This is a genomic window from Bradyrhizobium sp. CCBAU 25360, assembly GCF_028128695.1.
GTDB lineage: Bacteria > Pseudomonadota > Alphaproteobacteria > Rhizobiales > Xanthobacteraceae > Bradyrhizobium > Bradyrhizobium ottawaense.
In genome coordinates, this window is record NZ_LBJA01000041.1 from 1 (window position 1) to 113031 (window position 113031).

Genomic DNA, 113031 nt, shown 5'->3' on the forward strand with positions numbered 1-113031 from the left:
ACGACCTCGGTCGGTTCGGTGACCACGGGAGCCGACGGCAAGTGGAGCTTCCAGACCTCCGACCTGTCGGGCAAGAGCCACGCCTTTACCGCCGAGCAGGTCGACACCACGGGCCACGTGGTCGGCACCAGCTCGGGCGCGGCGATGGTCGGCTCGGGCCGCAGCGATACGCTGACCGGCACCACCGGCGGGGGGGGGGGGGGGGGGGGGGGGGGGGGGGGGGGGGGGGGGGGGGGGGGGGGGGGGGGGGGGGGGGGGGGGGGGGGGGGGGGGGGGGGGGGGGGGGGGGGGGGGGGGGGGGGGGGGGGGGGGGGGGGGGGGGGGGGGGGGGGGGGGGGGGGGGGGGGGGGGGGGGGGGGGGGGGGGGGGGGGGGGGGGGGGGGGGGGGGGGGGGGGGGGGGGGGGGGGGGGGGGGGGGGGGGGGGGGGGGGGGGGGGGGGGTGCCCGTGGACCCACGCACGACACGATCGAGTTCAGCAAGAGCGTGTTCGACAGCTTTGCGAGCGTTCTCTCCCACGCGGCCCAGTCAGGCCACGACGTCGTGATCGCGACGGGGAGTGACACCCTCACGCTGAAGAACACGCAGCTCGACAAGCTGAACAGCCACGACTTCCACTTCGCGTAGGAGACGGGTCAGCCAGCACAAGCTGGTACTCGACAAACTGCCTCGGAGGATCCTTTGGGGGATCCTCCGACAAGGCCACGACTGAAGCTCGACGGCGGGGTGATCCCCCGCCTACGGCTTCCTAAACCGTAGGTCGGAAGTTCGAATCTTCCCGGGATCCCCATTTTTCATGGGCCACCGTTACGGTTTGCCGCGCCATTCGGCGTGAATATTGCTAGAACCGAACGGCTTCCTTCCTCGCTGGCCCGGCTGCCATGCCGCCGCACCTCACTGCCTCATCCGGAGACGACGATGCCTTTCGACTTGATCCTGCGCGGGGGGCGGGTGATCGACCCCTCCCAGAAGCTCGATGCCGTGACCGATGTCGCCTTTGCCGGCGGCAAGGTGGCGGCGGTCGGCGGCGCCCTCAAGGCCGACCCGGGCACCGAGGTGCGCGACGTCTCGCAGCTCATCGTGACGCCGGGGCTGATCGATCTCCACACCCATGTCTATTGGGGCGGCACCTCGCTCGGCATCGATGCCGAGGAGTTCTGCCGCCTCTCCGGCGTCACCACGGCGGTCGACACTGGCAGCGCCGGACCCGGCAATTTCGCCGGCTTCCGCAAGCATGTGATCGAGCCGAGCGAGGTCCGCATCCTTGCTTATCTGCACGTGTCGCATGCCGGCATCTTCGGCTTCTCGCACCGGATCATGGTCGGCGAGAGCGAGGAATTGCGGCTGATGAATCCGATCGAGGCGGCCAAGGTGGCCGATGCCAACCGCGATGTCATCGTCGGCATCAAGGTGCGCGTCGGCCTGCATTCCTCGGGCACGTCGGGGGTGGTGCCGCTCGACATTGCGCTCGAGGTTGCCAACGAGGTCGGCATGCCCCTGATGGCGCATATCGACCATCCGCCGCCGAGCTATGAGGAGGTGCTGGCACGTCTGCGTCCCGGCGACGTGCTGACCCATGCGTTCCGCCCCTTTCCCAACACGCCGGCGACCGCGCAAGGCACGGTGAAGAAGGCGGTGCTGGACGCGCGCGAGCGCGGCGTGCTGTTCGATATCGGCCACGGCAAGGGCTCATTCGCGTTCAAGACCGCGCGCGCGATGCTCGCCAACGGCTTTTATCCGGACACCATCTCCTCCGACATCCACCAGCTCTGCATCGACGGCCCCGCCTTCGACCAGGTCACGACCATGTCGAAGTTCCTGTGCATGGGCATGGAGCTGTCCGACGTGATCGCGGCCTCGACGGTGAATGCGGCAATGGCGCTGCGTCGCCCCGAGCTCGGCAGCCTCAAGCCGGGCTGCGTCGGCGACGCCACGCTGATCTCGGTCAAACAGGGCCAGTTCGACTACGAGGACGTCGTCGGCGAGCACCTGATCGGCAACCGCAAGATCGTGTCCGAAGGCGTCGTCATCGGCGGCCGCTGGTGGCATCCGAATTGAGTCGGCGCTAGCTCTGCTCGCGATAGTATTGCAGCAGGCGCGTGCCCGCCGGCGACAGCCAGTCCGGCGCACCGGTGATGTAGCCTTCGACGCGCCCGCCCGTTCCGACGAGATAGGTGATGGGCATGCCGACGATCGAGAACATCTCGGTCGAGGCCTGGGCCGCCGCGCCATGAGCATCGACATAGCAGGCGAGGTTCTGCAACGAGAGGCCGCCGAGAAATGTGCGGGCCTTGCGCAGGTCTTTGGTGTCAGTGCAGATCGCGACCACGTCAAGCCGCTCGGGTCGCGAGGCCGCAAGGCTTGCCAGCATGGGCAGGTCGAGCTTGCAGGCCGCGCACCAGGTGGCCCAGAAGTTCACCAGGGTGATACTGCCCGGCTTGGCAGCCACGACAACGTCCTTGCCGTGCGGGTCCTGAAGCCGCAGTTGTGGCATCAACGCGTGCGGCCGCACCACTGTGAACTGGCTGCGGCCGGCTTCGAACACCGGCGGCCAGCTGTCCTGCGCGCCGGCGGTGCGCAGGACAGTGAGATAGGCCGGCGCGGCGATCAGGAGCGATCGCCGCGACAACGCGCGAGGCTTCTCACGCATGAATATAGGCCCAGCCTTTGAGTTGCAGGTCGACCACGCGTCCGATGCCGAACGGGACGAGGTTCGCGCCCGCAATCAGCGGGATCGAGACTTGCTCCTTGGCTTCCGCGATCACCTTGGATGAGGCGCACATGCTGTAACTGAGGCTCGGCAGCGATTGCCGCAGCGTCACCAGCGGCTCGATCAGTGGCGTCTTGTCGGCGCGGAAGATGTCGATGCCCTTGCCGTTGGCCACGACCTCGATCAGCATTTTCGCGCCCTTGTCGGCAAAGTGCTTGGCGAGATTGGCCGAGTAACTGATCGCGTGGCCCATGACATAGGGCTCGTTGCTGTCGATCAGGATCACGACGCCCTCGGTGAGGCGATCCTCCTTGGCCGCGGCGGTGCCGGCGGCCGTGAGGATCGATGCGCCCGCCAGCAGCCCCCTGCGAGACCATCCATTGGCAGAGATCATGGTGCGGCGTTCCCGTCGATCAGAACTGACGCGGCGCGATCGGCGCCTTGCCGTTGCGTCCCCACAGCACGAACAGGCTGAGCGCAAGCAACACGACGTTGAGCGGTGCAACGTCAGCTTCGCCGCGCGAGAGGTGGAAGACCAGCGCAATGACCTGCAACACCGCGCAGCCGAGCGCGGCCAGCACCGTCAGCCGCGGCAGGATCCGCGTCAGGGCCGGCAGCAGGATGCCGATGCCGCCGGCGAGGTCGACCAAGGCAATGGAGCGGACGAAGGTCTCCGAATACTGGCCGGCCCAGGGCATCATCGCGGCCAGCTGGGGAATCGGCGTGGTCAGCTTTACCAGCCCCGCCGAGATGAAGACGAAGGCGAGGAGGACCTGCGCGGCCCAGAGGCCGATGCGGAGGGCGCGGCCGGGGGCGGGGGTCTCGAAGGTGGCGGTGGACATGGTGGTTCTCCGGAATGTGAGGGTTGCCACCATTTGATAGTTTCACCGTTTTTGATCATTATCGGCTCTGGGATTAGTTCATTTCCTGGATGTTGATGATCTCATGGATTCTCTGGTCAGCATGAGGGTGTTTTGCCTGGTCGCCGAGCTGAAGAGCTTCGCGACCGCGGCACAGCGCCTGCGCATCTCCCCGGCCATGGCGAGCAAGCATGTGATGCAGCTCGAGAAGCGCCTGGGCACGCGGCTGCTGAACCGGACCAGCCGGCGCGTCAGCCTGAGCGAAAGCGGCGCGCTCTATTTCGAGCAGGCGCGGCAGATGCTGGATTCGCTCGACGAGGTCGAGGCCGCCGTCAGCAATGCCACCGTCGTTCCGCACGGCACGCTGCGCCTGACCGCACCGGTGTGGATGGCGAACGCGATTTTTGCGGGCGTGCTGGCGGACTACCAGGCGCGCTATCCCGAGGTCCGTCTCGACGTCGATCTCAGTGGCCGCCTGGTCAACCTCGTCGAGGAGGGTTTTGATCTTGCACTTCGCGCGACCGGCACGCCGGACGAGGCGCTGATCGCGCGTCCGATCACCAGCGTCCCGTTCTACATGGTGGCGGCTCCCGCCTTCCTCAAACGCGCGGGCCGTCCATCGGCCTTCGCCGATCTCGCCGGCCAGCCGCTGCTGCACTACGCGCTTTACCCGGGCGAGAGCTTCTCCTTCACGGGCGAGCACGGCCCCGAGACCGTCAAGCTCAACCCGGTGCTGCGCAGCGGCAACGAAACGCTGCTGCACATGGCAGCAATCGAAGGCATGGGCCTCGCCTTTCTGCCGAAATGGCTAGTCGCCGAGGACATCGCCAGCGGTCGTCTGGAGCACGTCATGCCTGGCCACATCATCTTCGCCGGAAAGCTGTTTGCGGTCTATCCGAGCCGCAAATATCTCTCCGCGAAGGTCAGGACCTTCATCGACTTCATCGCCGCCGACAGGCGGATGAAGTAGCTGCTCACAGCAACCGGATCACAGCGACCTCGCGATCAGCAGCTTCATGATCTCGTTGGTGCCGCCGTAGATTTTCTGGATGCGGGAATCGATGAAGATGCGCGAGATCGGGTATTCCTGCATGTAGCCGTAGCCGCCGAACAGCTGGAGGCATTCGTCGGCAGTCTCGACCTGCTTCTCCGAACACCAGTATTTCGCCATCGACGCGGTGACGGTGTCGAGATCCCCGGCGACCAGGCGCTCGATGCACCAGTCGACGAAGACGCGCGCGATCATCGCTTCGGTCTTGCGCTCGGCCAGCTTGAAGGCGGTGTTCTGGAAATCCATCAGCGGCTTGCCGAAGGCTTTGCGCTCCTTGGTGTAGTCGGTGGTGAGCTTGACCGCGCGCTCCATCGCGGCGACGGCGCCGACCGCGAGCGCAAGCCGCTCCTGCGGCAATTGCTGCATCAGTTGCACAAAACCCTGGCCTTCCTCCTTGCCGAGCAGGTTTTCCGGCGGCACGGTCACGTTGTCGAAGAACAGTTCCGAGGTGTCGGAGGCATGCAGGCCGATCTTGTCGAGGTTGCGCCCGCGCTTGTAGCCGTCCGCGCCCGTGGTTTCGACCACGAGCAGCGAGATGCCCTTGGCACCAGCATCGCCGGTGCGCGCGACCACGATGACGAGATCGGCGGCCTGGCCGTTGGTGATGAACGTCTTCTGGCCGTTGATGACGTAGGAATTGCCCTGTTTCTTGGCCGTGGTCTTGACGGCCTGCAGATCCGAGCCGGTGCCGGGCTCGGTCATGGCGATGGCGCCGACCATCTCGCCCGAGGCCATCTTCGGCAGCCAGCGCTTCTTCTGCTCCTCCGAGCCGTAGTTGAGGATGTAATGCGCGACGATGGCGCTGTGCACGGAGACGCCGGTCGTCAGCTCCGGCACCGTGCTTTCGAGGTCGTCCAGCACCGCCGCGTCATAGGCGAAGGTCGCGCCCAGCCCGCCATATTCCTCCGGCACGCTCGCCAGCAGCGCGCCCATCTCGCCGAGCCCGCGCCAGGCGAAGCGGTCGACCATCTTCTGCTCGCGCCATTTTTCGGCATGCGGCGCCAGATCCTTGGTGAGATATTTCCGGAACTGGTCGCGGAAGACGTCGAGCTCTTCGGTCATCCAGGAGGAGCGATAGGACATGGTTACCTCGGTTGATGCGGCTTTCCGGCTAGGTAGGCCAGTCAGCCGCGGCAATTATTGTGTTTTCAGGCTGCTCCGGTGACGCTACCAAGGCGGCCGGGGCGGCGTCTGTCGGGATGTCTGATTTTGGCGACCAAAACACAAGAGCTCAAGCTCGACATCGAGCGCATCGGCACGGTCTCGGCGATTCTGACGCAGCCTGACAATGCGCGTGCCTGTTACGTGCTGGCGCATGGCGCGGGCGCCGATATGCGGCATGCTTTCATGGACAAGGTCGCGGCCGGCCTTACCGATCGCGGCATCGCGACCTTTCGCTTCAATTTCCCCTACATGGAAGAGAAGAAGGGACGTCCCGACCAGCCGGCGGTCGCGCACGCTGCGATCCGCGCGGCAGTCGCGGAGGCGGCGCGGCTGTGCCCCGGGGTGACGCTCGTCGCAGGCGGCAAATCATTCGGCGGACGCATGACCTCGCAGGCGCAGTCCAAGGGGCCGTTGCCTGATGTCAAAGGGCTCGCCTTCCTCGGCTTTCCCCTGCACGCCGACAAGAAGCCGTCGTCCGAGCGCGCCGAGCACCTCGCCGGCGTCACCATCCCCATGCTGTTCCTGCAAGGCACGCGCGATGGGCTTGCCGATCTGAGCTACCTCAAGCCTGTCGTCGAGAAACTCGGTCCGAAGAAGGCGACGCTGCATGAGATCGAAGGCGGCGATCACTCGTTCGCGGTGCTGAAGAAATCCGGCCGTAGCAATGACGAGGCGCTTACAGAGGTACTGAACGCGCTCGTAGCCTGGATCGACACGCTCGCCTGAGGCTCACGCCGAATAAAGCCCCTTGTCGCGGGCCTTCTGGATCGCGAGCGCGGCAATGAGATCGAGCGTCGGTGTCGACAGGCCTGCCGTGCGCGCGAAGGCGGCGGGCGCCTTCACCAGAACGTCGATCTCCATGGCGCGGCCAAGCTCGTAGTCCTGCAGCAGCGATGGCTTGTGATTGGGGGCGGGTCCGCTCCGCGTCACGCGCTTGACCTCGGGGATGAAATGCTGCGCGATGTCGTTGGCCTCGTTCAGCATGCGCGGGATGACGTCCGCAAAGGCGGCGTCGTCGCGCACGCCGCGTGCGGTCTGGCCGGTCAGCAGGCACAGCACCGACAGCGACATGTTGGTCAGCAGTTTCGACCAGATCGCCTCGCGGATTTCCGCGACCGGCGGGGACTCCAGCCGCGCGTCGTTGAAGACGCCGCGCAGCTTGGTGATGCGCTCGCAATTGCGGTCGTCGCATTCGCCGATCAGCAGGCGGTTGCGGTCCGGGGTGAGGTTGTGCACCACGCCGGGCGCGGTCACCTCGTTGGAGGAGAAGACGACGCCGCCGATGATCCGCTCCTTCGGGATGCAGGCGCGCAAGCGTCCGCCGGGGTCGAGGAAGGAAATGTCCGGCGGTGTCGGGTGCCGCGGCGGCAGGCCGATCCCGTACCACCAGGGAATACCGTTCTGGGCAAAGACGATGGCGGTGTCGTCCCGAAGCAGCGGCTTGATGCTGGCGACCAGCCCCGGGAGCGCAGTGGCCTTCAACGTCGAGATCACGACGTCCTGCGGACCGAGCTGGGCTGGGTCGCCCGAGGCGTTCACCTTGGCGGAGACCTCGGAATCGCCGACGCGCAGTTTGAGGCCGCCCGCCCGGACCGCCTCCAGATGCGCCCCCCGCATCACGCACGAAACGTCATGACCAGCGCGCGCCAGCCGGACCGCGATATGGCTGCCGACGGCGCCCGCGCCGAAAATGCAGATGCGCATGATGATTCCGTCCCTGGTCCCAAACTGTCGCCCGGCGCCACCATGACACATGCCGCCATGCGATGGGCGCGACCGCCCCACGCTGGAAAGATATGGATCGCGATGCGTTGCCTCGGCCATAGTGCAGGGCCAACAATGACCCGGAGGACCGCCGATGACCGCCAGCCCCGTGCTGTGGACCCTCGATGAGCGTGGGGTTGCGACCGTCACGTTGAACCGGCCCGAGGTCAACAACGCCTACGACGGCGCGCTGATCGCGGGCGTGCTCGCGGCAATGGACGATCTCGGCAAAAAGTCGAATCTTCGCGTCGTCGTGCTGAGGGGCAATGGCAAGCATTTCCAGGCCGGCGCCGACCTGAAATGGATCAACGGCGTGCGGCCGCAATCGACTGATGCGAACGAGGCGGCCTCGCGCGCGACCTTCGAGGCCGTGCAGCGGCTCAACACGCTGCCGATCCCGACGGTCGCACTGGTGCAGGGCGGCTGCTTCGGTGGGGGCACCGGCGTGATCGCAGGCTGCGACGTCGTGATCGCCGCGGACAACGCCCTGTTCTCGATCACCGAAGTGCGTTGGGGCCTGACCGCGGCGATCATCATCCCGCAGCTTTGCGACGCCATCGGCGTCCGGCAAGTGCGGCGTTACGCGCTGACCGGCGAGCGTTTCGGCGCTGAGGACGCCCGCCGCATCGGCCTCGTCCACGAGGTGGTGCCGCTCGCCGATCTCGAAGCCGCAGGCGCGAAGGTCGTCGAGCAGTTGCTCGCCAACGGGCCGGAGGCGATGGCCGAGACCAAGAAGCTCGCGCTGGAAAGCTCGTTCGGCGGCATGGCGGTGGACGATGCCGCGTATGCGCGGCTCGTCCACCTGCATTCGCTCAAGCGCCAGAGCGCGGAAGCGGCGGAAGGGCTGGCGTCGTTCGCCGAGAAGCGGGCGGGGAATTGGGGCGGTGGGAAAGGTTGAGTGTCAGCAGCCGCGGCAGATGTTGTTGATGCTGCGATAGACGGCGTCGTCGTCCTGCCGCATCTGGCGCAGCGTTTCGAGTGTCTGACCGTCGTTGGCGGGTGCAACGGGCCTGCGCTTCGCGGCGAGTTCGTCCTCCTGCCGCTTGTAGCAGGCCTCGCGCTCGGGCTTGGCCTGAATGAAGCGGCAGTTTTGCTCCACGGCTGCGGCGGGAGCGGCGGAGATCGCGAGAGCGATCACGGCGGGCAGGGCGAATTTCAAGAGCGTCGAATCCATGCGGCCACTTCTGTCAGGTCCGCCATTCCCGGGCAACCGTCTTTTGGCGGGCTACGGCACCGCACTTCACAGCGACGGCGCCAGTGACGTTTTCAGCAGCGTCAGCAGCGCCTGCACCGCGGCGGCATTGCGCCGCCGCTCGGGGATCGTGGCTTTCACCCACAGCTCCGGAATTGGAAAGTCGCGCAGCACCGGCTTGAGCGTGCCGTCGCGCAAGGCGTCCGCGACGAGATAATGCGAGATCAGCGCGATGCCGTTGCCGGCGATCGCGCTGCGCGCCAGCACGTGTCCCTCATTGGTGGAGAGCAGCGGGCTGACCTGGATGCTGATGCGGCCGCGTGGTCCGTCGAAGATCCATTCCGGGCCGGTCGGCATGAAGCTGAGGCAGCGATGCTCGACGAGGTCGCGCGGATGTTTTGGCGTGCCATGTTTCTTCAAATAAGCGGGCGAGGCGCAGAGCAGCCGCCTCAGCGCGCACAGCGGCTCGTCGACCACGCCGCCGAAGGAATGCGGGAAAGCGCCGATGGCGATGTCGAAACCTTCGGTGACGGGATCGACCGGGCGGTCGATCAGTACGATATCGAGCTTCAGCTTCGGGTTCTGGGTCTGGAATGCGCTGAAGGCATCCGCGAGCCGCGCCACCGTCAGCGACGTCGGAGCCTTGATGCGCAGATGATCGACGAGGTCGTGGCCCTTCTCGCCCATGCGCGAGAGCAGATCGGTCGCATCGGTCACCACGCCGCGTGCGCGATGCACATAGCGCTGTCCGGCTTCGGTCAGCCGCAATTGCCGGGTCGAGCGGTGAAACAGCGCCGTGCCGATCCGCGCCTCCAGCTGCGTGACGCGCTTGGCCACCACCGAGGTCGAGACGCCGAGCTTTCGCGCTGCGGCCGAGAAGCCGGTGGCGTCGGCGGTCGCCAGGAACGCTTGCAGGTTCACCAGGATGTCCATGTCGACCTTTCTCGATTCGCGAAAGCTGATCGCGTATTTTGGTAGATTGTAGCCCGCCTCGCGTTAATTCATAGTCGAACCCAAGCAAGAGATTTGGGAAGGGACGCGCCATGCGGGCCATGACGATCGAAGAACCGGCACGACAGGTGCCGCTCTATGGCGAATATGAAGTCGTCGTGCTTGGCGGCGGCCCGGCCGGCATCGTTGCCGCGGCCTCAGCCGCGCGCGCGGGGCGAAAGACGCTTCTGATCGAGCGCTACGGCTTTCTCGGCGGCATGGGCACCGCTGCCGGTGTCACAAATTTTTGCGGTCTGCATGGCAATGTCTACGGCCAGGCCCATCGCCTCGTGCAGGGCATGGCGTCCGAACTGCTGGCGCGGATCGATCGGCTCAACGGCCTGAACACGCCGCATCTGATCCTCGACAAGGTCTTTGCGCAGGCCTACGACACCGCGGCCTACAAGATCGCGGCCGATCAGTTGCTCGCGAGCCACAAGGTGCACATCCTCTTCCACGCGCTCGGCGCCGGCGTCGTGATGGGTGACGACAGCCGCATCGACGCGCTGATGGTCGAGACCAAGGCCGGGCGGCAGGCGGTGCGATCAGAGATCTTCATCGATTGCTCCGGCGACGGTGATCTCGCCGTCTGGGCCGGCGCGCCGTTCGAGATCGGTGACGAGCATGGCCATCCGATGTACCCCTCGATGATGCTCCGCCTCAACGGCATCGATCCCGCAAAGGCGGGCGAAGCCTGGCGCACCATTCCGCAATTGATGGAGAAGGCGCTCGCCGCCGGTACCCACACATTTCCGCGCAAGAGCGCCATCGTGCGGCCGCAGAAATCCGGCATCGAATGGCGGGTGAACTTCACGCAAGTGGCGCGCGAGGACGGCCATGCCATCAACGGCGTCGAGCCTGACGATCTAACCCGCGGCGAGATCGAGGGCCGCAAGCAGGCGCTCGCCGCCTACGAGTTCCTGCGCAGCACCGTGCCGGGCTTTGAAAAATCCTACATCGTCGATTTGCCGCCGCAGCTCGGCATCCGCGAGACCCGCCGCATCAAGGGCGGCTACCAGCTCAGCGGCGAGGACGTGCTCGGCTGCGCCTCCTTCGAGGATTCGATCGGCGTCAATGGCTGGCCGATCGAGGCCCACGTGCCCGGCGACGTGATCTTCACTTTTCCGCCGATCCCGGAATCGCGCGGCTATAACGAGTTGCCCTACCGCATGCTGGTGCCTGAAGGCGTCGACAACCTCCTGGTCGCCGGCCGCTGTGCCTCCATGACCCATGAGGGCCAGTCCGCGGCGCGGGTGTCGGGGGCCTGTTTCGTGATGGGCGAGGCGGCCGGTTCCGCCGCCGCGCTGGCGCTGTCCGGAAACCGCATCCCCCGTGATATCCCCATTGAAAAATTGCAGGAAACGTTGAAACAACAGGGCGCCTTCATCGGCCGGGACCAGATGGTGCCCGAAGGCCTGTAACGCACTGCAAGACAACGACGGCGGAGGAAACGGGATGATCGGGATAATGCGGCTCGCGCTTGCGGGGCTGGTGGCGATCACGGCGATGGGCACGGCGCGGGCCGAGGACGCGCTGAAGGCCAGGATCGGCGTGCTCCGTCTGTCCTCCTCCGCGCCGGTCTTCATCGCGCAGGACAAGGGCTATTTCCGCGAGGCCGGCCTCGAGGTCGAGCTGAAATTCTTCGACGCGGCCCAGCCGATCGCGGTCGCGACGACCTCGGGCGACGTCGATTTCGGCATCACCGCCTTCACCGCCGGTCTCTACAATCTCGCCGGCAAGGGCGTGCTGAAGGTGATTGGCGGGATGAGCCGCGAAAAGGCCGGCTATCCCCTGATCGGCTATTTCGCCAGCAACAACGCCTACGCGGCCGGATTGAAGACGCCGAAGGACCTCGCCGGCAAACGCGTGGCGATGACGCAGGTCGGATCGAGCTTTCATTATTCGCTCGGCCTGCTCGCCGACAAATACGGCTTCAAGCTCTCTGAGGTGAAGATCGTGCCGCTGCAATCGCTGTCGAACGCCGCTGCCGCGCTGAAGGGCGAGACCGTCGATGCGGCGCTGCTGCCGATCTCGACCGCGCGAAAGCTCACGGACGAAGGCGGCGCGAAATTCTTAGGGTGGGTCGGCGACGAGACGCCGTGGCAGCTGGGCGCCGTGTTCGCCTCGCCGAAGACGCTGACCAACAAGGCGCTGGTGACGAAGCTGCTCGGCGCACTCGCCAAGGCCGACCGCGAATATCACGACGTCATCCTCGCCTCGATGAAGGACGGCGTCGCCCCGATCAACGACAAGACCAAGCCATTGCTGGAGATCATCGCCAAATACACCAACCTGCCGGTCGAGCAGGTGGTCGGCAATTGCGCCTATATCGATCCCGACGGCAAGCTCGACGTGAAGAACGTCGACAACCAGATCAAATGGCTGCAGGAGCAGGGCTTTGCCGACAAGGGCTTCGACGCCAACGCGATCATCGCCAAGGAATTTGTGAAGGCGGATTGATTGATGCGAGTCCTACTCTCTCCCCGTCATCCTGAGGTGCTCGCGAAGCGAGCCTCGAAGGATGCGCGGCCCGGATGCAGCGGGGCCGTCGCCCTTCGAGGCCTCCGCTTCGCTCCAGCACCTCAGGGTGACGGATTGAAGAGCGGAGTTTGAGATGGACCTGATCGCCAACCACATCAGCCACCGCTTCGGAGACCTCGCCGTGCTCGACGACGTCTCCTTCACGGTCAGCGCCGGGGAGGTGGTGGCGATCGTCGGGCCCTCCGGCTGCGGCAAGAGCACGCTGCTGTCCATCCTCGGCGGGCTGTTGCAGCCGACCTCAGGCGAGCCCGAGCTGCGCGGCGCGCCGCCGGCGGACAGCCTCAATCCGCTGACCTTCGTATTCCAGGATTTTGCGCTGCTGCCCTGGGCGAGCGTGGAGGAGAACGTCGAATTCCCGTTGCTGCACACTCAGCTCTCGGCCACTCAGTGCCGTGAGCTGGTCGAGGATGCCTTGCGCCGCACGGGGCTGACTGATTTTCGCAAAACCTATCCCAAGCAGCTCTCCGGCGGCATGCGCCAGCGTGTCGGCATCTCGCGCGCGCTCGCGGTGAAGCCCGCGATCCTCTTGATGGACGAGCCGCTCTCCGCGCTGGATTCGCAGACCCGCGAACTCCTGATGGAGGATTTCGTCCGCCTGCTCGCCGATGGCGGCATGGGCGCGGTCTATGTCACCCATAATCTCGAAGAGGCTGCGCGGCTGGCCGATCGCATAGTGGTGTTGTCGCGGCGGCCCGGCCGCATCCGCGAGGTCGTGACCGTGCCGATGACGCGCACTGAACGCGGCGAAGCGGCGGCGGGCGAAAAACTGCTGGCGCTGCAGAACCAGATCTGGTCGCTGATCCGCAACGAAGCCATCGATGCCGAGCGCGAGGTCCAGCATGCTTGATCGCGCGGCGACTGACACTGCGAAGGACAGCGCGACGCGGCGCGTCCGCTTTCGTGGCGCCGGCTTCGTGCCCGCGTCGAGCCGTTTCGGCGGCTGGATCGCTCTCGCACTGGTCATCGCGATCTGGCAGGCGGCGGGCAGCACCGGCCTCGTCAATCCCCTGTTTCTGCCTGCGCCGTCGGCGATCGCGCGCGCGATCTATCAGCTCGCGATCTCAGGCGCGCTCTGGCAGCATTTGTCGGCATCGCTGCTGCGCATCGGCGTCGGCTGGCTGTTGGGGACGGCGGCTGGCGTCGCCGTCGGCTTTGCCATCGGCCTGTCGCGGCTCGCGCGCAGCGTCGGCATCACCTTCATCTCGGCGCTGTTCCCGATCCCGAAGATCGCGCTGCTGCCGCTGTTGATCCTCTGGCTCGGCATCGGCGAAGAGCCGAAGATCGCGACCATTGCACTGGGGGTGTTCTTCTCCACCGCGATCTCGGTCTATAGCGGCGTCGATGCGGTACCGCGCAACCTCATCCGCATGGCGCAGAGCTTCAACGTTCCCTTCGCCACCATCGTGCGCAAGGTGGTCTGGCCGGGCGCGCTGCCCGCGATCCTCGCCGGCTTCCGGATCACGGCGTCAGTGGCGCTGTTGCTCGTCGTCAGTGCCGAGATGATCGGCGCCCAATACGGCATCGGCGCCTTCGTGCTCCAGGCCGGCAATCTGATGCAGACCGATCAGCTGCTCGCGGGCGTGGTGATCCTGTCGGTGTTCGGGCTGGCGGTGGGGAAGGTGATCGGCTGGCTGGAGATAAGGCTGCTGCACTGGCGGTAGCTGCAATCCGCAATGTGGCTGGAAGCGCGCGCTACAACCTCCGTCGTCGTCCCGGCGAAGGCCGGGACCCATAACCCCAGGGAGGAGTTTGGCGAAGATCAGGCGTTCGGTACGTCTACCTTCCGCAATTGATAGATCACGCGGTATGGGTCCCGGCCTTCGCCGGGACGACACCGAATGTATGGCCAGCAGAGCCCCTCACGCATTCCCGCGATCTTCCCGGAACAGATCCAGCTTCTGCTGCACGGGACGATCCGAGAAGCTGAACAGCACGGCATCGTCCTCCGCCTCGTGGGTGACCCATTGCCAGCTCGGCACCACGAACAGATCGCGCGGGCCCCATTCGAAGACGGCATCGCCGATCCGGCTGCGGCCGCGGCCTTCGATCGGGCAGAACACGGTCGCATCGGTCGACCGGTAGCGCGCGGTCTTGAAACCCTTTGGCAGCAGCTGGATGAAGGTGCCGATGGTCGGCATCGCGAAATCGCCGGTCTCGGGGTTGCTGAACTTCAGCTTGAGGCCGTGGCAGGCGTCCCACTCCTGGCTCGTTCTGGCTTTCTCCAGCGCCTCGCGCGTGTAGGCGTAGGGATAGCTGAAGATCGGCGAGGTCTTCGAGCTCCGCTTGACGTCGACCGGCAGCAGGTTGTGGCCGTAGCGGGCAAAGCTGTCGCCGGCCGGCTTTGTGATCCTCTGCTGATCTTCCTTGGAGCCTTCCGCAAAGGAGCAGTCGAAGAACTGCACCAGCGGAATGTCGAGGCCATCGAGCCAGAACATCGGCTGATCGGTCTCGTTGGAATGATCGTGCCAGGTCATCGACGGCGTGATGATGAAATCGCCGGGCTCCATCGCGGTGCGCTCGCCGTCAACGGCGGTATGGGCGCCCTTGCCTTCGAGCACGAAGCGCAGCGCCGACTGGCTGTGCCGGTGCGCTGGCGCGACATCGCCGGGCACCACCATCTGCACGCCGGCATACAGCGAGGTCGTGATCTTGGATTGCCCGCGCAGGCCGGGGTTCTCCAGCACCAGCACGCGCCGCTCGGCTTCCTTGGCGGTGATCAGCTTGCCGGCTTCCGTCATGTAGTCGCGGATGACGTCAAATTTCCAGAGGTGCGGCCGACAGGCGCTCTTCGGCTCCGGCGTGATCAGATCGCTCATCACCGTCCACAGCGCGGTGAGGTTTTCGCCGTCGATCTTCTTGTAGAACGCCTCGCGTTCCGGCGTCTTGGTCACGGCTTCCATGGCGGCGCTCCCGTTCGTTTTGTTGATTGACAGTATACTGACGATCTAGGTAGCGTCAATGCGAGGGGTGACGTGTAAGGTCGTCGTCATTCCGGGGCGACGCGCCAGCGTCGAGCCCGGAATCCATAACCCCGATCGGGAGTATGGATTCCGGGCGCTCGCTTCGCGAGCCCCGGAATGACGGAGAAAAACTAACAGGGAGGGTCCCAATGAAGCTGCACGGCTATTTCCGCTCCAGCGCCGCCTATCGGGTACGGATCGCGCTGAACCTGAAGGGCCTCAAGGCTGCGCATCTCCCGCATCACTTACGCAAAGGCGAGCAATGCGCGCCCGCTTATCTTGCCATCAACCCGCAGGGGCTCGTGCCGGCGCTGGAGGATGATGCGGGGGCAGTGCTGACCCAATCGGTCGCCATCATCGAATGGCTCGATGAGACGCACCCCAATCCGCCGCTGCTGCCGAAGGATCCGTTGCGGCGCGCCAAGGTGAGGGCGTTCGCGCTGGCGATCGCCTGTGATACCCATCCGGTGCAGAATTTGAAGGTGCTGGCGCGGCTGCGCGAGCTCGGCCTGCCCGAGGAGAAGGTCCAGGACTGGGCGGCGTGGGTCAACCGCGAGGGGCTGTCGGCTTGCGAGGCTCTGATCAGGGACGAGCCCGGCCCGTTCTGCTTCGGCGATGCACCGACGCTCGCCGATCTCTGCCTGGTGCCGCAGCTCGCCAACGCCCGCCGTTTCGGCGTCGACGTGTCGGCCTATCCGCGTCTGCTCGCGGCAGAGGCGGCCGCAAAGGCGCTCGCCGCGTTTGCCAACGCTGCGCCGGAGAAGCAGCCCGATGCCGAGTAAGCCTCCTCCTCCGATCACGATCGACGCGGTTTATGCCGCGCCGGGCTATCTGTTCCGGCGCATGCAGCAGATCGCGGTCTCGATCTTCATGGAGGAGTGCAAGACGTTCGACCTGACCCCGGTGCAATATGCGGCGCTGATCGCGATCCACACCCATCCCGGCATCGACGCGACGCGGCTGTCGGCGGTGATCGCCTTCGACCGCTCCACGCTCGGCAGCGTGATCGAGCGGCTGCAGGCCAAGGACTATGTCGAGCGCAAGCCGGCCCCTGAGGACAAGCGGATCAAGCTGCTCTATCTGACCAAATCTGGCGCCGCGATCCTGCGCGAGATCATTCCCGCCGTCGAGCGCGCCCAGGCGAGGATGCTGGAGCCGCTGAAGCCCGCCGATCGCAAGACGCTGATGGGGCTCCTGGTGCAGCTCGTCGATCTCAACAACGAGGCCTCACGCGTGCCGCTGCGTGCCGAGGATGCGCTGGAGCATCTGGGGAAGGCGGGGTGAGGGTGGTGTGAGGCGATACTCACGCCTCATCCCCGCTGTCGTCCCGGGGCGCGCGTAGCGCGAGCCCGGGACCCATAACCCCAGGGAGAAATTTGGCGAAGACTCGCGGTTACCAGTCGCGCACCAAACCACTCCCTGTGGTTATGGGTCCCCGCCTGCGCGGGGACGACACCTGTGGTGTGGCGACGTCTCGTCTTCACATCCGCAGCAACGCCTGCCGATCGATCTTCCCCGTGCCGGTCTTCGGCAGCTCGTCGGTGAAGATCACCTCGCGCGGATATTTGTAAGGAAGCAGCTTGCCCTTGACGTAATCCTGCAGCCGCCGCGTCGCGTCACCCCGGTCGACCGTGCGGCTGTTCATCACCACCACCGCCTTCAGCGTCATGCGCTGGTCCGGCAGTTCGGCGGCGAACACCGCGCATTCGCGGATATCGGGATGGTCGGCGAGGCACAGCTCGACCTCGAGCGGGTAGACCCACTGTCCCGAGATCTTGATGAGATCGTCGGCGCGGCCGCGGAAGAAGTGGAAGCCGTCGGCATCGCGCACGAAGCGGTCGCCGGTGTAGATCCAGCCACCCTGCCGAATCGTCTCCGCGGATTTGTCCGGCCGGTTCCAGTACAGCGGCGTGTTGGAATCGCCGCGCACCCACAAGATACCTTCCTCGTTGTCGGCGACATCGCGTCCGTCCTTGTCGCGCAGCGCGACCTCGTAGCCGGGCACGCGCAGGCCTGCGGCCCCTAACTTCTTCTGCTCGGGCCTGTTGGAGAGATAGATGTGCAGCACCTCGGTCGAGCCGAGCCCTTCGACGATCTCCAGGCCCGTGAGCGTCTTCCAGCCGTTGAAGACCTCGGCCGACAGCACCTCGGCCGCGGAGAGCGACATGCGCAGCGACGAGAAGTTGGTCTGTTGCGCGCCCTCGGCCTTGGTCAGGGACGTGTAGAGCGTCGGCAGGCCGAAGAAGACCGTCGGCTTGTGCTGCTCGATCGCCGCGAAGATCGTGGCCGGCTTCGGCTGGCCCGGCAGCAGCAGCGTTGCCGCGCCCGCCGAGAACGGGAAGGTGACGGAATTGCCGAAGCCATAGGCGAAGAAGATCTTTGGCACCGAGAAGCAGATGTCGTCGGGCGTCAGCTTCAGCACGTTCTGCGCAAAGGCGAGCTCGCTATAGGCCATGTCGTGCTGGAGATGCACGATGCCCTTGGGCCGGCCGGTCGAGCCGGACGAATACATCCAGAACGCCATCTCGTTGCGATGCGTCTCCGCTTCCGCCAGCTCGGCCGGGAATTGCCTGAGCCAGTCCGTCGCCGCGAGCGCGCTCGGCGCGGCGTGATCGCCCCCCTCGCCATTGGCGACAATCAGCGTGCGCAGGCGCGTGTCCTTGCAGGCCTCGGCATTGAAGCGTGGCGCGAATTCGGCATCCGCCACCGCAACCCTGGCGCCGGAATCGGCGAGGTAGAATTGCAGCAAATCCGGCGGCGTCAGCGTGTTGATCAGGAGCGGCACGAAGCCGGCCCGCACCGCGCCGAAGAACGCGGCCGGGTAGGCCGGGGTGTCGTCGAGAAACAGCAGCACGCGGTCGCCGCGCTTCAGGCCGAGCGATGCAAAGCCGTTGCCCCAGCGGCAAGTCTCGTCGCATAGCTCGGCGTAAGTCCGCGTGCCTGCCGGACCCATGAGCGCGACCCTGTCGCCACGGCCCTTGGCGAGATTGTCGAACAGCACGCGGCTGGCGTTGTAGATTTCAGGAACGGCAAAGCCGATCTCGCGCGCCCCCTCGCTATCGGCGGGAACCTGGTCGAAGATCTCGTTGCTCATGCCTCGTCCCCGCCGTTCTTGGCAGCCTCGTAACGCGCCATGAAGCCCGGCGACATGTGGCGCAGGCGTGCATCGTCGATGCGGCCGGAGCGGGTGATGTAGCTGTAGGCGAAGTCCATCAGACCCTGCTGCATGTGCTGGGCAAAATGCTCGTACCAGAAGGCGCTGGTGCGCGCCGCGTTGACGAGCTTTTGTACCACCGGTTTTCGCGCGGCCTGGTACCGGTGCAGCGCGGTTGCAAGATGCGCATCCGATTCCAGCGCCTTGACCAGCGCGATGGCGTCCTCGATCGCGAGCCGCGTGCCCGAGCCGATCGAGAAGTGCGCCGAATGCAGGGCGTCGCCGATCAGCACCATGTTCTTGAACGACCAGTGCTCGTTCCAGACCCAGGGAAAGTTGCGCCAGACCGATTTGTTGGAGACGAGGCAATGGCCGCCAAGCGTGTCCGCGAACACCTCTTCGCAGACGCCCTTGGACTGCTCGACGTCCTTGTAGGCGAAGCCATAGGCCTGCCATGTCGCGTGGTCACATTCGACCAGGAAGGTGCTCATGGCGGGCGAGTAGCGGTAGTGATGGGCGTTGAAGGCACCGCGATCGGTCTTCACGAAGGTCTGCGACAGCGTGTCGAAGCGCTTCGAGGTGCCGTACCAGACGAACTTGTTGGAGGAGTAGGACAGCGAGGTGCCGAAATCTCCCTCGAAGGCGCGGCGCACCTGCGAGTTCAAACCGTCGGCGGCGACGATCAGATCGTGGCCGTTGAGCTGGTCGATCGCATTTATCTGCGTGTCGAAGCGCGGGGTGACGCCAGCGTCGAGCGCGCGCTGCTGCAGGAACCGCAGCAGCTCGAGCCGCCCGATCGAGGAGAAGCCGACCCCGTCGATGGCGACGCTGTCGCTGCCGAGGTTCAGCGTGATGTTCTGCCAGCTCTCCATGTGCGGCGCGATCGCATCGACCGTCTCGGGGTCGTCGGCACGCAGAAATTCCAGCGCCTGGTCGGAGAACACGACGCCAAAGCCCCAGGTCGCGTCGGCCGGGTTCTGTTCGAACAGGTCGACTTGATCCTCGGGGTGACGCTTCTTCCAGAGATAGGCGAAGTAGAGCCCACCGGGCCCTCCGCCAATCACGGCGATCCGCAACGTCTGCCTCCCTAATTGACAGTATACTTACTATCTAGGGGTAGACTAATGTGCTCCGGCGTCCCGCGCCAGCGGAATTATCGGCCAGCGCAGGCGCGCCAAAGCGCACCTCGGCCACACGTTTTACGCGTGTCCGAAACCTCAGGTCCGAATCATAGCCAAACCGCGCCGGCTTGGCCATCCGCACCGTCAGACGCAGCGCTTCACGTAAACCCCGTTCACCAGCACCCGGGTACAGCGCACGGCTGGAACCGGCTTGCGGACCACGACGGCCGCGTTCGGCCCGGCGCAGCCGGCGCGATAGACCCCGCGTGCGCAGACCACCGCATTGGCGTCGGTGGCCTCGAACGTCATCGTCGCTCCGAAGGCGAGGAGCGCAGAAGCAACGAGCAGCAATGAACGCATGTTGTCCTCCCGGTCTTGCCGTGATCGAAATCGGATATCTGCAAAAGATCTGTCGTTGCAGGCGTGCGGAAATTCATGCGCACGCCGTTCGTCGTTGCGGCTTTGGCGCCTGCGCCGTGTTACCTCGCCGCGAATGGGGCGAGCACGTCCTTGCACGCCGGCGACAGCGAGGCAGCCCTGTTGGAAATGCATTGAATGATGCGGCCGCCTCCGGGCGCGACGCCGGCGCAGAGCGTGCGGATGTCGGCGCCGCAGGCCGAGCGCGCGATGAACAGCTCTTCGCGCGGCAGCAAGGGACGCAACACGATCACGGCTGGCGGTGCCGCCGGCGCGGCTCCCGCCGCGGGGGCTGCTGCTGCGGGAGCCGCACCCGCGGGCGCCGCCGTTGCGGCCGCGCCACCGCCGGCTGCGGCGCTCACGGCCTTCTCGCAGGCCGGTGAAACTCTGGCCTTGTTCTTTTCAAGGCATTCGAGCGCTGCCGCGCCGCCCGGCGGCACGCTGGCGCACACCTTGGGATAGTCGGCGCGGCACGCGCTCTTGACCGCCGCAACCTGCGCGCTGCTCGGCTGCTTGGCGGCCGCGGCCTTCTGCGCGGGTGCGGCAGCCGGCTTTGCCGCGGGGGCGGCATCTGCTTTCGGTGCGCCTGGCGCCGTTTCCGCCTTGGGCGCGGCCTCGCTCTTCGGCGCGGCGGGGGCAGCTTCGGTTTTCGCCGGTTCGACAGCGCGAACCGCGGTCTGGCATCCCGCCGACAGGCTGGACATGTTCTTCGCCAGGCATTGATACGCTTCCACGCCGCCGGGCGTCACGCTCGAGCAATGCGCCATGAAATCCGAACGGCATGCGGAGCGGATGGCGCTCTTCTGAGCTTCGGTCGGTGCTTGCGCGAACGCGCCTGTTGCAGTTGCGAAGAGCGCGGCCGCCAGCAACGCCTTGCGCGTCGATGCCTGTTTCAACGTGTTGAACATCTGGTGATTTCCTGCCCCGTCGGTCACGCCGACGACTTTCAAAATGTGATGTAATCGCAATCTTCGCGAGTGACGCCTCGCAAGCAGCATCATTCGCCGCTTTGACGTCACCCGCAAGTCAATTATGCCGGTGCAATTGCGCCGTCAGAGCCTGACCATGCGCTTGCCGCGGTTCTCGCCCGCAAGCAATCCGATCAGCGCCTTCGGCGTGTTCTTGAGGCCATCGATGATGTCCTCCTGCACCTTCAGCTTGCCGGATTTGACCCAGCCCTGGAGCTCGGCGAGCGCGCGCTGGCTCTCCTTCATGTAATCCATCACGATGAAGCCCTGCATGACCAGCCGCTTCACCACGATCAGCCCGGGCACGCCGCGCGGGCCGTGCGCGGAGGGCGCACCGTCATATTGCGAGATCGCGCCGCAGCAGGCGATGCGGCCGTAATTGTTCATCTGCGGCAGGCAGGCTTCCAGAATGTCGCCGCCGACATTGTCGAAATAGACGTCGATGCCCTTGGGTGCAGCTGCGCGCAACGCCTTGAAGACCGCGCCGTCCTTGTAGTCCACGGCGGCATCGAAGCCGAGCTCGGAGGTCAGCCAGCTGCACTTGTCCGCGCCGCCGGCGATGCCGATCACGCGGCATCCTTTGATCTTGGCGATCTGTCCGACGATCGAGCCGACCGAGCCCGCGGCCGCGGAGACCACGACGGTCTCGCCCTCTTTGGGCTTACCGATCTCCAGCAGGCCGAAATAGGCGGTGAGACCGGCGATGCCGAACACGCTGAGCAGATGCGTCATCGGCTCGAGCTTCGGCATCTTGGTGAGATGCCTTGCGGGCACCGCGGCAAACTCCTGCCAGCCGGTGTCACCGAACACGATGTCGCCCGCCGCAAGCCCATCGGCCTTCGAGCTGACGACCTCGGCAATGGCACCGCCAGCCATCACGCTGTTCGCTTCGACGGCGGAGCGATAGGTCGCGCCGTGCATCCAGGCGCGGTTGGCGGCGTCGAGCGAAATGTATCGCACGCGCAGCAGGACCTCGCCGTCCTTCGGCTCCGGCACCGTGCTCTCCACCATCTTGAAATGTTCGGGGCCGAGCTTGCCGCTGGGTTTTTCGACCAGCAGAATCTGGTGATTGATGTTGCCGCTCATGGCGTTTCCCTCTTTGATTGTCTTGACGATTATTGATGCAACCGCCGCAAACAAAACGTGCAGGCCGCATACGTTGTGCGCTGCATGAAGGCTAGATCGCGGCGTTCCATTTCACAACGGGAACATCCTGAAAACGCGATCACACGCAAAGCGTGTTGCGTCGTTGTGATAACTGCGACATCATGAAGCGCCGGTGTACGTGGGGGTAAGCGATGTCGAACAGGTTTACGCAATACATTCTGGCCGCGATGGTGCTCGGCATCATCATGGGGTCGGCAATCTACAACTTCCTGCCCGACACGCGCGCCGACTGGGCGTCCTCCATCAACCTGATCGCCATGATGTTCCTGCGCCTGATCAAGATGATCATCGCGCCGCTGGTGTTCGCGACCCTGGTCGGCGGCATCGCCCATATGGGCTCGGGCTCCAAGCTCGGCCGCATCTTCGCCAAGACCATGGGCTGGTTCATCAGCGCCTCCTTCGTCTCGCTGCTGCTCGGCCTCGTGATGGTGAACCTGCTGCAGCCCGGTGCGAACTTCCCGGGGACGCTGCCCCAGGCGGGGCAATCGACCGGCCTGCCGGTGTCGGCATTCTCGATCGAGAAATTCCTGACCCATCTGATCCCGACCTCGATCGCGGACGCTATGGCGCAGAACGAGATCCTGCAGATCGTGATCTTCGCGGTGTTCTTTTCGGTGGCGATGGGCTCCATGCCCGAACGTTCGAAGCCGATCCTCGCGATGATCGACGACGTCGGCCACATCATGCTCAAGGTCACGAGCTACGTGATGCTGTTCGCGCCGCTCGCGGTGTGGGCCGCGATCACCGCAACCGTCGCCAAGAACGGCCTCGCGGTGCTCTGGAAGCTCGTCGTGTTCATGGGCGGCTTCTATCTCTCGCTGGCGATCCTGTGGACCATCCTGGTCATCGTCGGCTTCATCGTGATCGGCCCGCGCTACAGCCATCTGTTGAAGCTGGTCCGTGAGCCGCTGATGATCGCTTTCTCGACCGCGAGCTCGGAGGCGGCCTATCCAAAGACGCTCGAGGCGCTCAACCGCTTCGGCGCGTCGTCGCGGATCTCGAGCTTCGTGCTGCCGCTCGGCTATTCCTTCAATCTCGACGGCACGATGATGTACTGCACCTTCGCGGCCGTCTTTATCGCGCAGAGCTATCACATCGACATGCCGCTCGGCACCCAGCTTGCGATGCTGGCGACGCTGATGATCACCTCGAAAGGCGTCGCCGGCGTGCCGCGCGCCTCGCTCGTGGTGATCGCCTCGACGCTGGCGCAGTTCAACATCCCCGAAGCGGGCCTGTTGATGATCATGGGCATCGACACCTTCCTCGACATGGGTCGCAGCGCCACCAACGTGATCGGCAACACGCTCGCGACCTCGGTCGTGGCCAAATGGGAAGGCGAGCTCGGGCCCGAGCACGAGCTCGGACCCGGCGACGTCGTGCCTGAGGACATGGTGCCGGGCGAAGTGCCCGCGATGGCCGGCCATGGATAGGAGCGAACCATGGGCCAGACACTGGCGAGGTCACTGACCTCAAGCGGCTTGTTGCTCGCGGCATCGTTGCTCGCGACCTCCTTGTTCGCGACCTCGGCATCCGCGCAGACCGGCGGCGAAGGGCTCAGCCCGACGCTGTCAGCCATCAAGACGGCGCACACCGTGCGGCTCGGCTATCGCGAGAGCTCGCCGCCGTTCTCGTTCCTCGACCAGTCGGGCCGTCCAATCGGCTACAGCCTCGAGCTCTGCGAGGCCATCGTCGAGGAGATCGGCGTCGAGGTCGACGATCCCAATCTCAGAATCGACTACGTCAAGGTCACCTCGGACGACCGCATCGACGCCGTGCTGCAGAACAAGATCGACCTGGAATGCGGCTCGACCACGGCCAATGCCGAGCGCGGCAAGCGCGTCGCCTTCTCGCCGCTGATGTTCGTCGCCGGGACCAAGCTGATGGTGCCGAAGACATCCAGCGCCCAGTCGCTCACCGATCTGAAGGGCAAGACCATCGTGGTGACGAAGGGCACCACCAACGAGCAGGCGATCCAGGCCGCGGACAAGAAATTTTCGTTGGGATTGAACATCGCCGTCGGCGCCGATCACGAGCAATCCTACCAGATGCTCGCCGATGGCAAGGCCGATGCCTTCGCAACCGACGACATCCTGCTCTTCGGCCTGATCGCGCGCCACAAGGCGCAGGACAAGTTCCGCGTCACCGGCGATTATCTGTCCTACGACCCCTACGGCATCATGTTCAGGAAGGGCGAGCCGCAGCTATCGGCCGTGGTCGAGCGCGCCTTCCGCAAGCTCGGCTCCAACCGCGACCTCGTCCCGCTCTACAACAAATGGTTCACCGCAAGGCTTCCCACCGGCGAACGTCTGAACGTGCCGATCTCGCTGCAGCTGGAAGAGGCGTTCAAGGCGATGGACGATTCAGCGAGCGCGAACAATTAGACGGCGGTTCGCTCTCTCTCCGTCATCCTGAGGCGCGCGCTCGGCGGTGCAAGCGCACCGCCGAGCAGGCCTCGAGGGATGAACGGCCGAGCTGGCAGCCGGGCCGTCACCCTTCGAGGGCCGCTGAAGAAGCTGCCACCTCCAGCGCAACGGCCTTGCCGTTGCGCTGGGGGTGACGGTGATGGGTCATCGCTCGCTGTGCACTCGACCGAACACCCGATCCAGCGTCGCATCATACGCCGCTTGCACCAGTTGCGGATGCAGCTTGCCGAGCGCTTCCATCATCACGCCGGAATTGATCTCGAGCACTTTCCATTCGCCGTCGACGCGGACCACGTCGATCGACGCAAAAGCGATGCCGATCGCGCGCGCGGCATCGATTGCCAGCTCCACGCAGGCCGTTCGAACCTCGCTGTCCCCCAGCAACACCGGCTTTGCGCCGGCATCGAGATTATGTCGCCAATCCGTGCCGCGCTGCTTGCTGTAGACGACGAGGGGCGCCTCATCGAGCAGCACCACGCGGACCTCGTCCTCGATCGCGACATAGGGTGAGATCACGAGCCCGGCGCTCATCGAAAACACCTCGCTGGCCGCGTGGTCGAGTTCCGCCTCCGTCGTCACCTTGAACACCGAGCGCCCCGATGTCCCCTCGTTCGGCTTCACCACTACGCCTTGCGGATTCTGAGCGAGCAGCGCGAGCATCCGCTGGCGCCAATCGGCACCGGCGACGTGCACGCCCAGCTTCGGGTTGAGGAAGAGGTGATGGGAAATGCAGGGCACGCCCTCCAGCGCCAGCGCCTCTGATGTCGCCGATTTGTCGTTGGCGAGGCGATGGGCGATGGCGCTGTTGAGGCCGATGTCGTAGCCGAAGGCGAAGCGCCGCTCATCGCCCCGGCGCATCGCGATCAGCCAGCCACCGGCGCGGACATCGACCGCAATGCCATGCTCCGCGCAATAGCGCCTGATGGCCTGGACGAAGATTCGCTCGTCGCTTGCCGCCATGTGTTTCCGTCGCGCTTCAGACGTTCCTGGCGCCAAAAGCCGCAAAAATGCGGGAAACGGCGCCGAACCAGGGTGAAAGTCAGAGCTATTCTTAATGAAATTCTCGCGAGCGCGATGGAAATTAAGTGCTGCATTCGAACGCTGCAGGGAAAAGAAATTGCCCGCCGCGCGCGCCCGGCAGCAGATTCATTAACAATATGGCCAATTCCGCCGCAAATGCCGGTTTGACCGGCATCAATTGCATCCGGAACGAGGTTGATTATTGGTCTCAATGGCGTAGATCACACACGCGAAATCCTCCGCCATGGCAATGGTGACCGCCCCGCTTTCAGGGCCGGGCAACGCTTTTGCCCTAAAACCGCAATTATTCGGAATATCGAAAATCATGAGCGCGTTTTACCGAGAGAAGGTTCTTTCCGTCCAGCACTGGACCGACACGCTGTTCAGCTTCCGCGCCACGCGCGATACCGGCTTCCGTTTCCAGAACGGCCAGTTCGCGATGATCGGCCTCGAGATCGACGGCCGTCCGCTGCTGCGCGCCTACAGCATGGCGAGCGCCAATCACGAGGAAGAGCTCGAGTTCTTCTCGATCAAGGTTCAGGACGGCCCGCTGACCTCGCGCCTGCAGAAGATCAAAGAGGGCGACACCATCCTGGTCGGCCGCAAGGCGACCGGCACGCTGATCACCGATAACCTCCTTCCCGGCAAGCGGCTGATGCTGCTCTCGACCGGAACGGGCCTCGCGCCGTTCGCGAGCCTGATCAAGGACCCCGAGGTCTATGACCAGTTCGAGTCGATCGTGCTGGTGCATGGCTGCCGCCAGGTCTCCGAGCTCGCCTATGGCGAGAAGCTGGTCGCTTCCTTGCGCGAGGACGAGCTGTTCGGCGAGCTGCTCGCGGACAAGCTGATCTACTACCCGACCGTGACCCGCGAGCCGTTCAAGAACCGCGGCCGCATCACCGACCTCATCAACTCCGAGCAGATCTTCAACGATATCGGGCAATCGCCCCTCGACATCGCCACGGACCGCATCATGATGTGCGGCAGCCCGGGGATGCTCGAAGAGCTGAAGGTGATGTTCGAAGGCCGTGATTTCATCGAAGGAAGCGGCAACAAGCCTGGCCATTTCGTGATCGAGAAGGCATTCGTCGAGCGCTAAGCTCTTTTGAAGAGGCGGCGTAATCGCGCGCCACACTCAACTCGTCGTCCCGGACAAGCGGAGCGCCGATCCGGGACCCATAACCACAGGCCGTGGTTATGCGTAGGGTCGGAGTGACAGTCTTCTCTCACCACGACATCCTGTGGTTATGGGTCCCGGGTCTGCGCTTACGCTTGCCCGGGACGACAGCTGAGATTGGGGAATCCAGTGTGACCCCACGCGCGGCCATTAAGGGCCCAGCGTCCGCCGCCCCTCCACCACCCCTCTGCTGCACTGCAAAACCCGCCCATCGGGCTGGTTGATCTGTCTCGGCCGAATTCGCTAGCCTGAAACAAGGGCCGCGTCATATCCGTATGACAGGCAAGGGCGTATCGTACCGCCTCATTGCTGGCGAGAGGATGGGAATCGTGGCCGACGACACCAAGACGCAGGACTTCTCCCAACACTCATCCCACAAACGCCTGCCGCTGGCGGAGGAGGGGATCATGGAGACCCTGCTGCTGCCATTCTCGCCGCGCTTCATCGTGCTGACGATCTGCGCAGTCGTCACCGCGCTCCTGATCGGTATCGGTATCGCCGACCGCAAGATCTTCGACATCCTGCTGGTGCCGATCCTGATCTTCGGCGCGCTGACGCTGCTCGGCGTCCGCGATCTCCTGCAGAAGAGCCACGCGGTGCTGCGCAACTATCCGATTTCGGCGCATATCCGCTTCCTGCTCGAAGAGATCCGCCCGGAGATGCGGCAGTATTTCTTCGAGAGCGAGAAGGACGGCATGCCGTTCTCGCGCGACACCCGCGCGGTGGTCTATCAGCGCGCCAAGATGGAACTCGACAAGCGTCCGTTCGGCACCCAGGAGGACGTCTACCGCCAGGGCTACGAGTGGATGCACCACTCGGTGTCGCCGAAGGCGCATGCCGAGGAGAAATTCCGCATCAGCATCGGCGGCCCCGACTGCAAGAAGCCCTATTCGGCCTCGGTGTTCAACATTTCCGCGATGAGCTTTGGCGCCCTCAGCCCCAACGCAGTGCGCGCGCTCAATGCCGGCGCCAGGAAGGGCGGCTTCGCGCACGACACCGGCGAGGGCGGCGTCAGCCCCTATCACCGCGAGATGGGCGGCGACATCATCTGGGAGATCGGCTCCGGCTATTTCGGCTGCCGTCATCTCGACGGCACCTTCGATCCCGAAGCGTTCGCGCGCGTCGCCGGTGACGACCAGATCAAGATGGTCGAGCTCAAGGTCAGCCAGGGCGCCAAGCCCGGCCATGGCGGCGTGCTGCCGGCGGCAAAGGTCTCGGAGGAGATCTCCAAGATCCGCGGCGTCGCGATGGGCGAGGACTGCATCTCGCCGGCCTCGCATCGCGCCTTCTCCACCCCGGCCGGCATGATGCAGTTCATCGCCGAGATGCGCCGCCTGTCGGGCGGCAAGCCCGCCGGCTTCAAGCTGTGCATCGGCCATCCCTGGGAATTCCTGGCGATCTGCAAGGCGATGCTTCAGACCGGCATCTATCCGGATTTCATCGTCGTCGACGGCAACGAAGGCGGCACCGGGGCGGCGCCGCTGGAATTCATGGACCATCTGGGCATGCCGATGCGCGAGGGCGTCAACTTCGTCCACAACGCGCTGATCGGCATCAATGCGCGCGACCGCATCAAGATCGGCGCGTCCGGCAAGATCGCCACCGCCTTCGACATGGCGCGCGCGATGGCGATCGGCGCCGACTATTGCAATTCGGCGCGCGGCTTCATGTTCTCGCTCGGCTGCATCCAGTCGCTGAGCTGCCACACCGACCGCTGCCCGACCGGGGTGGCGACGCAGGATCCGACGCGCGCGCGTGCGCTCTACGTGCCGCTCAAGATCGACCGCGTGCACAATTATCACCACGCGACGCTGCATTCGCTGACCGAGCTGATCGCCGCGGCAGGCCTCGAGCATCCGCAGCAGCTGCGCCCGATTCACTTCACCCAGCGCACCTCGACCACCGATGTGAGATCCTTTGCGCAGCTCTATCCGGCGCTGCGTCCTGGCGAGCTGCTCGAAGGCACCGAAGACCCGCGCTTCCGCGACGCCTGGCGGATGGCGCAGGCGGAAACGTTCCAGCCGGCGCCATAGGGCATCGCTCGGCCGGTGGCGGCACCGGCCCGGCCCGCGCATATTCGTCGCGAGCGGAGCTGGCATTCAAGATTTTGTTCAACTTTGGGTGTAGATTGTGCCCATGGACGAACGGCGCGACAAGGCGAGACATCGCGTGCTGAAGGCCGGAACGATCGAGTTCGGCGGCGGCGCGATCGACTGCACCGTCCGCAACCTGTCCGACACCGGCGCTGCGCTCGACGTCACCAGCCCGGTCGGCATTCCCGAGCATTTCACCCTGTTCGTCCAAGCGGACGGAACGCATCTGTCGTGCACCGTGATCTGGCGCAAGGAGAAGCGGATCGGCGTGAGGTTCGGGTGAGGTGAGTTGGCGCGAGGTGAGTTCGCGCTGCAAACACCGCTGTCGTCCCGGGGCGCGACAAAGTCGCGAACCCGGGACCCATAACCACAGGGAGAAGTCGCCGCGCGAGCTGGCAACTCCGAATCTTCGCCAAACGGCCTTCCGGGAGTATGGGTCCCGGATCGGCGCGCGCTTGAAGCGCGCTTGTCCGGGACGACAGCTGTGGTTGAGGCTCGCTCTATCAACTACCCCGTCTCGACCTCACTCAACCGGCTCGCCAGGATCTTGTCGATCCGCCGCCCGTCGAGATCGACCACCTCGATGTGCCAGCCGCCGAAGTCGAAGGCATCGCCGGTGTCGGGCAGCACGTTGAACTGTTGCAGCACCAGGCCGGCCACCGTGTTGTAGCGGTGCGGCGGCAATTCGACGCCGAGCAATTCGCCGAATTCGTCCACCGGCATCCAGCCTGAGATCAGCAGCGAATCGTCGGCGCGCCTGACAAAGGCGGGCTCCGGCGGTCCGGCCTCCGAATGGAAGGCGCCGACGATCGATTCGAGGATGTCGGCGGCCGTCACCATGCCTTCGAAGCCGCCATATTCGTCGTAGACGAAACCGACGTGGACCGGCGCAGCCTTCAGGATGGTCAGCACGTCGCGCGCGTCTGCCGACGCCGGGATGCCGGGCGCTTCGCGCACCAGCGCGCGCAGGTCCGGCGTGCGTTCGTTCATATAGGCGATCAGCAGGTCCTTGGCCTGGAGCACGCCGATCGGCTTGTCGCGGTCGCCGTCGGAGACGGGAAAGCGCGAATGCGGGCTCTTGGCGATGATCTCCCGGATGGCCGCCGGATCGTCGTTGAGGTCGATCTCGTCGACCTCCGTGCGCGGCGTCATCACTGCGCCGACCGGCCGGTCGCCGAGCCGCATCACGCCGGCGATCATCTCCTTCTCACCGGGCTCGAGCACGCCCGCGCTCTCGGCCTCGCTGACGAGGTGGTGGATCTCGTCCTCCGAGACCTTCTCCTCGGCCTTGCCGCCGCGACCGAGCAGCGTGAGGATCAGCCTGCCCGAGAGATCGAGCAGAAAGACCAGCGGCAGCGAGACCTTCGCAAGCACGTGCATGGCGGGCGCGACTCTGACCGCGATGCTTTCGGGGTCGCGCAGCGCCACCTGTTTCGGCACCAGCTCACCGACGATCAGGGTGGCGTAGGTGATCAGCGTCACGACGATGCCGACGCCGACGATGTCGGCAATTCCCGCGGATAGACCGAGCTCGAGCAGCCATTGCGTCAGCCGCTGTCCGAGCGTCGCGCCGGAGAACGCGCCGGAGAGCACGCCGACCAGCGTGATGCCGATCTGCACCGTCGAGAGGAACTTGCCGGGATTGGCTGCCAGCGTCAGCGCCCGCTCGGCGCCGCGCACGCCCTTGGCGGCGAGCATCGACAACCGGGCCGGGCGGGACGAGACCACGGCCAGCTCCGACATGGACAAGAGGCCGTTGATGACGATCAGGACGACGACGATGACGAGTTCGACCGAGAGCATTGACGTTCCGAGGTAAGGGAGTGTGGCCGAATAGGACGGCACACGCCTTGATATAGGTATTCGGCGAAGAAATGCCGGCAATTTTGCCGCATTTGGCGCCCCGAGGGAACCGTGTCGCCGCTGACTTGGACTCGCTTGCGCGAGCTCCCGTGGAACTACGAGAATGCCGATGCTTAACGGGCTCTTAGTGGCCGCCCGGCTAGGTTTTCGACATTGCAGAAGTGTATTCGGGGGACCCAGGGATGCGGATCGGGAAGCTTTTCGCGCTGTCTATGCTGACGGTGACGGTATTTGCAGTCATCCTCGGCGCCGAGGTGCTGATACCCCAGACGCGCATCTTCACGAACCGCTCCGACGCGATCAAGACTGTCGATGCCTTTGGTGCGACCCTGATGGTCAGTCAGCACGTCGCCGGCCTTCGCGCCCCCTATATCGGTCCGATCTTCCAGGAAGCGGCGGCGACGCCAGCCCAGATCGAAGCGGCCGGGAAGGCCGCGAAAGCCGCCGAGGCCGGCTTCGAGGCTGCAAGGCGCGCGATCCTGGTGCTGGATGACGGCGGAGCGATTGTCGAGAATCTCGACCGTGCCGCACGGCGGCTGAAGGAGGTCACCGCGGCGGCAGATCGCGCGATGAGCGTCCCGCTGGCGGCGCGCGATGGTGCTGTGATCAAGGGCTTTCTCCCCGGTGTTGCCGAGGTCATCGGCAACATCGAGCCGGTCATGAACCGGCTCGAAGCGAAAGTCATCAACGCCGATTCCTCGCTCGCGGCGCTGTTGAGCCTGGCGCGGACGGCCCAGGACCTGCGTGTCGCGGCCGGCAGCCGAGCGGCCACGCTGTCCCCGGCGCTGTCCGCGAGCCGCCCGCTCACGGCGACCGAATTGTCGCTGATGGATCGCATGCAAGGCCGCGTGGAGGCCGACCGCGAGCGCATCGAGGCAGGCATCGACCAACTCGGAAATCCCCCCCGCATCGCGACCGCGCTGAAGGCGGCAACGGAATCGTATTTCGGAAAAGCTGCGGCCGCCGTCGACAAGGAGATTCCCGCAGCCCGGAGTGACGGCAAGTACAGCAGCAACGCCGACGAACTGGCGAAGGTCATCGTGCCGGCCATCCAGATGTTCTACGGCGTGCGCGATGCCGCATTAGCCGAAGCTTCCGAGCGTGCCTCGGCCTCGCGCGATGGCGCACTGGCGATGCTCGCGCTCGCAGGCGTGGTGGTTCTGGCGCTGCTCGGGACTCTCGGTGGCGTGACCATGATGCTGCGCAGGCGCGTGGTGACGCCGCTCAGCCGGCTCGCAGACGTGATCGCAACGCTCGCTGCCGGACAACACGACGTCGAGATTCCCGCGACGGGCCGCAATGACGAGATCGGCCAGATGGCGGGCTCGCTGCAGCACTTCAAGGATTCACTGCTCGCCAAGAAGGCCGCCGATGAGGCGGCCGCGGTCGAGGCCGACGCGAAGCTCCGGCGCAGCCAGCGTATGGACCAGATCGCGCGCGATTTCGAAGCCATGATCGGCGACGTGATCAACACGGTGTCGTCGGCTTCCTCGGAGCTGGAAGTGTCCGCGGGAACGCTGACGAGCACGGCCGATCAATCGGAAAAGGTCACCGCGACCGTCGCGGCCGCTTCCGAACAGGCCTCCACCAACGTGCAGACCGTTGCCGCGGCGGCCGAGGAGATGGCCTCGTCGGTCGACGAGATCAGCCGGCAGGTGCAGGATTCCGCGCGCATCGCCGGCGAAGCGGTGCAGCAGGCGGGCCGGACCAACGATTATGTCGGCGAGCTCGCCAAGGCCGCGGGGCGGATCGGCGACGTCGTCGAGCTCATCAGCCAGATCGCAGGCCAGACCAATCTTCTGGCTCTCAACGCCACCATCGAGGCGGCGCGCGCCGGCGAGGCCGGCCGCGGCTTTGCGGTGGTCGCCTCCGAGGTCAAGGCGCTGGCCGAGCAGACCGCCAAGGCCACCGGCGAGATCAGCCAGCAGATCACGGGAATCCAGACCGCGACGGAGGACTCCGTCGGCGCCATCAGGTCGATCAGTGACACCATCTCCCGCATGTCCGAGATTGCATCCGCAATCGCCGCGGCGGTGGAGGAGCAGGGCGCAGCGACGCGGGAGATTTCCCGCAACGTGCAGCAGGCGGCCCGCGGCACCCAGCAGGTCTCCGCCAGCATCGTCGACGTGCAGCGCGGCGCGAGCCAGACCGGATCTGCCTCCTCCAACGTGCTCGCCTCGGCCAGATCGCTGTCCGGCGAGAGCAGCCGTCTCAAGGTCGAGGTCGGCAAGTTCCTGGACGCGATCCGCGCTGCGTAGAACTTCTGCGCCTCTGCTGCAGGGAGAAGCAATCGCATTCGAAGAGCGACGTGCCCGCGGCCCATCCTTCGAGACGCGCGCAAGTGCGCGCTCCTCAGGATGGAGTGTGCGGAGCGCTTCGATGAGCTCCGGTGTCGCTTGCCTCATCCTGAGGAACCCGCGAAGCGGGCGTCTCGAAGGACGAGGCGCGCGCATCATCCGGGCCGTACTGCGCTCAGAACTCCCCGTGCAGCCGCCCGGAAATGACCGACACCGGTCCGCGATCTGCGTTGTAGGCGGGGTTGACGATGAGCTGGTAGTCGGCGGTGAGGGTGAGATTCTTGTTCAGCGCATAGGCGTAATAGGTTTCGAGGATGCGCTCCTTGCGGTAGTTGAGCGCACCGTCGCCGACCAGCACGCCAAGGCCGCCTGCGGCGAGGAAGTCCCGGTAGTCCTGCGAAATCGCGTTGATCGCGCCGCCAACGCCGACCACGTCGTCAGGCCGGCCCCATTTCGTGCCCTTGATCGAAAGGCCAGCCGACAGGCTGCGGTTGATGTCGGTGAAGGCGAGCGTTTCGCTCTTGCCGTCGTTCCAGCTCCAGCGGCCGAACAGTCCGACATCTTCGGTGATCGCCTGCTCGAGGTTGACGACATAGCCGACCTTGGTGCGGCCGCGCCGGGTCTGCGCGATGTCGAGATTGAGCGCCGGATTGTTCAGCGTCTCGCGGAAGCTGCCCATGTTGGCGCTGTCGAGCCAGCCCATGGTCCTGAGCTTGCCGGGTTGGCCGAACAGCGAGAAGCGCGTCTCGAGCTCGATCACGTACTGGCCGCGCTCCCCGACCTTGGTGTCGAAATGATTTGAATTGGGCTCCGCGACCATCAGGAAATAGCCGCCGCGCAGGGCCCATTGCTTCTGATTGAGCTCGGCGGTGACGCCGTAGGTAAGGCCGACCTTGTCGGCGGAATAGTCGAAGGCGCCCGGGGCCCAGATCGACCAGTTCATGAAATCCCTGCGGGTGTCCTTGGCGTAGGCATTGCCGTCGAACACGTCGACCACTGCGAACTTGCCGGCCTGCACGGTGAGGCGGGACACGTCGACCTTTTGCCCCAGCTGCAACTGGCCGCTGGCGAGTTCTTCCTGCTCGCCGCCGAAGCCGAAGGTCTGGCGCACGAACAGGCGCGAGGTGTTGTAATGCGGATAGGGGAAGTTCGACTTCTGCGCTTCGCCGTTCGGGAAGCCGGCCGCGCCGACCGTGTCGTTCAGGCCAAATCCCTGGAGCAGCTCGGGATTGTAATAGACCTCGCCGCCGTCCCACAGCCGCGCGTTCAGGAACAGGCTGTTGCTCCAGGTCGCCTTGGCCTGCCTCGTCGGCGAGAGAGAGTTCGTTCCGCTGTAGAGCGCGGGGAACGACGGATAGCCTTGCGGCAGATAGGTGCTCTGGCCGTGAATCTCCCAGCGATCCGATTCGGTGTCGATGAGCGAGCTGTTCGGATTGTAGCTCGGCATGCCCGGCCAATCGACCTTGCGGTTGAGGCCGAGCCTGACCTGCTGGAAGTCGAGCGACGAAGAGCTGTATTGGGCCCCCGTGGAGAAGGCGACATTGGCGCCGTCGAAGCGGCTGTAGAGATATTCGAGCCGTGCGCTCCAATGCGGCGCGAAGCCGTATTCGACGCCGGCACCCGCGATCCAGCCGGGCCGCGTGTTCAGGATTTTCGGGACTTCGGCGCCGGAGGCCGGCGTGTCGAAATAGCGCTCGCCCATCCAGGCAAAGCCGCCGGTGGCGTAAACCAGCCACGGACCGCTGGTGTAGCCGACGCGGCCGCGCAGGCTGGCGGTGTAGTCCCATTGCTGCGTGACAGTGTTGGCGGGTGTCGTCAGGAAGGAGACGATCGAATTCGAGGTGATGTAGTTGGGGAACGTGAAATCGCCTTCGACGCCGACCAGCCAGCCGGAGTTGAGGCGGTAGTTGTAGCCCGCCTGCACGCCGCCGATCATGCCGCTGAAGACGCCGCTGTCGTTGATCCCTGTGCCGTCGTTCAGCGCAAACTGCGACGAGCCGCGGCCATAGCCGGCATGCGCACCGATATAGAGGCCGGTCCAGTCATAGACCGCTCTCGGCGCCGGCGCCTTCAGCGGCAGATCGGCCGCGCGCCCCGCGGCGGGAAAAGCCAGCACGCCCGAGGCAATCGCCGCGGCCGTTCGCAAGTATCTGTAACGGTGACTTCTCAACGTCAAAACGCACGCCCCCAAAACGCGAATGTGTCCCACCCGTCGCGATATCCCTGCCGATTCGCGGCGGCCCTGTCATCAGGTCTTGGTTGCTCGCGTCGTCGAGATGATCTCGATTCGACGCGATTTCGTCCCAAGTTCCCGAGCCTGTCTCGAACCTTATTGCGATTAATTCGCAATAGCAACTGGTGAAGATTGGCGCACGGAATGGTTCGCACCGCTGTGTGACGGGACGGCAACAAATTCCCGGCCCAAACAGAATGACCCCGCCCGGGGGGACAGCCGGGCGGGGTCGGGGCACGACACGGGGTGGATGAGGCGCCCGTGTCGGACGCAGGATCCACGTAAGATCGGCCTCAGGTACTCAGATCAGTAGCAGCTACGAACGCGGCCAACGTACTGGCCAAAGGCGTTGTACTGGGCGACCCAGCCGCAGCGGTGATAGCCGTAGTAATAGGGGTCGTTGTTGGCGGCGATCGCGGAGCCGACGACAGCGGCGGTGGCGATGCCGGCACCGACACCCCAGACCCAACCGGGCTGCTTGGCTTCGGCCGAGGAGGTGGTGGACACGATGCTGCCGGTGACGGCGAGGGTCGCGAGAGCGAGAGCTGCAATCTTGGTCTTGATCGACATGTGAAACTCCATCCGGGGTTGAGGCGGTCCGCTGTGGCCCGCGTGCCCAGTTTGACGGAGGCTCCCCGCGTCCGGTTCGAATGCGGCGAATCCGCTCCCGGAGCGAGGAGTTTTCGTAAATGATTGCAATAGGATATTGGTTAGCCGAGGGGCCCCTTGGCGAGCCTGTTCACGTCGAAGTTATCGACCTCGCCCAGGAGTTCGCAAAAAGCACGGGCGCCTTGATCGATGAGCTGCTCGCCCTTCGCGGCGACGGCCAATGTCGCATTGCCGACGGCGCCGCTGGCGTTGAGATCCTGCGCCTGCCAGGCGAACGGCGCGGGCCGCTGCGTCGACAGCCAGCGGTACTGCTGCTCCAGTGCGATGCTGCTCGCAGGAAAATCCGCGATGGCATCCTTGCGCACCTGATCGGGATAGCGCGCCAGCATGATCGAGGTCTCGACCGCGCCGCCATGAATGCCGTGGCGCACTTCGTCGGCCGGGAACAATGTGTCGGCGCCTGATAGCCGCGACCATGACGTGGTCACCACGAACATTTTTTGATGCGCCCGCAGATCCTGCGCCACCAGCATCATGGCCGCGCTGTTGCCACCATGGCTGGTGATGATGACGAGCTTCTTCACGCCGCGCCGCGCGACCTCCTCGCCGATCCCGGTCCATCGCTTCAGCGCGGTTTCAGTCGGCAGCGTCTGCGTGCCGGGATAGTCGATATGCTCGGTGGAAATCCCGACCGGTTCGACGGGAAGAAAACTGGCCGGAACGTTGTCGGGCAGAAGCTCCCGCACGCGCGCAAGATACGCCTCCGCGATCAGCACGTCGGTGGTGAGCGGCAAATGCGGGCCGTGCTGCTCGGTCGCCGCCAGCGGCAGCACCGCGATCCATCGCGACGTCTCCGCGGGGGGCGCATCGACCCAGCGGATCTCGGTCCAGTCGCGGGATGGCATCATTGAGTTTTCTTTGGAGGTTTCATTGCCCGAATTTGTCACGTAATTTGGGTTATCAGGGGACGCGGGCCCGGCCGGCTCGTGTCCCCTGACGTCATGCGGTTTTATCGCGTTGGCCTGCCACGAGCTAGACGCGATTATGCTGGAAGCGATCGACGGAGTGCCATTATGACCCCCTCTCATCTGCGCAGAGCGCTAACTGCGGGCCTGATGGCCGCTCTGGTCTGGAGCGTCCCGGCGCGGGCCGAAACGCTGGACAAGGTCACCTTCGGCACCAACTGGGTCGCCGAGGCCGAGCACGGCGGCTTCTTCCAGGCGGTCGCCGACGGCACCTACAAGAAATACGGCCTCGACGTCACCATCGTTCCCGGCGGTCCGAACGAGAACAACCGGATGCTGCTGATCGCCGGCAAGATCGATTTCTTCATGGCCGCGAACACGCTGATGTCGTTCGACGCGGTCGCCAACAACGTTCCCGTCGTGACCATCGCCGCGATCTTCCAGAAGGATCCGCAGGTGATGCTGACGCAGCCGGATGCCAAGGTCAGCAAGATCGAGGATCTCAAGCCGCTGACGCTGTTCGTCTCCAAGGAGGGCATGGGCAGCTATTTCCAGTGGCTGAAGTCCGAATACGGCTTCAGCGAGAAGAACGTCCGGCCCTATAATTTCAATCCGCAACCCTTCATCGCCAATCCCAAGAGCGCGATGCAGGGCTACGTCACCTCCGAGCCGTTCGCGGTGGAGAAGGCCGCCGGCTTCAAGCCCAACGTGCTGCTGCTCGCCGATTACGGCTTCAACACCTATTCGACCTTGATCGAGACCCGCCGCGACGTGGTCGAGAAGAAGCCCGACCTGGTGCAGCGTTTCGTCGATGCCTCCATGATCGGCTGGTACAATTACATCTACCGCGACAATTCCGCCGGCAACGCCATGATCAAGAAGCTCAATCCGGAAATGACCGACGACCTGCTCGCCTATTCCGTCGCCAAGATGAAGGAGCATGGCATCGTCGATTCCGGCGACAGCCTGAAGAACGGCATCGGCGCGATGAGCGACGAGCGCTACACCTCCTTCTTCAACAAGATGGTCAAGGCCGGCGTCTTGAGGCCCGAACTCGACTTCCGCAAATCCTACACGCTGCGCTTCGTCAACAAGGGCGTCGGCGTCGAGCTGCGCCCGAGCAAGCCGTAGCGCAAGCTCGATGTCATCAGGCAAAATCTCGTCCGCGGCCGACGCCGGCCTGACGCATCTCGCCGTCAGCCTGCGCGGCGTGACGAAGACCTATGACAATGGCGTCATGGCGCTCGGCCCGTTCGACCTCACTGTCCGCAAGGGCGAGTTCATCTCGCTGCTGGGCCCGTCCGGTTGCGGCAAGTCGACGGTGCTGCGGTTGATCGCGGAGCTCAGCGCGCCGTCGTCAGGCATCGTGCGGGTGGCCCATCACGAGGGCGTGGTACAGCCGGGTCACGGTATCGGCTTCGTGTTTCAGGAGCCCACCTTGATGCCCTGGACCAGCGTGCGCGAGAATGTGCGGCTGCCGCTGAAGCTGGCGGGCGTGCCGAAGGCGGAGGCGCGCGGGCGTGCCGACGCGGCGCTGGCCAGCGTCGGGCTCGCCGATTTCGCCGATGCCTTTCCGCGTGAGCTCTCCGGCGGCATGAAGATGCGGGTGTCGCTGGCGCGCGCGCTCGTCACCGATCCGGATATCCTTTTGATGGACGAGCCGTTCGCCGCGCTCGACGAGATCACGCGCTTCCGCCTCAACAATGATCTGCTCGCGCTGTGGCGCAGCCTCGGCAAGACCGTCATCTTCGTCACCCATTCGGTGTTCGAATCCGTCTATCTGTCGCAGCGCGTAGTGGTCATGACGGCGCGGCCCGGCCGCATCCAGGCCGACATCCGCATCGAGACGGTCGAGCCGCGCGGCGAGGCGTTTCGCACCTCCGCGGCCTATTCGGATTATTGCCGGAAGGTGTCGGCTGCGCTGGCTCCGTCTTATTCGGGGCAGTCGACCTTATGAGCGCGCAGGCGGCCGTCACTGCAAAACCGCGAGGCGCACAACGCGCGATGCGTTTCGTGCTTCCCGTCATCGTGTTCGCGGCCGGCATGCTCGCCTGGGAACTCTTGGTTCGCATCAAGGACATCCCGCCTTACGTGCTGCCGGCGCCCTCCGTCATCGTCCTGACGCTGATCAAGGACTGGGCAGTGCTGTCACAATCGCTCGCCACCACGCTTCTGACCACGCTCGAAGGTTTTGCCGCGGCCAGCATCGGCGGCATCGCGCTGGCGCTGTTGTTCAACCAGTCGAAATGGGTGGAATATTCGCTATTCCCCTACGCCATCGTCCTGCAGGTCACCCCGGTGATCGCGGTCGCGCCGCTGCTCCTGATCTACCTGGAGCAGCAGACCGCGGTGGTGGTTTGTGCCTTCATCGTCGCCTTTTTCCCGGTGCTGTCCAACACCACCCTTGGGCTCAATTCGGTCGATCGCAACCTTGCCGGCCTGTTCCAGCTCTATGGCGCCTCAAAGCCGCAGACGCTGCGCTTTCTCAAGCTGCCCGCGGCGTTGCCCTACATTCTCGGCGGCTTGCGCATCGCCGGCGGCCTGTCGCTGATCGGCGCGGTCGTGGCGGAGATCGCGGCGGGAACAGCCGGTGCCGGCTCGGGGCTCGCCTACAGGATCGCCGAGTCCGGCTATCGATTGAACATACCCCGCATGTTCGCAGCGCTGCTTTTGTTATCGCTGGCCGGGATTGTCATCTATGGGGTGCTGGCGGTAGTTTCCCACCTCGTTTTACGGCGCTGGCACGAAAGCGCGCTTGGAAAGGAAAACTGATGGCTGCCGGTTCGATTTCGTCCGAGAAGATCGACCTTCTGATCTATGGGCCGGTGCGGCCGATCCTCGAGAACGGGTTTTCCGACCATTTCGTCGTGCACAAGGCCGAGACGCGCGGCGACCTCGAGCGGCTGACGCCGGCGATCCGCGAAAAAATCCGCGGCGTCGCCGTGACCTATCACACCGTCCGTGCCGACAAGGAGTCGCTGTCGCAACTGCCCAAGATCGAGATGGTGGCGAGCTTCGGCGTCGGCTACGACCATATCGACGCCAAATACGCGGCCGAGCACAACATCATCGTCACCAACACGCCCGACGTGCTGACCGAGGAGGTCGCCGACGTCGCGATGGGCCTGCTGATCTCCACCTTGCGCGAGTTCATCAAGGCCGATCGGTATGTGCGTTCCGGCCTCTGGCAGACGCAGAACTATCCGCTCAGCGTCGGCTCGCTGCGCGACCGCAAGGTCGGCATCGTCGGCATGGGCCGGATCGGCCAGGCCATCGCGCGCCGGCTCGACGCCTCGCTGGTGCCGGTGGTCTACCACTCGCGCAATCCGTCCAAGGACGTCTCCTACAAGCACTATCCCGATCTGATCGAGATGGCGAAGGCGGTGGATACGCTGATGGTGATCGTGCCCGGCGGCGCCTCGACCAACAAGATGATCAATGCCGAGGTGTTCAAGGCGCTCGGCCCGCGCGGCGTGCTGGTCAACGTCGCGCGCGGCTCGGTGGTCGACGAGCCGGCGCTTGTGCAGGCCCTCAAGTCGGGCACCATCCTCGCCGCCGGCCTCGACGTGTTCGCGGCCGAGCCGACCGTGCCGGACGAGCTCAAGGCGATGCAGAACGTCGTGCTGCTGCCGCATATCGGCTCGGCCTCGGTGGTGACGCGCAACGCGATGGACCAGCTCGTGGTCGACAACCTCAAGTCATGGTTCTCGGGCAAGGCGCCGTTGACGCCGGTTGCCGAAACGCCATTCAAGGGGCGCTGATGCGAAGTCTTCGGGTCGTTGCATCCGCCGTCGCGGCCTATTTGGCCGCGATCGGCGCCGTCGCGGCCTCCTTGGCCGCGATCGGCGTTGCTCAGACGAGGCCGGCGCATGCGCAGGATACGACGACCCTGAAGAAAGAGATGCTCGGGCAGTGGGAGCTCTCGACCACCGAGCGCAGCAAGACCTGCGTCGTCACGATGAAGGGCGACGCCGCGGGGCAGGGCTTCAAGCTCGAACTGGAGCCGGCCTGCAAGGCGGCGCTGCCCTTCACCAAGGACATCGTCGCCTGGAGCGTCAGGGGCCTCGACATCGTCCGCCTGCAGGACGCGACCGGTGAAGCCGTGATCGACTTCACCGAGGTCGAGGCCGGCATCTTCGAAGGCCTGCGCCAGGGCGAGGGCGTCTACATCCTGCAGGATCTCGCCGCCGCCCGCTCGATGGCCAAGTCGATGGACCAGATGATCGGCGACTGGTCGATGGTGCGCGGCAACGGCCAGCCGGTCTGCGGGCTGACGCTGACCAACACGGAAGCCGGCCAGGACAATTTCCAGGTCTTCCTCAAGCCGAAATGCGACGCGGCCATCGCGCAGTTCAACCCGACGCAATGGCGGCTCGAGCGCGGCCAGATCATCCTGATGTCGAAGTCGGGCAACGTCTGGCAGTTCGAGGCCGACGACAATGCGCAGTGGCGGCGCGTCCCCGATACCGCCGATCCCCTGATCATGCTGCGTCAGTAGGCGGGCCCACATTCGCTGCCGCCGAATGGCGCCACGCGGAGGCGGAACCTGCAGACCGGGCATCTCGTTGACGGAAGAGGCGATTTCGTTGGGAGATCCGGCATGGCCAAACGCGTCCTCGCGATCGGCATCGAACCCGGCAGTGCCGACTACAGCGCATTCCCGCAGCTCACGCCGGAGCTCGTGCGAACCTACATCGAGGCGCAGCTGTTGCGCCTGCGCGATCTCGGCTTCGAGGTCACGAGCTGCCTGATCGATCTCGACGCCACCGCGGAAGCCGGCGTCACGGCGGCGCTGCGCGACGAGCGTTTCGACTGCATCGTGATCGGCGCCGGCCTGCGCGAGCCGAAGGAGCGCCTCGTGCTGTTCGAGAAGGTGCTCAACCTCGTCCATCGCCTCGCGCCGGACGCTGCGATCTGCTTCAACACCACGCCCGCCGATACCGTCGAGGCCGTGCAGCGCTGGGTCGATGCTTGACGTCCAATCGGCCGGCCGGTGCATCGTACGCGGCGCGGTTTGAGCCGTCTTCGCGCTGCGCCTCCGGCCATCGCGGGCCGCCGTGCCGGCAATTTGTCTGGCCCGAATCCTCGCCCGGGGCTATGACTCCCTCCACCACAGGGAGGGCGAGCATGCTTCGAGGTCTTCGCATTGGAAGTTTTGGAATCGCGGCCTGTTTGACGGTTGCGATGGCGGTGCCGGCGCATGAGGCGGCGGCCCAGGATGCCATCGGCGGCGCGATCATCGGCGGCGTCGGCGGGGCGATCCTCGGCGGTGCGCTCGGCGGAGGCAGGGGGGCTGCCATCGGTGCCGTCGTCGGTGCCGGCACGGGCGCCGCGATCGCCTCCGAAGGCGAGCGCCGCCGCTCCGGCTACTACGCCTATCAGCGCGGCTGCTACATGCAGAGGCCGGACGGCTACTACGTCCGGGTCGGTCACAGGTATTGCTACTGAGCCGGCCAGCGCGACTTATGTGATCGCTCTGTCGCGCACTTCGCCTGGTGTCGCATCGAAGTGGCGCCGGAAAATGCGATGAAAGTGCGATACTGTCGGGAATCCACACTCGTAGGCGACGTCCATGACCTTCATATGTGCGTAGTGCGGCGACGCCAGCATCTCGTGAGCCCGCATCAGGCGGCGAGTGGTCAGTTCACCGGTGAACGACGTTCCGGCTTCGGAGAAGAGCGCCTGCACATAGCGCGGCGAAACCAGAAGGCGGCGTGCGAGCGCCGTCAAGGAAAAGCCGGGCATCATGAAATTGCGATCAAGCTCGCGCCGGACGGTCTCAAACCGAGCCGCTCGCAAACTCGGCGCCTGTGTCTCCTGATGCAAGGTCTTGAGGGCCACTGCAGCCACGACGAGATCGGCGATGTGGTCGGCGGCAAAACGCGGGATATCGGCTTGCTCCGCGGCGCCGGATAGCTTCAGCAGCGTCTCGACGTAAGCGTATGCCAGCGCCGGCGCCGAAGCCGATGCCGGAATCGGCGTCATGAATCGATCTTCGACGTTGCACGTCTGGCCACGCAGCTGCTGGCGCGGCAATTGAATTGCCATGAAATTGCAGTGATGCTGCGCACTTACATTGATGGTCGACGGCACGCACTGTTCGATAAGCACCGCAGCACCGGCGGTGCAGGCAACGCTCTTGCCGCTTTGCTCAACGAGCATTTCGTCCGTTCCGCTATTGAGCAGAAGCACGGCATTGTCGGTGTTCTCGATGGCGATTTCCGCGGCTCCGCGCGAAATGGTCTTCACGGTCCCGCAAATGCGACCAATCGCGGCTTGGCCGAGCAGCATGATCTTGAGCTGGCCGTCGAAGGGCACGTTGGGCCTGGCGTCGGCGCGCAGACGCACGTAACCGGATGACAGTGAATCGACCCAGCGATCTTTGCGCAGCCGCTCGTCGCCGGGAAGATCGGCGGAGTCAAACGAGATTCTTTGCATTTACATTGGAGTCCGCAGTGAGGGCTGGCGACATCGAGCATATTGGAACTTGGTGCCGAGCGCTATTCGCGAAAAGCAATAATTCCGTTCGTAAAAGAGCACTTCAGTGCGGTGTCGCGCCGTTATGTTGCACGGAAGCCTCAACAGTGCAGCTCATGGATATTGCGGGGCGAGAATACGCAAACCGCTACAGCACCGTTCGTCATAAGCGACGACAGTCTCGCCGCACCTCACCTAGAATCTTGCCGAAATGATGCCTTGGCGTCGAAGGCATGTTCATCTGAGGGGTTTCAGTGCTTTATCGGCATATTCGGCTATCGATCATCGCAACCGGACTGGTGGCGGCAACTTCCGCGCCTGTACTTGCCGCAGATATCCCGATCAAGGCGCCGGGTGTGGCCACCGCGAGCACGGCTGGCGGGGGTCTACTTCTGGGCTGACGGCTCAGCGCAGTCGATCCGCCTGCCGACCTATGATATCGGCACTCGTCTGTTGCCGGTCGCCCCGGGATCGGGGATATCCGCGGCAAATACATATGACCCGCGGGCAACCGGATATGGCATCTCCGGCGGATTGGGCTTCGTTTTGCCTCCCGGTGTGTCTCTGTCGAATATCGGCACCAATGGGCGGATCGAGTTCAGCGGGTCCTATGTCAACGCGACCGCCTCGCAAGCCGCTACGGCTGTGTCGACATTGGGATCGGGATATTCGCTGCCGCAGGTTGGCGGGATCACAAACTTCGCGGGCTCGGTCGCTTGCGGCGCCGGCACATCATGTGTCGTTTCCAGCACGCTCGGTACCAGCTATTCGAGTTGGCAAGTCAGCGGGCGGTACGCGACAGATTTCAAAGTGAGCGGCGTCACCATTACGCCGTCGCTTGCGGTGTTTGGCGGCAAGTCCCGCAACTCTCAGACGTTGTCCGAAACCAATCTCGTTTTCGGCGGCACTGCGTCCGTCCGCTATGACGCGGACACCAAGCTCGATTGGACGGACTGGGGAGCCCGCGCCGGCCTGTCTGGTTCGGTACCTGTGACGGATTGGCTGACATTTGTGGCCGGTGGCAACGCCGGGCTCGCCATGCGGCGGGTATCGCTGACGGGCTCGGACTCCGTCAACGTCTTCGTGGGCGGGGTGCCCTTTTTCGCCCCGACCTTCTCTGCCACGACGTCCAGTGCAACGACCACCGCATTCGTTGCCAATGCCGAAGCCAGCGTCAACATCAAGCTGGCGCCGAGCTGGGCGTTGCGGGCCTTTGGCGGCCTCAACTACGATAACAAGGTCCCTGGCGTTTCAGCCCCGGCTGTCGTGCTCCCGTTCGGCTTTGGAGGCGCGAGCACGCCAGTGGGGGTCAAATACCAGGCCGAGACAAGCTATTACGCGGGTGGCGGATTAACGGTCAGGTTTTGAGAGCCGGTGCAAGGCTGGTCCGACACGCGTTGCCCTAGATCAACCGCATCCCGCGCAGGCTGGCATGCCCGCTCTTGCCGACGATGATGTGATCGTGCACGGCAATCCCCAGCGGCTTTGCGATGTCGATGATCGCTTTGGTCATCTGGATGTCGGCTTGCGAGGGCGAGGGATCGCCGGAGGGATGGTTGTGCACGAGGATCAGGGCGGTCGCCGATAATTCCAGCGCGCGCTTGATCACTTCGCGCGGATAGACCGGGGTGTGGTCCACGGTGCCGGTCTGCTGCACCTCGTCGGCGATGAGCTGGTTGCGCTTGTCGAGGAACAGCAGGCGAAACTGCTCCTTGTCGGCAAAAGCCATGCTGGAGCGGCAATAATCGATCACCTCGTTCCAGGACGACAGCGCGTTGCGGCTGTTGACCTCGCCCTTGGTCACGCGGCTCGCGGCGGCCGCAATCAGCTTGAGCTGGTTGATCGCGGCCTCGCCGATGCCGTCAACCTCGCGCAAGCGCGCCACCGGCGCGTGCACGACCTCGGCGAACGAGCCGAAGGACTTGATCAGCGCCTTGGCCAGAGGTTTCGTGTCGCGTCGCGGCAGTGCCGGAAACAGCGCCATCTCCAGGAGTTCGTAGTCGCTCAGCGCATCCGCGCCGGCATTGTAGAAGCGCTCGCGCAGCCGCTCGCGATGGCCGAGATAATGCGGCGCGTCCTCAAGCTTGCTCTTGTCCTGGTCCGGCTTGGCGGGCATCGGCCGCCAGCATCGCCGGGGACCTCCGTTTTTGCAACCGTCAATCGCGCGCCGGCGCGCCGATCGGTAATTGCCCAGCAGGCACGTCCCGAAAGCTCACCCGATCTGCTTCTCGCCGTGCCGCTCCGACAGCGTGAAGATCTCGACGCCATCAGCGTTGACGCCGACGGAGTGCTCGAACTGTGCCGACAGCGAGCGGTCGCGGGTGACGGCAGTCCAGCCGTCGGACAGGATCTTCACATGCGGCTTGCCGAGATTGATCATCGGCTCGATGGTGAAGAACATGCCAGGCTTGAGCTGCACGCCTTCGCCGGGCCGGCCGATATGAATGATGTTCGGCTCGTCGTGGAACATGCGGCCCAGACCGTGGCCGCAGAAATCGCGCACCACGCTCATGCCCTGCGGCTCGACGAAGCTCTGGATGGCGTAGCCGATGTCGCCGGTGGTGGCGCCGGGCTTCACGGCGGCGATGCCGCGCATCATCGCTTCATAGGTTACCTCGATCAGCCGCTCGGCCTTGCGGGCGATCGGGCCGACCGCATACATCCGGCTGGAATCGCCATACCAGCCGTCGACGATGAAGGTGACGTCGATGTTGACGATGTCGCCTTCCTTCAGCGGACGGTCGCCGGGCATGCCGTGGCAGACCACGTGGTTGAGCGAGGTGCAGGTCGAGTAGCGATAGCCGCGATACATCAGCGTCGCCGGATAGGCATTGTTGCTGAAGGCGAAGTCGCGGACGAATTCGTCGATGCGCTCGGTCGGCACGCCGGGCCCGACGATGTCGGTGAGCTCGTCGAGGCACTTCGCCACCAGCGCGCCCGCCTTGCGCATGCCGGCAAAGGCGCTCGGCCCATGCAGCTTGATCTGTCCGGTCTTGCGCAGGGAGGTATCGGAGGCTTCGACGTAGCTCATGCGGGCGCAATCTTCTGAGGTGGGCTCGATATCGGCGGAAAGTCTTGATTTCAGGCCCCAATTTAATGATTGCGGGCCTTCGTGCAAGCCAAGGGAGCGCGTTTTCGAGCGACGTGGCTACCGGTTCGTGTGAAGAAAACGCGTCAAAATAAGGATCTTGCCGCCTCTTGCGCCCGAAAGCGGGCCTAATTCGGGACTTCTACGGTGGTTTCCACCGGCAGCGCGCCGCCGCGGACGCGGATTTCGCGGACGGGGTAGGGAACCCGGATGCCCTCGCGCTTGAAAGCGTCCCACAGTGCCAGCATCACGTCGCTCTTGACGTTGTCCATGCCGTCGGGGTCCGCAATCCAGAAGGTCAGCGAGAATTTCATCCCGGCTTCCGCGAACTCGGTCAGGATGGAGTTCGGCGGCTTGCCCTTGGTCGCGCGCGGATGGGCCGCGGCGGTCTCGGTGGCGAGCTTGGTGACCAGGCGGGGGTCGGCGTCGTAATTGGTGCCGAAGGCGATCTTCACCAGCGTGTTCTTGTCGGTATAGGTCCAGTTGACGACCTTCTGCGTCACCAGATCCTCGTTCGGCACCAGGAACTCGCGGCCGTCGCCGGCGGCGACGGAAATATAACGCGTCTTCATCGCGCTGATGCGGCCGGTATTGTCGCCGATGGTGACGAGATCGCCGGGCTTCACCGACTTGTCGGCGAGCAGGATGATGCCCGAGATGAAGTTGGCCACGATCTTCTGCAGGCCGATACCGATGCCGACGCCGACCGCGCCGGAGAACACCGCGAGCGCCGACAGGTCGATGCCGACCGCGCCGAGCGCAATGACGATTGCGATGGCAAGAAGCCCGATGCGGATGATCTTGACCAGCAGCACCTGCACCGACGGCGTCAGGTCGGTGGTTGCGTTGATCCGGCTCTCGGCAAAATTGCTCGCGATGTTGGTGAGCCACAGCGCGATCAGCAGGAGCGCGCCGGCCTTGAGGACCAGCAGCGGGGTCAGCCTGAGACCACCGAGCACGATCGCGTAGGAATCGAGCAGGTCGACCGTCGTATCGAGCTGGCCGAGGATCGAGAGCGCGGCGAGAAGCCACGCCGTGATCGACACCAGGCGGACGATGAAGGCATTGCGCAGCACAGAGGTCACCAGCCGGATCACGAGCCAGGCGAAGCCCAGCTTGGCGGCGACCATCAGCAGATAGGAGCGGCTCGGCCAGGTCGCGTGGTACATCACCACGCGCGAGACGATCACGAGCAAAGTGAACACTGCCGTCGAGGCGCTGGAGAGCATCACCCGGGCGAAGTGCCGGAGCGGCAGCGGCCAGCGCATCGTTAGCGCGGTCATGTCGACCCGGTTGCGGACCGCGGTCTCCGCGGCATAGGCGATGCCGGCTGCGGCCAGGATGAGGCCGAATTGCAGGTAGAACCAGGGCGAGGAGATTTCCGCCCCGACGCTGCGCGCGGTGGTCTGCACGAACTCCATGAAGTCCTTGAGGTCCATGTCCATCGGTCTCGTCGGCAAGCGGGGAGGAATTGATTCGAGGGAGCCGCAGAATCCCACAAAGGGCGCGGCCGGGCCATCGATACACCGGCATGTGATGGGCGTTAAGGCCGTAAAATGCGGGCAGATTGCCGCGAGCGGGAGAAATGGGTTGGCGTGCCAGGGCCGCGACGATATGGATGCCCTTCCAGCTGTTTTGAACCGGAAGGTGGATGGCCTCTCTCGACTCCGTCAGCATCGCCATATTGCTCGGCTCCGTCCTCGTGATGGCCGGTATCCTGTCGAGCCTGCTTGCGCTGCGCTTCGGAGCGCCCTTGCTGCTCGTCTTCCTTGTGATCGGCATGCTCGCGGGCGATTCCGGCCCCGGCCGGCTCCAGTTCGACGACGTCCGCACCACCTATCTGGTCGGCTCTGTGGCGCTGGCCCTGATCCTGTTCGACGGTGGCCTGCGGACGCGCTTTGCCAGCATCCGTACCGTGCTCGCGCCGTCCGTGGTACTCGCGACCGTCGGCGTGCTCCTGACCGCGCTGATCACGGCGCCGTTCGCTAAATACGCGCTCGACCTCAACTGGACGGAGTCGCTGCTGGTCGGCGCCGTAGTCGCCTCGACCGACGCCGCCGCCGTCTTCCTGCTGGTGCACACCCAGGGCCTGCGTCTGCGCCCGCGCGTCGGCGCGACGCTGGAGGCCGAATCCGGCACCAACGACCCTTTCGCGATCTTCCTCACTTTGATGCTGGTCGAATACATCTCGCTGGGATCGAGCTCCGCAAGCCATGTGGCGATGGAGTTCATTCAGGAAGCGGTGCTGGGCGCCCTGGTCGGCGTCTTCGGCGGACGGCTCGTCGTCATCGCGCTCAACAAGGTCGCGCTGCCGCAGGGCCTGCACGCGCCGTTCGTGACCACGGCTGCGCTGGTGATCTTCGGCGGCTCGCAGATCATGCACGCCTCCGGCTTCCTCGCGGTCTATCTGGCCGGCATCATCATCGGCAACCGGCCGACCCGCGCGCACAATTCGGTAGTGGCTTTCCTCGATGCGGCGACCTGGCTGGCGCAGATCGTGATGTTCGTGCTGCTCGGCCTCCTGGTCTCGCCGAGCCGGTTAGGGGCCAGCGTGCTGCCGGCGGTCGGGGTCGCCTTCGTGCTGATGCTGGTGGCGCGGCCGATCGCGGTATTCGTGTGCCTGGCGCCGTTCCGCTTCAACTGGCGCGAAAAGATCTTCATCGCCTGGACCGGCCTGCGCGGTGCCGTCGCGATCTTCCTGGCCTCGATCCCGATGCTGGTCGGCCTGTCCAAGGCCTATCTCTATTTCGACGTCGCCTTCGTCGTCGTCATCATCTCGCTGTTGCTGCAAGGCTGGACGTTGGCACCCGCCGCGCGCAAGCTGCATGTCGCTCTGCCGCGCGCCGAGCGCGGTCCGCGCCGTGTCGAGCTGGATCTGCCCGGGCAGCTCGAGCAGCAGCTGGTCGGCTATCCGGTGCGGCCCAAGAGCCTGTATTTCCGCCGCGGCCTGATCCCGTCCTGGTCCAAGCCGACGCTGGTGATCCGCAACGAGAACATTTTGACACCGACGGAAGCCGACCCGATCGCGCCCGGCGACTACATCTATTTGCTGGCGCCGCCGGAAAAGGCCGAGTCGCTCGACCGCTTCTTCGTCGACATGCAGCCGGGCTCGGCGCCCGATCCGCATCTGCTCGGCGACTTCATGGTCTCCGGCGAGCACACATTGGCCGAACTCGCCGAGATCTACGGCGTCAAGGTCGGCGAGGACGAGGGCAAGCTGACGCTGGCCGATTATTTCGACGTCCATCTCGACCGCGCCCCGAAAGAGGGCGCCGAGCTGCCGCTGGACGAGATCGTTCTGGTCGCGCGCAGCATCTCCGGCGGCCGCGTCAATGTCGTCGGCCTGCGCCTGCCGGAAGAAGACGAGACGCCACCGCCGCTGACGCGCGCACAGGCGCTGCGAAAGAAGCTCGCGGAGGTATGGACGTCGGTGGCAGGGGTCTAAGCGAGCTGCCGGCGGATCAACAATCTCCCGTGTCGTCCCGGCGAACGCCGGGACCCATAACCACAGGGAGGAATTTGGCGAAGGCTCGCAGTTACTCTTTCTTCGCCGGTATTTGCACCACAATCCTTCGGCAGATCACGCGGTATGGGTCCCGGCGTTCGCCGGGACGACGGCGGTGGGTGTTGCGCCAGCGTAGCCCAAACAAGCGCTGCATGCCCCTCATGCCAGCACCTTCACCCCGCCAAAACTCGTGACCCGCCCCTGTTTCAGCATCACGATCTGCGTCGCGAGCTGGCGCAGCTCGGCGGCGTCGTGGCTGACATAGACCATCGGCACGTTGGCCTCGTCGCGCAGCCGCACCAGATAGGGCAGGATCTCGAGCTTGCGGCCCTCGTCGAGCGCGCCGAGCGGCTCGTCGAGCAGCAGCAGGCGCGGCCTTGAGAGCAGCGCGCGTCCGAGCGCGACGCGCTGGCGCTCACCGCCGGAGAGCTTTCCAGGGCGGCGGCCGAGCAGGGTGCCGATATCGAGCAGGTCGATGACGCGCTTGTGCTGCGCCGGATCCGGCGCCAAGCGGTTCATCTGCCGTCCATAGTCGAGATTCTGCGCGACGTTGAGATGCGGGAACAGCCGCGCATCCTGGAACACATAGCCGATGCGGCGGCGCCAGGCCGGGACATGGATGCCGGCCGCGGTGTCGTCGACGGTTTCGCCGTCGAGCACGATGGTGCCGCGGTCGGGCCGCAGCAGCCCCGCGATCATGTTGACCAGTGACGTCTTGCCGGCGCCCGAGGCGCCGAACAGGCCGATGACGCGGCCTTCGCCGGTGAAGGATGCGGAGAGCGAGAATTCACCGAGTTGTTTTTCGACATCGACGCGCAGCATGGTCAATTCCCGTGCAGGCGCTGCGTAGCGCGGCGAGCGAACCATTCGGCGGCGATCAGTGCGCCCAGCGCCAGCACGATCGAGACGATCACGAGCCGGCCGGCCGCGGCGTCACCGTCCGGCGTCTGGATCAGCGAATAGATCGCCGAGGAAATCGTCTGGGTCTCGCCGGGAATGTTGGAGACGAAGGTGATGGTGGCGCCGAACTCGCCGATCGCCTTGGCAAAGCCGAGCACCATGCCGGCGAGCACGCCAGGCAGAGCCAGCGGCAGCGTCACCGTGAAGAACACTTTCCAGGGCGCGGCGCCGAGCGTCTCGGCGGCCTGCTCGAGCCGGCGGTCGATCGCCTCGATCGACAGCCGCATCGGCCGCACCAGCAGCGGAAACGACATCACGCCGCAGGCCAGCGCGGCGCCGGTCCAGCGGAACGAGAAGACGATGCCGAGATGCTCGGCGAGGAAGCCGCCGACGAGGCCGCGGCGGCCGAACGTCAGCAAGAGCAGATAGCCGGTGACGACAGGCGGCAGCACCAGCGGCAGGTGCACGACAGCGTCGAGCATCGACTTGCCCCAGAAGTCGCGCCGCGCCAGCAGCCACGCCAGCGCGACGCCGAATGGCGTCGCGACCAGCGTTGCGATGATCGCGACCCTGAGCGAGAGCAGGATCGCGGTCCATTCGGCGGGAGAGATGTCGAACATCAAATGGTGAATATCAGATTGTCGGGCTGACGAGGAACTTGAAGCCGTATTTTTCCAGAATGGTCTTGGCGGCCGAGGAGCGCAGGAAGGTGAGATAGCCGCTGGTCCCGTCCTTCGCCGTCATGGTCGCGGCGACCGGATAGATGATCGCGGGATGCGACTCCGCGGGGAAGGTGCCGACGATCTTGACGCCGGGCTCGACCTTGGCGTCGGTGGCATAGACGATGCCGAGGTTGGCCTCGCCGCGCGCCACCAGCGTCAGCGCGGCGCGCACGCTTTCGGCCATCGCGAATTTCGGCTCTGCGGCCTGCCATGCGCCGAGCTTCTCGAGCGCGGCCTTGGCGTATTTGCCTGCCGGCACCGACTTGACGTCGCCGGTCGCGATCCTGCCGTCGCCGGCGAGCTTGGCGAGGTCGAAACCTTGCGCGATGGTGACGTTGTCGATCTTGGAATCCTTCGGTGCGATCAGCACGATGCTGTTGCCGAGCAGATTGACTCTGGAGGGCTCGTTGATGGTCTTCCTGGAGATCGCGTAATCCATCCAGTCGGTGTCGGCGGAGACGAACACATCGGCCGGCGCGCCCTGCTCGATCTGCCGCGCCAGCACCGAGCTTGCGGCATAGCTGACCGAGAACTTGACGCCGGTCTTGGCGGTGTAGGCGGCGTCGATCTCGTCGAGCGCGTTCTTCATCGAGGCCGCGGCGAACACGGTGATGGTCTTGTCCTCGGCGGCGGCCGGCGAAAGGCTCGCGCTTGCGAGGATCACGAGGGCGGTGAAAAACCCCGAAATACGTAACATGGGGAGCGCTCCGTGCGAGGCCGCGCGCGCAAGATGCACGCACAGGTCTGGCGTTGGTGGGTCAGGTCGCGACGGGTGGAAGCGCTGCTCCACGGGGCCCGGCTGCGGCTTACGGCCGGCAGGGATATCGCAATTGCGAAGATAGCAGGCTGGCGCCGCAGGTCAAAGGGTGGCTGTTTGTCCGGCAAACAGCGCTATTGAACCGGGAGGATCGCGATCGCGACCGCATCCTCCTTGGCGCCGCTGATTTGGAGCACGAAAGGCTGCGCCGACAGCTCGTATTTCACGGTCTTGCGAATGCCGCCGCAATCGGTCGCGCCGCTGAAGGCCAAGGGCTTCAGGACATGCTCATCCTGGACCACGTCGATCCAGGCACCGGTGGACAGGCTGATCGTGTAGAGCCCGGGCTTGGCGGACTTGATGCTCGTGAAGCCGGCAAAAGTGCCGTCCTTGGGCGCTCGCTCCGGCGGCGTCGGCAGTTTTGCCTCGCTCGAGGCCGCCAGCCCCAGCGTGATGGCCGAGGACGGCAAGCTCGCCTGCTCGCTGCCCGATGCGAGCGTCGCGCGGTCCGGCGCGGTGAGCGCAGCGCGCTCCCGCTCGATCGGCCATTTGAACTTGTCGCAGCCGCTGGGCTCTTCAGCGGCGAGGGCGGAGGTTGCGCTGAACGAGAGCGCAGCGAGGAAGGCGAGGACGCGCATGTGAAATCCCATCATTGGCCCCGCGACCAGTGCGAGGCTTGCGGTCAGGTCTTGTTGATAAGGGAGGCGCGTCCCGGGATGCCGCGGCTTACGGCTGAGCGGCGAGGCGACCGTAGCGCATTGTCGCGACACGAACCAACCAACGAGTTCGTCATCCCGGGGCGCGCGTAGCGCGAGCCCGGGATCCATAGCCACAGGATTGCATTTGGCGAAGACTCGGAGTGACAATCTCCCGCTATAACCACGGCCTGTGGTTAATGGATCCCGGGCTCGCTTCGCGCCCCGGGACGACAGTGGTGGCTGGGGCGACAGCGTACCTTACGGCTTCGCATCCGCCGCGTGCAGCACCGCTTTGCACGCCGCCGGCATCTGCGCCAGCGTCATCGGCGGTTTCGGCTTTGGCGGCTCCGGCGGCGGCTTGGGGTGCAGCACCGCGTCGGAGAACCAATAAGCGAGATCAGCGGGCTTGCAGCCTTCGTCCTCGGCCTGTGACGGCTGGCCCTCGCATTCGCCGGCGCCTGGCGGGCAGTGCATGCGGATGTGGAAGTGGTAGTCGTGGCCCCACCAGGGCCGGATCTTCGACAGCCAGGCGCGGTCGCCCTTGGCCTCGCGGCACAGCGCCTTCTTGATCGCGGCGTTGACGAAGATGCGCTGCACCGCCGGCTCCCGCGCCGCGTCGCGCAGCACCAGCACATGGCCAGGTGTGAACACTTTTGGATCGACGTCGAGCCGGTCGTGGCGCACCATCATCACAGCCGACATGTCCTCGCGCTCCTCGCGCGAGAGGCGGCGGTCCGGCATCGGCGTCAGCCAGATGTCGGCATCGAGACCGATCTGGTGGCTGGCATGGCCCGACAGTGCCGGGCCGCCGCGCGGCTGGGCGATGTCGCCGACCAGGATGCCCGGCCATCCCGCGTCCTTGCGCGCTTTGGCCGCCAGCCGCTTGATCAGCGCGATCATCTCGGGGTGGCCATAGCTGCGGTTGCGCGACAGCCGCATCACCTGCCAATTGTCGCCGTTGAGCGGCATCTGCTCCGCGCCGCCGATGCAGCCCTTGGTGTAGGAGCCGATGACATGGGCCGCCCCCTTCGCCGGCAGCAGCTTGCGCGCGAACAGCTCCTTGGCGGCGAGATCGGGGTCGTTGGGATTGGCGAGCGGCGGCAGCGGCTTCGGGTTGACGCTGCCCTTGTCCTGGGCCAGCGCGCCGCCGGCGGCCAGGAGCGTCATGACGAGCAGGAGAGGGGCGAAGCGGCGGGGACTCATGCGCAGCCCTTATAACCCAACACGGCGTCGGGGGTAAGAATCGGGCTGTGCTGCGGCGGACGACCTCACGGCGTCTTGACGGCCGCAGCCCCCGCGCGAAGGCGCGTCCGGGCATGACGATGTCATATCCAACAAGGTTGTCCAAAAGTCGTAGTTTTTTCGCGGGGCCAGCCGGATTCTTAATGGTGCAATAACCGTATCCTGCATTGACCAAAATTCGTGCGCGGAACCGCGTTCGTTTCCATCCCGTATGCAATCGGACCCGCGCCCGGAATTGATTCATGGAGAGCGCGCGTTTTTGCACCACCGCTCTCTTCGATTGCGACCAAGACTCAGGTCTGGTGCGCCGCTCGGCCTGCTTGCGCCTCGTAAACAGGCACCAGAGCCGGGCTCTCGGTACTCGCAAGGCGGTGCCGTGGCTGGCGCGGGCACCCAAGATTACTTTTTTTTCAGACACTTGCCCCAAGACTTGTGTCCAAAGACTTGCGGCCACAGGGCGCGACTGGGACGAGTGAAGTTGGGTTTGGGGTCTCGAAAAACAAGGAAACGAAAGCAAAGCGTGCTTGCCCGGGCTGGCCAATCGCCGCGCAAGCGACGCTTCGCGCGCGCGCCGCGAGCTCTTTCGGAACGCGATGAAGTCCTGCGCAGCCGCGCCGAGGCGGAAGCTGCGATCGCGGACGCGCGCAAATCCCATGAGCGTCTGCGCCAGGCCGTCGACATCCTGCCGCAGGGCATCGTGTTTCTCGATGCCGAGGGCCGCTACGTCCTCTGGAACAAGAAATACGCCGAGATCTACAGCAAGACCGCCGATCTGTTCGAAGAGGGCGCGCGTCTCGAAGACACGCTGCGCATCGGCGTTGCCCGCGGCGATTACCCCGAGGCCATCGGCCATGAGGACGAGTGGATCGCCGAGCGGCTGCAAAGGCTCTATCAGCCCGGCGCGCGCCACGAGCAGAAGCTGTCGGACGGCCGCGTCATCCTGATCGACGAGCGCCTGACCGACGATGGCGGCGTCGTCGGCCTGCGCGTCGACATCACCGAGCTGAAGCAGCGCGAGGCCTCGTTCCGCCTGCTGTTCGACGGCAATCCCGTGCCCATGATCGTCTGCGCGCTGGACGACGAGTGCATCCTCGGCGTCAACGACGCAGCGGTCGCGCATTACGGCTACAGCCGCGCCGAGTTCGAGCGACTGAAGATCCGCTCCCTGCAGGCCTTCGACAGCGAGCCGCCCTGGACCGCCGACCCGACCGGCGAGGAGCAGGCCGGCCGCACCTGGAAGCACGTCAAGGCCGACGGTGCGCTGATCGACCTTGCGATCTATTCCCGGGAATTGACCTATGCCGAGCGCCCGGCGGTGCTGCTCGCGCTGATGGACATCACCGAACGCAAGCGCGCCGAGGCGCGACTCGCCTTCATGGCCCAGCACGACGGGTTGACCGGCCTGCCCAACCGCAGCCTGCTGCGCCAGCAGGTCGACGAGATGCTGCTGCATACGCGGCGCAGCACCGACAAGGTCGCGCTGCTGATGCTGGGGCTCGACAGTTTCAAGTCGGTCAACGACACGCTCGGACATGCGGTCGGCGACAAGCTCCTGCGCGGCGTCGCCAAGCGGCTGCGCTCGACGCTGCGCGAGGAAGACGCGCTGGCGCGGCTCAATTCCGACGAGTTCGCGATCGTGCAGAGCGGCCTGGCGCGTCCCGAGGACGCGGTGATGCTGGCAAAACGTCTGCTCGCGGCGATCGCCGATCCCTATCTGCTCGACGGCCATTCCGTGGTGATCGGCGCCTCGATCGGCATCGCGATGGCGCCGGGCGACGGCGATGACTCCGAAAAGCTGCTCAAGAGCGCCGACATGGCGCTGTCGCGCGCCAAGCTGGACGCGCGCGGCACCTTCGCCTTCTTCGAAGCCGCGCTCGACGCGAAAGCGCAGAGCCGCCGCAAGATCGAGGTCGAGCTGCGCGACGCGATCCAGAACGACGTGCTGCGCCCCTATTACCAGCCGCTGATCGACCTGCAGAGCGGCCGCATCACCGGCTTCGAGGCGCTGGTGCGCTGGCCGCATGCCGAGCGCGGCATGATCTCGCCGGCGGAATTCATTCCGGTTGCCGAGGACACCGGCCTGATCAATCCGCTCGGCGGGCTGATGCTGCGCCGGGCGTGCCTGGACGCCGCGACCTGGCCGGACGACGTCCGTGTCGCGGTCAATCTGTCGCCGCTGCAGTTCCGCAGCGGCAATCTGCTTTCGATCGTGACGGACGCGCTGAAGCATTCCGGCCTGCCGCCGCGCCGACTCGAGCTCGAGATCACCGAGACGCTGCTGCTGGAGAAGAGCGCGCAGGTGCTGGCGACGCTGCATGCCTTGCGCGCGCTCGGGGTGCGCATCTCGATGGATGATTTCGGTACCGGCTATTCCAGCCTCAGCTATCTGCGCAGCTTTCCGTTCGACAAGATCAAGATCGACCAGTCCTTCGTGCGCGATTTAGGGGCCAACCGCGAGGCCCAGGCGATCATCCGCTCCATCGTCAGCCTCGGCAAGGGCCTCGGGGTCATCATCACGGCCGAGGGCGTCGAGACCGAAGCCGAGCTCAGCTGCCTGCGCACCGAGGGCTGCGACGAAGGCCAGGGTTTTTTGTTCAGCAAGGCCCGGCCCAACGCCGAGATCATCAGCCTGCTGGCCGCGCAACGCGGCATCGATGGCGAGGACGCCGCGCTGGTGGCGTGAACTTAACCTCTCCCCGCGAAGGGTGGGGCGAGGGAGCTCACCGTCGTTGCGATTGGCCTTCAACCTCCCGCCACGATCGCCTTTCCCACATCCTCGTAATGGCTATCCCGCGCCTGGATCTGCTGGGCGATGGCGTGCATGTCGCGAAACCGGCGCTCGAACGGGTTGCTGCGAAACACCGCGGTCGCGCCGGCCATGTGATAGGCGGTGTCGACCACCTTTGTTGATTGATGGATGGTCCAGGTCGCGGCGAGCCGCACCGCGCTGCGGTGTGTTGCGCCGAACTCGCCGGTCGCACAGAGGTCGCGCCACATCGCAGTCGCGGTCGCATAGAGATAGGCGCGCGCGGCGCGCAAATCGCCCTCGGTGCGGCCGATCAGGCCCTGCACCGCCCCGTTGTCGCGCATCGCGCCGGCCGTCAGCGAGGGGCGCTTTTCGCGCGCCAGTGCGATCGCTGCATCCAGCGTCGCGCGTGCCACGCCGAGCGATACCGCGGCAAAGCCGAGGCTGAAGGCAGCGCCGGTGCCGATCCTGTAGAGCGGCCCCGTCTCGCGCAAGCCTGACGGCACGTCGCGGAACGCCGTGAAGCGCTCGGGGACGAAGAGGTCGCTCACCTCGTAGGAATCGGTGCCGGTGCCGGCGAGCCCGATCGCCTGCCAGACGTCGTGCAACGTCGCGCTTGCGGCAGGAAACAGAATGGTCCGCACCTCCGGCGAGCCATCGGCATTTTTGCGCGACGCCCCGTCAGCGCTGAGGATGCGCACATGCGCCCCCAGCCAGCTCGCCTGCCGGGAGCCGGAGGCAAAATCCCACCGCGCCGTGACGCGGTAACCGCCCGCGACTGCACGCGCCTCGTGCGCGATCGCGCCCCACGCCAGGATTCCAGGCGCGGTGTTGAAGATCTCCTGCGCGGCATCGCGGTCGAGCGAGGCCGCGATCATCGCGCAGACGCTGCACTGGCCGAGACACCATGCGGTGGAAGCATCGGCCTTGGCGATCTCCTCCAGCATCTGCATGAAGGCTTCGATGGAGACTTCCGCACCGCCCAGGCTCTGTGGCAGCAGGGCGCGATAGAATCCGTTCTCGATCAGCGCCGCGACCACGGAGGGCGTCAGCCGCCGTGTCCGCTCGATCTCGTCCGCTTCGCGCGCGATCAGCGGCGCGATGGCGCGGGCACGTTCGACGAGATCAGGTCCGGGAAGCTCCGACATTCGCGTTTCCTCGCCCCTTCTGTCGTGAGCGGTGAGGACGGGATGGTGGTCTATTTGACGGGGAGGATCAAGCTGCGGCCATCCCCGCGCGCCGCCGCAAGAAGGCCCGGCTGTGAACCTCAGCGGCGCGCCTCGCGACCAACAACCGCCATCGCCGCGAACGGCACCGCGTATCTTGCCGGATGAGGTTGCCCATGCCGATCGTCAGAATCCTCATCGTCCTGCTCGCGCTCGCTTCGCCGGCGTTGGCGCAGGATGGGGCCCGTGATGCCGCCGCCGCGGGCGTGGCCGCGCGGATGTTCCGGGTCTACGTCGAAGGCGTTGCGAAAAAAGGGGAGCGACCCGACCTGACCCGGCCGGAGACCACCGCGCTGCTCGGCCGCGTCTTCGATGTTGAGGCCCTGGGGGCGCTGCCGCCGGCGAAGGCGAGCGACATGAGCTGGCTGATGGACTGGATGGACGCCGCCAACGCGACCTACAAGCTGTTCGCGCTCTATGGCTCGAAGCCGGGGGCGCAGCCCGATCTTGCGACGCTTCAGCGCAACATGACCGACTATGGCGATCAGTACGCGGCGGCGATGAACTTCGTCATCCGCGGAATGGCGCGCGAGGCGGTTGCGGGCGAGCTGTTCATGGCGAGCCTTGCGCCGGGGCAGCGCACCCGCATCCGCCAGGAGGGATTTACGGGCTTCCGCCGGAGCGCCGCCGAATTCATCCTGGGCACCGTCTGCGCGGCGATCCAGGGCGCGGGCAAATCCGCCAACGCGCGTCTGGTCGCCGCCGCCGTCCGCGACACGCGCGAGGTCTGGGCGAGCTTCCTGCTGCCGCAGGATCGGGCCCGCGTGATCGAGCAGCTTGCTGACCTTCCGAGATGGGCTCCGGACGAGACGGCACGAACCGATCTCGCCGCCTTCACGGCCGCGCTGCGAGCGGTGAATTGATCGGTGATCCCGGGCCCGCGGCGGCAGCGGTGCGGCCTCGTCCGCCGGCGGCGCTCCGAAAGCGATCCGGACCATAAAGTGTCGCCTGTGTTAGCTCTCTGGCGGCGGCTGGTGTCGCAGCCAGCCTGAGACCATTACACGCCGGCGCTAGACAGATTCACTTTGTCTTGTCGCCCATGTGATGCGGCGACGAGGTGTTCGGTCCGCCCGTGTAATGATGACCGCCCGAACTGGTCTTCGCCGAGGAGCCGCTTGTTGTCTTCTTGCCCATGTGATGCGGTACTTCGGTCTTGGGGCCACCGCTGTAGTGATGACCGTTCTTTTCCTTGTCGGTGCTATCGGCCATTGCCGGAACAGCCAGCAGGGAAACCACGCCGACGGCGGCGAGAAGCTTCTTGGTGATCATGGTCGTTCTCCCTGGTTGCGGAAGCCTCACGATAAGCTGCTGCGAAAAGTCCATCTTGAGAAATCGCAAATCGGAACCCTGGCGCGGCCAGGGCCGCCCCTCAGGACCGATGAGCCGTTGATCTGCGTCAACAATGACGGCAGCGGTGCTCCTATGCTGTATCGATCGCTGGAGCGTATCATGACCGTCCAAAACCATTTCGGCTATGGCGAACGCCCGCAGGAGGGCATGTCCACCAAAGCCAAGGCCGGGCTGGTCCTGGCGGGGTTCCTGGTCATCGGCGGCGCGCTCCTGTTCACCGAGCATCGGGCCCATGTGCTCGGGCTCCTGGTCTGGCTGCCGCTCCTCGCCTGTCCGTTGATGCATATCTTCATGCATGGCGGACACGGGCACCATCATGGCGGCCGGCCGAATGATCGAGGGAGCGCGTGATGCACGACACCGCGCCAGCTTACGGTCTCTGGAGCCTCGTCATCGTCAATTCGGCGGTGTTCATCCTGTTCGCCTACAGCTTCTTCAAGCCGCAGACGCCGCGCGACTGGCGCTCCTTCGGCGCGTTCAGCGCGTTTCTGGTGGCGCTGTTCGTCGAGATGTACGGTTTCCCGCTCACCATCTATTTCCTGTCGGGCTGGCTGCAGTCGCGCTACCCGAATGTCGACTGGTTCTCGCATGATGCCGGCCACCTCCTCGAGATGATGTTCGGCTGGAAGACCAATCCGCACGCGGGACCGTTCCACGTCCTGAGCTTCATCTTCATCGGTGCGGGGTTCATCCTGATCTCTGCCGCCTGGCGGGTGCTGTACGACGCGCAGCAGACCCGAAGACTCGCGACGTCCGGCCCCTACAGCTACGTGCGGCATCCGCAATATGTCGGCTTCGTGCTGGTGATGTTCGGCTTCCTGTTGCAGTGGCCGACCATCCTCACGCTGGCGATGTTTCCCGTCCTGACCGTCATGTACGTCAAGCTCGCGCGAGACGAGGAGCGGGACGCCCGGGCCGAATTCGGCGAGGCCTACGCGAAGTACGCTTCGGAAGTCCCGGCCTTCATACCCCATCCCCGTCGGCTGTTCGGCCGCGGCTCTTCCGGCGGCTATCGTCTCGGCTGACTTTGGGGAGGAAGATTCGGTCGGATGACGATGGAGGCTCGAAAGGACGTCGATGAGCGAGCCTGTCTTCACCGCGAAAGCCCTGACCAAGACCTACGTCTCCGGCGAGGTGATGGTTCACGCCCTCAACGATGTCGGCCTCGAAATCGCCGAGAGGGAAGTGGTCGTGCTGCTCGGCCCCTCCGGCAGCGGCAAGACCACGTTGCTCAACATCATGGGTGGTCTCGACCGCCCGACCAGCGGCAGGCTGTTCTTCCGCGACCTCGACCTGACGGATCTCGGAGATCGCGAACTGACCAGGTATCGCCGGGACCATATCGGCTTCGTCTTCCAGTTCTACAATCTGGTGCCGAGCCTTACGGCCTATGAAAACGTTGCGCTGGTGACCGAAGTCGCCCAGGACCCGATGCGGCCCGACGAGGCCCTCGCACTGGTTGGACTGGAAGAGCGGATGCATCACTTCCCCGCCCAGCTCTCCGGCGGCGAGCAGCAGCGCGTCGCAATTGCCCGCGCCATCGCGAAGCGACCGGCCGTGCTGCTGTGCGACGAGCCGACCGGGGCGCTGGACTCGAAGACCGGCATTCGGGTCATCGAAGCGCTGCTCGGGGTGAACAGGCAGCTCGGCACCACCACTATCATCATCACGCACAACGCCAGCATTCAGGAGGTTGCCGACCGGGTGCTGTTCTTCGCTGACGGCCGGATCTCCCGGATTCAGAACAACGAGAGACGGCGGCAAGCCGCCGAGCTCACCTGGTGACGGCCATGACGGTGCTCGATATCAAGCTGTTTCGCGACGTCAGAAGGCTCTGGGCGCAGGTGCTCGCCGTCGCGCTGGTCGTCGGCGGCGGCGTTGCGACGCTGGTGCTCGCGGTCGGCTCCCATCGCTCGCTCGAGGAAACCCGGATCGCATACTACGAACGTTACGGCTTCGCCGACGTGTTCGCTCAAGCGAAGCGCGCGCCCAAGGCGCTCACCGGTAGGATCGGCGAGATCCCCGGCGTCGCCGCCGTCGATGCTCGTATCGCTAAGCCGGCGCTGCTGGACATTCCCGGCTTCTCGGAGCCGGCCAGCGCGCAGTTCGTCTCGCTGCCCGACAACGGCGAAGCGCATCTGAACCGGCTCTACATGCGGTCCGGACGGTTCCCGGAGTCGGGACGGACGGAGGAGGTGGTCGTCAACGAGCCGTTCGCCCGGGCTCACGGCTTCTCGGAAGGGGCGCGGTTCTCGGCCATCCTGAATGGCAAGAAGCGCGAACTCGTGATTGTCGGCACCGCGTTGTCACCCGAATTCGTCTACACCGTCGGCCCTGGCGATCTGATGCCGGACGATCGCCGCTACGCCATCGTCTGGATGTCGGAGAAGTCGCTCGCCAGTGTCTATGATCTCGATGGCGCATTCTCGGCGGTGTCAGTCAAGCTGCAGCCTGGGGCGTCGGAGCGCGACGTGATCGCGCGGGTCGACGCGTTGCTCGACCCGTATGGCGGGCAGGCGGCGCATGGCCGGAAGGACCAGACCTCGCACGCCTGGCTCGATCATGAACTCGACATGCTCAACAACATGAGCCGCACGTTGCCACCGATCTTTCTGCTGGTGGCCGCGTTCTTGGTCAACCTCACTTTGACCCGGCTGGTCGCGCTCGAGCGCGAACAGATCGGCCTCTTCAAGGCGCTCGGCTATTCGGACCGCAGCGTCGTGCTGCATTATCTGAAGTTCGTGGCATTGATCGTTGCGACCGGAATCCTCCTGGGCGGCGTCGCCGGCACCTGGCTCGGATTGCGCGTCACCGCCCTGTTCGGCGACTTCTTCCACTTTCCGTTCCTGGTATTCGCGAAGGCGCCGGATCTGTACGTCACCGCCGGCGCGCTCAGCGCGGCGGCCGCTGCCATCGGCGCGCTGCGGGCGCTGCGGGACGTGGTCAAGCTGCCGCCGGCCGTTGCAATGCAACCGCCCGCGCCGCCGGTCTATCGGCGGCTGTTGCCGGCAAGCATTCAGCTCGACCAGATCGTATCGCAGCCGACGCTCATGATGATACGTAACATCGCGCGGCATCCTGCGCGCGCCGTGTTCACGGCGCTTGGCATGGCGCTGGCCACGGCCATCCTGGTCGTCTCGTTGTTCACGCGCGACTCGATGGAGCACCTGATCGACGTAACCTACTTCCTCGCCGACCGGCAGGATGCGACCATCGGCTTTGCCGAGAAGCGCATCGCGAACGTGGTGGAGCAGGTGAGCCGACTGCCGGGCGTTCTCTCGGCCGAACCGTTCCGCGAGGTGCCCGTCCGGATTCGCCACGGCAACGTCGAACGCCGGATCATGATCAGCGGCCGGCCCGCCGATGCAGACTTGCGGCGTATCATCGGCGCCGACCTTCATCCGGTCGCGCTGCCAGAGACGGGCCTTGCGCTGTCCGGCATGCTAGCTCAGATCCTCGGCGTCCGCGCCGGTGACACCGTCGAACTCGATATGCTGGAGGGTACCCGTCGCACGGTCACGACGCCGGTCGTGGCGACGGTCGAGGATTATTTCGGCATCAGGGGGATGATGGAGATTGGGGCGCTCCGCAAGCTGATGCGTGAAGCGCCGGTCGTGAGCAGTGTGAACCTCAGCCTCGACGAGAGCCGGAGGGAGGATTTCTACGCGGCGGTGAAGTCCATGCCGACGGTTGGCGGCGTGGCGCTGCAGCGTCTCTCGCTCGCGAACTTCCGCAAGACGGTCGCACTGCTCATCACCACAATGGCGAGCATCTACACCGGTCTCGCCGCCGTGATCGCGTTTGGCGTGGTCTACAACAACGCCCGAATCTCACTGTCCGAACGGGCGCGCGAGCTGGCGAGCCTGCGCGTGCTTGGCTTCACGCGCGGCGAGGTGCTGCGCATCCTCCTGCTCGAACTCGCCATCCTCACCCTGATAGCGCAGCCGCCGGGCTGGGTGATGGGCTATGGGCTTGCATGGGTGATGAAGTCCAATCTGGCCGGCGAGCTGATGCGTGTCCGCCTCGTCGTCGAGCATTCCACCTACGTCATCGCGACTTCCGTCGTGGTGCTGGCTGCCGTCGCCTCCGCCGCGGTCATCCGCGAACGCATCGACAAACTGGACCTCGTCGCGGTCCTCAAGACGCGAGACTAGCCATGTCGGCCAACTGGACCAAACGTTTCATCGGCGCTGCGCTTCTAGCCGCCATCGCGAGCGGGCTGGCCTGGTTTGCTTGGCCGCGCCCGGTTCTGGTCGATCTCGCAACCCTGGCCAAGGGTCCGATCGAAGTTACCGCGGACGATGACGGCAAGACGCATGTTCGCCACGTCTACACGGTCTCGGCGCCCATCGCTGGAAAGGTCCTCAGGATTTCGCATCCGCTCGGCGAGCAGGGACCTTCGCTTCACGTCGGCGACGAGGTGACCGCCAACCAGACCGTCGTCGCTCTCATGCAGCCGACGCTGCCGGGATTCATCGACGTGCGCTCGCGCGACCAGCTTCAGGCCGAGGTGCTGGCTGCCGATGCGGCCATTCAGCAGCAGGAGGCCGAAGTGAAGCGGATCGAGGCCGCGCTGGACTTCTCCCGGACCGAGTTCCAGCGGGCGCAGACGCTGCTGCGGACGCAGTCCACCTCGGCTCAGGCCTTCGACAAGGCGAAATTCGAGGTCGCCACCAACGAAGCCGCCCTGGCTAGTGCGAAGGCTCAGATCGAGATGCGTCGCGCAGTGCGCACCAGTCTTGCGGCGCGGCTGATGGACCCTGCCAATGCCGCGCCGTCAGCGGAGCCGATGTGCTGCGTCCGCGTGCTCGCACCGGCGAGCGGACGGGTGCTGAAGATCATCCAGGACAGCGAGGCGACGGTTCTGCCCGGGACGTCGTTGATCGACATCGGCAACCCGCTCGATCTGGAGGTTGTGGCTGACCTGCTGTCGATCGATGCCGTGCAGATCAAGGTTGGCGCGCCCGTGCGGATCGACGGCTGGGGCGGGCAGCCGATCAGGGGCAAGGTGGTCCGTGTCGACCCCGCCGGCTTCCTGAAGGTTTCGGCGCTGGGTATCGAGGAACAGCGGGTCCGGGTCACCATCGATTTCAGCGACCCGCCAGAGAATTGGGCCTCGCTTGGCCACGACTACCGCGTCGTTGTGCATGTGACGACATGGAGCGCCCAGGACGCCCTGTCCGTGCCGGTAAGCGCTTTGTTCCGGAGAGGCGATCAGTGGGCCGTTTTTGTCGACCAGAACGGCCGGGCCCGGACGACTCTCGTCCAGATCGGCCACCGCAACAACCGCCTCGCGGAGGTTCTCTCGGGTCTCGTTGCCGGAGACCGCGTCGTGCTGCATCCAAGTGACCGGATCTCCGATGAAACTAGGATCGCGCAAAGAGAGTAGAGGGCCCGCGCCGGCACGCTACCGAGCAGAGCGATATGCAGGTGTCAGGCCGCAGCGCGGCCCAGGTCGAGCGATGGCCTGCGTTTCGTCGGGAAGCTCAGCGCCACCGCGACGGCGGCGAGCCCGATCGCGAAGGAGCCGGCGTGCAGCCATGTGTAGCGCTGGAAATTGTCGAACACGAGTCCGCCGGCCCACGGCCCGAGCGCCATGCCGAGGCTGGCGAAGGCCGACACCGCGCCGAACACGGTGCCCATGATGCGCGCGCCGAAGAATTCGCGGACCAGCACCGCATACAGCGGCATCACCCCGCCATAGGCGAGGCCGAACACCACCGAGAGCGCGTAGAATTCGCCGAGCTGCGCCACTGCGAGATAGGTCGCGATGCACATCGCCTGCACGAGCAGGCCGCCGACAAGCACGGGCTTCGCGCCGATGCGATCGGCCAGCGCGCCCAACAGCAGGCGGCCGCCGAGGCCCGAGACGCCGGCGACGCTGTAGACCGTCACCGCCGTGAGCGGTGCGATGCCGCACACCATCGCATAGGCCACCATGTGGAAGATCGGGCCGGAATGCGCCGCGCAGCAGGCGAAATGCGCCGCCGCGAGCGCGATGAATTGCGGCGTGCGCAGCGCCTGCGCCGCGGTCAGCTCGACCTCCGGTGTTGCGTCTGCCGTGGCGGCGCCCGCCGCCACCGGCGCCGGACGCACCAGGAAGCAGGCCGGGATCAGCAGCGCCCACGAAGCGATGCCGATCACCAGCATCGCGGTGCGCCAGTCATAGGCCGTGATCAGCCAGCTCGCAGTCGGCGCGATCGTCACCGGCGACACGCCCATGCCGGCGGAAACCAGCGCCACCGCAAGGCTGCGGTTTGTCTCGATCCAGGCGCTCGCGAGCGCCATCATCGGTGCGTAGAAGCTGCCGGCGGCAATGCCGATCAGCACGCCGAAGCAAAGCTGGAATTGCCACAGGCTTGTCGCCTGGCTCGCCGTGACGAGACCGAGCCCCAGCAGAACGCTTCCCGCGAGAACCACGATGCGCGTGCCGAACCGGTCCGACAGCGCGCCCCACAGGAACGCGGCAAATCCCATGCAGAGGAAATCCAGCGTTGCCGCCGCCGATACACCGGCGCGCGACCAGCCCATCGCTTCCGAAATCGGCTGCAGGAACACTGCCAGCGACAGCATCGTGCCGAAGCCCACACAGGTCATCAGCGCGCCTGCAGCGACCACGACCCAGCCATAGTCGAAGCGTGATGCCTTGCTCATGCGTTTCCTCAGCGCTGTTGGTTTTGTTGGTGAGGCGCGGGAGGGATGGTGGCCTATCAGACGGCGGAGGGCAAGGCTGGCGGCTGCGCGTTTTCGTAACCCGTCGTCATCCGGGGCGCGCCACTTGGCGCGAACCCGGAATCCATCTCTCCGTGTTGCCTGCTGTACGATGGATTCTCAGATGCGCAATTGCGCAATGCCATCGTGCCACTGTTTTGCCCGATGGGTCAAATTGATTTCTAAAAATCGAAAACTCCAATCCAGACAAGCCTTCGCCTAATGTGCATGGGGTTGTTTTCGATATTTTTGTTTCGCCGGGTCCCGGCCAAAACGCAAATGCCCGGGACGAGCCCGGGCATGACGGCGGCTGATGTGACTGTGAAAGCTTACCCCCGCCTCAGCTATCCACCTTCAGCGCGGCAATGAAGGCTTCCTGCGGGATGTCGACCTTGCCGAACTGCCGCATCTTCTTCTTGCCTTCCTTCTGCTTCTCCAGAAGTTTTCGTTTACGCGTGATGTCGCCGCCGTAGCATTTTGCGGTGACGTCCTTGCGCAGGGCGCGCACCGTCTCGCGGGCGATCACCTTGCCGCCGATCGCCGCCTGGATCGGGATCTGGAACATGTGCGGCGGGATCAGCTCCTTCATCTTCTCGACCATGGCGCGGCCGCGCCCCTCCGCGCGGGTGCGGTGGACCAGCATCGAGAGCGCGTCGACCGGCTCGTTGTTGACGAGGATCTGCATCTTGACGAGGTCGGCCGGCTTGTAGTCGGTGAGATGATAGTCGAACGAGGCGTAGCCCTTGGAGACCGACTTGAGGCGGTCGTAGAAGTCGAACACGACCTCGTTGAGCGGCAAATCGTATTTCACCATGGCGCGGGAGCCGACGTAAGTGAGCTCCTTCTGCGAGCCGCGGCGGTCCTGACACAGCTTCAGCACGCTGCCGAGATATTCGTCGGGTGTCATGATCGTGGCCTCGATCCAGGGCTCCTGGATCTCGGCGATCTTGACCACGTCGGGCATGTCGACGGGATTGTGGATCTCGATCTCTTGGCCGTCGGTGAGCTTCATCTTGTAGATGACGCTCGGCGCGGTCGCGATCAGATTGAGATCGAACTCGCGCGACAACCGCTCCTGAATGATCTCGAGATGCAGAAGTCCGAGGAAGCCGCAGCGGAAGCCGAAGCCGAGTGCGGCCGAGGTCTCCATCTCGAACGAGAAGCTGGCGTCGTTGAGGCGCAGCTTGCCCATGGCGCCGCGCAGCGTTTCGAAATCGTCGGCGTCGACCGGGAACAGGCCGCAGAACACCACGGGGATTGCCGGCTTGAAGCCCGGCAGCATTTCGGTGACAGGCTTCCTGTCGTCGGTGATGGTGTCGCCGACGCGGGTGTCGGCGACTTCCTTGATCGCGGCGGTGATGAAGCCGATCTCGCCGGGGCCGAGCTCGTCGACCTGCTGCATCTTCGGCGTGAAGAAGCCGACGCGCTCGACGTCATAGGCGGCGCCCGTGCCCATCATGCGCACGCGGCTGCCCTTCTTCATGACGCCGTCGACGACACGGATGAGAACGACGACGCCGAGATAGACGTCGTACCAGCTGTCGACCAGCAGCGCCTTCAAGGTCGCACTCCGGTCGCCCTTCGGCGGCGGCAGGCGGGTGACGATGGCTTCCAGCACGTCGGGCACGCCGAGGCCGGTCTTGGCCGAGATCATCACCGCGTCGGAGGCGTCGATGCCGATGACGTCCTCGATCTGCTGCTTGATCTTCTCGGGCTCGGCCGCGGGCAGGTCGACCTTGTTCAGGACCGGGACGATCTCGTGATTGTTGTCGAGTGCCTGGTAGACGTTGGCGAGCGTCTGCGCCTCGACGCCCTGGCTGGCGTCGACCACCAGCAGGGAACCTTCGCAGGCCGCCAGCGACCGCGAGACTTCGTAGGCGAAGTCGACATGGCCGGGCGTGTCCATCAGGTTGAAGATGTAATCCTTGCCGTCCTTGGCGCGGTACGAAAGCCGCACCGTCTGCGCCTTGATGGTGATGCCGCGCTCGCGCTCGATGTCCATGGAATCGAGCACCTGCTCCTTGCCCGCCATTTCGCGGTCGGAGAGGCCGCCGGTCATCTGGATCAGACGGTCGGCCAGCGTCGATTTGCCATGGTCGATATGGGCGACGATGGAGAAATTGCGGATGTTGGAAATGGGGACGGTCGTCATGGGCGCGGGATACCACTCACATCCCCGTGCGGCAACCATATTGCTGTAATTTCAGGGCCTTTGTTCACGCCAAGCTGATTCCAAGATGGGCCAAAACGCGCTAGGCAAGCGCCCATGTCGACCACGTCTCTTCCCTCCCCTGAAGTGCGCACGAAGGCCCGCCTGAGCTTTGGCCGCTTCCGGGCCTGGCTGGTTGCCTGCGCGGTCCGCCCCGAGGCGAGATTGTGGCTGGTGATCCAGCTCGCCATCCTCCATGCGGTGCTCTGGACCTTCATCCTGATCAATCTGAAGGCCGCGCAGGACGTTCACATGGACGTCGCAGAGGCCTATGGCTGGGGCCAGAAATTCCTATGGGGCTATGGCAAGCATCCGCCGCTGTCGGGCTGGGTCGCCGGGCTCTGGTTCAAGGTGTTCCCGGCGGCGGACTGGGCGACCTATGCGCTGGCGATGGCGACGGTCAGCGCCGGCATGGTGATCTGCTGGCTGGTTGCCTTGCGCGTGGTGGACGCGCGGCGCGCGTTCCTGGTCGTGGTGATGGTCGCGCTCTACCCGATCTTCAATTTCAAGGGGTTCAAGTACAACCCGGATCTGCTCCAGCTCGTCACCCTGCCGCTGCTGGTGCTCGCCTATCTCAACGCGTTCGAGAAGCGGAGCTGGCGGTCCGGAGTCCTGCTCGGCCTTGCCGGCGCGCTGGCGCTGATGACCAAATACTGGGTGCTGACCATGATCGGCGCCATCGGGCTCGCCGCGCTGATCCATCCGGAGCGGATGAGATTTTTGGTATCGCCGGCGCCGTGGGTCGCGATCGTGACGATGGTCGTGGCGATGATCCCGCACGTGGTCTGGCTGGCCGAGGCGCATTTCGTGCCGCTGACCTATGCCGGCGACACCTACAGCCTCGCGGACAGCGGCCAGGTGCATCAGCTCGTCACCGGCTACATGCTGCATAATCTCGGGCTGCTGGCATTGCCGGTGGCGCTGGCCGGGCTCGCGATGGCGCTGGTGCCGCCGTCGTTCACATTGTTGCTGCGCGCGCCCTTGCGTATCGTCACGCGCGCCTGGGCGCGCGGCGCCAATCCGGGCGTCAATGTCTCGCAGGCGCTGAACGTGTGGATGATCCAGATCATCGTCGCATTCGGCCCGCCGCTCGGCGCGCTGGTCTTCGGCGTCTACCTGAAGACCGATTGGGGCATCTCGCTGTTCTTCCTGGTGCCGCTCGCGCTGGTCGCGATTCCCACGCTGCGGGTGCAGGGTGCGAGCCTGTTCAACATCGCCGCGATCTGGCTCGTGCTCAGCGTTGCCACGCTCGCCGCCTCGCCCTGGATCGCCGCGCGCGAGATGACGGCCAATGCCGGCAACACGGCGACCTATGGCGCGCGCTCCGAGCTCGCGCGCGAGCTGACCCAGGCCTGGCACGCGCGCTTCGCCTCGCGCTGGGCGGTCGTTGCGGGGACGATGGAGACGATCCAGCCGATGGTGTTCTACAGCCCCGATCACCCCAGCCCGTTCACGCCGAACGAGGCCTGGGCGTCCGGGCTGACCTCGCTCGACGACGTCAAGACATACGGCTTCATCGGCGTGTTCGATGCGACCGACGAACGCCTGCCCACGTTCGAGAAGTGGATTTCGGAGGTCGCGCCGACCGCCGAGCGCGTGGTGATGACCACGCGCCGCTTCACCCACGGCAAGGCCGGCCCGGCGATGAGCTGGAACGTCTACATCGCGCCACCGGCGAAGTGATTGCGACGTTCTCGGTCTCGTAGGGTGGGCAAAGGCGCGAAGCGCCGTGCCCACCATCTCGCGCTAATCGCAGAAAAGTCGTGGGCACGCTTCCGCCTTCGCCCTCCGGGCTTCGGCGGACAAGTCGCTTTGCCCACCCTACGGCACTGAGCGTGTAGCGCGAGAGGGGCCTAAACCCCTTCCTCGTTGAACTTGCTTTCAACGAGCTCGGTGATCGCCGCGAGCGCAGCTTCGGCATCCGTGCCGGCGGCGGCGACGGTGATCGTCGTGCCCGGTCCGGCGGCAAGCATCATCAGGCCCATGATCGAGGTGCCGCCAACCGTCTCGCCACCGCGCGTCACCCAGACCTGCGCATCGAAGCGCTCGACAGCCTGGACGAATTTCGCGGAGGCGCGGGCATGCAGGCCGCGCTTGTTGATGATCAGGAGGTCCTTGGAGATCGCGCCCGCGGGCACGCCTGTCCCCGCTTGTGGCGCCTCGTCGCTCATTTGCCGGCGAGCACGCGACTGGCGATGGTGACGTATTTGCGTCCCGCTTCCTGGGCCATCGCGATCGCGTCGGGCAGCGGACGCTCCTCGCGCACCTTGGCGAGCTTGACCAGCATGGGCAGGTTGATGCCCGCGAGCACTTCGACCTTGGGCCGGCTCATGCAGGATATTGCAAGGTTCGACGGCGTGCCGCCGAACATGTCGGTGAGGATCGCAACGCCGTCGCCGGAATCGACGCGGTTAACCGCCTCGATGATGTCACTTCGGCAGAGATCGGAATCATCTTCGGCACCGATCGTGATCGCTTCGATTTGCTTTTGTGGGCCCATGACATGTTCAAGCGCTGCCTTGAATTCGTCGGCAAGGCGCCCGTGGGTCACAAGTACTAGACCAATCATCGGAAAACTCCTCGCGGGCGCTTTTGGTGCACCGCACGAACGCGCCACTTTGACCATCCAGAGCCCCTGCGCAAGAGGGGATGTTGCGTATCTCCCTGAATCTAGACGGATGGATGAGGGGAGCTGCGCCGGTCTATTCGGTCGCGATAGTGGGGTTCATATGGTTACCATTTCCCTTCAAACAATCGCCTGAAGGGTTAACCGAAGATGAACTCTTGGTAGTGGTCAAGGCCGCGACAACCAGTGGGAGGGGTGAATATCCGCGGCTAACAGGGATTCGCGGTATTTCGACACCGGAAATGATGGTTTTCAGCGATTCCGTCGCAGGCAGGCGCTCGGCGTCCGCGGCATCCAGATCGACCACGAGACCGACGGTCGCATGCTCCACGAAGTCGCAGTGGCGGATCCCGAGGCCCCGGATCTCGATCAGGCCAGCCAATACCGGCGCGGGGCGGACTTCAATTTCATCGCCGACTGTCGCCAGATGGACACGGTCATCCCCGACCAGAACGGCCCTTTCGACCACGCCCGAGCGTCCGGCCATGATCAAATCAAAGGCAAGGCGCGACTTGCCGGAGCCCGAGGGACCGCGGATCAGCACCGCCCGATGTCCGACCTTGACTGCGGAGGCGTGAACGCTGGGCCCGCCGTCGTTCATAGCGCCGGCAGCCTCACCACGAAGCGCGCGCCTGCGACCGTCGGCACGCCCTCCTCATCCGGCGGGCCTGCGCGGTTCTCGGCCCAGATGCGCCCGCCATGGGCGTCGATGATCTGCTTGGAGATCGACAGGCCGAGGCCGGAGTTCTGGCCAAAACCCTGATGCGGACGGTCGGTGTAGAAGCGCTCGAAGATGCGTTCCAGCGCGTCGTCGCGAATGCCGGGGCCGTCGTCGTCGACCACGATCTCGATCTCGGAGCGCGCGCGGCGGCAGGTGAGGCGCACCTTGCTGCCGGGTTCGGAGAACGACTGCGCGTTGGACAGCAGGTTGGAGACCACTTGTCCGAGCCGTGAATCGTGGCCGGACACGGCGAAGGTGTCGGTCGGGCTGCGGCCCTCGAAGCGCGTCTCGACCGCGACGTCGTGGCCGAGCTTGGTCTCGTTGGCGACGGACACCAGCGTCGTCAGCAGGCGGCGCAAATCGACGGGGATCGCGTCCTGGCGCTGCAATTCGGCATCGAGGCGGCTGGCGTCGGAGATGTCGGAGATCAGGCGGTCGAGCCGCTTGACGTCGTGCTCGATCACCTCGAGCAGGCGCGCACGGCTGTTCTCGTTGCGCGCCAGCGGCAGCGTCTCGACCGCCGAGCGCAGCGAGGTCAGCGGGTTCTTCAATTCGTGGGCGACGTCGGCGGCGAACATCTCGATCGCCTCGATGCGGCTGTAGAGCGCGCTCGTCATGTCGCGCAGGGCGCCGGAGAGATGACCGATCTCGTCGCGGCGGCGGGTGAAATCGGGGATCTCGATGCGGGCCTTGATGCGGCGGCGGACGCGCTCGGCGCTGTCGGCAAGCCGGCGCACGGGCCCGGCGATCGTGCTCGCAAGCAGCAGCGACAGCATGATCATGACGGCGGCCGCGACGCCGCCGACTTTCAGGATGGCGAGGCGTTCGGCAGTGACCATCTGGTCGATGTCGTCGCCTTGCGTCGACAGCATCAGCGCGCCGTGGATCGCGCGCGAGCGCAGCACCGGGACAGCGACCGAGACGATCACCTCGCCGCGGGCATTGACCCGCACCATCGAGCGTTTCTGGCCCTGGAGCGCATCGCCCACTTCGGCATAGCCGTTGCCGTTCTCGGGGCCGAGCTCGCGATAGAGCGGCAGGTCGCCGCGGTTCAGCCAGGTGCGCACCGCGACCATGCCGCGCTCGACGAAGCCGGGCTTCTCCGCCGGCGGCGGCAGGTCGAGGCGCAGCACGTTTTCGAGGTTGCGGCTGTCGAGCAGCAGGCTGCCGTTCGGATCGTAGATGCGGGCGCGCGTCTTGGTCGGCGAGATCAGCGTGCGCAGCACCGGCGCCACGCGCTCCGGATTGATCGGGAAGTCCAGCGGCGAGTACTCGTCCGAGCCGCCATAGGTCTCGCCCGGCTTGAGGTCGAGCAGCCGGTCGGGATCGATGGTGATGGCGTTGGTCTGCACCGTGGCGGAGGCCGCGATCGCGCCGGCGATGATCTCGGCCTGCACCAGGAGGCTCTGCGCCCGCGCGTCGATCAGTCCGGCGCGGAATTGCGACAGATACAGGATGCTCGCCACCAGCGCGACGAGGCCGGCGAGATTGAGCGAGACGATGCGGCGGGTCAGGCTGGAGAAGGACAGCGCGAAGAAGAATTGCCCGGCGCGCTTGAGCCAGTTCAGCGGTCGGAAGCCCTGCGGCTTGTCTTCGGCAAATTGCTCCGGAACGCCGTCGGATGTGATCTCCCCGGCGCTCTGGTTCTCGTCAGGCTGCGTTCGGTCAAGCAATGCTTACGCCCGCGTTAGGACAGCTCGTGGCAATGGTCCCCGCATCCTAGAGCCATCCCGGTCCCGATGAAATCAGAACCGGCGATGCTCTCAGTCTTTCGTGAAGGCGCCTCGCGCCTCAGGCTTCCTTGAAGCGGTAGCCGACGCCGTACAGCGTCTCGATCATCTCGAACTCGTTGTCGACCACCTTGAACTTCTTGCGCAGCCGCTTGATGTGGCTGTCGATGGTGCGGTCGTCGACATAGACCTGGTCGTCATAGGCGGCGTCCATCAGCGCGTTGCGGCTCTTCACCACGCCGGGCCGGGTCGCGAGCGCCTGCAGGATCAGGAATTCCGTGACGGTCAGCGTCACCGGCTCGTTCTTCCAGGTGCAGGTATGCCGTTCCGGATCCATGCGCAGCAGGCCGCGGTCGAGCGCCTTGGCGTCGTTCTCCTTCGGCGCGACGGTCGGGTCCTTCGGCGCCGAGCGGCGCAGCACCGCCTTGACGCGCTCGACCAGGAGGCGCTGCGAGAACGGTTTGCGGATGAAATCGTCGGCGCCCATCTTGAGGCCGAACAGCTCGTCGATCTCCTCGTCCTTGGAGGTCAGGAAGATCACCGGCAGGTCGGACTTCTGCCTGAGCCGGCGCAGCGTCTCCATGCCGTCCATGCGCGGCATCTTGATGTCGAGGATGGCGAGATCGGGCTGGGTGGTGCGGAAACCGTCAAGCGCGGAAGCGCCGTCGGTGTAGGTCATGATGCGGTAGCCTTCGGCTTCCAGCGCGATCGAGACGGATGTGAGAATGTTGCGGTCGTCGTCGACCAAAGCGATTGTGGGCATGAGCCTCTGCTTTCTGCTTTCCGTTTGGGTCGTGGCTTGAAACGGCGAGCAATCCAGTGATGCGCCGCATACATGGGTGCCGATGTCGGCGTTCGAACCTTGTCACCGAGCAATGCAAGCTGGGCTGAAGTGTGACCAAGTTCCACGAAACGCGGCAGATTCGCCGCATGTCGACCCATAACCAGGCCCCCGTTTACCCGAAAAAAGGCCTCCCTTGCAACCACCTGAGCCGAGAAAGCCGATGCAACCGACCCCTGATTTCGACCCCGCAAAGCTCGCCAAATCCCTGCTGCGGCGATCGCGGCAGGGGGCGCTGGCAACTCTCATGGCCGGCAGCGGCGACCCCTATTGTTCCCTGGTCAATCTGGCCAGCCATCCCGACGGTTCCCCCATCCTGCTGATCTCGGGCCTCGCCGTGCATACAAGGAACCTTCTCGCCGACAGCAGGGTCTCCCTGATGCTGGACGAGCGGGCGGCGGGCGATCCGCTGGAAGGCGCCCGGATCATGCTGTCCGGCCGGGCGGAGCAGGCTGATGCCGAGAGGGATTTGCTCCAGCGACGTTATCTCAATGCGCATCCGTCGGCGGAAGGCTTTGTTTCCTTTAAGGATTTCTCTTTTTTTCGGATCCGCCCCACGGGAACTCATCTGGTCGCCGGCTTCGGCCGGATCGTCGATCTCAAGCCCGCCCAGTTCCTCACGGACCTCTCCGGCGCCGAAGATCTGCTGGCAGCGGAGGAGGGGGCGGTCGCGCATATGAATGCCGATCATCGCGACGCCATGGGCCTCTATGCGACAAAGCTCCTTGGCGCTGCCGCGGGGGACTGGCGTTGCACCGGCTGCGATCCGGAAGGCCTCGATATGCAGGACGGCCAGACCGCGCTGCGGCTGGACTTCCCGGAGCGGGTGACGGACGGCACGTCGCTGCGCAAGATGCTGGTCCGCCTTGCTGGCGAAGCGCGCATGAAGATGGACTAGAACGCAACAATTTGAACGCCGCGACCCATCGCTGCGACCCAAGACGGTCAGGTCTTAAGGCTCGCAGCGAGAGGGTTCATGGCGCGTCGTCGTTTGGCATTGGCTGCGGGTCTGGCGCTCGCGATCACCACGTCGCTTGCCACGCCCGGCCTTGCCCAGAAGAGCGATCTGTCGGCGCAGAGCGGGCGCATCAATGCGCTCCGGAGCGCCGGCAAATATTCGGAGGCGCTGCCGCTGGCGCAGGCCATGGTGGCCTCGCTCGAGAAGACCAGCAACAACCGCGACCTCGCCGCGGCGCTCAACAATCTCGGGCAGATTTACGCCGACCAGGGCCACGACGATCAGGCCGAGCCGCTCTACAAACGCGCCATCGCGCTGATGGAGAAGGGGACCGGTCAGGGCAGCGTCGAGATTGCGCCGCTCCTGAACAATCTCGCCGCGCTCTATCAGCGGCAGAGCCGCTTCACCGAAGCCGAACCGCTGTTCAAGCGTGCGCTGGCCGTTCGCGAAAAGGCGCTGTCGCGCGAGCATCCCGATGTCGGCCAGGCCCTGAACAATCTCGCCACGCTCTACGTGAAGCAGGAGCATTTTGCCGACGCCGAGCCGCTGTTTCAGCGGGCCCTCGCGATCTATCAGAAGGCCGCCGGGCCCGAGCATCCCGCGGTTGCCACCGTCCTGAACAATCTCGGCCAGGTCGATCGCGACCTCAACCGCGATGCCGATGCCGAAGCGCCGATCAAGCGCTCGCTCGCGATCCGCGAAAAGGTGCTGGGCCCGGATCATCCCGACGTGGCGCGCTCGCTCAACAATCTCGCCGGGCTCTACGAGCACCAGCAGCGCTATGCCGAGGCCGAGCCGCTCTATCGCCGCGCGCTTGCCATCCGCGAGCGGGCGCTCGGGGCGGATCATCCCGATGTCGTGACTTCGACCAGCAATCTCGCTTATTTCCTTCAGGTGTCGGGCCGCAACGCCGAGGCCTTGCCGTTTGCGCAGAAGACGCTTGCCGCCAACCGCGCGCAGCTGCGCACCGTGCTGCCGGTTCTGTTCGCTGCGCGCCAGCAAACGCTCCTGGCGAGCGACAAGGCGCTTGATGACGCGCTCGGCGCGATCCAGCGCGGCACGCAATCTTCCGCCGCCTCTGCCGTGAACAAGCTCGCGGTGCGATTGGCCGCCGGCAGCGATCGGCTCGCCGAGCTGGTGCGTCGGGATCAGGATCTCGCGGCCGAGGCCGAGGCGCTCGACAAGGCGATCATCACCGCGGTGTCGAAGCAATCGGCGCAGCGGGACGTCGCGGCCGAGCAGCGCAGCCGCGCGCGGATCGTTGCGATTGCAAGCGAACGCGCGGGGCTGCAAAAGTCGCTCACGCTCGAGTTTCCCGACTACGCCTCGCTCTCCAACCCGCTGCCGCTGGCGGTGAAGGACATCCAGCCGCTGCTGTCGGCCGATGAGGCGATGGTGATCTATTCCGTCGTCGACAAGCGGAGCTACGTCATCGCGATCACGCGCGATGGCGCCGACTGGAAGGAGATCTCGCTCGGCGCGGACGCAATGGCGCGGAAAGTCTCGGCCTTCCGCAGGGGGCTGGATGTCGGCAAGGCGCGCGATGCCTCCGGCAAATCGGGCCTGTTCGATCTCGCGCTCGCCAACGAGCTCTATGTCGCGCTGCTCGGCCCGGTCGAGGCGTTGACGAAGGACAAGCGCAATCTGCTGGTCGTGCCATCGGCGGCGCTGACCGCATTGCCGTTCCATCTGCTGGTCACCGAGAAGCCGCAGGCTGCGATTCCGGACAGGCTCGACGGCTATCGCGACGCCGCCTGGCTGCTCAGGCGTCAGGCCGTCTCGGTGCTGCCGTCGGTGATCAGCCTGAAATCGCTGCGTGCCTTCGCGCGCAGGGATCAGGGCGCAAAGCCGATGACCGGCTTCGGCGATCCCGTCTTCAATCCCGCAGCCGAAGGGCCCGCCGACCGTCGCGCCGCAGGCGGCAAGGTCGCGGCGCGCAGCATTGCGACGATTGCCTATACCGATTTCTGGCGCGGCGCCGGGGTCGATCGCGCGCGGCTGGCGCAGGCGTTGCCGCAACTGCCCGATACCGCCGACGAGCTGAACGCGGTGGCAAGGGACGTCGGCGCCAATGATGCCGACATCCATCTCGGACGCGATGCCAGTGAAACGACGCTGAAGCGTGCAGCGCTTGCCCAATACGGCATCATCTATTTTGCCACCCACGGCCTCGTTGCCGGCGACGTCAAGGGACTGGGCGAGCCCTCGCTTGCATTGTCCATTCCCGATCAGCCGTCTGAGCTCGACGACGGCCTTCTGACCGCGAGCGAAGTGGCCCAGCTCAAGCTCAACGCCGATTGGGTGGTTCTGTCCGCCTGCAACACCATCGCCGGCGACAAGCCCGGGGCCGAAGCGCTGTCGGGATTGGCGCGCTCTTTCTTCTATGCCGGTGCCCGTGCGCTTCTGGTCTCGCATTGGGCCGTGGATTCGGAAGCCGCCACCCGCCTCACCACATCGACGTTCGAGTTGCTGAAGAACGAACCGAAAATCGGTCGCGCCGAAGCCTTGCGCCGCGCGATGTTAACGTTTGTCGACGACACCTCGTCACCGCGCAACGCCTACCCGGCGATGTGGGGACCATTCGCGCTCATTGGCGAAGGCGAGGTACGATAAGCCGGCAGCCGGAATTGTGCGTCGCAAAAACCATCATCAACGCCGAATTCCGCATTTGGTTGCGCGATCATTCGTGATTTTTTGATGCAGCTGCTCAGAGCTGACATGCGCGACGTTTGGCGCGGTCCTTGAATAAACCAAATCCTGCGGGATCAGCTTGGCAACGCCAGCGTTCATCATTATTAGGTCGCCCAGCCGAGGCCGGTTGGCCTATAAATCACGGTGACCGCGATGGTGCTGAAGTTCTGGTCGCGCTGAATGTCGCGGGTTCTAGGAGGATTTTTCGTGCAAGAGACGGGCGTGCGCAACGGTGCCTACGGCGCCGACAAGTTCGGTTTAAAGAATCTCAAGCAGGTTCACTGGAACCTCGGTGCGCCGCAACTCTATCAATACTCGCTCACTGCGGGCGAGGCGGTGCTGTCCGCTGACGGCGCACTCTGCGCCGACACCGGCGAGTTCACCGGGCGCAGCCCGAAGGACAAGTTCACGGTGCGTGACGCCACCACCGACAAGAAGATGTGGTGGGCCGGCAACCAGTCGATCACCGCAGAGCAGTTCGAGACGCTCTATCAGGACTTCCTCAAGCACGCCGAAGGCAAGAAGCTGTTCGCGCAGGATCTCTATGGTGGTGCCGACCCGGCCTACCGGATCAAGACCCGTGTCTTCACCGAGCTCGCCTGGCACTCGCTGTTCATCCGCACGCTGCTGATTCGCCCCGAGGCGATCGAGCTGCCGACCTTCGTGCCGGAGCTCACCATCATCGACATGCCGAGCTTCCGCGCCGATCCCAAACGTCACGGCTGCAAGTCGGAGAACGTCGTCGCGATCGATTTCACCCGCAAGATTGTCCTGATCGGCGGCTCTTATTATGCCGGCGAGATGAAGAAGTCGGTCTTCACCACGCTGAACTATTATCTGCCCGAGCGCGGCGTGATGCCGATGCATTGCTCGGCCAATGTCGGCGCCAAGGGCGACGCGGCGATCTTCTTCGGCCTGTCCGGCACCGGCAAGACCACGCTGTCGGCGGATCCCAACCGCACGCTGATCGGTGACGACGAGCACGGCTGGGGCCCGAACGGCGTCTTCAACTTCGAAGGCGGCTGCTACGCCAAGTGCATCAAGCTGTCGCAGGAAGCCGAGCCCGAGATCTTCGCGGCCTCGACCCGCTTCGGCGCGGTGCTCGAGAACTGCGTGCTCGACGAAGACACCCGCGTGGTGGATTTCGACGACGGCTCCAAGACCGAGAACACGCGCTCGGCCTATCCGCTCGACTTCATCCCGAACGCCTCGCGCACCGGCCGCGCGCCGCAGCCGAAGAACGTGGTGATGCTCGCCGCCGACGCCTTCGGCGTGCTGCCGCCGATCGCCAAGCTCTCGCCGGCGCAGGCGATGTATCACTTCCTGTCCGGCTACACCGCCAAGGTCGCGGGCACCGAGCGCGGTCTCGGCAACGAGCCGCAGCCGGAATTCTCGACCTGCTTCGGCTCGCCCTTCCTGCCGCTCGACCCCAGCGTCTACGGCAACATGCTGCGCGACCTCATCGCCCAGCACAATGTCGATTGCTGGCTGGTCAATACGGGCTGGACCGGCGGCAAGTATGGTGTCGGCTCGCGCATGCCGATCAAGGTGACGCGTGCGCTGCTCACCGCCGCGCTCGACGGCTCGCTTCGCAACGTCGAATTCCGCACCGACAAGTATTTCGGCTTCGCGGTCCCGACCGCGCTGCCCGGCGTGCCGGCCGAGATCCTCAACCCGGTCAACACCTGGAAGGACAAGGACGAGTTCGACAAGACCGCCCGCGCGCTGGTCGGCATGTTCCAGAAGAACTTTGCCAAGTTCGAAGCCCAGGTGGATGCCGAGGTGCGCGCCGCCGCGCCGGACGTGAAGCTCGCGGCGGAGTAAGTTCTCGCAAGATGTGATTGACGAGAAAGGGCGGCTTGATCAGCCGCCCTTTCTTTTGCGGCCTGAGCATCGTCAGGCTGCCTAGCCTGTGCATTGCTTGCGATATTCTGCGGGAGTCGCACTCATATGCCTGCGAAAGATCCGGTTGAGATGGCTCTGGTCGGAGAATCCGCTCAACAGGGCGATCTCCTTCAGTGCAAGCCGGTCCTTGCGCAGATGTTCGCAGGCGCGCTTCACCTTGCGGGTGAGGACGTAGGCGTGCGGGCGCATGCCATAATGCACCTGAAACTTGCGGGTGAACTGCACTGGCGTGCAGTTGCAGATGTTGGCCAGTTCGTCGAGCGTGATATTCCGGAAGATGTTCTGCTCGATATAGTCCTCGATCATCCGCGCATGCGCCGGCCTGAAGCGCCCTTGCGCACAGGGCAGCTTGAACTGCACTGAGGCATATTTTCGCAGGATGTGGACGCTCGCCTGAAGTGCCATGGCGTCGTAGCAGAGCCGGCCGCCCGGACCTCCTGCGGAAACCTCCTGCACCATCTGGTCAGCAATCCAGGCCAGGACCGGATCCTCGATCCTGAGCAGATCATGAAGCTCGACGCTTTCGGTATCCCGGTCAAAAGCCTCGCTTGCGGTCTTCGCCATGAGACTAGGCGAGATGTAGAAATGACTGACTTCGAGGTCATGGCACCATCGCCAGTTCGAAGCTTCCGCGCGCGTCAGCAGCGTCGTGACGCCGCGGCCGACATGATCCTGCTTCCAGGATCCGGTCACGCGGCGTTTCATCGCCGTGGTGCCTTCGCGATAAATTACGATCAGAAAGTTATCGGACGGCGGCACCCAGATATCGGATGGCGCATAGCGGAACACGCGCAGCCGAAAATCGGCTTTTCCCACCGCCGAACTGTCCAGCATCATTTCGCCGGGAGCATAGCGTGGCAGCTCCTCGACCGTGATGAACTGCCCCATCGCGCGAGCCTCCTCCCTGGAGTTTTGGCGGGTCGACTGCTTGTTGTTCTCATTGGCCGATCGGCAAGGCAGCAGCATAGGCCGGATTTGCCATTTGCCAAGCGAGCTCGGGCGAGGTCGGCGCCGGCCTCCGGCTTCATTCAAAGGATTGTCGGTTTTGTTCAAGCCGGGAACGCAGCCCGCCTCATAGCCTCCCTCGCGTTCCGGGCAAGTGCGGAAGAACGGTGAAAAGCCGCAAGCGCTCGCGGGACCGACAAATGACGCGATGCACGACCATCCCATCACACGGCGGGTGAGGAAGGCCGCGCGCTCTGGGAAGAGCTAGGAGGGAAAAATGGCAGAAACGGCGACCAAACCCAATGGAAGCAATGGCGCGCATGTAACGGCGAAATTCGACGCGGTGGTTGTTGGAGCCGGCGTCGCCGGGCTCTATCAGCTCTACCGTTTGCGCGAACAGGGATTGAACGTCAGGGCCATTGACGCGGGCGCAGGCGTGGGCGGCACCTGGTATTGGAATCGCTATCCCGGCGCCCGCTTCGATTCAGAGAGCCACATCTACCAGTACCTGTTCTCCGAGGAGCTCTACAAGGGATGGAGCTGGAGCGAGAAATTCCCCGGCCAGCCGGAAATCGAGCGCTGGCTCAACTACATCGCCGACCGCCTCGATCTGCGCAAGGACATCCAGTTCGGGACGATCGTCAAAAGCGCCCATTTCAACGAAGCCACACAGCGCTGGCTGGTCACGACCGACAGGGGTGACGTGATCGACACCCAGTTTCTGATCACCTGTTGCGGCATGCTCTCCGCCCCGCACGTATCGTTTCCGGGACAGGAGACGTTCAAGGGGCAGCTGTTCCACACGGCGCGCTGGCCCAAGGAGCCGGTCGAATTCGGCGGCAAGCGCGTCGGCGTTATCGGCAACGGCGCAACCGGCATCCAGGTCATCCAGACGATCGCCGGCGAGGTCGGTCATCTGAAAGTCTTTGTTCGCACGCCGCAATACATGATTCCGATGAAGAATCCCAAGTACAGCGAGAAAGATGCGGAGGCCTACAAGTCGAGATTCCAGCACCTCACGGAGCGCCTGCCGCTTACCTTCACCGGATTCGAATATGATTTCGAGCACGCCTGGGCCGGCCTGACGCCGGAGCGGCGCCGGGAGGTGATCGAGGATTGCTGGAACGACGGCTCCCTGAAGCTATGGATATCGTCCTTCGCCGAGTTGTTCTTCGACGCCGAGGTCAACGCCGAAATCTCGGGCTTCGTGCGCGAGAAGATGCGCGAGCGACTGAAGGATCCAAAGCTGTGCGATGCCTTGATTCCGGCCGACTACGGTTTCGGGACGCATCGGGTGCCACTGGAGCAGAACTTCCTCGAAGCCTTCCATCGCCCCAATGTCGAGATCGTCAGCGTCAAGGCCAGTCCGATCGAACGCGTGACACCCACGGGTATTCAGACCGCGGACGGGACGATCCACGAGCTCGACGTCATCGTTCTGGCGACTGGATTCGACGCCGGAACCGGCGCGTTGACGCGCATCGATATCAGGGGCCGCGGTGGGCGGTCGCTGAAGGAGGATTGGAGCAAGGATATCCGCACCACGATGGGCCTGCAGGTTCACGGCTATCCGAACCTGTTCACGACTGCGGTGCCGCTGGCTCCGTCGGCTGCGCTCTGCAACATGACCACCTGTCTCCAGCAGCAGGTCGAATGGATCGACGATTGCATCAGGTTCGTGCGTACGAAGAACCTGAAGGTGGTTGAGCCGACCAAGGATGCCGAAGACGGATGGGTGGCGCATCACGATGAGATCGCCAATGCGACGCTGATCGCGAAGACCAATTCCTGGTACCTGGGCTCGAACGTCGAAGGCAAACCGCGCCGCGTTCTGTCCTATTGCGGGGGCGTCGGCGCCTATCGGCAGAAATGCAACGAGGTCGCTGCCAGCGGCTACCAGGGTTTTACCATGAATTGAGTGCTCGCGAGGCGCTGCATCGACGGAATTCATCCAATACAAACGGGAGGACAACCATGAGCACGAATTTCGGTGCCGCCGCAGACGCCGTTCTCGGCGGCGTCGTCACATCCACGCCGCGTGTGCCCGGCGTCGTCGCGATGGTGACGAACCGCGATCGCAACATCTACGAAGGCGCAGCGGGGAAAAGGCGTGTCGACCAGCCAGCCGAGATGACGACCGACAGCATCTTCGCCATCTTCTCCACGACCAAGGCAGTCACCGGCACGGCCGTGCTGCAACTCGTCGAAGAGGGCAAGCTCGATCTCGACGCACCGGCCAAGCGCTACGCTCCGGACATCGGCAAGCTCCAGGTCATCGAGGGCTTTGATGCCGCGGGTGAGCCGATGCTGCGGGCGCCCAAGCGGGACATCACCACGCGGATGCTGATGACGCATACCGCCGGTCTCAGCTACGACTTCATCAACCACACCTACAACCGCCTGGCCGAGGAGAAGGGCCAGCCCAGCGTCATCACCGCTTCCAAAGCCTGCCTGATGACGCCGCTGCTGTTCGATCCGGGCGAGCGTTGGGACTACGGCACCAATCTCGACTGGTGCGGCCAAATCGTCGAGGCCATCGCCGGGCGCCCGCTTGGAGAGGTTTTCAATACGCGCATCTTCGAGCCGCTCGGAATCAAGAGCATGACCTTCGAGCTGACCGACGCCATGCGCAGCAAACTGGCGGGGATCCACGCGCGCGGCGCCGACGGCTCGTTGACGCCGATGGATTTCGAGCTCCCCGCCAAGCCTGAAGTGCATATGGGTGGCCACGGCCTTTACGGCACGGTCGGCGACTACATGCGTTTCATCCGGATGTGGTTGAATGACGGTGCCGGCGAGCATGGCCGCGTGCTGAAGGCGGAGACCGTGCGCATGGCGGAGAAGAATCATCTCGGAGACAAGAAGGTGACACCGATCACCGGCGTCATCCCGGCGCTGTGCAATGATGCCGAGTTCTTCCCGGGCCAGTCAAAGTCCTGGGCGCTCTCGTTCATGATCAACGACCAGGAAGCACCCACCGGGCGTCCGGCCGGCGCCCTCGGCTGGGCGGGCCTTGCCAATCTGTTCTATTGGATCGACCGGCAGAACGGGTTCGGCGGGTTCTGGGCCACGCAGATTCTTCCGTTCGGCGATCCAACGTCGTTCATCGGTTACATGAATTTCGAGACGGCGTTTTATCAGAGCCTGAGGCAGCGAATGGCGGGTTAGGAACCCCGGCAAGAACGGGACGAGGGGTGGCGAGAGCTCACGCCTTGAAATACGCGATCTGTGTCGAGGTCGCGAGCAGCCTTCCGTTCGGCGACCACAGCTCGGCGTTCTGGTCGGCGTAGCTCTTGTGCATGATCTTCGAATCGGCGGTGGCCAGCACGCGCGTGATGTCCTCAGCCGCGAGCTCGTCGCTGTCGGTGTGGAAATAGGTCGTCAGCGACACCGTGCCGAACGGCACCAGTTCGCGCCGAGCGTGGAAGATGCGGCCGAAGAAGGCGTCCGACATCGACATCAGCGACAGCATGTCGAGCTTGCGCGGCGTGCGGTCGCTGATCCAGATCTTCGAATAGGTGCTGGCGGGCTCGGCCTGCTGCGGGCCGATCCGCATCTGGCCCTCGACGAAGCGGAATTCATACTGGTTGGCCCAGGACGCCGCGATCTTCGGGAACGGCAGCGTCGCTTCGAACGGCTTTGCATCGGGATATTGCGCCACCCGGTGCTCCCAGGACGGCCGGCGCTCGGCGAACACCGCGGTGGCGAGTGTCGCGACCTCGCCGCCACCTTGCGACAGTTCGACGCTCCAGTGCTGGCTGGAGCGGTTGGCCTTCACCAGCCGCACGTCGAGATCGAACGGCCCCTTGGCGATCGGCGCGCAATAATTGACCGTGAGGGCGAGCGGATCGCCGGCGCGTTCCGGATGGTCGATCAGCGCGCGCAAAATGGTCGCGGCGGTGGCGCCGCCGAACGGGCCGACGAAGGCCCAATAATCGTCGCTGGTGTGCCCCTGCCAGCTGGAGTCGCCGGCGGTGACGCGGGTGGCGTCGTCGAAGGGGTGCGGGAGCTTGGCGTGCATGTGTGTTTCCGTCTGTCATCCCGGGGCGATGCGACGGGACCGCGTAGCGCGGCCCAGAGCATCGAACCCGGAAGCTCGAGATTCCGGGTTCGGCTCTGCGAGCCGCCCCGGAATGACGGTCGTCATATCACAGCCATTGCCCGGATGCGCAATTACGTATCGAGTAACCGCGCTTCCACGTCGCGGAAAATCAGCCCGCGGCGTCGCGCAGGTTCGGCAGCAGCGGCGTGGTCGGGTTCACCGGCACGTTCCAGATCTCCTCGGCGTATTCGCGGATGGTGCGATCCGAGGAGAACCAGGCCATGCGCGCGACGTTGAGGATGGAGGCACGGGTCCAGGCCGGCGAGACCAGCCAGCGCGCATCGACGCTGCGCTGCGCCTCGTAATAGGAATCGAAATCGGCGCTGACCATGTAATGGTCGAGATAGCGCAGCGCGTGCGCGATCGACTCGAAACGTCCGGGGTCGCCGGGCGAGAACTCGCCGGTGCCGATCGCATTGATGGCGCGCTGCAGTTTCGGCGAATTGAGGATCAGGTCGGAGGCGTCCAGCCCCTGCTTGCGCCGGATCATGACGTCGCCGGCCTCCATGCCGAAGATCGCGATGTTCTCGGCGCCGACATGGTCGCGGATCTCGATATTGGCGCCGTCGAGCGTGCCGATGGTGATGGCGCCGTTCAGCGCCAGCTTCATGTTGCCGGTGCCGGACGCTTCCATGCCCGCGGTCGAGATCTGCTCGGACAGGTCGGCCGCGGGAATGATCACTTCGGCGAGGCTGACATTGTAATCGGGCAGGAACACCACCTTGAGCTTGCCGCCGATCGTGGGGTCGTTGTTCACGACCTCCGCGACGTCGTTGATCAGCTTGATGATCAGTTTTGCGTAGCGGTAGCTCGCGGCAGCCTTGCCGGCGAAGATCTTCACCCGCGGCACCCAATTGCCGGTGGGATCGTCCTTGATCGCCTGGTACAGCGCGACGGTCTCGATGACATTGAGGAGCTGGCGCTTGTATTCGTGGATGCGCTTGATCTGCACGTCGAACAGCGCGGTCGGGTCGACCTTGATGCCGAGCCGTTCGCCGATCAGGCGCGCCAGCGCGGTCTTGTTGTGAAGCTTGACGCTGCGGAACTTCTTCTGGAATTCGACGTCGCTGGCGCGCGCTTCGATCAGCGAGAGCTGGGTCGGATCGTCGAGCACCGCCTCGCCGCAGGTCTCGCGCAACAGATCGGTCAGCTTCGGGTTCGCCAGCATCAGCCAGCGGCGGAAGGTGATGCCGTTGGTCTTGTTGGTGATGCGGCCGGGATAGAGATGGTTGAGGTCGTGGAACACGGTCTCACGCATCAGGTCCGAATGCATGCCCGAGACGCCGTTGATGCGGTGCGAGCCGACGAAGGCGAGCTGGCCCATGCGCACGCGGCGCCCGCTCTTCTCGTCGATCAGCGAGACCGAGGCGCGGAAGTCGATGTCGCCGGGGCAGCGCGCTTCGGCCAGCGCCAGATGCTGCACGTTGATGCGGTAGATGATCTCGAGATGCCGCGGCAGCAGCCGCTCGAACAGCTCGACCGGCCAGGTCTCCAGCGCCTCGGGCAGCAGCGTGTGGTTGGTGTAGGAGAGGGTGGCGACCGTGATCTTCCAGGCCTCGTCCCAGCGGAAATTGTGCAGATCGACGAGGATCCGCATCAGCTCGGTGACGGCGAGGCTCGGATGGGTGTCGTTGAGCTGCACCGCGACCTTGGACGACAGGCTGCGCAGCTGGCCGTCGGACGCAAGGTGTCGCTTGACGAGATCCTGGAGCGAGGCCGAGACGAAGAAATATTCCTGGCGCAGGCGCAGCTCGCGGCCTGCCGGGCTCTCGTCGTTCGGATAGAGGAATTTGCAGATCGCTTCCGCGCGCGACTGCTCGGCGGTGGCGCTGACATAGTCGCCCTTGTTGAAGGCATCTAACTTCAACGGATCGGGCGAACGCGCCGACCACAGGCGCAGCGCGTTGACGTGCTGGCCCCGCCAGCCGACGATCGGCGTGTCATAGGCGATCGCCTGAACGGTCTCGCCCGGATGCCAGATCGCGCGGTCGCGGCCCTTGTCGTCGACATGCTCGACGCCGCCGCCGAAATTGATGTCGTAGATCACTTCGGGCCGCTGCAATTCCCAGGGATTGCCGAAGCTCAGCCATTCGTCGGGATATTCCTGCTGCCAGCCCTGGTTGATGATCTGGCGGAACAGGCCGTAATCATAGCGGATGCCGTAGCCGATCGCGGGGATCGACAGCGTCGCCATGCTCTCCATGAAGCAGGCGGCGAGGCGCCCGAGGCCGCCATTGCCGAGCGCGGCGTCCGGCTCGCATTTGCGCAGCTCTGGCAGCGAGACACCGAGATCGCCGAGCGCGACCTCGAAGATCTTGAGCAGGCCCATGTTGTTGAGCGCATCGGTGAAGAGACGGCCGATCAGGAATTCGAGTGAGAGATAATAGACGCGCTTGCGGCCCGCGTCGTAGCTGTGCTTCTCGGCCGTGAGCCAGCGATGCACGACGCGGTCGCGCAGCGCCAGCGCCGCGGCCTGGTACCAGTCGTGCCTGGTCGCCATGCCCGCATCCTTGCCGATGGCAAGGCGCAGCTTCGCCAGGATCGCGCCCTTGATCTCAGCCAGCGCGAGCTCGTCGATCGGCTGGCCGGGGGCGGGAAAACTGGGCTGGAACGATTGATCTTGCAAAGCCGTCACTTCCTGGTCGAACACACTACTAACCCTACGCGTCTTGCCCCTGCACCGGAACTGTCGCCGATGCGGCCTTGCACTGCGCTGGCGTAAATTTATGCAAGGAACGGGCCGATTTGGGAACCCGGGCGAGCACGGAGAAACCGGGATTCAGTGCTAGATTGCGGATCAATTCAGCCATCAGTGTGGAGAACATTCCCATGAGACTGCTGACGCGACTGCTGATCGAAATCGCCGCGGCTGCCCTGCTCGTCGTCTGCATCAGCACCCTCAGTGCCGCGTTTGCCGCCGGCAAGCCCGGTCGCAGCGCCGACGGCCTGACCTGCGGTTTCACGGTCCCGCAGAATGCCTCGCCCGCGGCCCGCTGCGCCGCCATCAAGCGCCAATGCGGCGGCAAGTTTTACGCGAATGCGTGCGGCGACAGGCTGATGTCCGCGGTGAATTGAGAGGCGGGCCGCAACGCTCGCGAATCTGGGCCGCCTTCAAGCCGCTTTGGCCTGCACCGCATCGCAAAACTCGGCAAGACGATCCGCAAGCCGCAGCGTTGCCGGGCTCGCATCGGGCGAGGCCATCAGTGCGACCTCGGTCTTGTTGATCGGCGCAAAACCGTCTTTCGCCGTCAGCACGCGGTGGTCGGACTGGATCGACATTTCCGACAAGATGCTGAGGCCCATGCCGGCGGCGACCGCGGCCTGGATGCCGGAGAGGCTCGACGAGGAATAGGCCATGTGCCAGGCGCGGCCGACGCTTTCCAGCGCGTGGATGGCGCCGGCACGATAGAGGCAGCCGGTCGGAAAACCGATCAGCGGCACGGATGCGGCATGGACATCGACCGGATGGCCCTTGCTGGTGACCCAGTGCACGCGCTCCGGCCAAACCGCGATGGCGCCTTTCTCGCCGGCCGCACGCTTGAATAGCGCTACGTCTAGCTCGCCGCGTTCGAGATCGCGCGCCAGATGCTTGCTCTGGTCGGCGCGCACGTCGAGCCGCAGGCCCGGATGCGAGCGCGAGAACGCGCCCAGTAATTTGGTCAGCCGGTACGCCGCGAAATCTTCGGGGATGCCGAGCCGGATCGCGCCTTCGCCGTCCGGCTGGCGCAGCACGTCGCGCGCCTCCTCGGCGAGCGAGAGCAAACGCCGCGCGTAAGAGAGCAGCCGCTCGCCGGCCTCGGTCGGGCGCACATTCTTGCCGTCGCGGTGCAGCAGCACCTGGCCGATATCGTCCTCCAGCCGCTTGATCTGCTGGCTGACGGTCGACTGCGTGCGATGGACGCGCTCGCCGGCGCGGGTGAAGCCGCCGGCCTCGACCACCGAGACGAAGCTGCGCAGCAGCTCGAGATCGAGCATGGCCGCCTCCATTCGAAAATCCACTGATAGCGAGTTAATCATTTAATTTCCAAATGACAAGCGGGCTCCCTAGATCGAGGCTCAGGAGAATGCCCCCATGTCGCTCGCCCCCTCGATTCCCGTTCCGCGCAGCCGCTTCAACACGCTGCCGCTGGCCATCGGCCTGTTCTGCCTGCTCTGGAGCTACGCCTTCGTCGCCGGCAAGATCGGCGTCACCCATTGCCCGCCGCTGATCCTGCTCGCCGCGCGCTTCTCGCTCGCCGGCATTTTGATCCTGGGCGCCACGCTGATCCGCGGCGACAGCTGGTCGTTAACCTGGCGCGATGCGGCGATCTTCGCCGTACTTGGGATTGCCAACAACGCGCTCTATCTCGGGCTCGGCTACACCGGCCTGCAATCGGTCTCCGCCGGCCTCGGCGGCCTGATCGTCTCGGCCAATCCGGTCTTCACCGCGGCGCTCGCTGCCCTGCTGCTCGGGGAAGGCATGACCTGGCGCAAGGCCGGCGGCCTGCTGCTCGGCATCACCGGCGTGACCCTGATCGTCTGGCATCGCCTGTCGGTCGGCACGGATTCCCTGCATGGCATCGTCTTCACGCTGGCTTCGCTCGCCTCGCTCGTTGCCGGCACCATCCTGTTCAAGCTGCTCGCGCCGAAGGGATCCTTGTGGATCGGCAACGGCGTGCAGAACCTTGCCGCCGGCATCGTGCTGACGCCGGTCGCGTTCACCTTCGCCGACGTGCATGCGATCGATGTCACGCCGAGCCTGCTCGGCGCCTTCGCCTTCCTCGTGCTGGGGGGCTCCATCCTCGCCTATTGGCTCTGGTTTCATCTCCTGAAAGTGTGCGGCGCCACCGCCGCCAGCGCCTATCATTTCCTGATGCCGCCGCTCGGCATGCTGTTCGCGTATCTCGTGCTCGGCGAGCACGTCGAGGCGCGCGATCTGCTCGGGATCATTCCAGTCGCGCTCGGCATCTATCTGGTGACGCGGCCGGCGAAGGCGGCCGCCTAGAAGCTGTCATTCCGGGGCGAGGCGAAGCCTCGAGCCCGGAATCCATCGGGCACCAACTCCGCGGATGAATGGATTCTCAGGTGCGCAATTGCGCACCGGAGCTCGCGCTGCGCGCGCCCCGGAATGACAGCGGCTAATCCTTCCGAAACACGATCGACGCCATCCATCCCGTCATCAGCGCCATCGCGGCGGTGACGAGGCCATAGATCAGCCCATTCTGCCTGGCGGTGGTGGCGACGAACTGCTCGAAGCCGACCTTGACGATCTCGAACGCGGTCTCGGTCTTGCCGATGAACGCGCCGTTCGCAAACAGTCTGATCTCGACCTCGTAGGTGCCGATCGGCACCTCCGCCGGCAGCGGAATGCCGGTGCGAAACAGGGTCGGCGTCAGGAACGTGACGGCGCTCGGATCCTCGCGATAGAGTCCGCGCTGGGTGCGCAGGCGGATGAAGGCCGAGCGGAACGCGTCGTTCGGCACCACGTCGGCATAATCGCCGCCGACCCGCTGCGTCAGCAGCACGTTGTTCAGCCCGATCTGCTGCCGCCGCGCGATCTCGGGCGAGGTGATCGCCTCAAAGGGACGGTTGGCGAACAGCGCCAGATAGCTCGGCACCTGCAGGAACTGCCGGTAGTCGGTGTTGATCCAGATGCCGAAGGTGCGCTCCTTGCGCCGCGTCATCATGTCGGCGCGCGGGCCCATCACGGTGACGACGAGATCATAGGCGGTGCGATCGGCGGGCGTCGTCGCGTCCTTCTCCACCGAGCCGAACAGCACCAGCTCCTCGCCGGAATAGTTCGGTGTCACCGTGACGCGGTGGTTGGACACCGAGACGATCAGCCGCTCGGCGCGCGCGGCTGATCCGAGCAGCAGGGCGAGCAGGAGTGCGAGAGCTGCGCGCATCATCCGCTCACCCCCAGCTCGCGGATGGTGAAGAGATCCTCCGGCCGGATCACCAGCTCGATCGCGAAGCGGATTCCGACCGAGAGGATCAGGAGGCCGAGCAGCAGCCGCAGCTGCTCGCCGCGGATCTTCTGCCCGGCGCGGACGCCGAATTGCGCGCCGGTGACGCCGCCGACCATCAGGATCAGCGCCAGCACGGCGTCGACGAGGTGATTGGTCACCGCATGCAGCATGGTCGCGAACAGCATCGTGACGAGCGTCAGGACCATCGAGGTCCCGATCACCGTCGAGGTCGGCACCCTCAGCAGATAGATCATGATCGGCACCAGGATGAAGCCGCCGCCGATGCCCATGATGGCGCCGATGAAGCCGATCATGATGCCGACGATCACCACGGGGATGACCGAGAGATAGATCTTCGAGCGCTTGAAGCGCATCTTCAGCGGCAGGCCGTGGATCCAGTTGTGGGTGCGGCGTGGCGGCAGCGCGCCGCGCCGGGTTCGCATCAGCGCGCGCAGGCCTTCCGAGAACATCAGGCTGCCGACGGTGCTGAGCAGCACCACGTAAGAGAGCGCGATCATCAGATCGAGCTGGCCGAGCGCGCGAAGCTGCGTGAAGGTCCACACGCCGAGCGCCGTGCCGGTCACGCCGCCGCAGAGCAGGACGCTCGCCAGCGCCGGATCGATCGCGCGCCGCCGCCAGTAAGACAGCGCGCCGGAAAACGAGGAGGCTGCAATGTGGCTCGTGACGGAGGCGACCGCGACCGCCGGCGTGATGCCGATGAAGATCAGCAGCGGCGTCATCAGGAAGCCGCCGCCGATTCCGAACATCCCCGAGACGAAGCCGACCGCGGCGCCCATGGCGAGCACCAGGAAGACGTTGACGGGAAGATCGGCGATCGGAAGATAGAGCTGCATCGAAGAACCATACGCCGGCGAGACGGATCGATTGTCGCGGAATGCTCGCGGGAAGGTCGGAACGGTTGCCGCGCCCCTCAATAGCGGAATTTGCGGTTGGGAGGGACCGGGAATTTCGGGCGTGGTGAATGGGCTAAGAGGGATCAGATCGCTGCTTCGCTGTGAGGCGAGGATTCCGCCACATTCGCCGCTGTCATGCCCCGGCTTGACCGGGGCATCCAGTACGCCGCAGCTTCTCCGTATCCAACCGACGTCGCTGGAATACCGGGTCGCCCGGTCAAGCCGGGCGACGACAGTGAAAGCGTACCAAACCGCCCTTAATGTGCTGCGGAGGCCGAGCGCTTGGTCGCGACTTGCTTCGGCGCCGGCTTTGCATTCGCCTGCGGCGCGCTGTCCCAGCCGCCATTCGGGGCCGGAACGTTGACGGCGTCGTCGGGCTGCGGCTCGGCGCTGAAGGTCTGGATCGCGAGCTTGGCGGCCGCGAGCGATTGCGGGTCGAGACGCTTGGCGACGTCGTCGCGCTTGCCGGAGGCGTCCGCATCACCCTGGGCAGCTGCGAGGCTGAACCATTTGTAGGATTCGGCGAGGTTCTGTTCGACGCCGATGCCGCGGGCATAGAGGATGCCGAGGTTGAACTGGCTGTCGGCAACGCCGCGATCGGCGGCCTTGCGGAACCATTGCGCCGCGCTCTTGTAGTTGGCGCCGCGTCCGCCGCCGTCGGCGTCGAGCACCGCGAGATTGTGCATCGCCTTGGCGTTGCCGCGCTCGGCGGCCTGGGTGTAGTAGCGGCGGGCGATGTCGGCGTCCTTCTTCACGCCGAGCCCCTTTTCGTAGAGCGTGCCGAGGCGGAAGGTCGCGGGCACCACGCCGGCCTGCGCCGCGCGGTCGTACCATTTGGCCGCTTCGTCGTAATTGGTGGCGACACCCTTGCCTTCGGCAAAGCGCAAGCCGATCTCGTAGGCCGCGGTCGCATCGCCCTTCATCGCGGCGGTGCGCAGCACCGGGCCGCCGATGCCGTCAGGCAGCTTTTCGCTCGGCGGCACCTGGATCATGCTGAGCTTGGCGCGGCTCGTGCCCGACAGCGCGCCGGTGACGTCGCTGCTCGCGGCAGGCGGCGGCACAGAGGCGGCGGGCGCCGGCGGAATTTCAACCGAGGCCGAGTTGCCCGAATTGGCGGCGGGAGCCGGCGCGGCGTTGTTCTGGGACTGCCGTCCGATCGGCGTCGGCGAGGTCATCGATGGCGTGACCTGCTCGGGCGTGGCCGGCTTGTTCTCGATCACCGACGGTGGCGGTGCGGCCTGCGGCGCGGGCTGGCTCAACGTATTGTCCATGGCCTGCGGCGCGGGCGGCGGGCTGCCCTCGAGCAGGTTCATCGCCATCTTGAAGGTGCCGAGCACGATGACGACCACGCTCGCGCCGACCAGCAGCGAGCGGATCTTCGAGGTGATGGTCGAGCTGCCGTCCTTGCCCTTGTCCTTGCCGCGATCGGAGCCGGCCTTCGCACCACCCTTGGCACCGCGCGCCGGCTTTTCCGGCTGCGCGGCGGCGGCCTGGGCGGCGCGGCGGGCGGCCGCGATGAAGCTCGACGACGACACCGGCTCTTTCGGCGCAGCGGGAATGTCGCTGATCGCGCTCTCGGAGGCGGCGATGCGCTCCGATGGCGTGGCGAGGCGTCCGCCCGGCCGTGTGCCCGGCTCGAGCGGATGATCCGGCGGTAATTCCGGCGCGAGCGCGGTGCGCGCGGGGACCGTGTGCGGCTCCAGGATCTCGCTGATCGCGCGCGGCGGCACCGGTGGTGCCGATGGCACCGGCGGCGGCGCGGCAGGGGCGGCGGCATGGAATTCACGCGGCGCGGCGGAGAAAGCGGCTTGGGCGAAGGCGCCTTGGGCCTGTTGCGGCGCGTGGGCCTGCTGCTGCGCGGCGGGGTTGGGCAGCTCCGGCTTCGGATCGTATTTCGGCTGCTGCTGGGCTTGCGGCCGCGGCTCGCGCGCCATCGGCGGCGCGGGCTCCATGGGAGCGGCCATCGGCATGGGCATTGGCGCGGGGGCCGGCGGCGCGGTGCGCACCGCGCGCAGATCGCCCTCGATCATGGAGAGGCGGTCGACGACATGGCCGAGCGCGCTATGGACGGCGTCGAGCGAATCCTGCGTGCTGCGGTTGGTCTCGGCCTGGCTGAAGCGGATGTCGGACAGCTCGCGCTTGACCAGATCGACCATTCCGGAATCGGCCGGGGCTGCGGAGCTGCGGCTCTCGGCCAGCGCGGAATAGGTCGCCTGCTGCCGCTCGAGGTGACGCAGGATGTCGTGCAGCCCGTCCTCGACGCGGCTCAAATTGCCGTTGCGCGGATCGGCGGCGGCTTCGATCCGCTCCAGCAAATACGAGACGCGCTGTTCGAGATGCGCAAAGGTCGAGGCCGAATCGTTGCCGACCTGCATGCGGTCGAAGCGGTCCGACAGCGCGCGGATTGCGGATTCCAGGTGCTCGGTGCTCTCGGCCGGCTGCGGCCGCTCGCGCGTTTCCAGCGCCGCGGTGAGCGCCGCAATGCGCTGCTCCAGCACCGCGAAGCTGTCGCCCTGGCCGGAGGCGCGGGTGACCTGGTCGACCTTGGACGACAGCAGCTGCACGTCTTCGGACAGGCGTGCCAGCGCTTCGTTGGACGCGACGTTGGAGACGATGCCGCGCAGTGCCGTGATCGCGCCTTCGAGCTGGCGCACCGTCGAGGGATCGTCATTGGCGCGCAGGATCAGGTCGAGCTTGGCGCCGAGATTGCGGATCGCCTCGTCATAGCCGGTGAGCTGCTCGGCCGGCGTCAGCGTGCGCAGCACCTGCTTGATGTCGGACAGCGCGTGCTCGATGCCCGACAGGACCTGGCCGTCGGTGCCGTTGGAACGCGTCTCGTCGATCCGGCGGTGCAGCGAGCGGATCTCGTTCTCGATCGATTCGATCGCGCGCCGCGGCATCGCCTCGGTGATGGCGGCGCGGATCTCGGCAAGCTCGCTGCGGAAGGCGTTGATCGCCTGCTCGGTATTGTCGGGCCGCTGCAGCGACTCGATCTGGCTCGTGATCTTGAGCAGATGGCGCTCGAGCGCGGAAAAATCCGGCCCCGGCTGCGGTGGCGGCGGAGCATAGGCAGGCGCGGGTGGCGCCATCGGAGGTGCGACAGGAGCGGCCCAGGGAGCAGCATTGGGCGCGATCGAGGGCGCGGCGCGCGGCGGCATTTGCCGCGGCGTGAAGCCGTCGAGCTCGCTCTGCCGCGCGGTGATCTCGGCGACGGCGACGTCAAACGAGGCGGGGCTGAGGGGCGGGGAGTTGCGATAGACCTGCGCTGCCGCACGCTCGACCGCATCGGCCTGGCGCTGGCGCGTGTCGGCCGGCGCCGGGCGCTGAGCCGGGGGCTGCTGCGGTTGAGGCTGCTGCGGCCGGGAGATTTGCGACAGCCGCGCATCGAGCCGCGAGATCGCATCGTTGAGCTGGCGCGCGACGCCTTGCTCGCGCGAGGCGCCTGGCCGCGAAGGGTCCTGTCGCGACGAATCCTGTCGGGACGAATCCTGTCGTGAAGAGTCTTGGCGCTGCGCGGGCTTGGAGATCCGTTCAATCTGCTGGGTGATCGCGTCGAGCCGCTGGTGGATGTCGGCGACTTCGCGGCTTTCCTGGCTCGGTCCCCGGGTTTGAACGTGCGGGGCTTGCGGACGCTGGTCGTAAGATTCGCGAAAGTTAGGGGGAGCAGTCTCGCCGAGGGTGGAGTTCAGCCAATCGTTGAGTGACATGCCGGCGCGACGCGCAGCAGCTTCGGCCCGCTCCCGGACGGATGGATCGATGCCGTCAACACTCCACGATACGCGCGAATTCATGACTCTGTCCGGTTCCGACTCCGGCGCCCCACCCGGCGCCTCCAGCCTTCCCTCGCGTGCCGGTTGCAAAGACAATCGGATTTGGCGCGGGTCGTCTGCCTCGAAAACCGACTTTTTCCTGTTACGGTAAATAACGGGTTAAGGAACGCGTCGCCGGTGTCTTAAAGTTGGGCGGGGGGAACCAACGATGCTCGTCATGCCCGGGCTTGTCCCGGGCATCCACGTTCTTCGGTGTCGCGCGATAGGTCGTGGATGGCCGGGACAAGCCCGGCCATGACGGTGAGGAGGCGGCTACTAGCCTCCGCCCTTCTCGCGCTTGCCCTCGTCGAGCGGCACCACCGTGGCCTTGCCGGTCATCGCCGACAGCGCATCGAGCGCCTCTTCGCAGAAGTCGGCGACCATCTGTTCGTGACGGGCGCCGAGCCGGAGCAGGAGCAGGTTGCCGAGATCGAGCCGGCCTTCCGCCGTTCCCTCCGGGAAGCGCTTCTTCAGGATGCGTTCGTAATTGGCGTGGCGGTCGCGGTGGTGCTCCAGGCGGGCCATCAGGTCGGTGCGCAGCGGCTCGATGTCGATGCTGTCGAGCGCATGGAGGCGGACCAGGAGATCGTCCTTGGTCGAGGCTGGCGTGCTTGGTCGCGCGGCCCAGTGCCGCAGCGCTGTTCGCCCCTCCGGAGTGAGCGTATAAACCAGCTTGTTGGGCTTGCCCGATTGCACGACCTCGCGGCCCTGGATGTGGCCGCGGTCGCGCAGCTTGGAGAGCTCGCGGTAGATCTGCTGGTGGTCGGCTTTCCAGAAGAAGCCGATCGAGGAGTCGAATGTCTTGGCGAGCTCGTAGCCCGTCATGGGGCGTTCCGTCAGGCATGCGAGGATTGCGTCGCCCAGTGCCATGACCGGCCTCCTTCTTCTCTTCGACCCGAACCAATCGGCTTGACTTTATGCGCATTGGCGCATATGCGTCAATGTGCATATGAGGCGATCAGGGACGGGCTGAAGATCCGACCCGAAAAACCCAGCGGAATCAATCAGCACGCTACTGTGCATGGGGTTGTTTTCGAGATTTTTGCCAAGGCCTTTAGGGAGGCACCCGAGAATGACCGGCCTCGACTCCTGGTACGGCTACATGAAGTCCCACGACCGCACCGCGCTTTGGGACTTGCTTCATCCCGACGCTGTCTTCGAAAGTCCCGTCGTGCATTCGCCGCAGCGCGGGCGCGACATCACATTCAAATACCTTTCCAGCGCCGAGAAGGTGCTCGGCGGCCCCGGCTTCACCTATGTCGGTGAGTGGACGCGCGAGCGCGGCGCCGTGCTCGAATTCAAGACCATGATCGACGGCATCGAGATCAACGGCGTCGACATCATCAGCTTCGATGCCGAGGGACGCATCACGCATTTCAAGGTGATGGTGCGTCCGCTCAAGGCGATCAACATGCTGCACCGTCTGATGGCGGAGCAGTTGGCCGCCCAATCATGACCCTGCCCTGAGGTTGCAGAACCCGCTAAGCTCGCGGGCAAAGCTGCGCCGCAGGACCGTTCAGAGAATTCCACCACTTCAAGCCCATGCCGGGAGACCGCAATGCCGATCTACAAAGCCCCCGTCGAAGACGTGAACTTCCTGCTCAACGACGTCTTCCAGATCGACCGCTACGACAATCTCGCCGGCTTCTCCGATGCGTCGAGCGATGTGCGCGAAGCCATTTTGGGTGAAGCCGCCAAGCTCGCCGAAGAGGTGCTGCAGCCGCTCAATCGCGTCGGCGATCTCGAAGGCTGCAAGCGCACTGATGACGGCAACGTCACCACGCCCAAGGGCTTCAAGGACGCGTTCAAGCAGGTCGCCGAAGGCGGCTGGCTCGGTCTGTCGGCGCCGACCGAGTTCGGCGGGCAGGGCCTGCCGGTGACGCTGAGCCAGGCCGTCAACGAATTCCAGATCTCTGCCAACATGGCGTTCTCGATGTATGGCGGCCTCACCATGGGCGCGACCGCGGCGCTGATCGTTCATGGTTCGCCCGAGCAGAAGAAGACCTACGTGCCGAAGATGGTCGCCGGCGAATGGACCGGCACCATGAACCTGACCGAGCCGCATTGCGGCACCGATCTCGGCATGCTCCGCACCAAGGCGGTGCGCCAGGCCGACGGCAGCTTCAAGATCACGGGCACCAAGATCTTCATCTCGGCCGGTGAGCATGATCTTGCCTCCAACATCATCCACCTCGTGCTCGCCCGCATCGAGGGCGCACCCGCCGGCATCAAGGGCGTGTCGCTGTTCGTGGTGCCCAAGTTCCTTGTGAATCCGGATGGCTCAGTCGGTGCCCGCAACGGCGTCGTCTGCGGCTCGATCGAGCACAAGATGGGCATCCACGGCAATTCGACCTGCGTGATGAACTACGACAGCGCCACCGGCTGGCTGATCGGCGAAGAGAACAAGGGCATGCAGGGCATGTTCGTGATGATGAACGAGGCGAGGCTCGGCGTCGCCGTGCAGGGCCTCGCGCAGTCCGAGGTCGCCTACCAGAACGCGGTCGCCTATGCCCGCGAGCGCATCCAGGGCCGCTCGCTCACCGGCGTCAAGGCGCCGGACAAGCAGGCCGACCCGATCATCGTGCATCCCGACGTGCGCCGCACGCTGCTCTCGATCCGCGCCTTCAACGAAGCCGCGCGTGCCTTCGTGATGTGGACCGCGCTGAAGAGCGACGTCGCCCATCGCTCCGAAGACCCGAAGGACCGCCAGGCCGCCGACGACCACATGGGCCTGATGACGCCGGTGCTGAAGGGCTTCCTCACCGATTACGGTTTTGCCAACGCGGTGCAGGCGCAGCAGATGTATGGCGGCCACGGCTACATCGCCGAGCAGGGCATGGAGCAGTTCGTGCGCGATGCCCGCATCGCCATGATCTATGAAGGCGCCAACGGTATCCAGGCGCTCGACCTCGTCGGCCGCAAGCTGCCGCGCGACGGTGGCCGCGCCATCATGGCCTTCTTCGGCGAGGTCATGGCCTTTGCCAAGGAGAACGGCGGCGACGAGGCGCTCAAGCCCTTCATCGCGCCGCTCTCGGCCTCGCTCGGCCATCTCCAGCAGGCCACGACCTGGCTGATGCAGAACGCGATGGCGAAGCCTGACAATGCCGGCGCCGCCGCAACTGATTACCTGCATCTGTTCGGGTTCGTCGCGCTCGGCTACATGTGGGCGAAGATGGCGAAGGTGACGAATGCCAAGATTGCCGAGAGCGGGGCCACGCCCTATCTCTCCACCAAGCTCGTCACCGGTCGTTTCTTCATGGAGCGGATGCTGCCGGAGACCGCCGCCAATCTCGCGCGCATCCAGGCCGGCTGCGCCACCATCATGGAATTGCCGGCGGAAGCGTTCTGAGGCTTCCCGCTTCACCAATGATTGCGACCGCGCCGCGGTCGCCACCAACATAACTGCAATCAGGAGGCTCCCATGGCAGATGCCTATATCTACGATCACGTCCGCACCCCCCGCGGCCGCGGCAAGGCTGACGGTTCGTTGCACGAAGTGACCGCGCTCGCGCTCGCCACCGTGCCGCTGAAGGCGCTGAAGGACCGCAACAACCTGCCGCAGGATTCCGTCGACGACGTCATCCTCGGCGTGGTCGATCCGGTCGGCGAAGCCGGCTCCGACATCGCGCGCTTTGCCGCACTGAAGGCAGGTCTCGGCGAAGCCGTGCCCGGCGTGCAGATCAGCCGCTTCTGCGCCTCCGGCCTCGATGCCGTGAACTTCGCCGCCGCGCAGGTGATGAGTGGCCAGCATGAGCTGGTGATCGGCGGCGGCGCGGAATCGATGAGCCGCGTCGGCATCGGCGCCTCCGGCGGTGCGTGGCCGATGGATCCCTCGATGGCGGTGCCGGCCTATTTCATGCCGCAGGGCGTCTCGGCCGATCTGATCGCGACCAAATACGGCTTCTCGCGCGACGACGTCGATGCCTATGCCGTGCAGAGCCAGCAGCGTGCCGCGAAGTCGTGGGAGGAAGGCCGCTTCGACAAATCGATCGTCCCGGTGAAGGACATCAACGGCCTCACCATCCTGGCCAAGGACGAGCATATGCGTCCCTCGACGACGATGCAGTCGCTGGCGCAGCTGCAGCCGTCGTTCACGATGATGGCGCAGATGGGCGGCTTCGACGGTGTCGCGCTGCAGTCGCACCCCGAGATCGAACGCGTCAATTACGTGCACCACGCCGGCAACTCGTCGGGCATCGTCGACGGCGCCGGCGCCGTGCTGCTCGGCAGCAAGGAGGCGGGAGCGAAATACGGCCTGAAGCCGCGTGCAAAAATCCGTGCGTTCGCCAACATTGGCTCCGAGCCCGCGATGATGCTGACCGGCCCGGTCGACGTCACCGAAAAGCTGTTCGCGCGCTCCGGCATGAAGAAGTCGGACATCGATCTGTTCGAGCTCAACGAGGCCTTCGCCTCGGTCGTGCTGCGCTACATCCAGGCCTTCGACATCGACAACGCCAAGATCAACGTCAATGGCGGCGCCATCGCGCTCGGCCATCCGCTCGGCGCGACCGGTGCGATGATCCTCGGCACCGTGCTCGACGAGCTCGAGCGCACCAACAAGTCCACCGCCCTCGTCACGCTGTGCATCGGCGGCGGCATGGGCACCGCGACCATCATCGAGCGGGTGTAGGTCCGTAGGGTGGGTTAGCCGAAGGCGTAACCCACCTCTTCTGTCTCCGCAGCGAAAGACCGTGGTGGGTTACGCTTCGCTAACCCACCCTACGAGATCTCAAGTCAACCGCCGCGCCTGAGATCGGCTGCGGCACCGAGGAGCAACCAACATGACTTACAAGAATTTCAAGGTTGAGACCGATTCCGACGGCATCGCGCTCGTTACCTGGGACATCCCGGGCCGCTCGATGAACGTGCTCGACGAGACCTCGACCAACGAGCTCGACGCGATCGTCAAGGCGACCACCGCGGATGCCGCGGTGAAGGGCGTCGTCATTACCTCCGCCAAGGAGGCATTCTGCGCCGGCGCCGACCTGTCGATGCTCGAAGGCATGAACCAGGCTTACGCCAAGGTGTTCAAGGAGCAGGGCGAGACCGCCGCGAACCAGATGCTGTTCGACCAGAGCCGCCGCTTCTCGCTGGTGCTGCGCTCGATCGAGACGTCAGGCAAGCCGTGGGCGGCCGCGATCAACGGGCTCGCGCTCGGCGGTGGCTTCGAAATCACGCTGTGCTGCCACTATCGCGTCGCCGCGGAGAATCCCAAGACCCGCCTCGGCCTGCCCGAGGTCAAGGTCGGCCTGTTCCCCGGTGCCGGCGGTACGCAGCGCGTGCCGCGCCTGGTGCCGCCACAGGACGCGATGACGATCCTGCTCAAGGGCGATCCGGTCACGATCGAGAAGGCGAAGGCGCTGAACCTGATCCACGCCATCGTTCCCGCCGCCGACCTCATCAAGGCCGCGAAGGACTGGATCAAGGGCGGCGGCAAGGCGGTCGCGCCCTGGGACGAGAAGGGCTTCAAGCTGCCCGGCGGCCCGGTGTTCTCCAAGGCCGGCATGATGATGTTCCCGGCGGGAAACGCGATCTATCGCCGCGAGACCTACGACAATTATCCGGCCGCGCGCGCCATCATGAGCTGCGTCTATGAGGGCCTGCAGTTGCCGATCGACGCCGCGCTGCGGGTGGAGTCGCGCTACTTCACCTCGGTGCTGCGCTCGAAGGAAGCGGCCGCGATGATCCGCAGCCTGTTCCTGTCGATGCAGGAGCTCAACAAGGGCGCGCGCCGCCCGAAGGACGTGCCTGCGACCAAGGTGAAGAAGATCGCCGTGATCGGCGCCGGCTTCATGGGCGCGAGCGTCGGCTACGTCTCGGCCCGCGCCGGCCTCGACGTCGTCCTGATCGACCGCGACCAGGAGAGCGCCGACAAGGGCAAGGCCCATGCGCAGAAGGTGATCGAGGATCAGATCAAGAAGGGCCGGGCCAAGCCCGCGGATGCCGAAGCGCTGCTCGCGCGCATCACGCCCACCGCGGACTATGCGGCGCTGAAGGACGTCGACCTCGTCATCGAGGCCGTGTTCGAGGACCGCAAGGTCAAGGCTGATACCTTCGCCAAGGCGCAGGAGCACATGAAGCCGGACGTGATCTTCGCGTCGAACACCTCGACGCTGCCGATCACCTCCCTGGCCGAGAGCTTCAAGGACCAAGGCAAGTTCGTCGGCATCCACTTCTTCTCGCCGGTCGAGAAGATGATGCTGGTCGAGATCATCAAGGGCAAGAACACCGGCGACCTCGCGCTCGCGACCGCGCTCGACTACGTCCGGCAGATCGGCAAGACGCCGATCGTCGTTAACGACTCCAGAGGGTTCTTCGCCAATCGCTGCGTCGGCCGCTACGTCGCCGAAGGCAACGAGATGTTCCTCGAGGGCGTGCCGCCCGCGATGATCGAGAACTGCGCCAAGATGGCCGGCATGCCGGTCGGCCCGCTCTCGCTCTCCGACGAGGTCGCGCTCGATCTCGGCCTCAAGATCATGAAGGCGACGGAGGCCGATCTCGGCCCCAACGCCATCAATCCAGATCAGAAGAAGCTGATGGTGGAGATGGTCGAGAAGCAGGGCCGCTTGGGGCGCAAGAACAGCAAGGGCTTTTACGACTATCCCGAGAAGGGCAAGGGTCAGAAGAGCCTGTGGCCGGGCCTCTCGGCCTTGCAGCCGAAGCAGCTCGACCCTGATACGCTCGATATCGAGGAGCTGAAGCAGCGCTTCCTGGTGGTGCAGGCGGTGGAAGCCGCGCGCACGGTCGAGGACCACGTCATCACCGATCCGCGCGAGGCCGATGTCGGCTCCATCCTCGGCTTCGGCTTCGCGCCGTTCACCGGCGGCACGCTGTCCTATATCGACTTCATGGGCACCAAGAAGTTCGTCGAGCTCTGCCACAAGCTGGAAGCGAAGTACGGCTCGCGCTTCACGCCGCCGAAGCTGCTGGAGGAGATGGCGGCGAAGGGCGAGACCTTCTACGGCCGCTTCGCGCCGAAGAAGGCGGCGGCCTGACGGGGGCCGGGCCACGCAGAAACAAAAGGCCGGATCATCGATCCGGCCTTTCTGTTTGCTGTCGCCGAATGGCGAGAAAACGCCGCTCCAAATCCCGCCCGGCGCGCTCGCTCCGCCCTGGCACCGCTCTTGCTGACGATGCATCGGATGGCTCGTTAGCATTGAAGGTGTCCCGCAATGATCCCCACGGTGTTTCAAGACAGCGCAGCCGGCGTTGCCGCGAGATACGCCCCCTTCTTGCGGCTGGGGCAGCCGTGGCCGCGCCGCAGGCTCCTCCGGCGGCGCAGAAAAATCCCCTCCTGGGTCGGCCTGGCGCTACTCGTTCTCTTCATCGACATGGCGATGGCCGTGCTTGCCTGGGTCGCCGTCGACGTCGTCCTGCATTGAGAGCTCGCCTCTGTGCACAAAGCGCGTCGCCGCCAAATAGGCGACCTGGCCGGCAATCAGGCAGCCGACAACGATGGGAATGCCCGTCCAAAATCCGAATCCCGAGGTCTGAAGGACCGTTGCGACGAGGATCGCGGTCGCCGGCGAGACCAGCAACAGACTCCAGACTCGGAAGAAGAGTCCCGCCGCCACGCCGGTGATCGTGCTCGCGAGCAAGAGGAGGAGTACGGTTGTCACGAGAGCTTCCCAGTTCAGGCCGCATCGCGGTACATGGCTGAAGTTGAGCCAACTGGATTGCTCTCACAACGATGGTGATCTCTGCCGCACACACAAGGCGGAGTTATTGTTAACTCCGACAATGCTCGTAAAATTGATGCCCAGGACCTCGCGAACGTCCGGGCTTCGGCAACTGGTTCAAGCAAAAGAGCCGGATCGCCGATCCGGCTCTTCGTCGTCTCGAACGTCGTGCGCTGGTCTTACTTCGCCTGCGCGAGGCCTTCCTTCTTCAGCGCTTCCTGCACTTGCGGCCGCGCCTCGACGCGGGCCTTGTAGGCGGCAAGGTTCGGCATCGCGGAGAGGTCGAACTTCATCCGCTCGCCCCAGGTCAGCATCGTGAACAGATAGCCGTCGGCGACCGTGAACTGCTTGCCCATGAGGTAGTCGCGGCCGGCGAACTGGCTGTCGATATATTTCAGCTTGCCCATGACGCGATCCCTGAAGAAAGCCTTGGCTTCGTCGTTCAGGGCCGGCGCGAACATCGGACCGAAGCTCTTGTGCACCTCCGAGGTGAGGAAATTCAGCCACTCCAGCAGCTTGTAGCGCTCGGAACTGCCATGGGCGGGCGCCAGTGCCTTGCTTGATGCCTGATCGGCGATCATCTGGACAATCACCGGGCCTTCGGTCACGATCTCACCGCTGTCGAGGCCCAGCGCAGGGACCTGGCCCTTTGGGTTCAGCTTCAGATAGTCCTCACCATTTTCGAGCTTCTTGGCCCGGATATCGACCTTGACCAGCTCATAGGGCAGGCCGGCTTCGAGGAGCGCGATGTGGGGGGACAGCGAGCAGGCACCGGGCGAATAGTACAGTTTCATGGAATTTCCTCCTCTTGACGCTTGGTTCGGCCGAAAGAACGACTACATGCAACTGCTTGAAATAGTCAAGATTGATGCAGCTGCATCAAATGGGGTAAGAGACGGACGACGAGCTTGAGCGGGACCATGAAACGCAAACCATCGACCGAGGCGACTTCCGCCTGGATCCGCCTGATGCGGGTACAGAGCCGCGTGCTCGATTGCGTCGAGCAGGATCTGAAGAAGGCAGGCTTCCCGCCGTTGGCATGGTATGACGCGCTGCTCGAATTGTCGCGGGCTCCCTCGGGCGAGCTGAGGCCGGTGGAACTCGAACGGCAGATGCTGATCCCGCAATATTCCACCTCGCGCCTGATCGACCGCCTGGTCGACGAGGGCCTCGCCTCGCGGCGCGAATGCAAGATCGACAAGCGCGGCCAGTTCGTCGAGATCACGGAAGCCGGCCGCGAGCTGCAGAAGCGGATGTGGAGCGCCTATTCGGCTGCGATCGAGAAATATGTCGGTTCGAAACTGTCCGATGCCGATGCCGTCAAGCTCAGCGGCCTGCTCGACCGCCTGGGCTGCTCGTGCGGCGAGATGAAACTGCCGCCCGTCGCCAACGTCAACGAAACCTCGCCGTCGCGATGATCGCGCGGCACACCAGCTCGTCCGTGCGCCCGGTGGGTTCGCGGACCATCCCGTCACCCGCGCGCGTTCGATCGAAGCGCCTTTTGATTAGAGTTTGATATGGCGCGAGACCAGATCGATATGACGCCGCTGCAATCGCGCGACGAGCTCGTTTCGTGGTTCGAGGAAGGCTGCAAGGACCCGTCCGAATTCCGCATGGGCACCGAGCACGAGAAGACGCCGTTCACGCTCGAGGGCCACCGTCCGGTGCCTTACGAGGGTGCGCGCGGCATCGGTGCGTTGCTCGAAGGCATGAAGCTCCTGCTCGGCTGGGAGCCGATCATGGAGAAGGGCAACATCATCGGCCTCTACGACGTCACCGGCGGCGGTGCGATATCGCTCGAGCCCGGCGGACAGTTCGAGCTCTCCGGCGCGCCGGTCGAGAACGTGCACCAGACCCAGAGCGAGCTGATGGCGCATCTTGCACAGGTGCGCGAGATCGCAACGCCGCTCGGCATCGGCTTCCTCGGTCTCGGCATGACGCCATCCTGGTCGCGCGCCGATATCCCGGTGATGCCCAAGGGCCGCTACAAGATCATGACCAACTACATGCCGAAGGTCGGCCAATACGGCCTCGACATGATGTACCGGACCTGCACGGTGCAGACCAATCTCGACTTCTCCTCCGAAGCCGACATGGTCAAGAAGCTGCGCGTTTCGCTCGCGCTGCAGCCGGTCGCAACCGCCTTGTTCGCCAATTCGCCGTTCACCGAAGGCAAGCCGAACGGCTTCCTGTCCTTCCGCTCCGAGATCTGGCGCGACACCGACAATGCGCGGTCGGGCATGATGCCGTGGGCATTCGAGGACGGCATGGGGTTCGAGCGCTATGTCGACTACGCGCTCGACGTGCCCATGTATTTCGTCAAGCGCGGCGAGGAATACATCGACGTGTCGGGCTCCTCGTTCCGCGCGTTCTTCGACGGCCGCAACAACAACCTTCCCGGCGAGCGTCCGACGCTGTCGGACTGGGCCAACCATCTCTCGACGATCTTCCCGGAGGTGCGGCTCAAGCGCTATCTCGAGATGCGCGGCTCCGACGGCGGCCCGTGGGGCCGGTTGCCGGCGCTGCCGGCGTTCTGGGTCGGGCTGCTCTATGACGACGTCGCGCTCGATGCGGCGTGGGAGATCGTCAAGCACTGGAGCGCGCCCGAGCGTCAGGCCCTGCGCGACGACGTGACGCGCTTCGGCTTCAAGGCGCGGATCAAGAACCGTTATCTGTTCGAGATCGCCAAGGAATGCCTCGTTCTGGCCCATGCCGGCCTGCGCCGGCGCGGCCGCATCGACCAGCTCGGCCGCGACGAAACGCGGCATCTGGAGCCGCTCGACCGCATCATCGATTCCGGCCGGACGCCGGCCGAGGAAATGTTGGACAAGTTCAACGGTCCCTGGAAGGGCTCGGTGGAACCGGCCTACGCGGAATACGCGTTCTAAAGCCTGATCCGGAAAAGCGCGCAGCGGTTTTCCGAAAAGATCATGCTTAAACAACAACCTGAAGCGCGATGACGATTCATCCTCATCGCATCGCGCTTTAGGCCGGTCGGCCCCCGGTCGGGATTCAGCCGTTCATCGCCCATACAGGTTTGCGGCGATCAAATGACCGGCTGAAAAAACCCGAGCGTCGTCAATAACTCGAAAGCTGTTCCGATGGGGAAGGGCCGCCTGTCCGGCGCCGTCATGGCAAAGGTCTTGGCAAAAGTCGTGGTATGCGCCGCGCTGCTTTCGCTCGCATGCGCGAGTGTGCCGGCGCGCGCCCAGACTGCGTTCGACCGGCCCGGCGGCGACTATTTCAGCACGCCGGTCGCTTCAGGCGATCCTGAGGATTGCGCGCTGCTGTGCGAGCGCGACCGCCGCTGCCGCTCGTGGAGCTTCAGCTATCCCGACGTCGAAGGCGGTGCGGCGGTGTGCTGGCTGAAGAACACGGTGCCGGCGCGGGTGCCGGGAAGTTGCTGCATCTCGGGTGTGCGCGGCGCCGGCGTGATCGAACCGCGGGTCGAGGGCGTGGAGACGTCGATCGACCGCCCCGGCGGCGATCTGCGCAATTTCGAGCTCAAGGACGGCGAGGGCGAAGAGGCCTGCAAGGCCGCCTGCACCGCCGACAACAAATGCCGCGCCTTCACCTATGCCCGCCCCGGCTACACCGGGCGCGAAGCGCGTTGCTTCCTGAAAAAGGAAATCAAGCCGCCGCGAAGGAAGGCGGGCTTCACGTCGGGCGTGGTGCGGTAGCGTTGGTGCTCGTGCCCCGGACGCAGGTGCCGTAGGGTGGGCAAAGGCGCCCTTGCGCCGTGCCCACGATCTCTGAGACGCGGCGACAGACGCGTGGGCACGCTCCGCTTTGCCTACCCTACGAGACCTCACTCCGCCGCGTTCACCGTGAGCTCGGGCCATAGCGCCTTCCAGCGTGCGGCCTTCGCCTCGTAATTCGTCGCGGAAAAATTCGGGCCCGGATTCGGCCGCGCGATCAGCCCTGCGACATCGTCAAACCCGTGCGGCGCGTAGACCTCGTAGCCACCGCCTGTGCGCCTGACCCCGACCTGCGTGTTCTGCGTGAGGAAGCGGTCGATGCCTTCCCTCGAGCTTCTCAGCGGCGGATAGGGCAGGCCGTGCTTGGCCGGGTACCACAGATGCACACGCGCCTGGTTGCGGATCTCGACCTTGGCGCCGAGATGCGCGAGCCGCTCATGCAGGGCGCGGATCACCGAATCCTCCGCCTCCCACGATGTATCGGGATCGAAATAGAACGCATCGTAGTCGGCGATGCCGTGATCGACGGGGCGGCCGGTGAGCACGTTCCATACGGTCTGCACCAGGCATCCCGAGACCAGCCATGCATCCGGCAGATCGAGCTGCGCCAGCACGTCGATGATCGTGACGTTGACGGGATTTCTCAGCGCGAGCGCGAGGAATTCGTCACGGTTCATCGTGCGATGAGGCGGCTCAATGCACGGCGGTGAAGAACCGGCCGAGCCGGAAGCCGGAGAGCCAGGTGTAAACCGGCTGGCCGCGTATGCCGAGATCCCAGGAGCCGAGCACCGCATCGGCACGGCCGATCAGATTGTCGATCGGCAACAGGCCGACGCCGCCGGACCGCAGCGGCACGCGGCTGTCGGCGGAATTGTCGCGGTTGTCGCCGAGCACGAAGAGGTGGCCGGCCGGCACCGTCACTTCCGGCGAGTTGTCGAGCGGACCGTTGTCGCGCATCTTGAAGATCAAATGCGAGACGCCGTTCGGCAGCGTCTCGACATAGCGATAGGCGGGCTCGCTGCCGCCATTGTCGTCCTCGGCGGCGCCAACGCCGTCGGGCTTGAGCTCGGCGGGGCGGTCGTTGATGAAGAGCTGGCCTTGCCGCATCTGGATGCGATCGCCCGGCAATCCCACGACGCGCTTGACCCAGGCCTGCGAGCGATCGCCGGGCCAGCGGAACACGACGACGTCACCCTGCTTCGGCGTCTCCGCGAAGACGCGGCCGCTCTCGGGCAGGCTGATCTGGATCGGCAGCGACGAGGTGCCGTAGCCGTAGGGGAATTTCGAGGCGAGCAGCGCATCGCCGATCAGCAGCGTCGGTTCCATCGAGCCCGACGGCACGTAGAACGGCTCGGCAAGCGCGCCCTTGGCGATGAAGACGGCGGCGACGATGCCGGCGAGTTGAACGATCTGCCCGCCCCAGCCGCTGCTCTTCCGCTTGGGGGTGACGGTGACCTTTTCTTCCACGCTCATGCGCCCGTTCCACCCACGGTGATGCGCTCCATCAGCAGCGACGGCTGGCCGACGCCGACAGGCACGCCCTGTCCATTCTTGCCGCAGGTGCCGATGCCGGTATCGAGCGCAAGGTCGTTGCCGATCATGCGGATGCGATGCAGGTCGGTCGGCCCGTTGCCGATCAGCATGGCGCCCTTCAGCGGCGCGCCCAGCTTGCCGTTCTCGATCTTGTAGGCCTCGGTGCACTGGAACACGTACTTGCCTGAGGTGATGTCCACCTGGCCGCCGCCGAAATTCGCAGCGAAGACGCCGTTCTTCACCGAAGCGAGGATCTCGGCCGGATCGCGGTCGCCCGCGAGCATGTAGGTGTTGGTCATGCGCGGCATCGGCACATGGGCATAGCCCTGGCGGCGGCCGTTGCCGGTCGGCTTCATGTTCATCAGCCGCGCGTTCTGGCGGTCCTGCATGTAGCCGACCAGGACGCCGTCCTCGATCAGCACGGTGCGATTGGTCGGCGTGCCCTCGTCGTCGATCGACAGCGAGCCGCGGCGCGAGGCCATGGTGCCGTCGTCCACCACGGTGACGCCCTTGGCCGCGACCTGCTGGCCCATCAGGCCGGCAAATGCCGACGTCTTCTTGCGGTTGAAGTCGCCTTCGAGGCCGTGGCCGACCGCTTCATGCAGCATCACGCCGGGCCAACCGGCCCCTAACACGACGTCCATTTCGCCGGCGGGGGCGGGGATCGATTCCAGATTGACCAGGGCCTCGCGCAATGCGCCGTCGGCGGCATCGCGCCAGTTCTTGCTCTCGATGAATTCGGCATAGCCGGCGCGGCCGCCATAACCCTTGCTGCCGCTCTCCTGGCGGTCGCCCTGGCCGGCAACCACGGAAATGTTCACGCGCACCAGCGGACGGATGTCGCGATAGCTCTCGCCGTCGGGCCGCAGGATCTCGACGACCTGCCAGGTCGCACCCAGGCTGACGCTGACCTGTCGCACCCGCGGATCCTTGTCGCGCAGGTAAGCGTCGATCTCGGCGAGCAGTTTTACTTTTGTCTCGAAGCCCGGGGCATCCAGCGGGTTGTCATCGCCGTAAAGGCGCACATTGGTGTGCGCGGGCGGCGCGGCGAAGCTGCCGGAATAGCCGCCGCGTACGGCTGCGACTGCATCGGCGGCGCGAATCAGCGCCGGCAGCGAGACGTCGGAGGAGTGAGCGTAGCCCACGGCATCATCCTTGACCGCGCGTAAGCCAAAACCTTGCGAGGTGTCGTAGGTCGCCTGCTTCAGCCGCCCATTGTCGAACATCAGCGCTTCGGTCTGGCTGTACTCCAGGAACAGCTCACCGTCGTCGGCGCCGGAAAGCCCGCGTGCGACCTCGTGGCGAACCTGGTCGCGATCGAGATTGGCGCGGTCGAGCAGGGAGGTCGTGGCAGGGTTTGTCATGCGTCCGTCCATTATCGGAAGATGTGGGGCAAGATAATGGTTTCGGACCGGTTCCGCGAGGGGGCGGGGCGTCACATTACGGAAACGATAGGATTGCCGACGGTGTTGTCGAAAATGTTGGCCGCGAGCATCAATCCATCACCATCACCCCCGCGCAACGGCGAAGCCGTTGTCGCTGGAGGCGGCCGCTTCTTCAGCTGCCCTCGAAGGATGAACGGGATTAAGAACGTGCGATCGGATTGCCGCCCCTAAGGCAGCTTGTCATAGCCTTCGCCGAGCCCGTTCAGGCTGAGCGGGAAGCCGATGCCTTCTTCCGGGGTCTCGAAGATGATGAAGGTGGCGGTCTTGGCGGTGCGGAGCTGGCCGAGCAGCTTGTCGTCCATGACGACCTCGGCGACGCAGCCATTGGGCAGGCAGCGGACGAAGCCGGCGCGGCCGACGTCCTGGTTGTCGAGCTTCAACCCGAGACCGGAGGGCAGCAGGACCCCGAGCGGCGCGACCACGCGCATCAGGCGGCTCTTCTGGTCGGCGGTCTTCAGCACGATGACGGTCAGGCCGGCATTGGAGCGGTCTTCGGCGACCACGCTCTGGATCAGGGCGCATTGCTCGGTTTGGGCGCCAGGCGGCGTGTCGCAGCGAATCTGCCAGTCGCCATGCACGGAGCGGACTGCGCCCTGCGCATGGGCGAGGCCGGGGAGTGCCAGAACGACGAGCGCAGCCAGCAGGCTGGCCAGCGCCGGGAGGCGGGTCATCTGCCTTCTCGCCAGCCTTGCCATCGATTTCGAAAGCCCCATCGGGTCGGTCCCTCTGCTCGCCTGGGTCGCTCGCGCTTGGCGGACTAATCTGGCGGACTGATACGGGAATGACGGCGTCTTGAAGGCGATTCCCAAGCAAATTCCACGCCGCCTCGCGCCGCCGCCGCCCGCACGAATCAGGTTCCTGCGCGGCCATCTGTCAGTGCCTACCGCGGGCAATTCCGCTGTCAAGCGGCAGCATCCCGGCAAACGGTATTTTTGTCTGATCTTACTAGGAAATATCTTGCGGGTGATCGCTGGCAGACGGGGCTCAAGACTGCATTGCGATAGATCAAAAATTATGGTTTGAGAGGCTTGATTTCGGCGTTCTAGCGATCTGGCCCCAATTCCTCTTAGAGGTATTCTTGCGCGGCGGTTTGTCAGGCGGGCGGATCGAATAAGCGTTTCCCGCAAACAGGGGGGAGCGCACTTGGGGTGATTTCGTAAGGGGAGCGCGAACGGCATGAGGATGTCGATGGGCCCGGTGGGCCGGCACTTGCTGGGATTGGCCGTGGCGGGTCTGACGCTGGCGACGGGCGGTGCGGCATTTGCCGAGCTCGGGCAGCCGAAGCCCTGGGAATGGACGCTTCAGGAGTCCGGCTCCCCGGTGATGGACAACATCATCTGGTTCCACAACTTCCTGTTCGTGCTGATCACGCTGATCACGCTGTTCGTCCTGGCGCTGCTCGTGGTCGTGGTCATCAAGTTCAACGCGCGGGCCAATCCGGTGCCGTCGCGGACCACCCACAACACGCTGATCGAGGTGGCTTGGACGCTGGTTCCGGTGCTGATCCTGGTCGGCATCTCGGTGCCGTCGTTCCGGCTTCTGTTCCTCGAGCTCGATGTGCCGAAGGCGGATATCACCATCAAGGCGACCGGCAAGCAGTGGTACTGGTCCTATGCCTATCCCGATAACGGCAAGTTCGAGTTCGATTCGCTGATGGCGCAGGACAAGCAGCCCCGCCTGCTCGGCGTCGACAACGAGATGGTGGTGCCCGTCAACAAGGTGATTCGTGTCCAGGTCACCGGCGCCGACGTCATCCACGCCTTCGCGCTGCCGGCTTTCGGCGTCAAGATCGACGCCATTCCGGGCCGGCTGAACGAGACCTGGTTCAAGGCGACCAAGACCGGCATGTTCTACGGCCAGTGCTCGGAGCTCTGCGGCAAGGACCACGCCTTCATGCCGATCGCGATTCGCGTCGTGAATGACCAGGAGTTCGCCTCCTGGGTCGAGACGGCAAAGAAGAAATTTGCGAGCGGCGGCACCAGCACCTACGCCTCCGCGGCCGGCCCGACGCAGTAGGCGTCGGGTGACGGCTTGAGGGACTGAAAGCGACATAAGGGCGGGACCTCCAGAGGTCCGATTGGGACGCAAGGCAGGATTTGAAAATGGCAACGAGCGCAGCGGCACACGGCGATCACGCCCACGGACATGACGAGCATGCCCATCCGACCGGATGGCGCCGCTACGTCTATTCGACCAACCACAAGGACATCGGCACGATGTACCTGATCTTCGCGGTCATCGCCGGCGTCATCGGCGCCGCGATGTCGATCGCGATCCGTGCCGAGCTGATGTATCCGGGCGTGCAGATCTTCCACGAGACGCACACCTATAACGTGTTCGTGACCTCTCACGGCCTGATCATGATCTTCTTCATGGTCATGCCCGCGATGATCGGCGGTTTCGGCAACTGGTTCGTGCCGCTGATGATCGGCGCGCCCGACATGGCGTTCCCGCGCATGAACAACATCTCGTTCTGGCTGCTGCCGGCCTCCTTCGCCCTGCTGCTGATGTCGACCTTCGTCGAGGGCGAGCCGGGTGCCAACGGCGTCGGCGCCGGCTGGACCATGTACGTGCCGCTGTCGAGCTCGGGCCATCCGGGCCCGGCCGTCGACTTCGCGATCCTGTCGCTGCATCTGGCGGGCGCCTCGTCGATCCTCGGCGCCATCAACTTCATCACCACGATCTTCAACATGCGCGCGCCGGGCATGACCCTGCACAAGATGCCGCTGTTCGTGTGGTCGATCCTGGTGACGGTGTTCCTGCTGCTGCTGTCGCTGCCGGTGCTTGCCGGTGCGATCACCATGCTGCTCACCGACCGCAACTTCCACACGACGTTCTTCGCGCCTGACGGCGGCGGTGACCCCGTGCTGTTCCAGCATCTGTTCTGGTTCTTCGGTCACCCCGAGGTGTACATCCTGATCCTGCCCGGCTTCGGCATGGTCAGCCAGATCATCTCCACCTTCTCGCGCAAGCCCGTGTTCGGCTATCTCGGCATGGCCTACGCCATGGTCGCGATCGGCGGCATCGGCTTCGTGGTGTGGGCGCACCACATGTACACGGTCGGCATGTCGTCGGCGACGCAGGCCTATTTCGTCGCTGCGACGATGGTGATCGCGGT

At 65.1% G+C, this 113031-nt stretch carries 101 protein-coding genes (1 of these 101 only partly in view); 50 read left to right on the top strand and 51 right to left on the bottom strand.

The genetic code is table 11. The annotated features are described in order from the left end of the window. Positions 1 to 182, bottom strand: a 182-nt coding sequence (locus tag XH81_RS21640) for a hypothetical protein (RefSeq protein ID WP_271596357.1), incomplete at its 3' end; no start/stop codon positions are given. 302 nt (positions 183 to 484) lie between these two features. On the opposite strand from XH81_RS21640, the gene XH81_RS21645 reads away from it, so the two are divergent. Beyond that, a complete protein-coding gene (locus tag XH81_RS21645; RefSeq protein ID WP_271596358.1) occupies positions 485 to 625 on the top strand; it encodes a hypothetical protein in 141 nt (46 codons plus the stop codon). Between the two features lie 291 nt (positions 626 to 916). Then, positions 917 to 2056 carry an amidohydrolase/deacetylase family metallohydrolase gene (locus XH81_RS21650; protein ID WP_028143848.1) on the top strand — a complete coding sequence of 380 codons (1140 nt, stop codon included), beginning with the start codon at positions 917 to 919 and terminating at the stop codon, positions 2054 to 2056. A 7-nt stretch (positions 2057 to 2063) separates the two neighbouring features. On the opposite strand, the gene XH81_RS21655 is transcribed toward XH81_RS21650, so the two are convergent. The 3 genes from XH81_RS21655 to XH81_RS21665 are packed head-to-tail and all read right to left on the bottom strand — an operon-like array spanning position 2064 to position 3550. Beyond that, entirely contained in the window at positions 2064 to 2648 is a 585-nt protein-coding gene (locus XH81_RS21655) for a TlpA family protein disulfide reductase (protein WP_028143847.1), read from the bottom strand. Continuing rightward, positions 2641 to 3102: a DsrE family protein gene (locus XH81_RS21660; RefSeq protein WP_028143846.1), complete on the bottom strand. Its 462-nt coding sequence runs from the start codon at positions 3100 to 3102 to the stop codon at positions 2641 to 2643. Before XH81_RS21660 ends, XH81_RS21655 begins: the two co-directional genes overlap by 8 nt. A gap of 19 nt (positions 3103 to 3121) precedes the next feature. Further along, a complete protein-coding gene (locus XH81_RS21665) occupies positions 3122 to 3550 on the bottom strand; it encodes a DoxX family protein (RefSeq protein WP_038947392.1) in 429 nt (142 codons plus the stop codon). A 103-nt stretch (positions 3551 to 3653) separates the two neighbouring features. Here XH81_RS21665 and XH81_RS21670 point away from each other — a divergent pair, with 103 nt between their 5' ends. After that, positions 3654 to 4538, top strand: a complete 885-nt coding sequence (locus XH81_RS21670; RefSeq protein ID WP_028143844.1) for a LysR family transcriptional regulator — start codon at positions 3654 to 3656, stop codon at positions 4536 to 4538. A gap of 18 nt (positions 4539 to 4556) precedes the next feature. On the opposite strand, the gene XH81_RS21675 is transcribed toward XH81_RS21670, so the two are convergent. Beyond that, positions 4557 to 5702 carry an acyl-CoA dehydrogenase family protein gene (locus tag XH81_RS21675; RefSeq protein ID WP_028143843.1) on the bottom strand — a complete coding sequence of 382 codons (1146 nt, stop codon included), beginning with the start codon at positions 5700 to 5702 and terminating at the stop codon, positions 4557 to 4559. 126 nt (positions 5703 to 5828) lie between these two features. Here XH81_RS21675 and XH81_RS21680 point away from each other — a divergent pair, with 126 nt between their 5' ends. Then, the gene (locus tag XH81_RS21680; protein WP_028143842.1) at positions 5829 to 6509 is read left to right on the top strand and encodes an alpha/beta hydrolase family protein; all 681 of its coding nucleotides are present in this window, start codon (positions 5829 to 5831) and stop codon (positions 6507 to 6509) included. A 3-nt stretch (positions 6510 to 6512) separates the two neighbouring features. Here XH81_RS21680 and XH81_RS21685 read toward each other — a convergent pair whose 3' ends face one another. Beyond that, on the bottom strand, positions 6513 to 7487 hold the full coding sequence (locus XH81_RS21685) for a ketopantoate reductase family protein (protein WP_028143841.1): 975 nt from the start codon (positions 7485 to 7487) through the stop codon (positions 6513 to 6515). 154 nt (positions 7488 to 7641) lie between these two features. On the opposite strand from XH81_RS21685, the gene XH81_RS21690 reads away from it, so the two are divergent. Continuing rightward, the gene (locus XH81_RS21690) at positions 7642 to 8445 is read left to right on the top strand and encodes an enoyl-CoA hydratase-related protein (protein WP_028143840.1); all 804 of its coding nucleotides are present in this window, start codon (positions 7642 to 7644) and stop codon (positions 8443 to 8445) included. A 3-nt stretch (positions 8446 to 8448) separates the two neighbouring features. Here the strand turns inward: XH81_RS21690 and XH81_RS21695 are convergent, their stop codons facing one another. Further along, positions 8449 to 8721 (bottom strand): hypothetical protein, encoded by a 273-nt coding sequence (locus XH81_RS21695; RefSeq protein ID WP_038974703.1) that lies wholly within the window; start codon positions 8719 to 8721, stop codon positions 8449 to 8451. A 66-nt stretch (positions 8722 to 8787) separates the two neighbouring features. Next, positions 8788 to 9672 carry a LysR family transcriptional regulator gene (locus XH81_RS21700; protein ID WP_028143838.1) on the bottom strand — a complete coding sequence of 295 codons (885 nt, stop codon included), beginning with the start codon at positions 9670 to 9672 and terminating at the stop codon, positions 8788 to 8790. 110 nt (positions 9673 to 9782) lie between these two features. Between XH81_RS21700 and XH81_RS21705 the strand changes: the two genes are divergently transcribed. The 4 genes from XH81_RS21705 (at position 9783) to XH81_RS21720 (ending at position 13931) form a co-directional block, all read left to right on the top strand. Next, positions 9783 to 11150 carry an FAD-dependent oxidoreductase gene (locus XH81_RS21705; protein WP_028143837.1) on the top strand — a complete coding sequence of 456 codons (1368 nt, stop codon included), beginning with the start codon at positions 9783 to 9785 and terminating at the stop codon, positions 11148 to 11150. A 34-nt stretch (positions 11151 to 11184) separates the two neighbouring features. Further along, the gene (locus XH81_RS21710) at positions 11185 to 12189 is read left to right on the top strand and encodes an ABC transporter substrate-binding protein (protein ID WP_028143836.1); all 1005 of its coding nucleotides are present in this window, start codon (positions 11185 to 11187) and stop codon (positions 12187 to 12189) included. A gap of 154 nt (positions 12190 to 12343) precedes the next feature. After that, the gene (locus tag XH81_RS21715) at positions 12344 to 13117 is read left to right on the top strand and encodes an ABC transporter ATP-binding protein (RefSeq protein ID WP_028143835.1); all 774 of its coding nucleotides are present in this window, start codon (positions 12344 to 12346) and stop codon (positions 13115 to 13117) included. Beyond that, positions 13110 to 13931 (top strand): ABC transporter permease, encoded by an 822-nt coding sequence (locus XH81_RS21720; RefSeq protein WP_028143834.1) that lies wholly within the window; start codon positions 13110 to 13112, stop codon positions 13929 to 13931. Before XH81_RS21715 ends, XH81_RS21720 begins: the two co-directional genes overlap by 8 nt. Before the next feature lie 198 nt (positions 13932 to 14129). Here the strand turns inward: XH81_RS21720 and gtdA are convergent, their stop codons facing one another. Then, positions 14130 to 15170 carry a gentisate 1,2-dioxygenase gene (gene gtdA, locus XH81_RS21725; protein ID WP_028143833.1) on the bottom strand — a complete coding sequence of 347 codons (1041 nt, stop codon included), beginning with the start codon at positions 15168 to 15170 and terminating at the stop codon, positions 14130 to 14132. A 209-nt stretch (positions 15171 to 15379) separates the two neighbouring features. Between gtdA and maiA the strand changes: the two genes are divergently transcribed. Both maiA and XH81_RS21735 read left to right on the top strand, forming a co-directional pair. Beyond that, positions 15380 to 16012: a maleylacetoacetate isomerase gene (maiA, locus tag XH81_RS21730; protein WP_028143832.1), complete on the top strand. Its 633-nt coding sequence runs from the start codon at positions 15380 to 15382 to the stop codon at positions 16010 to 16012. Beyond that, entirely contained in the window at positions 16002 to 16514 is a 513-nt protein-coding gene (locus XH81_RS21735; protein ID WP_028143831.1) for a MarR family winged helix-turn-helix transcriptional regulator, read from the top strand. Before maiA ends, XH81_RS21735 begins: the two co-directional genes overlap by 11 nt. Before the next feature lie 196 nt (positions 16515 to 16710). Here the strand turns inward: XH81_RS21735 and XH81_RS21740 are convergent, their stop codons facing one another. From XH81_RS21740 to XH81_RS21760, 5 genes are all read right to left on the bottom strand, one after another. Beyond that, positions 16711 to 18324 (bottom strand): benzoate-CoA ligase family protein, encoded by a 1614-nt coding sequence (locus XH81_RS21740; RefSeq protein WP_028143830.1) that lies wholly within the window; start codon positions 18322 to 18324, stop codon positions 16711 to 16713. Further along, positions 18321 to 19460: an FAD-dependent monooxygenase gene (locus XH81_RS21745; protein ID WP_028143829.1), complete on the bottom strand. Its 1140-nt coding sequence runs from the start codon at positions 19458 to 19460 to the stop codon at positions 18321 to 18323. Before XH81_RS21745 ends, XH81_RS21740 begins: the two co-directional genes overlap by 4 nt. A 189-nt stretch (positions 19461 to 19649) precedes the next feature. Further along, complete coding sequence (locus XH81_RS21750) at positions 19650 to 19865, bottom strand: hypothetical protein (protein WP_028143828.1); 216 nt, start codon at positions 19863 to 19865, stop codon at positions 19650 to 19652. Positions 19866 to 19984: 119 nt separating this feature from the next. Beyond that, positions 19985 to 20830: a cysteine rich repeat-containing protein gene (locus tag XH81_RS21755; protein ID WP_028143827.1), complete on the bottom strand. Its 846-nt coding sequence runs from the start codon at positions 20828 to 20830 to the stop codon at positions 19985 to 19987. A gap of 144 nt (positions 20831 to 20974) precedes the next feature. Further along, positions 20975 to 21976: an NADP-dependent oxidoreductase gene (locus tag XH81_RS21760; protein ID WP_028143826.1), complete on the bottom strand. Its 1002-nt coding sequence runs from the start codon at positions 21974 to 21976 to the stop codon at positions 20975 to 20977. A 212-nt stretch (positions 21977 to 22188) separates the two neighbouring features. Here XH81_RS21760 and XH81_RS21765 point away from each other — a divergent pair, with 212 nt between their 5' ends. After that, positions 22189 to 23487, top strand: a complete 1299-nt coding sequence (locus tag XH81_RS21765) for a dicarboxylate/amino acid:cation symporter (protein ID WP_028143825.1) — start codon at positions 22189 to 22191, stop codon at positions 23485 to 23487. A 9-nt stretch (positions 23488 to 23496) separates the two neighbouring features. Beyond that, positions 23497 to 24438, top strand: coding sequence for an amino acid ABC transporter substrate-binding protein (locus tag XH81_RS21770; protein WP_028143824.1), 942 nt, complete (start codon positions 23497 to 23499; stop codon positions 24436 to 24438). A gap of 186 nt (positions 24439 to 24624) precedes the next feature. Here the strand turns inward: XH81_RS21770 and XH81_RS21775 are convergent, their stop codons facing one another. Next, the gene (locus XH81_RS21775) at positions 24625 to 25440 is read right to left on the bottom strand and encodes an ATP-grasp domain-containing protein (protein WP_028143823.1); all 816 of its coding nucleotides are present in this window, start codon (positions 25438 to 25440) and stop codon (positions 24625 to 24627) included. A gap of 385 nt (positions 25441 to 25825) precedes the next feature. Between XH81_RS21775 and XH81_RS21780 the strand changes: the two genes are divergently transcribed. The 3 genes from XH81_RS21780 (at position 25826) to XH81_RS21790 (ending at position 29053) form a co-directional block, all read left to right on the top strand. Beyond that, a complete protein-coding gene (locus XH81_RS21780; protein WP_028143822.1) occupies positions 25826 to 26599 on the top strand; it encodes a ferredoxin--NADP reductase in 774 nt (257 codons plus the stop codon). 398 nt (positions 26600 to 26997) lie between these two features. Beyond that, complete coding sequence (locus XH81_RS21785; RefSeq protein ID WP_028143821.1) at positions 26998 to 28710, top strand: FMN-binding glutamate synthase family protein; 1713 nt, start codon at positions 26998 to 27000, stop codon at positions 28708 to 28710. Positions 28711 to 28813: 103 nt separating this feature from the next. Then, positions 28814 to 29053 carry a PilZ domain-containing protein gene (locus tag XH81_RS21790; RefSeq protein WP_018316424.1) on the top strand — a complete coding sequence of 80 codons (240 nt, stop codon included), beginning with the start codon at positions 28814 to 28816 and terminating at the stop codon, positions 29051 to 29053. Between the two features lie 224 nt (positions 29054 to 29277). Here XH81_RS21790 and XH81_RS21795 read toward each other — a convergent pair whose 3' ends face one another. Beyond that, complete coding sequence (locus XH81_RS21795) at positions 29278 to 30573, bottom strand: hemolysin family protein (protein ID WP_028143820.1); 1296 nt, start codon at positions 30571 to 30573, stop codon at positions 29278 to 29280. A gap of 242 nt (positions 30574 to 30815) precedes the next feature. On the opposite strand from XH81_RS21795, the gene XH81_RS21800 reads away from it, so the two are divergent. Continuing rightward, positions 30816 to 32891: a methyl-accepting chemotaxis protein gene (locus tag XH81_RS21800; protein WP_028143819.1), complete on the top strand. Its 2076-nt coding sequence runs from the start codon at positions 30816 to 30818 to the stop codon at positions 32889 to 32891. 214 nt (positions 32892 to 33105) lie between these two features. On the opposite strand, the gene XH81_RS21805 is transcribed toward XH81_RS21800, so the two are convergent. From XH81_RS21805 to XH81_RS21815, 3 genes are all read right to left on the bottom strand, one after another. Then, positions 33106 to 35076 carry a carbohydrate porin gene (locus XH81_RS21805; protein ID WP_028143818.1) on the bottom strand — a complete coding sequence of 657 codons (1971 nt, stop codon included), beginning with the start codon at positions 35074 to 35076 and terminating at the stop codon, positions 33106 to 33108. 393 nt (positions 35077 to 35469) lie between these two features. Continuing rightward, positions 35470 to 35733 carry a hypothetical protein gene (locus XH81_RS21810; protein WP_028143817.1) on the bottom strand — a complete coding sequence of 88 codons (264 nt, stop codon included), beginning with the start codon at positions 35731 to 35733 and terminating at the stop codon, positions 35470 to 35472. A gap of 140 nt (positions 35734 to 35873) precedes the next feature. Then, on the bottom strand, positions 35874 to 36680 hold the full coding sequence (locus XH81_RS21815) for a creatininase family protein (RefSeq protein ID WP_028143816.1): 807 nt from the start codon (positions 36678 to 36680) through the stop codon (positions 35874 to 35876). Positions 36681 to 36845: 165 nt separating this feature from the next. Between XH81_RS21815 and XH81_RS21820 the strand changes: the two genes are divergently transcribed. The 7 genes from XH81_RS21820 to XH81_RS21850 all read left to right on the top strand — a co-directional run bounded on the left by XH81_RS21820 (position 36846) and on the right by XH81_RS21850 (position 42185). Beyond that, positions 36846 to 37868, top strand: coding sequence for an ABC transporter substrate-binding protein (locus XH81_RS21820; protein ID WP_028143815.1), 1023 nt, complete (start codon positions 36846 to 36848; stop codon positions 37866 to 37868). A gap of 10 nt (positions 37869 to 37878) precedes the next feature. Further along, positions 37879 to 38694, top strand: a complete 816-nt coding sequence (locus XH81_RS21825) for an ABC transporter ATP-binding protein (protein ID WP_028143814.1) — start codon at positions 37879 to 37881, stop codon at positions 38692 to 38694. After that, positions 38691 to 39509, top strand: a complete 819-nt coding sequence (locus XH81_RS21830) for an ABC transporter permease (protein ID WP_028143813.1) — start codon at positions 38691 to 38693, stop codon at positions 39507 to 39509. Before XH81_RS21825 ends, XH81_RS21830 begins: the two co-directional genes overlap by 4 nt. Then, entirely contained in the window at positions 39509 to 40498 is a 990-nt protein-coding gene (locus XH81_RS21835; protein ID WP_028143812.1) for a 2-hydroxyacid dehydrogenase, read from the top strand. Before XH81_RS21830 ends, XH81_RS21835 begins: the two co-directional genes overlap by 1 nt. Further along, a complete protein-coding gene (locus XH81_RS21840; protein WP_028143811.1) occupies positions 40498 to 41235 on the top strand; it encodes an AprI/Inh family metalloprotease inhibitor in 738 nt (245 codons plus the stop codon). Before XH81_RS21835 ends, XH81_RS21840 begins: the two co-directional genes overlap by 1 nt. Positions 41236 to 41337: 102 nt before the next feature. Then, entirely contained in the window at positions 41338 to 41712 is a 375-nt protein-coding gene (locus XH81_RS21845; protein WP_028143810.1) for a hypothetical protein, read from the top strand. Between the two features lie 152 nt (positions 41713 to 41864). Then, the gene (locus XH81_RS21850; protein ID WP_028143809.1) at positions 41865 to 42185 is read left to right on the top strand and encodes a hypothetical protein; all 321 of its coding nucleotides are present in this window, start codon (positions 41865 to 41867) and stop codon (positions 42183 to 42185) included. Positions 42186 to 42200: 15 nt separating this feature from the next. Here XH81_RS21850 and XH81_RS21855 read toward each other — a convergent pair whose 3' ends face one another. Next, positions 42201 to 43175 (bottom strand): AraC family transcriptional regulator, encoded by a 975-nt coding sequence (locus XH81_RS21855; protein WP_049801883.1) that lies wholly within the window; start codon positions 43173 to 43175, stop codon positions 42201 to 42203. A gap of 258 nt (positions 43176 to 43433) precedes the next feature. Between XH81_RS21855 and XH81_RS21860 the strand changes: the two genes are divergently transcribed. Beyond that, positions 43434 to 44582, top strand: coding sequence for a hypothetical protein (locus XH81_RS21860; RefSeq protein ID WP_131233152.1), 1149 nt, complete (start codon positions 43434 to 43436; stop codon positions 44580 to 44582). Between the two features lie 34 nt (positions 44583 to 44616). On the opposite strand, the gene radC is transcribed toward XH81_RS21860, so the two are convergent. From radC to XH81_RS21875, 3 genes are all read right to left on the bottom strand, one after another. Then, positions 44617 to 45330 carry a RadC family protein gene (gene radC / locus XH81_RS21865; protein WP_097668968.1) on the bottom strand — a complete coding sequence of 238 codons (714 nt, stop codon included), beginning with the start codon at positions 45328 to 45330 and terminating at the stop codon, positions 44617 to 44619. A gap of 96 nt (positions 45331 to 45426) precedes the next feature. Continuing rightward, complete coding sequence (gene map / locus XH81_RS21870) at positions 45427 to 46245, bottom strand: type I methionyl aminopeptidase (RefSeq protein ID WP_271596359.1); 819 nt, start codon at positions 46243 to 46245, stop codon at positions 45427 to 45429. A 185-nt stretch (positions 46246 to 46430) separates the two neighbouring features. Further along, positions 46431 to 47747 (bottom strand): mechanosensitive ion channel family protein, encoded by a 1317-nt coding sequence (locus XH81_RS21875; RefSeq protein ID WP_028144406.1) that lies wholly within the window; start codon positions 47745 to 47747, stop codon positions 46431 to 46433. Positions 47748 to 47953: 206 nt separating this feature from the next. Here XH81_RS21875 and XH81_RS21880 point away from each other — a divergent pair, with 206 nt between their 5' ends. Beyond that, on the top strand, positions 47954 to 49747 hold the full coding sequence (locus XH81_RS21880; RefSeq protein ID WP_028139790.1) for a potassium/proton antiporter: 1794 nt from the start codon (positions 47954 to 47956) through the stop codon (positions 49745 to 49747). Between the two features lie 219 nt (positions 49748 to 49966). On the opposite strand, the gene modC is transcribed toward XH81_RS21880, so the two are convergent. The 5 genes from modC to mepA form a co-directional block, all read right to left on the bottom strand. Further along, positions 49967 to 50629 (bottom strand): molybdenum ABC transporter ATP-binding protein, encoded by a 663-nt coding sequence (gene modC / locus XH81_RS21885; RefSeq protein WP_028139791.1) that lies wholly within the window; start codon positions 50627 to 50629, stop codon positions 49967 to 49969. Between the two features lie 2 nt (positions 50630 to 50631). Further along, entirely contained in the window at positions 50632 to 51327 is a 696-nt protein-coding gene (modB, locus tag XH81_RS21890; protein WP_028139792.1) for a molybdate ABC transporter permease subunit, read from the bottom strand. A gap of 13 nt (positions 51328 to 51340) precedes the next feature. Further along, positions 51341 to 52126, bottom strand: coding sequence for a molybdate ABC transporter substrate-binding protein (gene modA, locus XH81_RS21895; protein ID WP_028139793.1), 786 nt, complete (start codon positions 52124 to 52126; stop codon positions 51341 to 51343). Positions 52127 to 52320: 194 nt separating this feature from the next. Continuing rightward, on the bottom strand, positions 52321 to 52824 hold the full coding sequence (locus XH81_RS21900; RefSeq protein ID WP_028139794.1) for a hypothetical protein: 504 nt from the start codon (positions 52822 to 52824) through the stop codon (positions 52321 to 52323). A 318-nt stretch (positions 52825 to 53142) separates the two neighbouring features. After that, positions 53143 to 54087 carry a penicillin-insensitive murein endopeptidase gene (mepA, locus tag XH81_RS21905; RefSeq protein ID WP_028139795.1) on the bottom strand — a complete coding sequence of 315 codons (945 nt, stop codon included), beginning with the start codon at positions 54085 to 54087 and terminating at the stop codon, positions 53143 to 53145. 559 nt (positions 54088 to 54646) lie between these two features. Between mepA and XH81_RS21910 the strand changes: the two genes are divergently transcribed. After that, positions 54647 to 56809: a putative bifunctional diguanylate cyclase/phosphodiesterase gene (locus XH81_RS21910; RefSeq protein ID WP_028139796.1), complete on the top strand. Its 2163-nt coding sequence runs from the start codon at positions 54647 to 54649 to the stop codon at positions 56807 to 56809. Positions 56810 to 56868: 59 nt separating this feature from the next. Here the strand turns inward: XH81_RS21910 and XH81_RS21915 are convergent, their stop codons facing one another. Continuing rightward, positions 56869 to 58020, bottom strand: a complete 1152-nt coding sequence (locus tag XH81_RS21915) for an acyl-CoA dehydrogenase family protein (RefSeq protein ID WP_028139797.1) — start codon at positions 58018 to 58020, stop codon at positions 56869 to 56871. A gap of 194 nt (positions 58021 to 58214) precedes the next feature. On the opposite strand from XH81_RS21915, the gene XH81_RS21920 reads away from it, so the two are divergent. Further along, positions 58215 to 58961: a hypothetical protein gene (locus XH81_RS21920; protein ID WP_038974692.1), complete on the top strand. Its 747-nt coding sequence runs from the start codon at positions 58215 to 58217 to the stop codon at positions 58959 to 58961. 157 nt (positions 58962 to 59118) lie between these two features. Here XH81_RS21920 and XH81_RS21925 read toward each other — a convergent pair whose 3' ends face one another. After that, positions 59119 to 59367, bottom strand: a complete 249-nt coding sequence (locus XH81_RS21925; protein WP_028139799.1) for a hypothetical protein — start codon at positions 59365 to 59367, stop codon at positions 59119 to 59121. Between the two features lie 180 nt (positions 59368 to 59547). Between XH81_RS21925 and XH81_RS21930 the strand changes: the two genes are divergently transcribed. From XH81_RS21930 to XH81_RS21950, 5 genes are read left to right on the top strand one after another with little or no spacing between them, the layout of a single operon-like run. Next, on the top strand, positions 59548 to 59799 hold the full coding sequence (locus tag XH81_RS21930; protein ID WP_028139800.1) for a DUF2933 domain-containing protein: 252 nt from the start codon (positions 59548 to 59550) through the stop codon (positions 59797 to 59799). Next, positions 59799 to 60473 carry a methyltransferase family protein gene (locus tag XH81_RS21935; RefSeq protein ID WP_038950711.1) on the top strand — a complete coding sequence of 225 codons (675 nt, stop codon included), beginning with the start codon at positions 59799 to 59801 and terminating at the stop codon, positions 60471 to 60473. Before XH81_RS21930 ends, XH81_RS21935 begins: the two co-directional genes overlap by 1 nt. 52 nt (positions 60474 to 60525) lie before the next feature. Further along, positions 60526 to 61233 carry an ABC transporter ATP-binding protein gene (locus XH81_RS21940; protein WP_028139802.1) on the top strand — a complete coding sequence of 236 codons (708 nt, stop codon included), beginning with the start codon at positions 60526 to 60528 and terminating at the stop codon, positions 61231 to 61233. A gap of 5 nt (positions 61234 to 61238) precedes the next feature. Beyond that, on the top strand, positions 61239 to 63602 hold the full coding sequence (locus tag XH81_RS21945; RefSeq protein ID WP_028139803.1) for an ABC transporter permease: 2364 nt from the start codon (positions 61239 to 61241) through the stop codon (positions 63600 to 63602). A gap of 2 nt (positions 63603 to 63604) precedes the next feature. Continuing rightward, on the top strand, positions 63605 to 64837 hold the full coding sequence (locus tag XH81_RS21950) for an efflux RND transporter periplasmic adaptor subunit (RefSeq protein ID WP_028139804.1): 1233 nt from the start codon (positions 63605 to 63607) through the stop codon (positions 64835 to 64837). Positions 64838 to 64881: 44 nt separating this feature from the next. On the opposite strand, the gene XH81_RS21955 is transcribed toward XH81_RS21950, so the two are convergent. Beyond that, entirely contained in the window at positions 64882 to 66102 is a 1221-nt protein-coding gene (locus XH81_RS21955) for an MFS transporter (protein WP_028139805.1), read from the bottom strand. Positions 66103 to 66499: 397 nt separating this feature from the next. Further along, the gene (lepA, locus tag XH81_RS21960; RefSeq protein ID WP_028139806.1) at positions 66500 to 68311 is read right to left on the bottom strand and encodes a translation elongation factor 4; all 1812 of its coding nucleotides are present in this window, start codon (positions 68309 to 68311) and stop codon (positions 66500 to 66502) included. A gap of 114 nt (positions 68312 to 68425) precedes the next feature. On the opposite strand from lepA, the gene XH81_RS21965 reads away from it, so the two are divergent. Beyond that, positions 68426 to 70051 carry a glycosyltransferase family 39 protein gene (locus tag XH81_RS21965; protein WP_271596360.1) on the top strand — a complete coding sequence of 542 codons (1626 nt, stop codon included), beginning with the start codon at positions 68426 to 68428 and terminating at the stop codon, positions 70049 to 70051. Positions 70052 to 70221: 170 nt separating this feature from the next. On the opposite strand, the gene XH81_RS21970 is transcribed toward XH81_RS21965, so the two are convergent. The 5 genes from XH81_RS21970 to XH81_RS21990 form a co-directional block, all read right to left on the bottom strand. Beyond that, on the bottom strand, positions 70222 to 70539 hold the full coding sequence (locus tag XH81_RS21970; RefSeq protein ID WP_028139808.1) for an HPr family phosphocarrier protein: 318 nt from the start codon (positions 70537 to 70539) through the stop codon (positions 70222 to 70224). Beyond that, positions 70536 to 70937, bottom strand: coding sequence for a PTS sugar transporter subunit IIA (locus XH81_RS21975; RefSeq protein WP_007597752.1), 402 nt, complete (start codon positions 70935 to 70937; stop codon positions 70536 to 70538). Before XH81_RS21975 ends, XH81_RS21970 begins: the two co-directional genes overlap by 4 nt. Positions 70938 to 71070: 133 nt before the next feature. Then, complete coding sequence (locus XH81_RS21980; RefSeq protein WP_028139809.1) at positions 71071 to 71595, bottom strand: HPr kinase/phosphorylase; 525 nt, start codon at positions 71593 to 71595, stop codon at positions 71071 to 71073. Next, the gene (locus tag XH81_RS21985; protein ID WP_028139810.1) at positions 71592 to 73388 is read right to left on the bottom strand and encodes a sensor histidine kinase; all 1797 of its coding nucleotides are present in this window, start codon (positions 73386 to 73388) and stop codon (positions 71592 to 71594) included. The genes XH81_RS21980 and XH81_RS21985 overlap by 4 nt, the downstream gene beginning before the upstream one ends. Before the next feature lie 118 nt (positions 73389 to 73506). Continuing rightward, positions 73507 to 74208: a response regulator transcription factor gene (locus tag XH81_RS21990; protein WP_008542552.1), complete on the bottom strand. Its 702-nt coding sequence runs from the start codon at positions 74206 to 74208 to the stop codon at positions 73507 to 73509. A gap of 241 nt (positions 74209 to 74449) precedes the next feature. On the opposite strand from XH81_RS21990, the gene XH81_RS21995 reads away from it, so the two are divergent. From XH81_RS21995 to XH81_RS22005, 3 genes are all read left to right on the top strand, one after another. Further along, positions 74450 to 75184: a HugZ family pyridoxamine 5'-phosphate oxidase gene (locus XH81_RS21995; RefSeq protein WP_028139811.1), complete on the top strand. Its 735-nt coding sequence runs from the start codon at positions 74450 to 74452 to the stop codon at positions 75182 to 75184. Between the two features lie 78 nt (positions 75185 to 75262). Continuing rightward, positions 75263 to 77857: a CHAT domain-containing tetratricopeptide repeat protein gene (locus XH81_RS22000; RefSeq protein ID WP_028139812.1), complete on the top strand. Its 2595-nt coding sequence runs from the start codon at positions 75263 to 75265 to the stop codon at positions 77855 to 77857. A 285-nt stretch (positions 77858 to 78142) separates the two neighbouring features. Further along, positions 78143 to 79759 carry a phosphoenolpyruvate carboxykinase gene (locus tag XH81_RS22005; RefSeq protein WP_028139813.1) on the top strand — a complete coding sequence of 539 codons (1617 nt, stop codon included), beginning with the start codon at positions 78143 to 78145 and terminating at the stop codon, positions 79757 to 79759. Between the two features lie 81 nt (positions 79760 to 79840). Here XH81_RS22005 and XH81_RS22010 read toward each other — a convergent pair whose 3' ends face one another. Then, positions 79841 to 80728 (bottom strand): helix-turn-helix domain-containing protein, encoded by an 888-nt coding sequence (locus tag XH81_RS22010; RefSeq protein WP_028139814.1) that lies wholly within the window; start codon positions 80726 to 80728, stop codon positions 79841 to 79843. 334 nt (positions 80729 to 81062) lie between these two features. Here XH81_RS22010 and XH81_RS22015 point away from each other — a divergent pair, with 334 nt between their 5' ends. Continuing rightward, entirely contained in the window at positions 81063 to 82703 is a 1641-nt protein-coding gene (locus tag XH81_RS22015; protein ID WP_271596361.1) for a flavin-containing monooxygenase, read from the top strand. A gap of 56 nt (positions 82704 to 82759) precedes the next feature. Continuing rightward, on the top strand, positions 82760 to 83953 hold the full coding sequence (locus XH81_RS22020) for a serine hydrolase domain-containing protein (RefSeq protein WP_028139815.1): 1194 nt from the start codon (positions 82760 to 82762) through the stop codon (positions 83951 to 83953). Between the two features lie 37 nt (positions 83954 to 83990). Here the strand turns inward: XH81_RS22020 and XH81_RS22025 are convergent, their stop codons facing one another. Both XH81_RS22025 and XH81_RS22030 read right to left on the bottom strand, forming a co-directional pair. Continuing rightward, positions 83991 to 84806 (bottom strand): acyl-CoA thioesterase, encoded by an 816-nt coding sequence (locus XH81_RS22025; protein ID WP_028139816.1) that lies wholly within the window; start codon positions 84804 to 84806, stop codon positions 83991 to 83993. A 190-nt stretch (positions 84807 to 84996) separates the two neighbouring features. Next, positions 84997 to 87513 carry a glycogen/starch/alpha-glucan phosphorylase gene (locus tag XH81_RS22030; protein ID WP_028139817.1) on the bottom strand — a complete coding sequence of 839 codons (2517 nt, stop codon included), beginning with the start codon at positions 87511 to 87513 and terminating at the stop codon, positions 84997 to 84999. Between the two features lie 203 nt (positions 87514 to 87716). Here XH81_RS22030 and XH81_RS22035 point away from each other — a divergent pair, with 203 nt between their 5' ends. Next, the gene (locus XH81_RS22035; protein WP_028139818.1) at positions 87717 to 87962 is read left to right on the top strand and encodes a hypothetical protein; all 246 of its coding nucleotides are present in this window, start codon (positions 87717 to 87719) and stop codon (positions 87960 to 87962) included. 36 nt (positions 87963 to 87998) lie between these two features. Here the strand turns inward: XH81_RS22035 and XH81_RS22040 are convergent, their stop codons facing one another. Beyond that, the gene (locus tag XH81_RS22040; RefSeq protein WP_028139819.1) at positions 87999 to 88862 is read right to left on the bottom strand and encodes a LysR family transcriptional regulator; all 864 of its coding nucleotides are present in this window, start codon (positions 88860 to 88862) and stop codon (positions 87999 to 88001) included. Between the two features lie 97 nt (positions 88863 to 88959). On the opposite strand from XH81_RS22040, the gene XH81_RS22045 reads away from it, so the two are divergent. Then, positions 88960 to 89871 (top strand): DMT family transporter, encoded by a 912-nt coding sequence (locus XH81_RS22045; protein WP_028139820.1) that lies wholly within the window; start codon positions 88960 to 88962, stop codon positions 89869 to 89871. A gap of 133 nt (positions 89872 to 90004) precedes the next feature. Here XH81_RS22045 and XH81_RS22050 read toward each other — a convergent pair whose 3' ends face one another. The 4 genes from XH81_RS22050 to XH81_RS22065 form a co-directional block, all read right to left on the bottom strand. Next, complete coding sequence (locus XH81_RS22050; protein WP_028139821.1) at positions 90005 to 90775, bottom strand: TIGR02186 family protein; 771 nt, start codon at positions 90773 to 90775, stop codon at positions 90005 to 90007. Continuing rightward, positions 90772 to 91689 carry a sulfite exporter TauE/SafE family protein gene (locus tag XH81_RS22055; RefSeq protein ID WP_028139822.1) on the bottom strand — a complete coding sequence of 306 codons (918 nt, stop codon included), beginning with the start codon at positions 91687 to 91689 and terminating at the stop codon, positions 90772 to 90774. Before XH81_RS22055 ends, XH81_RS22050 begins: the two co-directional genes overlap by 4 nt. 317 nt (positions 91690 to 92006) lie before the next feature. Then, complete coding sequence (locus XH81_RS22060; RefSeq protein ID WP_028139823.1) at positions 92007 to 95540, bottom strand: tetratricopeptide repeat protein; 3534 nt, start codon at positions 95538 to 95540, stop codon at positions 92007 to 92009. Between the two features lie 294 nt (positions 95541 to 95834). Further along, on the bottom strand, positions 95835 to 96428 hold the full coding sequence (locus tag XH81_RS22065; protein WP_028139824.1) for a PadR family transcriptional regulator: 594 nt from the start codon (positions 96426 to 96428) through the stop codon (positions 95835 to 95837). Between the two features lie 202 nt (positions 96429 to 96630). Between XH81_RS22065 and XH81_RS22070 the strand changes: the two genes are divergently transcribed. From XH81_RS22070 to XH81_RS22085, 4 genes are all read left to right on the top strand, one after another. Then, the gene (locus tag XH81_RS22070; protein WP_028139825.1) at positions 96631 to 97014 is read left to right on the top strand and encodes a nuclear transport factor 2 family protein; all 384 of its coding nucleotides are present in this window, start codon (positions 96631 to 96633) and stop codon (positions 97012 to 97014) included. A gap of 102 nt (positions 97015 to 97116) precedes the next feature. Further along, the gene (locus XH81_RS22075; protein ID WP_028139826.1) at positions 97117 to 98907 is read left to right on the top strand and encodes an acyl-CoA dehydrogenase C-terminal domain-containing protein; all 1791 of its coding nucleotides are present in this window, start codon (positions 97117 to 97119) and stop codon (positions 98905 to 98907) included. A 72-nt stretch (positions 98908 to 98979) separates the two neighbouring features. Then, a complete protein-coding gene (locus tag XH81_RS22080; RefSeq protein ID WP_028139827.1) occupies positions 98980 to 100188 on the top strand; it encodes an acetyl-CoA C-acetyltransferase in 1209 nt (402 codons plus the stop codon). Between the two features lie 151 nt (positions 100189 to 100339). Continuing rightward, positions 100340 to 102553: an FAD-dependent oxidoreductase gene (locus tag XH81_RS22085; RefSeq protein WP_028139828.1), complete on the top strand. Its 2214-nt coding sequence runs from the start codon at positions 100340 to 100342 to the stop codon at positions 102551 to 102553. A 315-nt stretch (positions 102554 to 102868) separates the two neighbouring features. Here XH81_RS22085 and XH81_RS22090 read toward each other — a convergent pair whose 3' ends face one another. Beyond that, positions 102869 to 103177, bottom strand: a complete 309-nt coding sequence (locus XH81_RS22090; RefSeq protein ID WP_131233047.1) for a hypothetical protein — start codon at positions 103175 to 103177, stop codon at positions 102869 to 102871. Between the two features lie 239 nt (positions 103178 to 103416). After that, a complete protein-coding gene (gene gstA, locus XH81_RS22095; protein WP_028139830.1) occupies positions 103417 to 104031 on the bottom strand; it encodes a glutathione transferase GstA in 615 nt (204 codons plus the stop codon). A gap of 126 nt (positions 104032 to 104157) precedes the next feature. Here gstA and XH81_RS22100 point away from each other — a divergent pair, with 126 nt between their 5' ends. From XH81_RS22100 to XH81_RS22110, 3 genes are all read left to right on the top strand, one after another. Continuing rightward, on the top strand, positions 104158 to 104655 hold the full coding sequence (locus tag XH81_RS22100; RefSeq protein WP_018316363.1) for a MarR family winged helix-turn-helix transcriptional regulator: 498 nt from the start codon (positions 104158 to 104160) through the stop codon (positions 104653 to 104655). 99 nt (positions 104656 to 104754) lie between these two features. Continuing rightward, positions 104755 to 106125 carry a glutamate--cysteine ligase gene (locus XH81_RS22105; protein WP_028139831.1) on the top strand — a complete coding sequence of 457 codons (1371 nt, stop codon included), beginning with the start codon at positions 104755 to 104757 and terminating at the stop codon, positions 106123 to 106125. 213 nt (positions 106126 to 106338) lie between these two features. After that, positions 106339 to 106917 carry a PAN domain-containing protein gene (locus XH81_RS22110; RefSeq protein WP_028139832.1) on the top strand — a complete coding sequence of 193 codons (579 nt, stop codon included), beginning with the start codon at positions 106339 to 106341 and terminating at the stop codon, positions 106915 to 106917. Positions 106918 to 107045: 128 nt separating this feature from the next. Here the strand turns inward: XH81_RS22110 and XH81_RS22115 are convergent, their stop codons facing one another. From XH81_RS22115 to XH81_RS22130, 4 genes are all read right to left on the bottom strand, one after another. Continuing rightward, the gene (locus tag XH81_RS22115) at positions 107046 to 107612 is read right to left on the bottom strand and encodes a nucleotidyltransferase family protein (RefSeq protein WP_028139833.1); all 567 of its coding nucleotides are present in this window, start codon (positions 107610 to 107612) and stop codon (positions 107046 to 107048) included. A 16-nt stretch (positions 107613 to 107628) separates the two neighbouring features. Beyond that, a complete protein-coding gene (lepB, locus tag XH81_RS22120; RefSeq protein ID WP_018316360.1) occupies positions 107629 to 108408 on the bottom strand; it encodes a signal peptidase I in 780 nt (259 codons plus the stop codon). Beyond that, on the bottom strand, positions 108405 to 109832 hold the full coding sequence (tldD, locus tag XH81_RS22125; RefSeq protein WP_026201654.1) for a metalloprotease TldD: 1428 nt from the start codon (positions 109830 to 109832) through the stop codon (positions 108405 to 108407). The genes lepB and tldD overlap by 4 nt, the downstream gene beginning before the upstream one ends. A gap of 248 nt (positions 109833 to 110080) precedes the next feature. After that, a complete protein-coding gene (locus XH81_RS22130; RefSeq protein ID WP_028139834.1) occupies positions 110081 to 110626 on the bottom strand; it encodes an invasion associated locus B family protein in 546 nt (181 codons plus the stop codon). 463 nt (positions 110627 to 111089) lie between these two features. Between XH81_RS22130 and coxB the strand changes: the two genes are divergently transcribed. Then, complete coding sequence (coxB, locus tag XH81_RS22135; protein WP_028139835.1) at positions 111090 to 111929, top strand: cytochrome c oxidase subunit II; 840 nt, start codon at positions 111090 to 111092, stop codon at positions 111927 to 111929. Positions 111930 to 112015: 86 nt separating this feature from the next. Next, positions 112016 to 113031 carry the 5' portion of a cytochrome c oxidase subunit I gene (gene ctaD / locus XH81_RS22140; RefSeq protein ID WP_028139836.1) on the top strand. 604 nt of this gene lie beyond the right edge of the window, so only the first 1016 of its 1620 coding nucleotides appear in the window; it begins with the start codon at positions 112016 to 112018; its stop codon lies off the right edge, out of view.

Excerpts from the sequence above, each read along its gene's own strand:
- XH81_RS22080 (WP_028139827.1), top strand. The coding sequence starts at position 98,980 with ATGGCAGATGCCTATATCTACGATCACGTCCGCACCCCCCGCGGCCGC.
- XH81_RS21800 (WP_028143819.1), top strand. The coding sequence starts at position 30,816 with ATGCGGATCGGGAAGCTTTTCGCGCTGTCTATGCTGACGGTGACGGTA.
- XH81_RS21650 (WP_028143848.1), top strand. The coding sequence starts at position 917 with ATGCCTTTCGACTTGATCCTGCGCGGGGGGCGGGTGATCGACCCCTCC.
- XH81_RS21750 (WP_028143828.1), bottom strand. The coding sequence starts at position 19,865 with ATGCGTTCATTGCTGCTCGTTGCTTCTGCGCTCCTCGCCTTCGGAGCG.
- XH81_RS21815 (WP_028143816.1), bottom strand. The coding sequence starts at position 36,680 with ATGATGCCATCCCGCGACTGGACCGAGATCCGCTGGGTCGATGCGCCC.
- modA (WP_028139793.1), bottom strand. The coding sequence starts at position 52,126 with ATGTTACGTATTTCGGGGTTTTTCACCGCCCTCGTGATCCTCGCAAGC.
- lepA (WP_028139806.1), bottom strand. The coding sequence starts at position 68,311 with ATGACGACCGTCCCCATTTCCAACATCCGCAATTTCTCCATCGTCGCC.
- gstA (WP_028139830.1), bottom strand. The coding sequence starts at position 104,031 with ATGAAACTGTACTATTCGCCCGGTGCCTGCTCGCTGTCCCCCCACATC.
- XH81_RS21765 (WP_028143825.1), top strand. The coding sequence starts at position 22,189 with ATGTCGAACAGGTTTACGCAATACATTCTGGCCGCGATGGTGCTCGGC.
- XH81_RS21980 (WP_028139809.1), bottom strand. The coding sequence starts at position 71,595 with ATGAACGACGGCGGGCCCAGCGTTCACGCCTCCGCAGTCAAGGTCGGA.
- XH81_RS21760 (WP_028143826.1), bottom strand. The coding sequence starts at position 21,976 with ATGAGCGGCAACATCAATCACCAGATTCTGCTGGTCGAAAAACCCAGC.
- XH81_RS22110 (WP_028139832.1), top strand. The coding sequence starts at position 106,339 with ATGGGGAAGGGCCGCCTGTCCGGCGCCGTCATGGCAAAGGTCTTGGCA.
- XH81_RS21820 (WP_028143815.1), top strand. The coding sequence starts at position 36,846 with ATGACCCCCTCTCATCTGCGCAGAGCGCTAACTGCGGGCCTGATGGCC.
- XH81_RS21925 (WP_028139799.1), bottom strand. The coding sequence starts at position 59,367 with ATGATCACCAAGAAGCTTCTCGCCGCCGTCGGCGTGGTTTCCCTGCTG.
- XH81_RS21880 (WP_028139790.1), top strand. The coding sequence starts at position 47,954 with ATGGCCTCTCTCGACTCCGTCAGCATCGCCATATTGCTCGGCTCCGTC.
- XH81_RS21780 (WP_028143822.1), top strand. The coding sequence starts at position 25,826 with ATGAGCGCGTTTTACCGAGAGAAGGTTCTTTCCGTCCAGCACTGGACC.
- XH81_RS21900 (WP_028139794.1), bottom strand. The coding sequence starts at position 52,824 with ATGCGCGTCCTCGCCTTCCTCGCTGCGCTCTCGTTCAGCGCAACCTCC.
- XH81_RS22105 (WP_028139831.1), top strand. The coding sequence starts at position 104,755 with ATGGCGCGAGACCAGATCGATATGACGCCGCTGCAATCGCGCGACGAG.
- XH81_RS21795 (WP_028143820.1), bottom strand. The coding sequence starts at position 30,573 with ATGCTCTCGGTCGAACTCGTCATCGTCGTCGTCCTGATCGTCATCAAC.
- XH81_RS21920 (WP_038974692.1), top strand. The coding sequence starts at position 58,215 with ATGCCGATCGTCAGAATCCTCATCGTCCTGCTCGCGCTCGCTTCGCCG.
- XH81_RS22100 (WP_018316363.1), top strand. The coding sequence starts at position 104,158 with ATGAAACGCAAACCATCGACCGAGGCGACTTCCGCCTGGATCCGCCTG.
- XH81_RS21715 (WP_028143835.1), top strand. The coding sequence starts at position 12,344 with ATGGACCTGATCGCCAACCACATCAGCCACCGCTTCGGAGACCTCGCC.
- XH81_RS21785 (WP_028143821.1), top strand. The coding sequence starts at position 26,998 with ATGGGAATCGTGGCCGACGACACCAAGACGCAGGACTTCTCCCAACAC.
- XH81_RS21970 (WP_028139808.1), bottom strand. The coding sequence starts at position 70,539 with ATGAGCGACGAGGCGCCACAAGCGGGGACAGGCGTGCCCGCGGGCGCG.
- XH81_RS21810 (WP_028143817.1), bottom strand. The coding sequence starts at position 35,733 with ATGTCGATCAAGACCAAGATTGCAGCTCTCGCTCTCGCGACCCTCGCC.
- XH81_RS21685 (WP_028143841.1), bottom strand. The coding sequence starts at position 7,487 with ATGCGCATCTGCATTTTCGGCGCGGGCGCCGTCGGCAGCCATATCGCG.
- XH81_RS21855 (WP_049801883.1), bottom strand. The coding sequence starts at position 43,175 with ATGCAAAGAATCTCGTTTGACTCCGCCGATCTTCCCGGCGACGAGCGG.
- XH81_RS22035 (WP_028139818.1), top strand. The coding sequence starts at position 87,717 with ATGAGACTGCTGACGCGACTGCTGATCGAAATCGCCGCGGCTGCCCTG.
- XH81_RS21695 (WP_038974703.1), bottom strand. The coding sequence starts at position 8,721 with ATGGATTCGACGCTCTTGAAATTCGCCCTGCCCGCCGTGATCGCTCTC.
- XH81_RS22055 (WP_028139822.1), bottom strand. The coding sequence starts at position 91,689 with ATGCAGCTCTATCTTCCGATCGCCGATCTTCCCGTCAACGTCTTCCTG.
- XH81_RS21670 (WP_028143844.1), top strand. The coding sequence starts at position 3,654 with ATGGATTCTCTGGTCAGCATGAGGGTGTTTTGCCTGGTCGCCGAGCTG.
- XH81_RS22085 (WP_028139828.1), top strand. The coding sequence starts at position 100,340 with ATGACTTACAAGAATTTCAAGGTTGAGACCGATTCCGACGGCATCGCG.
- maiA (WP_028143832.1), top strand. The coding sequence starts at position 15,380 with ATGAAGCTGCACGGCTATTTCCGCTCCAGCGCCGCCTATCGGGTACGG.
- XH81_RS21915 (WP_028139797.1), bottom strand. The coding sequence starts at position 58,020 with ATGTCGGAGCTTCCCGGACCTGATCTCGTCGAACGTGCCCGCGCCATC.
- XH81_RS22045 (WP_028139820.1), top strand. The coding sequence starts at position 88,960 with ATGTCGCTCGCCCCCTCGATTCCCGTTCCGCGCAGCCGCTTCAACACG.
- XH81_RS22065 (WP_028139824.1), bottom strand. The coding sequence starts at position 96,428 with ATGGCACTGGGCGACGCAATCCTCGCATGCCTGACGGAACGCCCCATG.
- XH81_RS21775 (WP_028143823.1), bottom strand. The coding sequence starts at position 25,440 with ATGGCGGCAAGCGACGAGCGAATCTTCGTCCAGGCCATCAGGCGCTAT.
- modC (WP_028139791.1), bottom strand. The coding sequence starts at position 50,629 with ATGCTGCGCGTCGATGTCGAAAAACAACTCGGTGAATTCTCGCTCTCC.
- XH81_RS21840 (WP_028143811.1), top strand. The coding sequence starts at position 40,498 with ATGCGAAGTCTTCGGGTCGTTGCATCCGCCGTCGCGGCCTATTTGGCC.
- XH81_RS21755 (WP_028143827.1), bottom strand. The coding sequence starts at position 20,830 with ATGTTCAACACGTTGAAACAGGCATCGACGCGCAAGGCGTTGCTGGCG.
- XH81_RS22000 (WP_028139812.1), top strand. The coding sequence starts at position 75,263 with ATGGCGCGTCGTCGTTTGGCATTGGCTGCGGGTCTGGCGCTCGCGATC.
- modB (WP_028139792.1), bottom strand. The coding sequence starts at position 51,327 with ATGTTCGACATCTCTCCCGCCGAATGGACCGCGATCCTGCTCTCGCTC.
- XH81_RS21665 (WP_038947392.1), bottom strand. The coding sequence starts at position 3,550 with ATGTCCACCGCCACCTTCGAGACCCCCGCCCCCGGCCGCGCCCTCCGC.
- tldD (WP_026201654.1), bottom strand. The coding sequence starts at position 109,832 with ATGACAAACCCTGCCACGACCTCCCTGCTCGACCGCGCCAATCTCGAT.
- XH81_RS21965 (WP_271596360.1), top strand. The coding sequence starts at position 68,426 with ATGTCGACCACGTCTCTTCCCTCCCCTGAAGTGCGCACGAAGGCCCGC.
- XH81_RS22060 (WP_028139823.1), bottom strand. The coding sequence starts at position 95,540 with ATGAATTCGCGCGTATCGTGGAGTGTTGACGGCATCGATCCATCCGTC.
- XH81_RS21945 (WP_028139803.1), top strand. The coding sequence starts at position 61,239 with ATGACGGTGCTCGATATCAAGCTGTTTCGCGACGTCAGAAGGCTCTGG.
- gtdA (WP_028143833.1), bottom strand. The coding sequence starts at position 15,170 with ATGGAAGCCGTGACCAAGACGCCGGAACGCGAGGCGTTCTACAAGAAG.
- XH81_RS21875 (WP_028144406.1), bottom strand. The coding sequence starts at position 47,747 with ATGGACATGGACCTCAAGGACTTCATGGAGTTCGTGCAGACCACCGCG.
- XH81_RS21720 (WP_028143834.1), top strand. The coding sequence starts at position 13,110 with ATGCTTGATCGCGCGGCGACTGACACTGCGAAGGACAGCGCGACGCGG.
- XH81_RS22130 (WP_028139834.1), bottom strand. The coding sequence starts at position 110,626 with ATGGGGCTTTCGAAATCGATGGCAAGGCTGGCGAGAAGGCAGATGACC.
- XH81_RS21940 (WP_028139802.1), top strand. The coding sequence starts at position 60,526 with ATGAGCGAGCCTGTCTTCACCGCGAAAGCCCTGACCAAGACCTACGTC.
- XH81_RS21770 (WP_028143824.1), top strand. The coding sequence starts at position 23,497 with ATGGGCCAGACACTGGCGAGGTCACTGACCTCAAGCGGCTTGTTGCTC.
- XH81_RS21740 (WP_028143830.1), bottom strand. The coding sequence starts at position 18,324 with ATGAGCAACGAGATCTTCGACCAGGTTCCCGCCGATAGCGAGGGGGCG.
- XH81_RS21735 (WP_028143831.1), top strand. The coding sequence starts at position 16,002 with ATGCCGAGTAAGCCTCCTCCTCCGATCACGATCGACGCGGTTTATGCC.
- XH81_RS21700 (WP_028143838.1), bottom strand. The coding sequence starts at position 9,672 with ATGGACATCCTGGTGAACCTGCAAGCGTTCCTGGCGACCGCCGACGCC.
- XH81_RS22010 (WP_028139814.1), bottom strand. The coding sequence starts at position 80,728 with ATGGGGCAGTTCATCACGGTCGAGGAGCTGCCACGCTATGCTCCCGGC.
- XH81_RS22025 (WP_028139816.1), bottom strand. The coding sequence starts at position 84,806 with ATGCACGCCAAGCTCCCGCACCCCTTCGACGACGCCACCCGCGTCACC.
- XH81_RS21655 (WP_028143847.1), bottom strand. The coding sequence starts at position 2,648 with ATGCGTGAGAAGCCTCGCGCGTTGTCGCGGCGATCGCTCCTGATCGCC.
- XH81_RS21955 (WP_028139805.1), bottom strand. The coding sequence starts at position 66,102 with ATGAGCAAGGCATCACGCTTCGACTATGGCTGGGTCGTGGTCGCTGCA.
- XH81_RS22075 (WP_028139826.1), top strand. The coding sequence starts at position 97,117 with ATGCCGATCTACAAAGCCCCCGTCGAAGACGTGAACTTCCTGCTCAAC.
- mepA (WP_028139795.1), bottom strand. The coding sequence starts at position 54,087 with ATGAGTCCCCGCCGCTTCGCCCCTCTCCTGCTCGTCATGACGCTCCTG.
- XH81_RS22020 (WP_028139815.1), top strand. The coding sequence starts at position 82,760 with ATGAGCACGAATTTCGGTGCCGCCGCAGACGCCGTTCTCGGCGGCGTC.
- XH81_RS21660 (WP_028143846.1), bottom strand. The coding sequence starts at position 3,102 with ATGATCTCTGCCAATGGATGGTCTCGCAGGGGGCTGCTGGCGGGCGCA.
- XH81_RS21845 (WP_028143810.1), top strand. The coding sequence starts at position 41,338 with ATGGCCAAACGCGTCCTCGCGATCGGCATCGAACCCGGCAGTGCCGAC.
- XH81_RS22115 (WP_028139833.1), bottom strand. The coding sequence starts at position 107,612 with ATGAACCGTGACGAATTCCTCGCGCTCGCGCTGAGAAATCCCGTCAAC.
- XH81_RS22050 (WP_028139821.1), bottom strand. The coding sequence starts at position 90,775 with ATGATGCGCGCAGCTCTCGCACTCCTGCTCGCCCTGCTGCTCGGATCA.
- XH81_RS21835 (WP_028143812.1), top strand. The coding sequence starts at position 39,509 with ATGGCTGCCGGTTCGATTTCGTCCGAGAAGATCGACCTTCTGATCTAT.
- lepB (WP_018316360.1), bottom strand. The coding sequence starts at position 108,408 with ATGAGCGTGGAAGAAAAGGTCACCGTCACCCCCAAGCGGAAGAGCAGC.
- XH81_RS21975 (WP_007597752.1), bottom strand. The coding sequence starts at position 70,937 with ATGATTGGTCTAGTACTTGTGACCCACGGGCGCCTTGCCGACGAATTC.
- XH81_RS21705 (WP_028143837.1), top strand. The coding sequence starts at position 9,783 with ATGCGGGCCATGACGATCGAAGAACCGGCACGACAGGTGCCGCTCTAT.
- XH81_RS21790 (WP_018316424.1), top strand. The coding sequence starts at position 28,814 with ATGGACGAACGGCGCGACAAGGCGAGACATCGCGTGCTGAAGGCCGGA.
- XH81_RS21690 (WP_028143840.1), top strand. The coding sequence starts at position 7,642 with ATGACCGCCAGCCCCGTGCTGTGGACCCTCGATGAGCGTGGGGTTGCG.
- map (WP_271596359.1), bottom strand. The coding sequence starts at position 46,245 with ATGAGCTACGTCGAAGCCTCCGATACCTCCCTGCGCAAGACCGGACAG.
- XH81_RS21710 (WP_028143836.1), top strand. The coding sequence starts at position 11,185 with ATGATCGGGATAATGCGGCTCGCGCTTGCGGGGCTGGTGGCGATCACG.
- XH81_RS21930 (WP_028139800.1), top strand. The coding sequence starts at position 59,548 with ATGACCGTCCAAAACCATTTCGGCTATGGCGAACGCCCGCAGGAGGGC.
- XH81_RS21995 (WP_028139811.1), top strand. The coding sequence starts at position 74,450 with ATGCAACCGACCCCTGATTTCGACCCCGCAAAGCTCGCCAAATCCCTG.
- XH81_RS22070 (WP_028139825.1), top strand. The coding sequence starts at position 96,631 with ATGACCGGCCTCGACTCCTGGTACGGCTACATGAAGTCCCACGACCGC.
- XH81_RS21850 (WP_028143809.1), top strand. The coding sequence starts at position 41,865 with ATGCTTCGAGGTCTTCGCATTGGAAGTTTTGGAATCGCGGCCTGTTTG.
- XH81_RS21825 (WP_028143814.1), top strand. The coding sequence starts at position 37,879 with ATGTCATCAGGCAAAATCTCGTCCGCGGCCGACGCCGGCCTGACGCAT.
- coxB (WP_028139835.1), top strand. The coding sequence starts at position 111,090 with ATGAGGATGTCGATGGGCCCGGTGGGCCGGCACTTGCTGGGATTGGCC.
- XH81_RS21675 (WP_028143843.1), bottom strand. The coding sequence starts at position 5,702 with ATGTCCTATCGCTCCTCCTGGATGACCGAAGAGCTCGACGTCTTCCGC.
- XH81_RS21990 (WP_008542552.1), bottom strand. The coding sequence starts at position 74,208 with ATGCCCACAATCGCTTTGGTCGACGACGACCGCAACATTCTCACATCC.
- XH81_RS21950 (WP_028139804.1), top strand. The coding sequence starts at position 63,605 with ATGTCGGCCAACTGGACCAAACGTTTCATCGGCGCTGCGCTTCTAGCC.
- XH81_RS22015 (WP_271596361.1), top strand. The coding sequence starts at position 81,063 with ATGGCAGAAACGGCGACCAAACCCAATGGAAGCAATGGCGCGCATGTA.
- radC (WP_097668968.1), bottom strand. The coding sequence starts at position 45,330 with ATGCCCGCCAAGCCGGACCAGGACAAGAGCAAGCTTGAGGACGCGCCG.
- XH81_RS22040 (WP_028139819.1), bottom strand. The coding sequence starts at position 88,862 with ATGCTCGATCTCGAGCTGCTGCGCAGCTTCGTCTCGGTGGTCGAGGCC.
- XH81_RS21830 (WP_028143813.1), top strand. The coding sequence starts at position 38,691 with ATGAGCGCGCAGGCGGCCGTCACTGCAAAACCGCGAGGCGCACAACGC.
- XH81_RS21935 (WP_038950711.1), top strand. The coding sequence starts at position 59,799 with ATGCACGACACCGCGCCAGCTTACGGTCTCTGGAGCCTCGTCATCGTC.